This window comes from Vibrio sp. 070316B, assembly GCF_013114115.1.
GTDB classification, from domain to species: Bacteria; Pseudomonadota; Gammaproteobacteria; order Enterobacterales; family Vibrionaceae; genus Vibrio; species Vibrio chagasii_B.
Map to the genome: position 1 here is coordinate 1 of NZ_VTYC01000013.1, position 115343 is coordinate 115343.

Below are 115343 nucleotides of genomic sequence, written 5' to 3' on the forward strand. Positions count from 1 at the left end.
TACATTCACTGCCATGGTGATTTCTCCAATTGATTTTCCGGTATTGCGGTTTCCGACGTCTCGGAAAACCAAGTAGTTCTCTCAAAGTTACTTTTAATAACGGCGTAATTGACGAAACCTTTAGGAAAAAAACAATAAAATTAAAGAAATAGCGATAAAGGAGAAGAAAGCGTGACTGGTAATAAATTTATCAAAAAAAGATAAGAAAAACGCTAAAGTTGTCGAGAAGTCCGTCGAGCGAGGTTTTGTGTTTTTATTAACCAAAGAAGCCAAATAAACTGAAATAGCGTTATGAGATTTAAAGTAATTGATTAACCTAACAAGGTTAAGGCAAGGTTAGGTGCTTGCTTCGCTTGAGCCAGAATAGTGGTGCTTACTTGCTGCAGAATTTGCTGCTTTAGCATCTGAGTCGTTTCCTTGGCGTAATCGGTATCTTTGATTCGACTGTTTGAGGTCGCCAAGTTTTCATGAACATTTTCAAGGTTGTTAATGGCGTGGTCGAAGCGGTTTTGCATTGCGCCTAATTCAGAGCGATGGCTATCCACGTACTTCATCGCGGTATCTAAAATAGAAACAGCACGCTGCGCACCACCCACATCCGTCACATTGATGTCATTCACCGACTCATAGTAACCCGCTGACATCGACAGTTCACTCGCGAGTGAACCAGAGAAACCGATAGTGCCAGAGGTATCTTCACCAGACATGTAGATTTGAAGCTGCCCATCATCATTAACCGAAGCTGAGACCAGATCCGTTTGACCATTGATATAGGTCGCCAACTCTTCAATGTCATCGCCGACTTTCGCATTAATGGTGATCTCTTGAGGCTGGCCAAAACGATCGGTAAACGACATCGTCATATCATTCTGGTTTGATTTCACTTCCCATGAATCACTGGCCATGCCATTAGCAACGTAGCTAAACCCTCCCATGTTGATGTCATCGGTACGCATACTTTTCAAACCAATCTGCACGGCTTCGCCCGAACTGCCACCAATCTGAAATGACGTACTACCAAAATTACCATTGAGAAGTTTTTTGCCACCAAAAGAAGTAGTCTCTGCAATACGATTCAGCTCATCGTTTAAGGCGGTAATCTCTTCTTGAATCGCCGTTCTTTCGGACTGGCTATTTGAACCGTTGCTTGCTTGTAGAGACAAGTCGCGCATACGCTGCATGATATTGGTGGTTTCATTCATCGCGCCTTCAGCGGTTTGCATGATAGATATACCATCATTCGCATTACGCACAGCGACATCAATACCACTCATCTGCGCTTCCAAGCGGTTCGAAATTTGTAGCCCTGCAGCATCGTCTTTAGCGCTGTTAATACGACTCCCTGAAGCCAAGCGCTCCAAAGATTGGTTCAGCATGTTATTGGCATTAGAGAGGTTTCTCTGGGCCACCAGCGCTGAGACATTGGTATTAACAGTTATAGCCATAGACCTTCGCTTACAAAAAGAGGAATAAAACTCACGATTGCTCTTATATCGACCAACTCATATAAAGCTTTAATAAAAAAGGAGCCCTGAGGCTCCCTTTGTTTATTCTTTTTGAGATGACTTACTTAATCGTTAATGCACTCAACATCTCAGTTGAAGGAGCAAAGTAATACGCGCCAGTCACCGCTTTAGTAAAGCGAAGCAGTTGGTCTGTTTTGCCATCAGTTACGCCGTACATGCTCTCTAGCATCGCGTCGAAGTTATGGCGCACGTTACAGTAAGCAATAAACAGTAGGCCGTGATCACCCGTTGCTGTGCCGTAAGGTAAGCTGTGACGAACGATCTTAAGGCCTTTGCCTTCTTCTTTGATATCTACACGGCCGACGTGAGAAGCTGCTGGAACATCATCTAACTCGATTGAATCAGGCTTAGTACGACCAACCACTTTTTCCTGCGCCGATACATTCAATCGGTTCCAAGCAGGTAGGTTATGCACAAAGCGCTGCACCATCACGTAGCTACCACCCGCGAATTCACCTTCAGGAACAATCGCAACTTCCGCGCGTTGCGCGTCTTTCGGGTTTTCAGTACCGTCGACGAAATCCGTCATATCACGAGAATCTAGGAAGCGGTAACCGTAAGTTTCATCAACCACTTCAACGTCTGCTGCTACTTCAGATAGCAATTTACGCAGGATGAAGAAGTGCAGATCGTGTCGGTTTGAATGGCAGTGAATCAACACATCAGCTGGCGTGCTAGGTGCGGTAACATCACCTTCACCAAGCGCTGGGAAATCAATTAGATCAGAGGGGGCTGCTTGCTCGAACTTATCCCAAAACGCTTTAGAGAATGCAACCGAAGCCGTTAGGTTTGCATCTGGCTGAGTCTGATTCAGCTCTTCGATTAGCGCTGGAATCTTTTGAATTTCAGCTAGTACATTAGCAGTGTTAGCATTCACTTTAAGTTGAACGTAAAGAGCGAAAGGCCCAGCTTCAGGCAAAATAGCACTTTGAACGTTAGGCTGCTCATTTGAGACATTAAGCATAGATTATTCCTTCCAGTTTTAGCTTCTAAGTATAATTGTGAATGGGACAAATGTTTTGATGAGAATCAGTCTTCGTGCTCAACCACTTTAAAGCAATCCCGTGCTGTATGGCTATTGGTTAGATAAAGCGCAAACCACAGCAGCAACAATAGGGTGAGACCATTTGACCAACGGAACCAACCGTTATCCAAATAGATTAAATAAATTGTATGGGAGCCCTGCCCCACAATAGCAGCCATGGTGGCCCAACGCCCCCAAGACACCACTTTATTGAGGCGCTTTCTATCTGGAGATCTTAGCCCAAATAACCACATCAGTAACAAGCTAGGGACACTCAAGGCGATCCCTACATAAAACATATGATGATCTGGGTAGATGATCTCGAGAATATCAGTTCCCGATTCTCTACTTGCACCTGCAACGATGAAAACGACGAGAGCTTTCGCAAGAAACAGCCAACCTAACCATAATAAGATGGGTGCTTTTAAGAAGCCGTGCTTGTCGTATTGTTCTATGGAGTACCGCACAAATCTCACTTTCACTTGTTTTCAAACCAACACTTTAACGCAAATCATTCATACTTAACTAGGTTTGCGTTATCTTATTAGCTAATCCGTTTTAATTATCGAACTCAGCATGAAAAAGAAAACTAATACACCCTCTGTTGAATCACAACAAGAAGCACTGAAGATAGCCAAAGCGACTCAAAAGCCAGCCCAAACCAAAGAACAAACCAAATTAATTGCCCAAGGTATTGAGAAAGGCATCGCGCTTTACAAGAAGCAGCAAAAGGAACGCAACCGTCAAGCTGATAAAGCCAAAAAACGCGTACAAAAAGAGAAGCAAACTCAACAAGCGGCTACAGAGCAAGAGCACGATGCAAAGCCTAGTGTTGAAACAACATCAAATCACTCAAGTAAGTTACCGTGGATACTATTGTTCGCGAGCTGGGTAGGTTTTGCGATTTATTTGATGCAATAACAGGATAGACGTATGAAAAAGGAATGGATGGCATTAGCCGTGAGCGGCATGTTGTTGGGGTGTACCACACCAACTTCAGTACCTCACAATGAAGCCAACAGTGTGAGAATGGATTTTCACGGCATGATTGATATTGAACAGTGTGAGTACAAAGGGGAAGTCACTGGTAGCGAAGGCCATTGGTACAGCTACCTCTTCTACCCGAATGACACCTTGATTCAGGGTGCGATGAACGAACTCAAAACCAATACCATTGAGCTTGGTGCAAACACAGTCATCTTTACCTTACCTCAAGATTTTGCCACTTCGGTTACCATGCTTGGTACCGCTTATCTTTGCGAGTAGCCAACAGCTCTACTTAGCGGCATACAAAAAAGAAAGCCAGCTTTCGCTGGCTTATGCACTAAATCCAAGGCTTGTTGCTATATCGCCTTTACGTTCTAGAACCCACTGACTGTCAAATGGTCCCCAATCGGATAACTGGTAATAACCATCATTATGACGTCGCCCATCTTGAACAAACATAAGTTCGATACCGATCCCCGGTAACGCCTTGAGTACATCTTGAATAGTACGACGAGGCCAACCCGTTTTTTCGATGAGTTTAGGCACATTTGGCCTATCAAGGCTTTCAACTAACAATGCTAAATATAGCCGCCTTGCAAAAACAGGACTCAACTCCATTGACACCTCCTATATATGTGCAACTCAATTATTTCTTTTTTCGCTGACAACATGTTGAGGCTGATCAATAAGTCTCCAATAGTGACATTTTCTTACTGTTTTTTTTCGCTCAATGAAATATTCCTCACTCTATTTTGTCTGAATTGCCGCTTCCTGATAGGATTCAACTCATAACAATGAAAGAAAATCACCCAGAGGAAGAATAATGACTATCACAATGTTTGGTATCCCAAATTGCGACACGATTAAAAAAGCAAAGAAATGGCTCGAAGCTGAAGGTATCGAGTTCGAATTTCACGATTATCGCAAACAAGGCATCACTGAAGAGTTAGTAACAAACTTCTGTTCAGAGCTTGGCTGGGAGCTTGTACTAAACAAACGTGGCACGACTTATCGTCAGCTTTCTCAAGAGCAAAAAGACACGTTAACAGAGCAAACGGCAATCACTCTGCTTGTTGAACAACCAGCGATGATCAAGCGCCCTATTTTGAAAGTCGATGGCAAACTTCACATCGGCTTTAAAGCTGACCAGTACGCGGCTATTTTTGCGTAATCAGCAATTTGCTTAATCAATAACTTGCGTAAACAGCAACATTAGAACAGATAACAAGGCGTTGAACGTGCCCTGTTCAACGCCTGAGATTAATGACTCGACGTTTTATTTAAACAAGGAATTCAAGGATGACAGATAGCCCAACTTTGGCTCTGGCAAAAGACCTCATTAGCCGTCAATCGGTAACCCCTGAAGACGCAGGCTGCCAAGAGCTAATGATCAATCGCTTAAAAGCACTCGGTTTTGAAATCGAAGTGATGGTATTTGAAGATACGACAAACTTCTGGGCTCGTCGTGGTACCGAAGCACCTCTATTTGCTTTCGCCGGTCACACAGACGTGGTTCCAGCTGGCCCAATCGAACAATGGAACACCAAACCATTTGAACCAACGATCGTTGATGGCTACTTACACGGCCGTGGTGCGGCAGACATGAAAGGTTCTCTGGCTTCAATGATTGTTGCCGTAGAGCAATTTATTGAAAAGTACCCAGACCACTCTGGTTCAATCGGCTTCCTTATCACCTCTGATGAAGAAGGCCCTTTTATCAACGGTACAGTACGTGTTGTTGAAGCTCTGATGGCACGTGGTGAGAACATTGACATGTGTATTGTTGGTGAGCCATCAAGCACTGAGTTTGTGGGCGATGTGGTAAAGAACGGCCGTCGCGGCTCTATCACAGGCGATCTAACCATTAAAGGTACACAAGGTCATGTTGCCTACCCTCACCTAGCGAACAACCCGGTACACAGCTCTCTGCTGGCAATCAACGAGTTGGCAACAACGGAATGGGACCAAGGCAATGACTACTTCCCACCAACCAGCTTCCAGATCCCAAATGTGAGTGCCGGTACTGGCGCGTCTAACGTGATTCCAGGTGAGTTTAATGTTCAGTTTAACCTTCGTTTTAGCACAGAGTTAAGCAATGACGTTATCGTTGAGCGCGTGACAACAACGCTCGATAAATACGATTTCGAATACGATCTTAAGTGGACCTTCAATGGCGACCCGTTCCTAACAGACGCAGGCTCACTGCTTGATGCGATTGTTGATGCTGTTGGTCACGTCAATGATGTAAAACCGGCACTGCTGACAACTGGCGGTACGTCTGATGGTCGCTTCATTGCACGTATGGGCGGACAAGTGGTTGAGCTTGGCCCTGTGAATGCAACCATTCACAAGGTTAACGAGTGCGTGAAAGTAGCAGATTTAGAGAAGCTAACCGACATGTACGAAAGAACGTTAGTGAACTTGTTCGCTAAATAGATCTTTCCTAGCGAAGTATCACTTCCAAACATTGAGAGACTCGTTATGACACCAGAGCAGCTTACCGGACAATCAGATTCTCACCTGGCACCGAGCCTAATTGGTACTAAGACATTCTTGGTACACAGTGACGTTATCGATGACTTAAACAGGTTGATTGAAGCTGCTCAGCTCGCTGGTTTTAAAATGGAGATCGCCAGTGGCTTTCGAGACTATGAAAGGCAATCTCTGATTTGGAATCGCAAGTTTTCAGGTGAAGCCCCAATATTGGATTCAGATAGCCAACCACTTGATGCTTCAACACTCACTGAACATCAAAAGCTGTCGGCGATTCTGAGGTGGTCTGCGCTTCCTGGAGCGAGTCGCCACCATTGGGGTTGTGACTTCGATGTCTTTGCTCGTGATCACCTCCCTGAAGACACACAGCTACAACTAGAGCCTTGGGAATACCTTACTGGTCACCAGCAAGCGTTTTATCAATGGCTCTCTGCTAATGCTTCACAATTTGGGTTCTTTTTTCCCTATAGCCGAGATCTTGGCGGTGTGGCGATAGAACCTTGGCATATTAGTCATCGTAGCGTTTCGGAGCTGTGTTTATCACAGTTATCCCCGACTTTACTTGGCAAGCAACTCCGATCTAAGCCAATATTAGGGTATGAGATTATTATGGAGCAGCTAGACGAGATCTATGCGCGCTTCGTAGCGAACATCAGCCATTAGGAGCGCTTATGTTGGAGTGGCTTACAAACCCTTGGGTTATCATCATCATCGTGGTTAGCGTTGTGGTAGGTAACATCGCAGCTCTAAAACAGACCGCTAATATGGATCTCGGAAAAACAAGCCGTGGGAAAAGGGAGAGTGACTTGGACAAGCTCAATCGGCTAGATAAGCAGAACCAGGAAAAAGCTCAATCAAAAGAGACCAAAGATAGCTGATCTTGCAGTCAAACGAACACAAAAAAGAGGACACAATGTGTCCTCTTTTTTATTGGATGTCGCTAAATCATTGGCTATAAAAGGGCCGATTTCACGCAGCCCTATAGCCGATCAAGCTTGGCTTACTCAGCTTCCGCCGCTTTGTCATCTTTGGTTTGGTCCGCAACGTGTGCGAGAACAGGAACCAGTGACTTAAGCAACTCTTCCTCTACTGGCTTACCTGATGCATCCGTCACGTTAATTGACGTACGGTTACCAAGATCACCGAATAGGAAGTTGTATGTACCTGGTGCTAAATCAACAGGTTGCAAGCCAACTTCTTCCCAGAACTCATCATCTGGCGCTGCGTACTTAGCTTTAACCGTACCCTGAGATTGGTTACGTTCTTCAAGTTCAAAGCCCATCGACGGTAATAAGGTCGGTAGACGCTGCCAGAACACGTTATATGGTGTACGAGCAATAATCACAGGGAAACCACTGCGGTCAGAGCCCATCGAGATAGGAATTCGTTTCACCAACTCTTGTGCTTTCAGAGCCGCTTCAGCACGAAGGTTTTCATCGTACTTAGCCATCACTAAATTGGTTAGGAAAGCGTTGTAACGCTCTTTGTTGGTTGCCGTAACTGGTTTCTCTTTGTTGCCTTCACGCCAATCAATAAGGTTAATCTTGAAGCCATGACGGTTATTCGCTTGGAAACGAGAGATAGAGTAGCGGCTGCCGATCTCTACGTCTTCGTCTTCAGAAACCCAAGTAACCCAATCGGTCTCAATCTCGTTCTCAGACTGTTCACGAATACCAATACCACGTTGAGCCAACATGTCGACAGCCGTTTGCCATACACGGTCTGCTTCTTCTGCACGAAGCAACCATAACGTTACTTCACCGTTTTGACGCTCAGCACGAGCACCAGGGATCAACTCAAGAACCTGTTGTGGTGGACGAATATCCACGGCAGGGCCGACACCACCAGTGAAGTCACCGCTCGGGATGTCAAAATTGGGGTAGAACTGAGGCTGAGCATCTTCAGGCAACTGCCATTGTGAAAACTCAGGTGTTTCTAAGTATTCGAAATCATCTTTGGCTTGACGACGTTGAGTCGGGCTGCCAGAACATGCTGTAAGAACGAAAACAGCCAGTGACCCAATCACTAGCTGGTGAGAATACTTCATTTATACTCCTAAATGCCGAAGGTTCGCTTCGGCATCACTTCATACGTTTTTAGTAAATACACGCTTCAGTCATTGCTTGAGCAACAACAGGTTGAGCTGGTTCCGACAGTTCAGTCAGAGGTAAGCGTAAGCCACCTTCAGCAATCAGACCCATTTTATGAACCGCCCATTTTACGGGAATAGGGTTAGACTCAACGAACAAATTCTTATGTAGAGGCATCAAGCGCTCATTGATCGCTTCTGCTTCTTCAAACTTACCTTCTTTCGCAAGTTTGAACATAGTAGCCATATCAGCCGCTGCAACGTTATTCGTTACAGAAATCACACCATCGCCACCACGCTTAACAAATTCTAGGCCTGTTAAGTCATCACCACTTAGTAAGATAAAATCTTCGCCACAAAGTTCACGGTGAATTGCAATTCTGTCGAGATCACCCGTCGCATCTTTAAGTGCAACGATGTTTTCGATTTCAGAAAGGCGAGCAACCGTCTCTGGTAATAGGTCTACCGCAGTACGACCCGGTACATTGTATAGGATCTGAGGAACGTCACTTACTTCAGCAATCGCTTTGTAGTGTTGGTACAAACCTTCTTGAGTCGGTTTGTTGTAGTAAGGCGTTACGCTCAGGCAACCCGCAATACCAGAACCGTTCAATAAACGACTGAATAGCACTGACTCGTGCGTAGCATTTGCGCCTGTACCTGCGATAACTGGGATACGACCATCAGCAAATTCAACGATCTTATTGACGACTTTGACATGCTCTTCAATTGTGAGTGTTGAAGACTCACCTGTTGTGCCAACCGCAACCAGACCATCACTACCTGCGGCAACATGGTGATCAACCAACTTTTTAAGGCTGTCGAAATCCACTTCGCCATCTGCGTTAAATGGCGTAACTAGCGCAACGATACTTCCTGAAAACATGTCTATCTCCCTTAATTTATTCTTTTTGCATGTTACTGTAAGCCAATCAATAAACACAAGACATTAAAGTGGCTTAGCGGCAACATCGGTATGAAATATTGTCGTATGTTTGAGGTAAAACGGCTTATCGCAACGTTCAACCTAAAATTTGGATAACCTGAGCTCAATCTAACGGATAGAACATGGATAGATGTCAGTAACAGGTAAGCTGTGCTGTCACCCGACAAACTTGTGCTACGACGTTTTAGATATTCTTATCATTGGTTGCCTGTCAGACGCAAGATGAGTCATAAAAAGCCCCGCTCGCACGCTTATTCCTCTTGCTAACTGTGCTAACATGCATGAATCAATGGAATATATAGAGACGTGATTTTATGACTCAACATCTAGTAATCACAGCTGTGGGCACAGATCGCCCAGGTGTATGCAACCAAGTGGTTCATTTGGTCACCCAATCAGGCTGTAACATTATTGATAGCCGTATTGCCCTGTTTGGCGAAGAATTTACGCTTATCATGCTACTGTCTGGTAAAGCAAACAACATCACCCGTGTTGAAACCACCCTGCCCTTGCTTGGTCAAGAGCACGACTTGATTACGATTATGAAGCGAACCTCTCCGCACGATGTGGTAGAGAACTCCTACACGCTAGAAGTGTTCGTTGAGTCAGATGACAAACTCGGCCTGACCGAGCAGTTCACACAGTTCTTTGCAGACCGAGACATCGGCCTCGACTCGCTGAGCGCACAAACGATCAATAAATCTAAGGTCCAGCTCGACAACGACCAATTCCATATCTCTATTACCGCTTCTGTACAGTCAGAATGTAATTTGATGCAGCTACAAGAAGAATTCAACTCGCTGTGTCAGAGCCTATCAGTCCAAGGCTCGCTCAACTTTATTAAAAACAGTCTTTAAAAAGGAAATATCATGAATACGCTAACGGCTGGTGTTCCAGCACCTGCTTTTTCTCTTCCAGATCAAGATGGCAATATCGTATCTCTTGGTGACTTCAAAGGTAAAAAAGTACTTTTCTACTTCTACCCAAAAGCAATGACTCCGGGTTGTATCGTGCAAGCAGAAGGTCTGCGTGACATCAAAGCTGAGCTAGATGCACTGAACGTGGTTGTTCTGGGTGTTAGCATCGACCCAGTGAAACGCCTACCGAACTTCATTGAGAAGAAATCTCTAAACTTCACTCTGCTATCTGACGAAGACCACAGCGTTGCTGAGCAATTCGGTGTTTGGGGCGAGAAGAAGTTTACCCTTAGAAAAAAAGAATGACATAAAACCTTGATATATTTTTATGACAAATCTAGCTTTGATATGTGGATAACATATCGAGGGTTGTTTTGTGATAGAAACACATGAAGAAAAATGTTCTGATATTTATGATGACTACCGACTCCTTTCTGTCAAAGTCGATACATTGGCAAAGCTAAGAATCTCTACAAATACCGATACTGAATCAGGGGAAGTGACATACTCCCCCGACCTCTCTCCTTCCAACCTAAAATCACGCATAAAGAAAACCGGTATCATTGTTGCACCTGACGGAAGAGTGGTTTATCCACAATCTCTTTATCTAGTATCTAAATTGCGTGGTGATGCGGCTGTCAAAGACACAGGTTCAATCGCAAAAGGTTTGCTAGCTTTCACTCGTTATTTGGATTCGACTCACCACCCTCAAGTTGATGAAGATGGTCATGAAATACCATGTGAATACCTAACGTATAAAACCCTATCGAAGTACGAAGAAGAAGGTTCGCCTTGGCGATTTGCTGAGTTCCTGCTTGCTAACTGCAATGATATTGAAGGCTCTAATGGCAGCGAGGCTTTTAGTTTATCTACTGCTCGAACCTATATGGGTGTCGTGATTGGATTCTACAAGTGGATGCAGAAATACGGCTACATCAAAAATAATGATGAAAATATCGTTACGCACTACACCACAGAAACAGTGCATCAAGAGTTAAACCAACACGATATGCTGGCTCACACAAAATCTGGCTCTCAGCGTACTTATGAAACTTCCAATATCATGAGGATGTTTCATAAAAAACAAAATACACCTGCTCACAAAAAGCTCAAGCCCATGCATCCCGAGCACAAAGTCTTATTTAATGAACATATAACGTCACTCCCAAAGACGACAAAGCTCACCTTTCGCCTATGTGTCGAAGCAGGACTTAGAATAGATGAAGCCATTCACTTCCCCGCTCACGATACCGGAAACGCTAACTACAGTGATTTAGAAACGGTACCTGTCAAAATTACCCACACGAAAGGCAGTAAGGCGCGTACCGTAGAAATCCCCATCGAACTGTACGAAGAGCTAGAGATACACAATGAAAGTCACACGCAACTTAAAAACCTAAACAAGCGTAATGAGCTTATTCAGTCAGGCCGCGAAATGGACACCGTTGAGTACCTATTTCTTTCAAACAAGGGCGTGCCTTACTCAGCTAACACATTAGAAACGCACTTTTCAAACCTTAGAAAGCAGATTCGCGAAGTGGACTCTTCTTGGTATTATCGAATTCATGATTTACGTTCTACCTTTGCTACTCATTGGCTGTGGGAAGAGTCAAAAGAACGAAATATCAGCTATGACTACCTTATGCGTGACTTAGCGGAATTGATGGGACACGCCAGTACATCGACCACTGAAAAGTACATTCAGTACATGAATAAGCTGGACGACCAAATCAACATAGCTAAAGCCAAAAACCGCAAAATAAACGGAGGTTGGTCGTAATGGCGAAAAGTAAAATCGCAAAACAGTCCAAAGCCGTTAAGCATGTGCGGAGCAATCAAAATGTTGTTCCTTTGAATCTTGATATTCCTTATAAAGATGCTAAAACAACTAGAGTAAAGCCATTCGATGTATCTCACCTACTGCATTTAGGGTGCAACAAAGAAAACGAAAAAATAGGCAGCCGAACCGTATTTATCCGGTCTTTTTCCAAAAAAGCTCATCAATATGTCAACAATGGCCAGTCTGCACAAACCGCCACAGTATGCTACGAGAAATTACGCGCTTACCTTGCTTTTTGTGATGCACTTAATGTTGACCCATTCTCCGAAAGTGGCTATTTGAAGTATGTTGGTAACGATGGCGAATTAAGACATCGTACTAAAATTTTTACCCCTTCAAAACGCTTGTGGGAATACAATCATGGTGATGAGTTAGGCATTAAAGAATCAACCGCTGCGAGCTTACTTTCATCCCTTCGCCGTGCTCTTGAATGGTGTGGCTTACCTGTTTCCGATTGGACTAGGCATCACCGAGCGTTTGCAGGAGAAAACGCGCCATTTAAGCGGTACTCAGATGGAGAAGAAAAGCTTCTGGTCACTAGATTAGAAGCATTGTTTTTCTCCGTCGCGCCACAGCTCATTGCAGCTAAAGAAAACAACAAGCCCCTACCAGAAACTCTGCCTCTTGTCATTAGTCTTGGTTTGTATGAGGAAACAATTCAAATTTCGACGTCATTGGAAGTGCAACCAAAGAGTAGAAAAGGCAAAAATCGCACCGCGGTTAATTCTGGTGCGGCCTTTAACCTTACGATGGGTGCCGCCTATCATTTAATGTGCTTTTTCACCTCACTGAATGACAGCGGCATTCGAAACATTGCCCACCCAATTCATGTTCATACCGAAGAGCGAGACAAGAGCCTGGAAGTTGTCAAGGTCTCAAGCCATAAACCTCGCGCAAACAAAGAAGTCGACGCCCTGCTTGTGGGGGAGTCGTTTGACGTTGATAAACGCGATGGCGTAAAGTTTATAAAGCTACTAGAACGATTATCCAAACTCTACGGCAATGGTGAAGGTGGTTCTGATCTGCTTTTTACTCTCAACAATTACTCAGAAGTCAGTAATACCTTTAATTTGAAAGAGCTAAATAAAAACCTCGTTAACAAACTACACCTGTTATCGCCCTATCGAACTGGTAGCCTACCTTGGTTTAAAGAGTTGTTTTACGCCTATCGAAACCAACAGTACATCTCATTAAAGAAGGTCGTGAATCACTTAGGTCGCAATGTTGTTCATAAAGAAGTGCAGGCAACTTCCAAAAGTATGGCAGTACAGGGGGCAAGCAACAGTGGCTACTGCATTTTATCTTGCTACACAAACTTACCGCTTAAGGGGATTTTACTTCCGCTCACTTACTCTGAAATTGACAGCGACGGCAGTGTTACCGTTTCTTTTTACTATAGAAATGGTGAAACAGGATACTTCAAAATCCCTGTTTGTGATTTAACTCTTATTAAAGATATAGAGCAATATGCGAAAGAAAAAGCAGACAAACAGACTAAGAAATACGAACGGTTACTTTTAACAAGGACCTTCCAAAGCGCTCCTTCTGACTGGGAAGGTATCAGTCCTATTTCAGCAAACCTCATGAAGCGATGGTCTGTTGAATCCAACCATTACTACCTCTCTCTTCAATCAAGTCGCTGGCGAGAAATGAACAGTAATCAAGCCTATGCGGAGGGAGGGATTCAAGTCGTTCAAAGCTTGCTCCAAAACACACGAGACACAATAGAGAGAAGTTACATAAACGGGCTTCCATCACTGAATAAAATCATTCTCTCTCAGGGTATCGAAGTCATAGAAAACCTCTTTGATTATGACTTAGATCAAGCAAAAGATACTGTTGCTAAAAGGCGTGGTATTCCGATGCTGACATACGAGGAAGGTGAGAAAAAGCGTAAAACCAACCCCAACGGAATAGCTTGTGGTGGGAAGCAAGTCATGATTGATGGTAAGAATACACAGCGAGAAACGAACTATGCGCTAGGCGTAGACCTACCTTGCGCCGAGTTTGATATGTGTCACAAGTGCCAATCCGCCAAAGCGGTAGATGAGGTTGACGCCATTTATAAGCTTATTTCATACATCGATGTTTTAAAGGAAGGGCTTGATATGTTCCCTGATTCGAAAGGAGAGGCTCTAGAAAAAATCGAGCAGTTTGAGTTTACGCTCGATGGGGCAAGTGACGATGTATTCGATGAAGCCATGAACAAATTTAATACCCAAGGCCGCCACCCACGAGTGTTCATCGACCATGCGGTTCTATCCCTATAGTTACGGAGGCTCACATGATAAGACCCTTTGACCTAGAGCACCAAAACAAGCTTCTTAAAGCACAACAAAATGTTGGCGTTCATGCCAATTACTTAATAGATGTATTAAAGCCAGCGATTGAGCTCGGCGATTGGGAAGAGCTCGAAGCCCTTGATATAGGCTTTACGGTAACAGGTGAATCGCTAGGTAAAATTGGTGATGATGAGGCTTGGAGAAACCTACAGCATTATATTGACCCGCACGCAAAGCAAACCAAAACACTAGATTTTACGAACGATGGTAGAGTGATTGAGCGCAATCTAAAAAATGAGCTTAAAGCTCTCCTTCTTAAAATGATGTGGCTTTCACCTCATGACCATTCCTTTGCCACTCTTTATGATGCGTTAACTGACCTAAAAAAAGTCATTAACCCGCTTTTAAATGAGGGCCTCAACACGCTGTCTGCGCTTGACTTTGAACGTCTCGAAACTTGGGCACTAACAGGCTTTACCGATATCGACTTTGAAAGAGCAAAAATTTACAACGGGTTAAATCGCCTTTATGTGGAAACCAAAGGTTTGCCATTTGAGGTTAACCTAAATAAAAAACTTAACGCCTCGGATTTTGGTTTAGCCCTTAAAGAAGCAAAGCAGCATACCGTTATTCCACAAAGGCTCTACTATGTGGGGCTTAAAAAGTCAGAAGAGATGATTAATAAAGCTTACGCTTTTCGTCATGAACTAGAGCAATTGGCAGATTACATTGCCACCTATTATGAAAAAGCCTATGTAGGTTATGCTAAGTACCTGGTCAGTAGTGAATCAAGAACCAAAAACGGTGAGATTAAATGGTACTTAAGTAAGACAAATAAAGAAAGTAAAAAGCGCACTACTGCCTTTCAACAAGCCTTCACCGCGCTGCAATCTCCAAATGAAAAAGAAATATTGACGCATCTTCGCCGTCATAAACCAGAGATTAGGAGCGACTGCATTGATAACTTCCACACCGAACGTGAGCTAACGATTGGGCACTGGTCAATCACCAACCTAAGAGAAGCTCTTGCGCTTTTTAAGAGGCTTAACGGTGGCTGCTTGTGGGGATTAATGGCTCGAACAGGGATGAGAAGCGATGAAATGTATAACCTGAACACCGCTCAGGGCTGTACCAAAGACAGAATCGAACGCCAGAATATATATATTATCCATGCCGACTTATCAAAAACCACCAAAGGCTCTCAATCAATACAAGATGAGTTTGTTACCACTGAGATTGGCATGAAAGCTTATGAAGTCCTTCAAGCGTTGCACACGCCTCTTAGAAAGCGCCACTCTGGCTCAAAATCCTTCTTTCATAAAATAAAAGAGGATTTCAGTGAAATAAGAAAACAATCAATAGGGAAGCACTCTCGAGCTTGGTTTAAAGACACAATGGGTGAAGAGCTTACGCTAACCAATGAAGACATTGTTGACCTGAAAGTATCGGACCCCAATTTGTCGTTTGAATTGGGTAGCAATTACGAGTTTTCGCCACACCAACTTCGCCGCTCTTTTGCTTACTACTTAATTGGTTATGAGCTTTGTAACTACCCGCAACTCAAACAGCAATTTAGTCATGTCTCTATGGCAATGACGCGACACTACGCTAAAAATGCCAGTAAATTTCAAAAAATCAGACAAAAGAAAAAGACACTTGCGAATGAAATTGATGAAGAACGAATCGACCAGAAAGCCCGAGTCTACTTAAGCATATATGAGAAATTGGCAAACAAGGAGAGAGTTGCAGGTGGTAAAGGCAAAGAGTTTGCTAAAAGCATGACCAAAACCAACCGTAATTTATTCAAAGACAAGGTGGATAATGACATGCTTTCTCTTAATTATTGGAAAAAGCAAATTCGAAATCAAAACCGACACCTTCATGCGGTTGCACCTGGGATTTATTGCACTTCGACCACCTGTGGGTTAAGAACGCTTGTTAACCTAATAGAATGTGTAAATTGCAAGAATGACTACATCGTAGATGCAGTATTTGCTGAAGCAAAGCGTAAAGAAGCTGAAATTCACATGCTTTACGATATTGAAAATAATGAGCTCACCCCTCAAACGGCCTCTGAATCTTACATTAAAATTCAAGCGGCTGAACGTATTATGGGGGATTTAGGTATCGACTATGAGCCTATTGTTTTTCCTAATAAAGTTAAAGAATTACTCATCCAATTTGGAGTTACTTCATAATGTCACAGGCAACAAAAAAGAAGTTAATTGACGCATTAGAAAGGCTGCTGAGCGGTGATGTTGCAAAGTTAACATCGAGAGAGCTGCGTAATAAAGCCCGAAAAGGCAAACTCAAAATCAACAACAGTAGCGTTGAAAAAGAAGCCGGGCTTTCTGCTGGCGCACTCAGAAGGCATAACGATGTCGTTCTGATGATAAAAAACAAATCATTAGAGGTACAAGTTGCTCAGGATGAAACCGCTGACTCCCCTATTGAAGTGCTTCAAAAAGAAATAAAAGCGCTCAAAGGTGAACGAACACAAGCCAATAAGAAGAAAAAAGAATATTACGATGAGGCTCAAAGCCATAAGAAGGCATTAGCTGTTCAAGCCGCCGCCCATATAAAGGTCGTTCAAGAACTAATGGAAATGCTACATGAAAGTCAGCGTGAGAAAGCCATGGATAAAGTCGTTAACACTAGGCCCGATAACATCGTTGAGGGCAACTTCAGAAAGTAACTAAACCTAGTTTAGAGTTACCACTAGACAACACCACCAAGCATAGATAAAACTACACACTGAAATAATAAGAAAGCTCGATTCAGAGTAAATTAAAGAAAGTAAGGATAACCCATGGCTATCGAAGCAGGACAAATCGCTCCAGATTTCACATTAAACGACCAAGACAACAACCCAGTAACCCTCTCTGAGCTGAAAGGAAAAAAAGTACTACTCTATTTTTACCCACGCGCTTCAACGCCTGGCTGTACAGTCCAAGCTCAAGCGCTTCGTGATACTAAGGCTGAACTAGATGCTCATAACGTTGTTGTACTTGGTTTAAGCCCTGACACACCCAAGAAACTGACTAATTTCATAAACAAACAAGAGCTCAACTTCACATTGCTAGCCGATGAAGAGCACGAAGTTTGTGAAAAGTACGGTGTTTGGCAACTTAAGAAGTTCATGGGACGTGAGAATATGGGCGTGGTTCGTACAAGCTTCCTTATCGATGAATCTGGGAATCTTGAGCATGTATTTAACAAGTTCAAAACCAAAGACCATCATGAAGTTGTTCTAGATTACCTCGACAACAATTAATATTGATACTCTAAATTACCCATTGAGCCAGTATATTTTCCACTGGCTCCTATTCAGAAACTCTTGCCGTATCATGTATCAAAAGGTAGATAAACCTCTTGGACTCCCAACTCCTCAATCGGCAAGGAAACAGCCCCTTTACTACAAGATTTTAGCTCTTCAGGGCAAGCTGACTCTTCCAGCTCAACTGAGCAGAGAGTACCAAACTCTTTGAGCGTAGTGCCATCAACAGCTCCACTCGCATGCAAACTAATTATTGTTTGGTGGACAGAACTCAAAATATCACTCATGTATACCTACCCCCGTTTAAAGTTATGAAGAGACTCTTTTGCCTGACTGATTAATAGTTCTTTTTCTTCTTCGTTCATTTTTGCGATTAAACAGACTAGCTCAGCAGACCTATCATCTTCACAAAAGAAGTAACTCAAAGGCACACCAAGTTCATCTGCAATTGACTTTAACGTACTGATATCTGGCGTATGCTTTCCCTTTTCGTATTGATTCATTCTCGGGCTTGCGGAGCTTTCATCCATACCTATACGCACCCCCAAAGCTTTTTGGGAGAGTCTCGCTTTTTTGCGTGCTTCTTTAAGACGCTCAGGGATTGGGTTAGTAAATGACACTTATAGTTCATGTCTCTGATCTCAAGGTAACTAAGATTTTCTTAGTTTTACTGATTTCTGTATACTAAGCAATCCTTAGTTTTTGGTTGGTGTAATTTTGGAAATGAAACGGGCTCGAAGAATTAGTGCGGTCATGCACAAGTTATTGATAGAAAATGGGTTAGATGGGTTCACCGTGCTAGAAGCGAGAGATTTGTGGCTATCCCTTGATAATGTGGACTCCAATTCTGCCGAAGCTCACAAAAAGGTGTACCGAGCAATTTTTCACTTTGAAAAGAAAAGTTGGTTGCGCAGTGAGGGCTCAGGTCGGAAAAAACGTTACTTTCAAGCGGAACAATTTAAAGAGTTACATAACAATGTAACCACGAATAACCAAGCGGATATAAATCCTAAAATACCCATTCAAAACTATTCCATTTTGAGTAATGAACGTAACGAATATAAGGGGGAATTGGAAATAATACTTGGGGAGATTGACGAGTATCAGTCGATCGTATCTCGATTTCCTGAGCTAGAGAATAAACTGGCCCCTTTGCATCAAGAGGCTAAGGAGCGCGCCGCTTTATTGCTCGGTAAAGTGAACGTTTTAACAAAGGTTCTTAATACTCTCTATGAAGGAAATGAACCGTGTTAAGGAAGTGGCAAAGTGAATGCTCTGACAGAGCGTTGGAAAAATATCAATCCAACTGCTCCCATTTCTTTTGCCAAGCTACACCTGGAGCAGGTAAGACAGTGCTTGCCGCTAATATTGCGTCAAGGTTGTTACAAAGTAACATGGTAGACCTTGTATTGTGCTTCTCACCATCGTTGACGGTTTCTGATGGTATAAAAAGAACCTTTTCGTCGAGACTTAAGTGTACGTTTAATGGTGGCATGGGATCTGTAGGGAAATCTTTAACATACCAATCTATCCAATTCCTCAATGACGAATTTTGGCAAACATTGCGGAATCACAGGGTCTTTGTTGTCTTTGATGAAATACACCATTGCTCTGGCTCTGAGGTTGAAAATGCGAACATTTGGGGGCAGCAAGTTCTCACTAAGCTTCAAGGGCTTGCTACTTTTACCCTCGCACTTTCAGGTACACCGTGGCGTTCAGACTCTTTACCCATTGTGATGGGTGAGTACAGCGACCCAGACGGACAGCTTCTTGTCGATTACCAATACACTCTAAAGCAAGCTATAGCGGATGGTGTTTGTAGAACGCCCAAAATCGTCTTGGTTGATAATGAACACTTGTCTGTTAGTAGTAGAGAAAAAGTCGAATCCTTTTCATCAATATTAGAGATGCTTAAACAGACAAAAGCATCCTACCAGAGTGTTATTCACAACCAAGAGGCGATGGAATATCTACTCGGTTTAGGGTGTGAGCAGCTAGAAAAAGTACGTCTCAGCTCACCCAATGCCGGTGGGCTGATTGTTGCAGCGTCGGTTCAACATGCGCAAACAATCAAAGAGATACTATCTCAAAAGTTTGGGCAAATCGTTTCTATCGTCACTTATCAACATGAAGAACCGCTAGCAGAAATAGAGCGTTATCGACAAAGCGACGCACAATGGATTGTTAGTGTAGGTATGATCAGTGAGGGTACTGATATTCCGCGCCTTCAAGTATGTTGCCATATGAGTTCAGTCAAAACGGAATTGTATTTCAGGCAGGTGCTCGGACGAATACTTCGTGTGAATAATACAATAAACCAACAAGCGTGGTTATTCACTTTTGCAGAGCAAAGCCTGATTGAGTTTTCTGAAAGGATTGAACAAGATATTCCGACATCATGCATGTTTACGAAAATGGCAAACCCATTAGTATGCGACATTGATACTCAATCTAAGATTTTAAATACCCGTATATTTTACGAGAATGAGGATAGTATTAACTCTCAACTGAAATGGAACCAGACTGTTACAAATAAAAGTACTTCTCAAGCCTTACTCCGCACTTTAGATGAGATAAGGCTCGGCTCTTTCAAGCAACGAGTAATCGCGGCATTTACGCCTCAAAAACACTAAACCCAAAATAATGTAAGGCCATCAAACCATGCTTTGCGTTTACAGTGTATACCGACAAACACTACCTACTCAAAGTTGGAGTCGATGTAAAGGTTTGCTTGGTAAGCACTGTCGTCATCAAGCACAGGTTACTACTCCGGGACAAAATGGCGTAGTTCATATAACTTCAACTTGGCTAGACTCAATATATAGGGACAATGATCTAGCTATTGAGACAAACTGATCTTTAGATAAAACTTTCAAAAACTTGAAATTTTTCCCAGTTTTGTTTGAACGCTCAGGATAAAACCTAGTTAAGCGATTTAATCTAAAATGATGGCTCACATTTAAAGAAGGCTCTTTGCAACAAATGATAAAAAATACAATTTTGCCTACTATCAGTGTCGTGACTTGCGTATTCCTGTGTAACCCATCAAGTTCATTTGAAGCATCTGGGTGTGCTTTTAGGAATGCTGTTTCACGACTGTACAGAGCTGTTTGATCCGCACCAGCAGTTTTGGACACTGAGTTAAGTGAGTACAATCACTAATGAGGTGAACCATGACAAGTAAGAAGAAACGTATTATCCATTCTCCTGAATTTAAAGCAGAAACCCTGAAGCTGGCAGATAAAGTGGGAGTCGCTGCAGCCGCAAGACAGCTCTCGTTACATGATTCTCAGATCTACGGTTGGCGAAAAGCCACAAAGAAGAATTCTAGTATTAGCCAACGAGAACAAGAATTGGCCATTGAAGTCGCTAAGCTAAAGAGGCAGTTGGCAGAGCAAGCAGAAGAGCTAGAAATCGTAAAAAAGGCCGCCACCTACTTCGCGAAAAATCTAAAGTAAATTGCTATGAATTTATGCTCGAACACCTGCTGAGTTTCAGTATTTCCCGTATGGCTAAGGTGTTTAGAGTTTCTCGAAGTGGGTTTTATTATTGGGTTGAGAATCGCCACAAGGCGATTCAACGTGAGACAGAGCGCCAAAAGCTTGATACCAAAGTAAAAGAAGCCTTTGACGTTAGCAAAGAACGAGATGGCTCAAGACGTATTCAGAAAGAGCTGGCAGAGAGCGGTGATAACCATAATGTTAAGACCATTGCCGCCAGTATGAAACGTCAGGATTTGGTAGCGAAAGCAGCACGCAAGTTTAAGTGTACAACAGACAGTAAGCATAAAATGCCCGTTGCTCCGAACTTGCTCGCTCAAGATTTTAACGCAATGGCTCCGAATCAAAAATGGGCAGGAGACATCACCTATGTTGCCACAAGCGAAGGCTGGCTGTACTTAGCTGTCATTATTGACCTTTATTCAAGGCAAGTTATTGGTTGGTCTATGGATACGAGAATGACGGCCTCACTGGTCTGTGATGCCTTATCGATGGCTTTATTCCGTCGAGGGTTCCCCGAGCAGGTTATAACTCATAGCGATCGAGGTAGTCAGTACTGTTCGAAAGACTATCGAGATCTCATAAGCACTTATAATTTAAAACAAAGTATGAGTAGAAAAGGGAACTGTTGGGACAACGCATGTGTTGAGAGCTTCTTCCATTCAATGAAAGTTGAAGCAATCCAATATGAGCCGATCATGACGAGAGAGCAGATGCGCCAAACGATCTTCGAGTACATAGAAGTTGATTATAATCGAACGAGAAGGCACAGTGCACTTGGGTACCTAAGCCCAATGAACTTTGAAAAGCAAAATGTCGCTTAGCTAAGTGTCCAGTCTGACTGGAGCAGATCAGTTGTATTTAAGCTATGTCTCGCTGCATATATTTTATAGTACCTTGGAAGAGCTAGACTCTGCTTGAACAAATGGCATTCTTGGCGGCTTGTGACCACAGATTCCTCATCGGTTTGTTCTGCAACCATGTTCTTCATTGCTAACCAAATAGATAAATCATTTAGCTCTTGTTTAGTAAGGAATTTATCACAATCACCAAACGCACTAAGTAAGAGAGGTTTAATACGCTCTTCAATCGAGCTCATCCATCCGCCATTACAATCACGGCAAACGACTCGGAATTTTTTTGTCATTACATCGCCAGAACGCACATTCATTTTAAAACGGTTGGCTTCATTACTGCCTAACCCAAAAGCATCACCCTCTTGATATTTTGCTTTTGGATCTTTTTCACGTAGGTTATTTAACCAGTTCGGCCAAAGGTGTTCCTTTGACATTCCCCCCTGATTTCCGCAGAAAATACATTCTTTTTGTGCCATAAAACCCCTCACTTATCTAACGTCTTTCTCTGTGACGAATCACGACAAAATTTACCCAACAACAAGCTCTTTGATATGTGATTCAGTCACTAGCAGCATCGGAGTGAATAATTGCATGACTTATTTCTCTCAGTAACTCTATGGTTTGGTCTAGAATAGAATCGAACGCCTGTACCAATGCACCATCGTCAATACCTAATCTTTCTATTGTTTTTTCGTATTTTGAACCTCGCCTATGAGCAACACCAGTTGACCGAACGCCTTGCAGCCCACCAAGAAAAGATGCCGTGTCGAACTTCACACCGCTAGCTTTAAGGTAAGCCGATAGAAGTTTTATAGAACCGCTATCCTCTATAGACACCTGCTCCTTAAGCCCCTTAACATTGATAGAATCAATCGTTATTTTGACTAGAGAAAGGACTTGAGTATCAAATTCCGACTGTTCGTTTTTAGTTAAAGAATGTAACGTTTTAAAACAATGCTTGTCAGCTTCGGCTAGTGGCAAAAATAGTGGCCAACCTTTTTGCTCTAGCCACTGACTTTGGAAGCGTTCAAATTCATATTTAAATACCAAGTCAGGACTCTCTGCATCCGCAACATTGCCCATAATACTGCGCTTAAAGTAGGTTCCACTCATCATCCTTCCTTCGGGGGGTAAGTTAAAGCTTTTCCAATAAACTGCTTCAGAATGAGGAATATCCCGCCCCAAATCACCTAAAAACACACATACATACTCAGGTGTATTATTGTCAAAACGCAATCTCCAATAACCATGTTTATAAATAACACTATCTTGTACCTCATATTCACTTGAAGCTCCGAAATATTTTTGGAGAACTGCTTTATCAAAGTAAACAGGTGTTAAGTAATGTGGAGCTCCTTCGTTTTTTCCAAAGTAATCAGAAAGTTGAGATGGATCACTTGAATAAGTCCTATTATCATGAGCATCACCTTCTATAATAAATGACTCATAGTCTCTTTCCGTTTTAAATGGGTTATAGTTTTCTTCAGTTCTTGGCAAACACCGAAAAAGCTTCTTTCCAAGTACTCTAGTGAAAGTATCAAAACCTTTGACATATGAGCTATCCCAAAACCTAGTGAATGAAATAATGGACTCATTTACGTGTTCATCAGGCAACCTTTCGTGCCCTTTTTTGTGCCTAGAGCTCTCGAAAAAAAGGAGCAGGTTCATCTGTTTTGCAGACATGAATGCTCTCAAGAATGACTTTCTTATTACTATTTCTTTTTCCGAATATTTGATGACATCTATTTCAGTCCCATTCTCATCATCTACGACATACTTACAATTCGCTAGATCATGGTACAGGTCAAGGTATAGAACTAGCTCCTGTAAAACTTCACGATAAGGCTGCCTTCTTCCATGAAAGTCCCTGTAAATAACCAAAGGAGTATATTCTGAACAGTTTGATTCGTACCAAATATTGGCTAAGCCACTTAATACAATAGACGGACCTCCATCACCGGGTAGCAAATTCCAACCGTAACTATCCATTGCTTGTGCTGTTTCATCCGGAGAAACCAAGCAAGAGTACAGAGAGCCATCTTCAGATTTATCATCTTTGTTGAGGTTCTTGTGTAGGGGAACCCAGACTCCTTCACCTAACTCGTCCCTGACAAATTGTAATAAGTCATCCATGTCTACACTCATCATTTTCCCTTAATTCTTAGCCTGCTTTACATCTGATTCCGTTAGTACAATATGACTACACCTGCAGATTGATAATCGCTATCACCCCTCATGTAGCATTGCTTTCGACAACTTATTTTTAAACTACGCATTTTTGCTAAACAAACAAAATACCAGTCTCTAATGACTCATGAAAGTCTTCATAACTTCTTTCCCGTTTCAGTGTTCGAACCTGCCAAAAGTAAAACTGCCTAACGGGTTTTTCTTTGGAACTTGAAGTTTTTCTGTACTCCTGTTCGCGTGAGATAAGCGCCGTACCACATCCCCCTCCAAACTTCATATGTCGTGCAGGTCCCCAAGCAGCATTCCAATAACTAAGATCTGCCACGACTTGAAAATCTACCTCAATATCTAATTTATCCCGTTTAGGTATAAGCTCTGCCTCGAATAAATTGGGCAACGTTGGAATAAATAATCGTGATGGATATAGATCATGCTGAAGGTAGCCTATACGACTAAAATCTAAAGTACCTGCAAGCGGCCAAGCCTTACACTTAGGATCAATCAATTGCTGAAAAGTTGGTGGTGATAGGACGGTTTTTGTACTCAGTGGAGTTTCAGTTCTGGTAGAGATCAGGACACTGTCAGATAAATAAGTACTGATATATTCAGCCAAGTTATCATCGTCAACTTGACTTCCTTCAACCTGAGACCAGCGTACTAGAGAGACTTCTACACATCGCTCCATAGACATCATTATTGGTGATGCAAATGCAATTAATTCATTGCCAGGAGCTGCTGCTTCAACTCGAGCAAGCATAGCTGATACTGAAGAAGACATTGAGTCATAATCCCCGTCAAAGTCTGTTTTATTAGGAAACCACTTAGGGCGATTAGGCTTCATAAACGCTAAAGTAGGATTGAGAGGTAGCGCCATCAATACATTTTTTCTAATTAAGTTAGACGGAGTTCCCCAGAATTTTTTAGCGACCGCGAGTGTTCTAAGGTAAGAGGAAACAGCTCGGAGCGAGGATCTTGAAGATAATGAACCAATGAAACCATCACCTAGTGGACGTACAAAATACTCAAGGTCTCCTTGATATGGAGCCTCTGGATATACCGTAGCATTCTTACTCCATTCAAACGCCATTTGCCGAACAAAAGGAAAACGATAATGCTCTTCCAGTCTGTTCATTGTTGTTCGGAATATTCTCGGTACATCAAAACCTTGTATTCCATTAAAGTCATCAGGCACATCAAAATCATTTGGAAACAGCTTAAGATCTGAGTCATCTTGAGGGCATTGTCCAACGAGGACTTCCAACAACATATCAGAAAGAAGTGAAGGCTTAGGTACATTTTTAATCAAGTTCTCAATAGGTGAGTAATCATGTTCCTGTTGAGACATCCAAAAAATGTACAGAATCTCTACCACTTCCGCTTCAAGCTTGCACGAGCACAATCGCTCAACCAGCAAACGCTCAGTTTCCGATTTAGTCGTTGAATTTCCGAGATATGCTGACAATGCTTGCATAGTCCACCAACGAGTAGACGCACATGGCCATCCCAAACGAGCAATAAGTAGACGCAGAGTATCCATTACGCCTCCAAACTCGTGGTTAAACTCAGTTCTAGTCCCCAGCGTGGCTGCTTAAGTGGTAATGTACGAGTATCATCGATAACAGAATCAACCATAGTTCTGGCAAAATTAATGCCTTCCTCTATGCGTCCTTGTTTTACGTAGAAATAGACCATTGCATCATTCGGAGCAATTCGACTCTCGTCAGGATCCGAGAACATGGCATAAGTTGTGTCAGACACAAACTTATCACCGTGTTTTGGGTAAAACTTGGTAATCAAGTCGAGCCTATTAAGCGTGTTTTTCTCTCCTTCGAACCAAAACCAACCGCCGTTCAAAATTTGAGCACGAACAAGGTATTTCCACGCTGCTTTTTTGCCACTTAATTTACGCCTTGTATGAAAAGCTGATTCATAAAGATACGAGAGTTCCGAATGTCTTTCTTTCTCATGCAGAAGTTTCTTATCGAGAATATTTAACAACCGTCTTCCTTGGCCATTTTGATCCCAGTAATCATACCAATCTTGTACATATGTCTGTCGTTGTTCATAACTACCTGAAAAACTGTCTAATAAACTGTCTAACTGTTCAGGCTCAAAAGAAGCCGGAGCTCCCTCGTAAGTATCACTCTCTGAAATCCCGCTGGAATATTCATCTCGATATAATAAACCGATATCCCAACCACTATGCTTATGTAAAGTAGAAAGAAGCTCTACAGCGTTGGTACCCCCCTCCTGAGCTTGTTCCTCTAGCAGTTGATGTACTTCTGCATGTAAACCTGTACGCATCAACGAATCTAAAGGCCACCCATCTTTGACACCTTGAGTCACATATGCTCTTAAACTATTCTCTGCTTGTGACCACTGCCCCATACCAGTATGTTCATCAAACTTGGTAATCAAAGTGGCAGGGTTCAACTTAGCTAGCAGTTCATCAGTAGCTCCTAGAACATGCCTAGTACCTTTCCCATCTGTATAGTCCAATACATTATGAATCTGAGGAGATATCTGGCTAAGAAGTTGCATTGCCTCTTTCGGTGCCGACTCAACCAAATAACCAATAGCACTTACGGTATTGCTCAATGTAGGATCTTTTCGATGACTATAACCAGTTGTCAGTTCCCACGTTTGTATGCATAGTTCACGAGCTTGTGAAACTAAATTGTGCTTTATGGCAATAGAGCAAAGCTGAAGTGGCATCATAAGATGAACGCTTGTTTCTTCTTGAACCTCCGCCTTCCACAATGAATACTGCGACTGAATAAATACAGAAGCAGCTTCATTTGTCATTTTAACAAGAGAATTTTCTGAATACTGCTCTCTAAAAGACACCTCATCGAACCATTTGCACTCGATTGCTTTTCGAATACTTTCTTCGGACAAAAGCGCGCAATCTGTATCATTAAATAAAATACTAACAAGGTGAATATCACAGGCTACACGATGTAATGACCGTCTAAAATCTTCAGTAGCAGATCTCTGTTGATAGTTTTGCCTAAAAGTATGCAATTCAATAGGTTCAAGCATCTCGTAAAGTTCATGGAATTGTACAGAGCCCCCACTTAACCAATGTTGAGCGACTTTAGAAGCGATACCGGTAAGAGTATTAAATAAGGCAGTAATATTTTCTCTTCCTTTGAACAAAGGTGCTGGCACATATTCAAAATCAGCCTGGCCCTCAAGTGCCATCGAGATTTCTAAATGTACAGAACTAAAGAACCAATGATGTATGAGTATCGCAAGGTCTTCTTTTTGAGCATAGTAATCTGCATCCTGCCATTCGATAGGAATTGATATATTCAGTGGATTAGACAAACGAGTAGCTGCTGCTTCAACGGATGCTACTAATGGTGTTTGGGAGAGCGAACTAAAATCATCTCTTTCAGTAATGCATGCGCCAGCATATGCTGATGAACGAATACATGCATCACTCATCAGTTTTTTATTTTCACTATTAACCAATGCACCAGTGACAGTCATTAACGCATCTAACTCTCCACCTTCGATAAGCAATAGAACGCGAGGAAGCCATATTGCTTGATGATTTTTGTTAACTAAACTAGTTAGGCTCTCAGTCGTCATGCCTATAGCATTCAATTGAGCTAAAGCACTGACCATAAAATGATACTCATCAGAACCTGACCGAGAACTATATTTGTTTGTAAACCGGCTTACTCCATGAAGTCTCCTAAGTAGCTCTTCACCGCATGTCTCGGCTTCAAATAGCTCTCCACGAGATCGAAGAGCCAGTCCGAGAGCCGCAAGTTCTAGAATGTCAGCTTCATGCCTTGTAGCAAATGCCTCACGGATAACACTTTCTTCGCTAGATAATGTCCATGTAAACGAAGTGAGCCGTGCCTTATCATCAGATTGCATTTGGAACTCGCTTCCACCTACCATACGATCTTTGAGGTGTGCGAGTCGATAAGCATCCGCGAATTTAGCCGAATCCAAAGCTGCTATTAGAGAGTCTGATAATAGAGTATCGAACAATGACTCTGAGTATCCTTCTTCTAGCCGTTGCATGATCCAGTCTCGTGTAAGGCCTGTGATAAGGTTGCTTGGGTTACCGAGTCTTGCCTGAACTGTCCACAGCCAATTTACACGTAGTGAATTTGGAGCGCCATTGTCTAACCAGTCAGAAACAAAAGGCATTAGTTTTTGAACGCAATCATCGTAGTTTTCTGTTGTTCTTACGAACACGGCTAAGCTTTCATGAAAAACCTTGAAACCAGAGCCGGAGGCATAAAGCAAATGTTCTACATTCCCAACCAAAGGAACTGCTGACCGACGCTTTTCAGCTATTTCCACAAAAGCTGTTTTTGGCCAGAAAAAAGGAAAAGAACAAATTAGGCGCAAAACGTCCTTTAGGCTTTCAGATAAACTCATCCATAAAGAACAATAATAAAATTCAACGTCTTGACTTAAATCTCCCTTTAACCGCTCAACATCCCAAGAAGTAAGCAGGCCACCATTCTGGATCAGCTCTGAAGCAGCATAGATCACATGAAGTGGATGACCTTTCGTTCTCACGAGAAGTGCTGATGAAGCTTCTTGTAACTGCTCATTGGCTATTCTCTGATCCTCAGAATACGTAGAGAGTTTGCCCTCTTTTACCATTTTATATAGATACCCAAATACGGCGTTTTCTGACATCGCCGGTAAGGTATACCAGCTAGACTTAGGTGCTGATATTAACAAGTCTGTTGGCAATTGAGCGTCGTCCACCGGTTGTGTTCCGATGAGCAGAATCATATTGTCTGGACAAGGAATAATCTGGGAGAAAAGGTCATCAAGTGGTTGTTTATCTTTTGCATTAGTACGCCAGACATGATCCAGTCCATCGAGTATGACAACAAAAGGTTTATTGATCTCTTTATAGTGAGAAGCACATGCTTCGAGTAAAGAACGCAAACCTCTAGAAGCTATTGTGACTTCGCTATGAAACTGCTCAATTTGAGCTTTAATGGATTCCTCAACAATATAACTATTTATTCGGTCACGACCACGTTCAGTCGTCGATAGATAGTAGTGATGCCTTACCATCGGAACATTTTCGTTAATTAGCTCGTCAAACAAATAGCTTAAATAAGTACTCTTACCTCGGCCAGGAGGCCCCGACAAAACAATCGTTTTACCAACAGAATTTATGACTGTTGACACAAATCTATGATGGAAAATCTCGTCCGGAACTTGGTACCCACTGGGAACAATAAAGTCTTCTGGAAGTGGCGCTACAGGAGAAGCTCGCAGAATAGTACGAACTTCTGGAAGTGTTATCCAACCGTCTGGATGGGGGCAGTTTTTTTGTGTCGCCCAGTTAATTGCTATGCTTTTAAGCGTAGCAATTCCTTCAGAACTTCCATGAGCTTTTAGCCTCGCATCAATTTGGTAATCCAGTGTCTCGTAACTTTTATCACTATGGCGAATACGTAACTGGTTAAAAAATGCTTCACAAGATGCAACACTACCAAGCTCAGAAGTTACTTTGGAACGATTTGGTTCATGAATCTTTGCAAAGCATATTTTTCCGTTTACAAGGCAACCTTCAATTTCAGCGTCTGGACGACGGTTGGTTATTAACGAAATATCGCCGATACGGTCAGATTCGAGTTTATTGTACGCGTCAAACCATTTTTTAATCATCGATCTCGAGCGAGATGTCTTACCTGACTTATCTAGCAGCCAGTCCCAGCAAAGAAGGTGTTTGTCAGGATTAGGTGTAAACTTAACTTGTTGAAGATCTAGGAGACCATCGGTGCGTTCAATGACAATATCATCCAGTCCTTGTGGCGCTTCTGTTTCAACGTCACACTCAAACTTTACTCGACCATAACGTGAGGGAGCATCAAGCCAATCACATAAAACTTTAAGCCCCTGTCTTGTTTGATAAATGTAGCCAGCTGCTGTTATCGCAGAATTTTTTATGTTCTCAGACATTAATACACCATTACATATTCAGTTGAGTATTAAGCCAACTGTCGAGCATGTTTACTGCAACAAACTCAGTTTGAATTGGGTAAGGAGGAATAACCATCCAATAGTACACGTCCCGACTTACATATACTTCAATGTGATGATACTCCTTTCCTGTCGGCTCAGGCCAATTCAGGAGCTCTAATAACCTTAAAGCATTGTCCTCGACAAACTTTCGTCTTCGAACAATTCGGCTTATCTGTCCATTTTTATCATTCTCTGATTTTCCAAAAATTTTATCTCGAAGTCGTCGAGAATCTTTAATAGTATATGGTGGCTGGTTGTACTTACACTCTACTGTTATTAATAGGTTTTTCTCAGGCCAGTATGCAAAAGCATCAAAATCACCCACATCTTCGAACCGTTCACTGCGAAATTTCCTGAAAAAATCAATGCCGCCTTCAACATAAGGTGTATGCCTAAGAAAGATTTCTTTAGTCCGGACTTCAAGCTGCTTTTCAATACCTTGCTTAATATTTCTAATGATTTTTTCGACGTGAGGCCAATTAAAATCAGCAGGTAAATAACCATCCCTTACTGCCGACATCCAAATATTAAGAGCCCTACTAGCTGTTTCTGCTCCCCAAATTAGTTCTGTATCATTCATTACCAATGGACGAATTGCGTATCGATGAATTCGCTTATTGTGCTCCCAGTAAGGAACATCGGCCTCTTCAACATGCCGACCTGCCAACTGGCGAATACTCTTACCACATAGAGTAAGAAACGAGACTATTTTCTCGGCTTCTTGATATTCCAACTCTTCTATATTTTCATTTAGGACTTGAATTATTCGACTTTTAGATGAGGTATAAGAAAGAGCAAGAGAATCACCAAAACCATATCTTTGTGCTTGAGATAAGATAACCAAAGTGGTGAGCATATTGGATAAACTAAATCCCGGATCCGTCATAAATGCTTCTTTTATATGTACTGAAGACAATAGCTCCTCAGACGCGCCCTCAACGATATCGTTGTCTTTTGCTCCTAACCCCAATCGAGACTCAGCCTCTATCTGAGCAAATTTCTTGTCTTGTTGTTCACGGTCGACCGAATAAAACACTTCAGGAAGATATGAGTCGTCGATCTCAATTCCACCAACATCTACATCATTGTGCAGGATATCGCTAGCACCGGCGAGCACCATAAACCAATCAACTAAACTTACCAGTTCTCGCAGTAGATCCCCTGACACGTGTTCCACTCCAGAGTTATCTGAACTAACGGTTTTTTCGAGCAAATATCTATAATGACGAGCTGTCCCACCAAACTCTTTACGTGCCTCCTCAATGGTCTCTGAACGATCATATTCAACCTCATGTGCGAGGCTCTGCTGAGCTCGCATAATTTTTGTTTTCTCTGCGATTAGACAAGAATCATGTTGCTCAACGAACTCCTTTATAAGTTGATGTTTATTCATAGATTCGAGCCTATGCTCAATGAAAAGGCGTAACTGAGTCGCTGCTGGATCGATCTTAGCTTTTGCATCCGCTAACTCATAGCGACCAGGCGTCAACCCAAGTGCATTAATTTCAGTCGCTAATCGCTTACGGGCAATTTTGTAGTTCTTCGGTAACGGGATAATCGGGTCTACATAATCAGGAACGTCAACATGACGAGTGACGACCTTAAGATGATAACGAGCTCTTTCAGAGGCTAGATCTGCTAACCTACCACTAATCTCAGGCATATATAGACCACAAGACGCGTGGCATTCCTTTAATGTTTCTATAAGACTCCTGACTTCAAATGAGCCATCTTTAGCGTCTTGAAGTCCGGCTAACACTGACCGTGTATCAACCTTTACATGAAACAAATTTTCGCAGTTAAACTCTTGTTGAGTAGAAACAACAATATGGTCAAAACATTGCCGTACTTTAGGGGCTTGAGGCTCACTAACTGAGCAGTTCGGAGCTAACTCGCATAAAAGCAGGATATAGTTTTGTTGAAACAACCCAAGCTCGGGGATGAGATGATTAGCACGGTGCAAGCAATCAGCTAAAATTTGAGCAAACATGTTTAGCATACGACCATCGTCAAACTTCAGTTCTTGAGTAATCTCGATGCATGCCTGCACCGTACAATTGTTAACAACCGTAGAGTAGGCAACTAGTTCTTTGTTTCGTGATTGAAGAGTAACGACTCCCGTTGTACTTTCTGCCAATTTCCATAAAGAAGATCCATCTGGGAAATATTTTGGAGCAAGAGACCAAAAGTCAGAGAGTATTTTAAAACGCCAAGAAGTTCCCCATGATGAATCCAGCCATATCATGTCAGGTGATATGGCTCCATCAACGAGCACACCGTGAGTGTCTTTAAAAGATCCAAACAAATCTGCAGCGCCAGAAGATATAGGGCTAAGCTTGTTCCGATTAACATCCACGAACTGCCAGTACTGTTCCAATTCATTTGGCTCATCGAGACTATCGAAGATAGTAACGAAATCAGCCAAAGGTAATAAACGTGTTGGTTTTTTGGGCGCATCAATAAACCCTAAGGCTGTATTATTTTGAGTCAGCACTATGATAATTTGGATTTCATCAACATTTGGCCCATTTTTCCCGTCTTTTGACAACATAAAGCCGCTGCCATTAGACAAACGGAATTTTAGTGCGGCCCCTTGTTTTACCTTCGTGTATGTATTTTGGGCTGCCTTCTCGACTTGTTCATATTCAGTGTGGTTACACATACAAACGAAATACGAGGTTGACGAAGTTGGAAAGATACAACTAATAGGAAGATCTTCTTCTGCAATGTTGTCTACATAAAGAGTAATAGGCCCTGAAAGTGTTCTCGGAAAACGATCACATACATATTTAGCAAGCTGTTTATGAGAGTGAGCATTTGGAGTAACGCTGTTCTTTTTTGCCCAGAAATCAATGACAACACTCGGTCCGCTTCTGATAGATAAAGGTATTAAAACATCATCAATTTCTATTGCAACATAAGGTAAAGCTTCACCCTGCATCACCTCATCACCAAAATTGCTATTGATCAGTGGTGAGTTAAAACCACCTACTCGTGTCACCAGTTTTTCTGCTAAATTTTTACTCCATGTAGTAGTAGAAGCTATTTGTTTTATTGATGCTACACATTGAAGCCAAAATTCCTCGGTCGGAATCTCAACCTGAGCACATGCTGCTGACTCTACGCTACAACTGGTGCAATCTATTGACTCTATTATTCGCGCTTGTAAAGCTAAGCAAATATCCATATTCGTAGAGGCTATAGGGTCATCCGAATAAGTGATTCGAAATGCTTCTATAAAGTCAGGAGTACGTTCAATACAACTACCATAGAACATTGGAACAAACGTGTTTCCTAGTTTGACTTTGACTTGGCCCCAATCAGCCTCAGGGCAGTAGTCTTCAAGCATTGGAAACTCAGGCCAAATTTGGTAAAGCCCCTTGAGAAATGCTTCGAAGTCTTGATAGTTGGCTATTGCTCTTTTGGGTAAGTTATCATTTGGAAGTTCTAACAGAACACGCCATGCAAAAATATGCTTTACAGGGCTACCTAAGTTTGATGGCCATAGCTCAGAAACATTTAAAGCGAGAGCTATATCAATAGAATTGTACTGGAGAAGAAAAGCTCTTGTTGCATCTAGAGACTTATTAAACTCGGTAGATCTACCTGACAATTTTTTTTTTGACTTATAGAAGAGAGGATTATTTTTTTGTCTCTCTCCTAATAATGAATGCGCTTCTTTTTGTTTAAGCCTTCGTTCTCGCTTCTCTCTTGATTTTTTCCCCATCTCCCCCCCCGCCATTTCAAACAAAGCTTATAATTAACTACTGTGGAAAATAACCTGTATCATAACAAAAGAAGCCTGTCCTAAAACTTGCTCTAGAATACAAAAAGGATATAAATGAGGTTCATAGTCATGCTAGTGCCACAATCAGATTCACTCATAGCGTTGTATAAACTTCTTATGACAAACTTGCACTTGGAAAGCCGTCAAAAAGATCCAAACTTACAAAAAATTATGACAACGGCTATAATTGATGTTCAACAAGAAAGATTTTTAACCTAAACCACTGTTAAAGATAGATTTCATCAGGAATCGTCAAGATTTACGTCTTAGATTATTACCAAGGGTAAAAACACATGGGCAAGGTTTACGATGGCCTGCACCGTATTAGCTTCCTAATTGACGAAGAAGGTCAGATTGAACACGTCTTCAACAAGTTCAAGACTAAGACTCACCACGAAGTGGTTCTAGAGTACTTCAACCAAGAAGCTTAATGTCCGTTGGAGTGAGCTAGGCTTACTACCAACTCAGAATAAATTAAAAAGGCGACTATCATCGATAGTCGCCTTTTTTGTCACTTATTTCGTTACTGATGGTGTACAGGGTCATCATCTAGCGCATGGCTCGGCAAGGCATTCCAAACCGCCTTCACTAAAGTAGCCAGTGGAATCGCGAAGAACACGCCCCAGAACCCCCAAAGTCCACCAAACACTAATACCGCAACAATAATCGCCACAGGGTGTAGATTCACCGCTTCAGAGAACAAAACGGGTACTAACACGTTGCCATCTAGGGCTTGAATGATGCCGTAAGCCAATAATAGCCAGTAGAATTGAGGCTCAAGCCCCCACTGGAACAAACCTACTATGGCAACCGGCACGGTTACTGCCGCTGCACCAATGTATGGAATCAATACCGAGAAACCGACAGCAACCGCTAATAACACGGAGTAGCGAAGGTCTAAGATCGCGAACGTTACGTAGCTGACGCCACCAACGATTAAAATCTCTAGCACCTTACCGCGGATGTAGTTCGAGATTTGTTCGTTCATCTCTTCCCATACTTTGGTCGCTAAGCGACGGTTGCGAGGAAGCACACCACTTGCCATTCTGATCATCTCTTCTTTGTCTTTCAGTAAGAAGAAGATAAGCAGTGGTACTAAGATAAGATAAACACCTAGCGTCGCTAAGCTAACCAAAGAGGCCAATGAGCCCTTGACCACACTTTCCCCCATACCTAACGCCTTGTTCTTCGCGTTAGACATGACAGACTCAACGATCTGTAAGTTAGCAAGCTCTGGGTAACGCTCTGGAATCGTTGCAATGAACTTCTGTAAGCTACCGTACATGCTTGGAATATCATTGATTAGGTTACCTACTTGCTCCCAAATGGTTGGCACTAATCCGAATATCGCTAGTAGCATTAGGCTAAAGAACATCAAGATCACCAACATCACCGATGGCGTTCTTGGAATACCGAGTCGTTGAAGTTGAGTCACTGGCCACTCAAGCAAATAAGCCAACACAATCGCCACCAGCAGCGGTGCGATCAGGTGACCAAAGAAGTAGATAGTAATAAAGCCGAATAGAATGATGGCAACCAAACTGACAGCGTGTGGATCAGAGAAACGTCGTTTATACCAACGACTGACCATTTCAAGCATCTGACTGCGATTCCTTTTTAGTGACGAGGAGATGGTGGTAATTAGAACAAGCCTCTGTCATGACAACATAAGCTTGCTTAGACAAAAAAGTAACAATATCTTTCATCGAACTGTTATCTGATACATAAATTGACAAAGATTGCCCTACTTCTAACTTTACACTGTGACGCTTGGCTAATAATAACGCCATTGGGCAGCGCTCTTGGCGTAAATCTAGAATATTAGGTGTCATTCTTGGGCTCGATGCTTATTATAAGGGGCATATTGTAATCTGTTTTTGAAAACGTGCCATCATTGATTCATCTTCCTTCAGGATAGCGCACGCACTTAACAAAGGTTAAACCAGATAAAGAACCAATTTGCATTGCCCTTGTCTTACTGTCAGAAGAAACGGAGTATTACTGACTAATATGTTTAAACGCGCTCGTTCAATTGCTTGCTTATGCATCGCAGCCACATTAAGCACCCCAACGTTGGCTAACACCAACAGCTTGGATTTACCGGACATCGGCACGGCGGCTGGCGGCACGCTCACTATCGATCAAGAACTCATCTATGGTGATGCCTACATGCGCATCATCAGAAGCAGCCAGCCTGTTATCAACGATCCAGTTCTCAACCTTTATATCGACACACTAGGCCATCGCCTTGTCGCGAATGCCAATGACGTAAAGACACCTTTCCAGTTCTTTATGATCCGTGACCGCAACATCAACGCTTTTGCTTTCTTTGGTGGTTATGTTGCACTGCACTCAGGTCTATTCCTGCACGCACAATCAGAAAGTGAACTTGCGTCTGTATTAGCGCACGAAATCGCACACGTTACGCAGCGTCACTTAGCGCGTAGTATGGAAGATCAAGCACGCCGTTCTCCTGCGACTATCGCAGCGCTTGCAGCGTCTGTATTGCTGGCTATTGCCGCTCCTGAGGCGGGTATTGCAGCCTTAACCGCAACCACCGCGGGTAACATGCAAAGCCAAATTAACTACACCCGTAGTAATGAAAAAGAAGCCGACCGCTTTGGTATCAACACGCTAGCAAAAGCTGGATTTGACGTGAACGCAATGCCACGCTTCTTTGGCCGTTTAGCGGATGAATACCGCTATGCAAGCACACCACCTCCAATGTTGCTCACTCACCCGTTGCCAGAAGATCGTATTACCGATTCGCGCGCACGTGCTCGTAGCTACCCACCGCTGAAACTTGCGCCATCGCTGGATTACCACTTGGCAAGAGCTCGCATCGTGGCACGCTATGCCGGTATCAATAATGAGGCGTCGCTCGATTGGTTCTCACGCCAATTGAAAAAGGCACCAAAAGAGATAGTTCCGTCGTTAGAGTATGGACAAGCACTGGTTTACCTCGATTCGAAAAAGTTAGATAAAGCAGAACCGATTCTAACCAAACTGATTACCAGCGACCCGACTAACCTGTTCTACTTAGATGCGATTTCCGACCTTCACATTGAGCAGAAAAAGCCTGAGCTTGCCATTAAAGAGCTTAAATCGGCATTGGTTCGTCAGCCAAACAACCCGGTACTCACAATCAACTACGCAAATGCCTTGATTGAAAAAGAAGACTTTGCAGAGGCTGTTCGCGTATTACAACGTTATACGCATGACAATCCGAATGACACCAATGGCTGGCACCTGCTTTCAAAAGCGAATACTAGCCTTGGCAATAGTGATGAAGACCTTGCCGCACGAGCTGAAATTTTGGCATTGCAAGCCAACTGGAACAAAGCGATTCAGTACTACACGCAAGCAAGTCAAATCGCAGAGCTCGGTAGTTTGAAGCAAGCCCGCTACGACGCTCGAATTGATCAGCTGATGATTCAGCGCGAGCGCTTCTTAGCACTGCAATAAGGCGTTCAATACTCGGCGAGTCGCCAAAAGAAAAAAGCTCAACGTATACAGTGAAGAGGCCAATTAGCTGGCCTCTGCTGAAAATTAAATAAAAAATAATAATGAGGAAGAACCATGTCTGTCGTGATTTATCATAACCCACGCTGCTCAAAGAGCCGTCAAACGCTTGAATTACTTGAAACAAACGGTGTACAACCTGAAGTGATCAAGTATCTAGACACACCTCTAACTGTTGAACAGCTAAAAGTACTGTTCACTCAGCTTGGTTTTAGCAGCGTTCGCGAAATGATGCGCACCAAAGAGGCAGACTACAAAGAAGCGAACCTTGGCGATGCTTCTGTATCTGATGAAGACCTATTTTCTGCAATGGCTGCTAATCCAAAATTGTTTGAACGCCCAGTTGTTGTTGCGAACAATAAAGCCAAGATTGGTCGTCCACCAGAGCAAGTACTAGAGATTCTGTAAGCGGCTATGAGCATCAACATTCTTGTTCTCTACTACAGTCGTCACGGCAACACACAAGCTCTAGCAAGGCAGATAGCACGGGGGGTGGAGTCCATTCCTGAGTGTGAAGCCATGCTAAGAACGGTTAATGACGTGTACACAGTAGAAGAGCAGCCAGACTCTCGCTATCAACCCACAGACCCAATCGCCACACTGCAAGAGCTCCGTTCTTGCGATGGCTTGGCGCTTGGCAGTCCGGTTTGGTTCGGCAACATGGCTGGGCCGATGAAGCACTTTTGGGATAGCACTACATCATTGTGGATCAATGGCGATCTTATCGATAAGCCAGCTTGTGTATTTACTTCTTCTTCATCACTGCATGGTGGGCAAGAAACAACACAGCAGAGCATGATGCTGCCACTGCTTCACCATGGAATGTTAGTGGTCGGCATCCCCTACTCAGAGCCTGCACTGCATACCACTCAAACCGGTGGCACGCCCTATGGCGCAAGCAGCACAGGTGAGAGTGCTTCACTAAGCAAAGAAGAAATTGAGTTGGCGCAGAACCTAGGTAAACGCCTCGCGCACATCGCGATAAATCAGAAGGGAATCTCTCAATGATGTACATGTCAGAGAAGGCGATGTCTCCTAAGACAAAGCTATTTCGCTACCTAGCATTAGCAGGCAACCTATTGCTGTTAGGTTGGGTTGTGGCTTGGCAGATGACGCTTTCACCGCATCCTCACCTAAATAATATCACGCTGGCTATCGTTTGGGCTGTTCCGCTACTGTTGCCATTACCTGGTATTTTAATCGGCAAGCCTTATACGCACGCTTGGGCGAACTTCATCTTAATGCTCTACTTCCTACACGCATTAACCATTCTATACGTAGATGGTGGTGAACGCTTATTGGCAGCTGTTGAGCTACTGCTGACCACGATGGGCTTCGCCGGAAATATCTTATTTACCCGTTTCCGCGCTAAAGAGCTAGGCATCAAGCTTAAACGCCTTTCTGAAGTAGAAAAGAACGAGAAAGCGAAGTTCGAGTAATAAGATTCAGTTCGATATTTCTGAGTAACTAGCTAACCAAGCAACGAGCTAGCAAGTAACACAAACAAAAAGCCCTGCGAGATTTCTCTAGCAGGGCTTTCTTTTTATTTCTCTTCGCTACTTACATTTTCGTATTAGCGATAAGCGCAAGCAATGGCTTAGCTGCGATTCCACTCGTATACCAAGCTTGGCTCTGCATGCAGCGGTGCAGTTGCTTCTAACTCTTCGGTACCTGTACCTTCAGAGTTAGCCTCCGAGCCAGCCAATGAATCATCACTTGATACTTCATTACCTTTAATTACTTGAACGTCAGTATCTGCGTCAGTTGCTGTCGCTTCAGTATCAAGGGCAGCTGTTGAATCATCGCCTACAGACATGGTGTTGTCTTGTGTTTCAAATTCAGGGCTTACTTCTGGTTCGATGTAGGACTCTTCAACCTTCGCAACTTGGCGAATACTTGCAACCTCTTGCTCAAACTCTTGTTGAGTCGACAGCAAGTGAATACGGAACGTCACTTCGTTGTTTTGAATCTTAAGAATATCTAAGCTAGCAACCGAGTTTAGACGCTTAAGTGCATTCTCTAACTGGAAGAAGTCTTGAGCATTATTCAGGCTAATAAACTGAGTTAAAATCGACTCTGATGACTCACTCGCCACCGTCACCGCGCTTTTACCTGCGTAGTAGTTACTGATTTGGTCAACGAGCTTCTTAGAAGCCGTCACGCTGTTACCCGACACAGAACCAGTGATTGGTGCCGTTGGCGCGCTAGTCAATTGACTTGGTTTTTGGTCGTACAGCGTCCAACGCAACCCTGAAGATTGAGCTTTAATCACTAACACCGCATCTACTGGGTAGCGTTGACTTGCTCTGCTAATTGGTGAAACAAAGCTGCCCCACAAATCTGAGGTCGCGATACCAGTGATATCGTCGAAATCACCGACAGGCAAAGTCAGAGGTAAACCACGATCTTTTGCACTTGCTTGCATTTGAGCAGCAAGCTGTGAGTTCGAGTGCTCCCACACAATGTTCTTATCGAAGCTGTCTTCCTCCACTAGCCAAACCAAGATGTTTGAGCGAGTTTCAGGCCAGTACGGCAGTTGTGCTTGAGTCAGTAGAGAACGGATTTGAGCGCCATTAAAACGCATACGCAATGTTGATTGGTCATTGCTCTCACCAAAACTCATTTGAGACATGTACTGCGCACTCTTACGCATCGCCTTTTGGATGGTCTCATTTGAAGCAACATCAGTTTGGCCAGTCGCACGTATCAATACCTGCTCCATACCGGTATTTCGTGCCACTTGTTCTGGTTGTTTGTCTTCGGTGTTAATCGCAACTTCAGCACTAAAGATATCTACTTGAGTTAAGGCGTAACTCGGGAAGGCTAATAGTCCCATCAACAACAATGCTATGTAGCGCATATTGATCCTAATATTCAAAGCTTGTGCCTTGATGATAAGCAACTATGGATTGAGGGGCAAGGTCGTTAGCGCCCACTGTGTTTAATAACCACAAAATATCACCTGACCATGATAAAGCGCTAACTTAAAAACTGAATTTTCGGACCTTGTTCGATATAAAACATCACTATGATAAATAAATTTGATCTATTTTGTGTAGCAATCGATTGCTAAGTGATAGAATCGCGCGAATTTTATTTTTCACTTTTCATATAACGACCAATCTAAGGACATATCATGAAAAATGCATTGCAAGGTGCACAAATGCTGTTTGTGGCTTTTGGTGCGCTTGTACTCGTGCCGCTACTGACAGGACTTGATCCCAACGTTGCACTCTTTGGCGCAGGTATCGGTACCCTTTTATTCCAACTTATTACACGCCGTTCAGTGCCAATCTTCTTAGCGTCTTCTTTTGCATTCATCGCTCCTATTATGTTTGGTATCCAAACTTGGGGGATTGGTGCAACCATGGGTGGCCTAATGGCAGCAGGTGTTGTGTATGTTTTAATGGGCGCTCTGATCAAAGTGAGAGGCGTTGGCTTTATTCATAAGCTGCTTCCACCTGTAGTGGTTGGCCCTGTAATTATGGTGATTGGTTTAGGCCTAGCACCCGTTGCGGTAAACATGGCTTTAGGTAAGACCGGCGATGGCGCCGTTCAACTGGTTGATGCAGACGCAGCACTGTGGATCTCATCAATCTCACTGCTCGTAACCATCATCATCAGTGTATTTTCGAAAGGCTTCCTAAAGCTACTGCCTATCTTCGGCGGTATTATCGCAGGTTACATTACGAGCCTGGTTTACGGCGCAGTCGACTTCACACCGGTTGCTCAAGCATCGTGGTTGGCACTACCAAACTTCACCATGCCTGAATTCAACATCAACGCTATCTTCTTCATGGTGTTTGTTGCGATTGCACCTGCCGTTGAGCACGTAGGTGACATGCTGGCGATTTCCAACGTGACGGGTAAAGACTATCTTAAGAAGCCAGGCCTGCACCGCACAATCACAGGTGACGGCGTGGCAACAATAGCAGCATCTATGTTGGGCGCTCCACCAAACACAACTTACAGTGAAGTAACTGGCGCGGTTATGCTAACGAAAGCGTTTAACCCTGTAATCATGACTTGGGCTGCAGTAACCGCTATCGTTCTTGCATTGGTTGGTAAGCTAGGCGCATTACTTCAAACGATTCCGGTTCCAGTGATGGGCGGTATCATGATTCTTCTGTTTGGCTCTATCGCAACCGTAGGTCTTAACACGCTAATCAAGAACAACGTTGACCTGCACAAATCACGTAACCTTGTCATTGTTGGTATTACCCTAGTATTCGGTATTGGCGGAATGGCTTTTGGTATCGGCGACTTCAGCCTACAGGGCGTAAGCTTATGCGGTATCGTGGCGATTCTACTTAACCTAGTACTTCCTGAAGAGCTAGGTGACAACACTGTGGTAGACAAGGCTCAAATCGACTAACAGTTGAGTCTGGTTAGATTCCGACAAAATGGAAGTTCAAAAAAGGGAGAGCATCGAATGCTCTCCCTTTTTTATTAATACGGGTAATGAAGTGAATTCAGTAAATTAAAACAACGGAACCCACTTAATCTAAAAACCGAATTACTTAGTACCGAAGATCTTATCACCAGCATCGCCAAGACCAGGAACAATGTAGCCCTTGTCGTTTAGCTTTTCATCGATTGCTGCAGTGTAAAGTTCAACATCTGGGTGCGCTTTTTCTAGAGCTGCAATACCTTCAGGAGCCGCTACAAGCACAAGAATCTTGAAGTGCTTACAACCTTTCTCTTTCATTAGGTCGATAGTTGCGATCATAGAACCACCCGTTGCAAGCATTGGGTCTACCACTAGAGCGATACGCTCATCGATGTTAGATGCAAGCTTGTTGAAGTATGGTACTGGCTCAAGCGTTTCTTCGTCACGGTAGATACCAACAACGCTGATACGTGCGCTTGGGATATGCTCAAGAACACCGTCCATCATGCCTAGACCAGCACGTAGGATTGGCACTACTGTTACTTTTTTACCTTTAATTTGGTCAACTTCAACTGGACCGTCCCAACCATTAATAGTTACACGTTCAGTTTCAAAGTCTGATGTCGCTTCGTATGTTAGAAGGCTACCCACTTCTGTCGCTAGCTCACGAAAACGCTTAGTGCTAATCTCACCTTCACGCATCAGGCCAATTTTATGTTTTACTAGCGGGTGTTTCACTTCAACAACTTTCATTTCCAACTCCGGCAATATTTAAACAAACCTGTAGATTATACACGAACTCTAAGGTTATTTGAGAATCTTTATTCTAATAAAAAAAACCGCGCAAACGTTTGCTCTTCATATTCAAGCCCTGTTAGAATAACGCCGTTTTCACATCCAACTTAAGTTCGAGGACTATCCCGTGAGTGGTAATACTTCTTCTCTAAGCTACAAAGACGCTGGTGTTGATATCGACGCAGGTAATGCACTAGTAGACCGTATTAAAGGTGCTGTTAAACGCACTCGTCGCCCTGAAGTAATGGGCGGTATTGGTGGCTTTGGCGCCCTATGTGAACTTCCAACGAAATACAAAGAGCCAGTACTTGTTTCAGGTACTGATGGTGTTGGTACTAAACTTCGCCTTGCTTTGGATCTGAAAAAACACGACACCATTGGTATCGACCTAGTGGCAATGTGTGTGAACGACCTAATCGTTCAAGGTGGTGAGCCTTTATTCTTCCTAGACTACTACGCAACAGGTAAGCTAGATGTAGACACAGCAGCAGACGTTGTTTCTGGCATCGCTGAAGGTTGTGTTCAAGCTGGTTGTGCACTTATCGGTGGTGAAACCGCTGAAATGCCGGGCATGTACGAAGGCGACGACTACGATGTTGCTGGCTTCTGTGTTGGCGTTGTAGAAAAAGCTGACATCATCGACGGTACTAAAGTAGCTGCAGGCGACGCACTTATCGCTGTTGGCTCAAGTGGTCCACACTCAAACGGTTATTCTCTAATTCGTAAAGTTCTAGAAGTTTCTGGTGCTGATAAGAGTGAAGAGCTAGAAGGTCGCACTATCGGTGAACACCTACTAGAACCAACTAAGATTTACATCAAATCAGCACTTAAGATGATTGCTGAGCATGACATTCATGCTATCTCGCACATCACTGGTGGTGGTTTCTGGGAAAACATCCCTCGCGTACTTCCTGAAGGTACTAAAGCTGTGATTGATGGTAAGAGCTGGGAATGGCCTGCTATCTTCAACTGGCTACAAGAGAAAGGTAACGTGGAAACGTTTGAAATGTACCGCACTTTCAACTGTGGTGTTGGCCTAGTTGTAGCTCTACCTAAAGACCAAGCAGACGCTGCTGTTGAACTACTGAAAGCTGAAGGCGAAAACGCTTGGGTTATCGGTGAGATCGCAAACGCTGAAGCAGGCGAAGAGCAAGTTGAAATCAAATAAGTGATACGTTCACTTACTTAGTTAATCAATGAGGACCTAATGGTCCTCATTTTGCTATTTGGCCCGCAGAAAACCTTAGTTTATGTAGGTAATATAGATACCAATCGTAGTAAGTAACTGGTCATCCTAGCTTGTTAAAACGCTCGATCACGTCGTTAGAAATTTTGATTGTAGGATAACTACTTATCTAAAATCTCTGCCTTGTTCTCAAGCCTTTTTCCTGCGCTATTTATGAGCACTTACTTACTGTGATTGGTATAAACTCCAGTTAATCAATCGTATGACCCACTTTATGAAAAACAATCACTCTCAGAAAACCACTCACTCTCAGAAAAACATCGTTGTGTTAGTTTCAGGAAGCGGAAGCAACTTACAGGCGATCTTAGATGCCTGCGATAGCAATATGATTGATGCTTCAGTTAAAGCTGTCTTCTCAAATAAGGCAGAGGCCTTTGGCTTAGAGCGAGCTAAGACCGCTGGTGTCGATGCACACTCAGTAAATCCAAAAGATTTCGGCTCTCGTGAAGAGTTTGACCATGAACTAATGATACAAATCGATGCATACCAACCAGACTTGATCGTACTGGCAGGCTACATGCGCATTTTGAGTTCGGAATTTGTTCGACACTACGCAGGAAAAATGGTCAATATCCACCCTTCTCTATTACCGAAATACCCAGGTTTACATACCCACCAGCGAGCGATTGATGCTAAAGACAAAGAACATGGAACTAGTGTGCACTTTGTTACCGAAGAGCTAGACGGTGGTCCTGTGATCTTACAAGCCAAAGTGCCTGTGTTTGAGGACGATGATGCCGACCTGCTAGCGGGGCGAGTACTCACTCAAGAGCACGCAATCTATCCGATGGTTTGTAAGTGGTTTGCAGAAGGTCGTTTATCAATGGTAAATGGACAAGCGGTGCTAGACGGAAAAGTACTAGGTAAACACGGTTACGCAGAAGAGTAATTCCAAGAATACAAAAAGGCCGTTAACTGACGAGTGCAGTTAACGGCCTTTTTTATCGAATCAAGCAATGAGATGTTTAGCTCAATGGTTCAGTAGGCGCTTGGCTCGCGACCTTTTTAGGCGCATAAGCGACATCTTCCAACTCTTTGTGATTGTTGCCAATCAGCTCACCGGAATGAAACAGCGCGTATTCACCAGGCTTCATTCTAAACCACTCTTCGTTGGCGGTCAGAGGTTGAGTCGCCACCACCGTCACTACATCATTCGGTGTGGTTTCTTCTTGGAAGTTAATCTCAACATCTTCGTCAATTAAGCTTGCATTACCAAAAGGCGCACGTCTCGTTATCCAATATAAATGGTTAGTACAGTATGTCATTACGTACTCACCATCGCTCAGCAACATATTGAAAACGCCTTTCTCTCTCAGCTTATCGCAACACTCAGCAACGAAGCGGAACATCCCTTCCATATCTTGTGGCGGCTCAGGAAAACGCTCTTCAAGTTGCTTCAGCAGCCAACAGAACGAAAGCTCGCTATCTGTTTCGCCAACAGGTCTAAAGCGGCCGCTAACAAGATCATCGTAATCAGATAACTGGCCATTATGAGCAAAGGTCCAATACCTTCCCCAGAGTTCACGAGTAAAAGGGTGTGTATTTTCTAGATTCACACCACCACGGTTGGCTTGACGAATATGGCTGACAACAGCTTGGCTTTTAATGGGGTAGTTTTGAACCAACTCTGCGATCTTAGATTCACAGCTAGGGTTAGGATCTTTAAAAGTACGAAAACCCTTACCCTCATAGAAGGTAATTCCCCAGCCATCGCGGTGTGGGCCAGTGTTGCCCCCACGCTGCATAAGACCAGTAAAACTAAAACAAATATCCGTTGGCACATTCGCGCTCATACCGAGCAATTCACACATGGTTTAATCTACTCCCTATTAAAACCAACAGAGCCAAAAACCTAGGCTCCAAATGTCTGTAAAACTGTTATTCCATCTCTTTTTCGACAAGCTGAATCACAATATGGATGATCTTAATGTGAATCTCTTGGATGCGGTCTGCGTAACCAAAGTGTGGTACTCGGATTTCGATATCCGCACAGCCTGCCATTTTACCGCCGTCTTTACCGGTCAGTGCGATCGTTTTCATGCCTTTCGCTTGAGCTGCTTCAATGGCTTTTAGGATGTTGCCTGAGTTACCTGAAGTTGATAAACCAAACAACACATCGCCTTTACGGCCTACCGCTTCTACATAACGAGAAAATACGTGATCGTAGCCGAAGTCATTACTTACACAAGATAAGTGACTAGGATCTGAAATTGCAATACCTGCGTAACCTGGGCGGTTTTCACGGTATCGGCCTGTCAGTTCTTCTGCGAAATGCATTGCATCACAGTGTGAGCCACCGTTACCACAAGAAAGTACTTTACCTTCTTGTTTGAATGAGTCAGCAATCAATTTTGCCGCCGCTTCAATTTGAGCAATGTTATGGTCATCACTCAAAAACTTGTTAAGAACGTCAGCAGCTTCGTTCAATTCACTTTTGATTAGGTCTTGGTACATAAGGCTTATCTCTTATTTTTATGACGCAGCTTAACGTGCGCGACATGAGAGCTGAGGTTTTTTCCCTCTTTTACCTGAGTTTACCCACAAACATGAAATAGTGTCGACACTTAAGCCCAAAGATTGCCACCTTAATTAGTCAGTCATTGCCGATTCGTCCAAATAATCGCCACCAACCTCTCACAATTAGAACTTTAACTCTACTCAGATCACTTTTTACCCAACTTTGAGTTTTACAAATATTTAATATTTTGTTTACACTTGACTGGTTAGACCTCTTACCTAAAACTTAATAACAATAAGTGATCTCTGAAAAGGAAATCGATCATGAACATATTGCTCTCCCTACTCGGCATGACAGCTATCTTAGGTGTCTGTCTCTACCACAGAGTTAGCTTGGTACGCGCATTAATCGCATTAACTGGAACGATGGTAGCTTTAACGCTATTCGGCGACGTAGCGGTTACTGGCTGGCTTTGTTACCTATTAGCGGTTGCTATTTTTGCTGTGCCAGCCATTCGTCAAACTCTCATCAGCCAAAAAGCGCTTTCTGTATTTAAGAAAGTACTACCGGCAATGTCTCAGACAGAAAAAGAAGCACTGGAAGCCGGCACCGTTTGGTGGGAAGCAGAGTTATTTAAAGGCAAGCCTGAATGGAAAAAGCTACAAAACATCGCTGATCCAAAACTGTCTGAAGCAGAACAAGCGTTCCTAGACGGCCCGGTAAACACGGTGTGTGAAATGGTCAATGATTACCAAGTCACCCATGAGCTTGCAGATTTACCGCCAGAAGTGTGGCAATACCTGAAAGATCATAAGTTCTTCGCCATGATCATCAAGAAAAAATACGGCGGTTTAGAATTCTCAGCTTACGCTCAATCTCTCGTTCTACAGAAACTAACGGGCGTTTCCAGCGTGCTGTCATCAACGGTTGGTGTACCTAACTCGTTAGGCCCAGGTGAGCTGTTGCAACACTACGGTACAGAAGAACAAAGAAACCACTACCTTCCACGCTTGGCAGAAGGTAAAGAGATCCCTTGTTTTGCCCTAACTAGCCCAGAGGCAGGCTCTGATGCTGGCTCTATCCCAGACTACGGTGTGGTATGTAAAGGCGAATGGCAAGGTGAAGAAGTTCTAGGGATGCGCCTAACTTGGAACAAGCGCTACATCACTCTCGCACCAGTTGCGACCGTACTTGGCTTGGCCTTTAAACTGCGTGACCCAGACGGCTTACTGGGTGACCAACAAGACCTTGGCATCACATGTGCCCTTATCCCAACCGATTTGAAAGGTGTGGAGATTGGTAACCGCCACTTCCCGCTTAACGTTCCTTTCCAAAATGGTCCAACTCAAGGTAACGATATTTTCGTTCCTATTGATTTCATTATTGGTGGTCAGAAAATGGCAGGCCAAGGTTGGAGAATGCTAGTTGAATGTCTGTCAGTTGGCCGTGGTATCACCCTGCCATCAAACTCAACGGGTGGTATCAAAACAGCGGCACTTGCAACGGGCGCTTACGCTCGTATCCGTCGCCAATTCAAACAACCAATTGGTCGCATGGAAGGGGTTGAAGAGCCACTAGCACGCCTCGGTGGTAATGCTTATGTCATGGATGCAGCAAGTAACCTGACCGTTGCTGGTATTGACCTTGGTGAAAAGCCTTCGGTTATCTCTGCAATCGTTAAGTATCACTGTACGCACCGTGGTCAACGCAGCATCATCGATGCAATGGACATCGTAGGTGGTAAAGGTATTTGCTTAGGTCCATCGAACTTCCTAGCTCGTGGCTACCAAGGCTCTCCAATTGCGATTACCGTTGAGGGTGCAAATATTCTGACTCGTTCGATGATCATCTATGGTCAAGGTGCAATTCGTTGTCACCCTTACGTACTTAATGAAATGGAAGCGGCTTACTCTGAAAGCAGCGATGCTCTTGATAAGTTTGACTCAGCATTAGCGGGCCATGTTAGCTTTACGCTAAGTAACCTAGTTCGTAGTTTGTGGTTTGGTTTAACTGATGGCCGAGGTTCGGACACACCAACACCAGCAAATAGCACAGATAAGCAGACAAAACGCTATTACCAACAACTGAACCGTTACAGTGCTAACCTAGCGCTACTGTCTGACATCTCAATGGCAGTACTAGGCGGCTCACTAAAACGCAGAGAGCGCCTATCTGCTCGTCTAGGTGATATCCTGAGTCAACTTTACTTAGGTTCTGCAACACTAAAACGCTTTGAGAGCGAAGGTAGCAACGCAGAAGATCTACCGCTAGTACACTGGGGGATGCAAGACAGCTTGCGTCAAACTGAAGTGGCAATTGATGAGTTCTTAGCTAACTTCCCTAACCCTGTAGTTGGCCGCCTGCTACGTGTTGTGTTGATGCCATTTGGCCGTATCCGTCGTGCACCAAACGACAAACTGGATAGCCAAGTCGCACACATCCTACAAACACCGAGTGCTACACGCTCACGAATCGGCCGTGGTCAATACTTAGCGGATACTCAGTACAACGCAGTAGGTAAGATTGAGAAAGCACTTGAGGTTATTCTTCAAGCTGAGCCGCTGTTCGACAAAGTCTGCAAAGAGACGCATCAAAAACGCGCCTTCCTACGACTTGATTTGGTCGCTCAATTAGGTCTTGAGAAAGGCATTTTGACTGAGCAAGAAGCAGCATTGTTGGAAAGTGCAGAGCAACATCGACTGTACACCATCAACGTTGATGACTTCTCGCCAGAGGAACTAGCAGCAAAGCCCCAGTATCCAGGCCAATCGATTGATAACGTAGCCTAGATTTAGCTATAAAAACAAAACGGGACTCCTATGAGTCCCGTTTTTTTATTCTAGATATGATGAACATGTCACATGTTCCGAGTGCGAGATTGAGTAGCTCTCTCAAAATAACTCAATCCTGCAGATGGTTACTTAGGAGCCTTAAGTTGCATCTCTGGTTGAGCTCTCTTCTTGGCAGTCACTTTACGAACCACAAACCAAATCAGTAGACCCAATAGAATAGCAACCACGTTACCTACCCCAATAATAATCATACTGCGTTGTCTGTCTTCTTCTCGCTTCTTGAGTATCATCATCTCAGTAGCGATACGCTTCTGCTCGGCTAACGCTTCTTCTTGCAGGCGGCGGGATTCCGCTAAATCAATATCTTGAACCACACTGTAAGAGTGCTCGGAAATAGGGAACGTCAATGGGCGCTGGCTAGAAGCATCGGTGGCATAAACCATTCCAGACCAGTTATAAATCCCAAGTTCACCATTATAAGGGATCTCCAAAGGCACCTTCATCGCATCGACATCCGCTTGCCCTTGCTTATACATCACGTATTCATCTGGTGCTTTATGCTCTACGTGCACCGCTAACGAACTCGGCTCTATCATTCCCTGCTCGCCAGAGACCACGATAGTATGAGGTAAGCCATCTTTGCGAGACTGGATAAAGGTGGTGGTGATAGGTGTCGGATAAACCAAAACTTCTTGTTCTTGCGCTCGTAAAAACACGCCATTGCCGGAAGTGATGCGCGCGCGGTATTTGCCCGGCTCTATATCGATAGGTAAAGATACAGTGAAGACGCCGTCCCCTGCTTTTTCATCAAGATCAACGCCATCGTCAGCAAACTCACCCATCACAACAGGGACTGGGCGCGCTTCTCTCACTAAGGATTCTTCGTTTTCGACAAACTTAGTAAATGTCACTTTGAGCTTCACACGATCAAGGAAATCACGCAGCACCAAGGGCTTACCATCAGAGGTGAGACGGGCAGTGAATTTAATACGCTCTGTCTGGTACAGCTTGTTTGGAAATTCATTCGCATCCAAAACAAGATGAGACAGTAGCTTGATATTGTTCTTAGGAGAGACCTTACCTACCGCTTGCCATGGGCCCGGCATCGGCTTATCAATAGAGACAATGTCCATTGAGGATTCTTCATACCAACGGACATTATCAGCGTTACGCCAAGAGTAGTATTTCTTGCCATCAGGACGAACTAAGACGACAGGTTTAGAGTTATCGGCTCGATAAATTATAAAGGTAATTTGTTCTATGCTGGGATCAACTCGGAATCGGTTGTCCAATAAACTCATTACGGATTCTGTTGCCGCGTGCAAGCCAAAGCTTAACAGCAGCAAACAACCGGTGGCCAATACCCTTAACATACTTTCTCCCTACTGACGCCAGAGGCAGCTTCCGCTTTTCTCGACGAGATCTAAACGACTTTGATGCGCTTCTACTTCATCGGCCGTTGCTCGTAAAACCTTTAGGGATTTTCGACCACTTTCGACTCTTCGGATACTTTCTACGCCGCCTTCTTGCTGACCAGCATTAAATTGCAGTGACGTTTGTCCACCCGTCATCAATAAGTAGACGTCGGCTAGGATCTCCGCATCGAGCAAAGCGCCGTGAAGGGTACGGTGCGAGTTATCGATGCCATAACGTTCACATAAGATATCTAGGTTGTTTCTTTTACCCGGGAATATCTTTTTCGCCATGTCCAGGGTATCGGTAACTTTACAGTAATCGTCTGTCTTACCGATAGTAGGGTCCAGTTTCTCAAACTCGTAGTCCATGAAGCCGGTATCGAAGGGCGCGTTGTGAGCCACCAGCTCAGCGCCTTTGATGAAGTCGAGAAACTCTTTGTGGATGTCTTGATATTCCGGCTTATCAACCAAGAATTCATCAGTAATACCGTGAACGCCAATCGCCTCTTCTTGAATCGCACGATCTGGCTTGATGTAAACGTGGAAGTGGCGCCCAGTTAACTTACGGTTGATGATCTCTACGGCACCGATCTCAACGATGCGGTGACCCATGTAGTGAGGACCACCTTCGGTATTCATACCGGTTGTTTCGGTATCGAGTACGACGATGCGCTTGTTTTCATTCGAACTGTTTTTTTCGTTCGCGGTTTGTTCTGGAGTGCTACTGGTATTCATAAGGATAACTGTGTCAGACTATGCCGATAATGTGCTTGAGGTAATAGTATCAAATCATGACGAAACAAGTTGAAATTTTCACTGATGGTTCTTGTTTAGGCAATCCAGGGCCTGGCGGCTACGGCATCGTACTTCGCTACAAGAAAGTTGAGAAGACGCTCGCGCAAGGCTACACCCTAACGACCAACAACCGCATGGAAATGCTCGCTGCTGTTGTTGCACTGCAGACCCTAAAAGAGCCGTGTTCTGTGATTCTCACTACCGACAGCCAATACGTTCGTCAAGGCATCACTCAGTGGATACATAACTGGAAAAAGCGTGACTGGAAAACCGCGGACAAAAAACCGGTAAAAAATGCCGATCTTTGGCAAAAGCTCGATAAAGAGACAGCACGTCACACTGTCGATTGGCGTTGGGTGAAAGGACACGCAGGTCACCGAGAGAATGAAATGTGTGATGAGCTGGCGCGTACCGCTGCCGAAAACCCAACCCAAGAAGACACAGGCTATCAGCCAAGCTAATATTGGGAACGGATAAAGATATCCGATAGCAAAAAACCGACTACGAGTCGGCTTTTTCTGTTTTTAGCGGGCGCAGCGCACGAATGGAATGCAACGTACAGCGAGTATCTGTTCTAAAGCTTGCACCGACCGGAGAGAAGCGTCGTTTAAGGTGCCAGTGTGGCTTAATCGGTTTCAATGGATAGGTGCGCTTGCGAGCGACAATAAAGTATTGGCTTCCAGCAAATGAGGCGCAACCTCCCAAAGCATTTTCAAGCCAGGTCCACATCGCTTGATACTTACTCATCGGGAACAATGCATAAGTATCACAATGAATCACTTCATAGTTCAGAACGCCCAACCAGTCTTTTACACGACTTGGTGTATACATTCGCCCACTCCACGGTAAACTGTTCTTACGCCAAGGCATTAAACTGGCAAGCCCTGTGACACTGAATGGGTTAAAGCCAGTGATGATAATGTAGCCATCGTCCATCATCACTCGGTCGACTTCTCTTAATAACCGATGTGGGTCATTGCTATAATCTAATTGATGACTCAGTACCACAACATCAAAACTTTTCTCCAAAAAGGGCAAATTATAGCCATCCGCTATCACATTATGTAATGGGTTCTGGATATCTAGGTTTACTTGATGTTGAATGTTGCATGTGCAGCTAGAAATCTCACTGCTGAGACCGCCGAGCTTGAGCATATGGTAACCAAATAACTTTGGGCACCACTCATCGAGTCGAGTTTGAATTGATTCTCTCAACCAGTCCCCATTGTGCAATTGTGCCCAAGTGTAAGGACGCTCAAACTTCTTTCTGCTACGTGCTGGCTTCATCAATAATCTGTCTCACTTATTCTGTCGCACTGAAAGTGACTGGAGAACCAATAATGTTACATATCAAAAGCATACCTGCATTTAACGACAATTACATCTGGCTGATTGAAAATAGCGATCGCCGTTGTGCTGTCGTCGACCCCGGCGATGCAGCTCCAGTATTAGAGTACTTAGCACACCATGAGCTAACTTTAGATGCAATCTTGATTACGCACCACCACCACGATCACATTGGTGGCGTTCCAGAGTTAGTTAGACAATTTCCAGGTGTTGATGTTGTAGGCCCTAAGAATGAGCCTATCCCAACATTGACACACCCAGTGGATGATGGAGACCAACTGGAGCTATTCGGCGAAGTATTCTTAGTGCTTGGGCTTAGTGGGCACACGGCGGGCCATATCGGTTACGTTGGTGATGCAAAGCTATTTTGTGGCGATGTACTGTTCTCTGCGGGCTGTGGTCGTATCATGGAAGGCACTCCGCAACAGATGTTTGATGCGTTAAATAAGATTACGGCGCTTCCTCAAGAAACCGAGGTCTATTGTGCACATGAGTACACAGCAGCCAATATCGCTTTCGCGCTTGCAGTTGAGCCAGATAACCAACATTTGCAGCAATATCGCGACCAAGTGAACCGACTTCGCGCACAAAATAAGTCGACCATCCCCACAAATTTGAGACAAGAGAAGTTTGTGAACCCTTTCTTGCGTTACACCGAACCAAGTGTAGTGAAATCAGTATCTAATCGCACTGAACAGACCGATCCTTTGTCGGTATTTACCGCTTTACGTGCGTGGAAGAACGAATTTTAACAAATACAGACTTGTCACTTATAGGGAGTGGCAAGTATTATCATCGGCCGTTTATTAAAAAGGCTGTAACATGCGAGTTAAGTACAGCTGGGCTTTGGTATTACTACTATCTGGTTGCCAATTAACTCAGTCAGAGAATCCAGACCAAGCTTCCGAGCAAACCAACACATCTCCTACAAAAGTTTCTCAAGCGAACGTTTCACCTGAAGCGACCAAAGAAGAACCAAAAGTTGAAGCACCTGTCGTTACTCCACAAACACAAGAAGATGTTTGGAAACGCATTGCGATGCAACTTGAAATGGAAGTACCAGACCAAAAGAAGGTCGACTACTACCGAACATGGTATCTAAAACACCCTAGTCATCTAAAAACCGTCTCCAAGCGAGCAGAACCTTTCCTCTACTTGATCACCACCAAAATTGAAGAAAGAGACCTGCCTTTAGAACTGGCACTGTTGCCGGTTGTTGAAAGCTCGTTTGATGCATTCGCTTATTCTCACGGCAGCGCTGCTGGCCTATGGCAGTTCATTTCTGGCACTGGCGAAGCCTACGGACTAGAGCAGAACTTTTGGTACGATGGTCGCCGTGACGTTGCTGCCTCTACCGATGCGGCATTAGACTTCTTAACCGATCTTAACAAACGTTTTGATGGTAACTGGCAACACGCAATCGCTGCATACAATAGTGGCGGTGGTCGTGTAAACAGTGCTATCCGTAAGAACAAGAAGCTTGGCAAACCAATCGACTTCTTCTCACTGGACCTGCCAAAAGAGACCAGCAGCTACGTACCTAAACTGCTCGCATTGGCAGACGTGATTGCCAACCAAGAGAAGTACGGTATTGATATCCCAGCAATTCCAAACAAGCCAGTACTGACTCTAGTAAATCCAGGAGAGCAACTGGATTTAGCAATCGCAGCTAACTACGCAGGCATTCCAGTAAAAGAACTGCAAGGCTATAACCCTGCCTATAACCAGTGGGCAACGGCACCAGAAAAACACCAACAATTACTGCTTCCCCTAGACTCAGTTGAAAAATTCAACAAAGAAGTCACGGCCAACAAAGGCAAAGGCATGAAGCTAGTACGTTACAAGGTTCAATCAGGCGACAGCATCAGCGTACTGGCAAACAAATACAACACCACCAGCAAAGTGATTCGCTCAGCGAACGGTTTAACCAACAACAATATTCGTATTGGTCAACACCTACTGATCCCTACTTCGACTAAAGATGATAAGACTTACGCACTCAGCGCTTCTAACCGCCTAGCAAGCACACAGTCAAAGAGTCGCGGTCAATATAAGCTAACCCACAAAGTAAAAAGTGGTGACAGCTTATGGACCATTGCGCGTGCCAATAAGGTATCTCACCAGTCACTAGCGAAGTGGAACGGTATGGGCCCACGCGACACGTTACGAGTTGGTCAAGAGTTGGTCATTTGGAAGAACGGTTCTGACGGTGCCATCATCCGTACTATCTTCTATAGCGTAAGATCAGGTGACACAGTCAGCGGTATTGCATCAAAGTTCAAGGTAAAAAGTTCAGATGTTGTAAAATGGAACACTTTGCAGAACAAGAAATACTTACAGCCAGGACAAAAACTGAAGCTGTATGTTGATGTAACTAAGGTAAGTGTATGAACCCGTCAAGTAACCCACTCGTCATGCTGTTGGATATATTCCGTTCACCAACAGCTTGTTTCTTAGCGCTTTATCAGCGAAGTGCTTGGGGATGGCAACCCTACGTCGTATTAATGCTCAGCCCATTTTTATTTTGGGGTGCTTATTTTTCGAACGTAGATTTTGCTTGGTTAAGTGCAGAGCTATCTAAACAATTAGCTCAAACAAACCCAGACCAGTTGGCGTTACTTGATAGTAATACCCTACTCGCCAGTGAAATCATCAGCGATGTGTTTAGCCGCACGCTCACTATCGTTCTGTTGGCATTTTGGTTTAACCTTGCAACCAAACCTAGTCAACATCAGCATAGCTTTTGGCGATGGTTTGCAGCGGCATCGGTTATCATCTTCCCAGCAGTTTTAGGTGATATTGCGAGCTACGCAAGCCTAATCCTAAAGCACGGTCATGTGATGAACTACGCTGCTGACTTAAACAGCCTAAACGGCTTAATCAAGTTACCGCTTACTAGTGATTGGTCACAATTTGCTAGCTCTTTACCACTGCTACTGCCTTGGTACATCGTACTTGGTTACGCTGCTGTATTAACGTGGACAGAGTTTGAGCGTGGACAAGCTCTGGTAATTTCAGGCTTGCCGTGGATTGGCTATTACCTAATCTGGGCTATCTACATTTTAGTTTCGTAGATAACCGTTACTGAGTCTTATCTTTACGCTATTTAGCCTTAAAGGTGACTAACATTGGATTATGATCAGAAGCGTCCGTTATGGGCGCTTTTGCTTTTTCTACCTCTAGCCCACGATAAAACACATGGTCTAGCACTAGCCCCGTAATGAACTGAGTGCGATTATCAGGGTTAAAAGCGACCTCAGCCAAACCTACCTTTTCCAATGCTTCTTTTAATACGGTAAAGCGAGCCTCACTCCAGCTGTTAAAGTCACCAGCAAAAATAACTGGTCCACGGTACTTTTGTAGGTTGTTAGTCAAACTCTTAAGCTGAGCTTCATAATCTTCCGTACCAAAGGTAAAGTTTACGGCGTGGATGTTGATCACCGCCAACTCTTCACCATTACTCAACTTGTAACGGGACCACAGAGCAGACTTAGGCAACTGCAGCCAAGGCTCTTCATGAGTATAAGCACAAGCCTCGATAGGCAAATGAGTCGCGAGGTTGAGCACACCAGCACTTTTTTCAAATGCCTCAAACGCATTTACTCGAGTACTTCCCCATTGACCACTCGTTACCCACTGACGAAGTCCATCCGTCATGCTCGCTTCTTGTAGCAGTACTAAATCGCTTCCCGCTGTCAGCTTATTGAGTTCCGTCTGCCAGTGACTACGGTTTTGCTTATAAATATTCCACACGGTGAGACTTAAGCCGTCAGACACATCCAGCGCTTTAGGTTCAGAGTTTTGGTAGCAACTGTAGATGTCATTGCTGGTATTTGGAGAAGACGTGATTAGATTTGGTTTATTCGGGATAACAAAAATAAAGTGAAAACTTACAACGGCAAGTGTTATCAACAGCGTGATAACTATGATGGTTTTCTTGAACATACAACACCCTACCAGAAATGAAAAAGGAGCGATAAACGCTCCTTTTAGGGTAATAGTTTTTTTATACGGCGTCTTCGTCTTCTTCGCCAGTACGAATACGTACCACACGTTCAACGTCAGTAATGAAGATCTTACCATCGCCAATTTTACCAGTTTGAGCCGTCTCAATAATGGTATCAACGCACTGGTCAGCGACGTCGTCAGTAACAACAATCTCTAACTTAACTTTAGGCAAAAAGTCGACCATGTATTCTGCGCCGCGGTATAGCTCAGTATGACCTTTTTGGCGTCCGAAACCTTTAACTTCAGATACTGTCATACCCGTAATGCCTACTTCTGCAAGCGCTTCACGTACATCATCAAGTTTGAATGGCTTGATAATGGCTTCAATCTTTTTCATGTTCATCCCTTAAACTGTGCGAATGGCTCATTATCGGATAGCTATAGTAAACATTCAATGAAAAAAGCCAGAGCTTTGAGGCTCTGGCTCGAAATTTATCATCTTGTTTAATCAGCGCTTTAAGAGGGTTTTACTTAAGGCTTGCGTAGTAAGCAGCTAGATTAGCAATATCTTCATCATTCAGCATTGAAGCTTGAGCCTGCATTACAGCAGCCAGACCGCCGGTGCGCTGGCCGTTCTTATATGCGTTAATTGACGAAGCAATGTATTGCTCGTTTTGACCTTTAAGGTTTGGGTAACCCGGGATCACTGCGATACCATCAGCGCCATGACATGCTGCACAGATTGCTGCTTTTGCTTGTCCTGCAGCAACATCACCTGCCAGAGCGTTACCACTCAATAGTCCAAGTCCAAGAACTAATCCTAGTGTAATTTTCTTCATTGCATATTCCATTAATTATTTTTATTAAAGTGACGGTGAATTGTGACACAAACTTTTTCTAGTTGCTCCAAAGCGCTTCACAATCTTGACCTTCGTAGTTTTTATCTACGAATAAGCCTAAAACAGCGATCACTCGCTCGCCATCCATTAATATTGGCGTTCTGCGTCGTAACCAGCTAGGTACTTGGTACTCTTGAAAGAGTTTCTTTAGCTTTCTGCTATGCCCTCGCCCAACAGGGTGAGCTGACAACCCTTCAGGATTAAAAATCACCCGTAATGTCGCGTTATTGTTCGGTAAGTTAAATGCTTGCGAGTAGCTGTTAGGTTTACACTCAGAGCTGCCCGCAGTTAAGCTGATTTCTCCTAAACCATCAGGCAAAGCCAAGGGTTCACCAATAGTAATATCACCTTGCCAGAGCGATACGTCTTTAGACTCTTGTACCAAGTAAAGCTTATGGTTAAAACGCCTCACTTCAACACCGTTTAACACCAATTTAGGGTTGGCATCCGCCTGAGCACACGCCACTTCATCCCAGATAAGCTGAAGTTGCTTTTGGCTCGGCATCGCTTGCTGGCAATAACCTAACCACATTCTCAACAAGCGCGCTCTTAGTAAAGCCGATTGCTCAGATAAAACCTCAATGCTCAAGCTATGGTCACCACCGAGGGCTTGCTGTAAGTGAGAAGCTAACAACTCATCGAGCAACATCTCTTGCTCGGCACAGAGCTGGGCGCTGCGACTGACCGATTCTCGAAAACTAGACCAACGCTCAGTTAGCACCGGAGTCACTTGGTGGCGAATAAAGTTACGGTCGAAACGCACGTCCTGATTACTTTCATCTTCAACCCAAGTTAACCCCAAATCGTGAGCAGATGCTTCAATCTCCGTCCGAGTCACCGATAACATAGGGCGAACAATATAAGAACCTGAAAATGGCATCACTTTCGCCATGGAAGACAGCCCTTTCGGACCACTGCCACGCTTTAACGCTAACAGGAAAGTCTCAACCTGATCATCGATGTGTTGACCAGTAACAAGTACATCCCCTTGCCTGATATGTTTTTCAAAAGCTTGGTAACGTGCATCTCGGGCGAGCTTTTCTATGCTTTCACCATTGTTAACATCCAACGTTACTCGCTCAATAGCTAATGGAATAGACAAAGCATCGCACCACGCTTGGCATTGCTCTGCCCAATGATCGGCATTCTCACTTAAGCCATGATGAACATGGATCGCCAGACAATCGATTTCATGAGTTTTGGTGTATTGCGCAGCCAACTCCAACAACACACGTGAATCAACCCCACCACTAAAGGCAACCACCAGCCGGTGAGGCTTGATTGCGCTTTGGTCAAATACAGAGGTAAACGTTTCGATTAAGTGAGTCATGAGGCTTAATGAACCAAGAAGGTGTTTGAAAGATAATATTTAAATAATAAAAAAGGGTTGGCACTGAGTCCAACCCTTTCATCATCTTGTTACATAAAGTCCGCCTTCGAATAAGGCAGCTTATCAGCAGTAACCGTAGCTCATTAGACGCTGGTAACGACGCTCAAGAAGCGTTTCGTTATCAAACTGCTCTAGCTCTTCTAGCTGTTTCACTAGCATGTCTTTCATGTTCTGAGCGGTTTGCACTGGATCACGGTGTGCGCCACCTAGCGGCTCAGGGATAATCTCATCGATAAGCTCAAGCTCTTTAAGACGAGGAGCAATTAGGCCCATCGCTTCAGCAGCTTGTGGTGCTTTATCTGAATCGCGCCATAGGATTGAAGCACAACCTTCTGGAGAGATTACTGAGTACGTAGAGTACTGAAGCATGTTCACGTAGTCACCAACACCAATCGCTAGTGCACCACCAGAACCGCCTTCACCCACAACGTTACAGATAACAGGAACAGAAAGACCTGCCATAACCTTAAGGTTTTTAGCGATAGCTTCAGATTGGCCACGTTCTTCAGCGCCTACACCTGGGTATGCACCAGCCGTATCGATGAAAGTAATGATAGGCATGTTGAAACGCTCAGCGGTTTCCATTAGGCGAAGTGCCTTACGGTAACCCTCTGGCTTTGGCATACCAAAGTTACGAATCACTTTCTCTTTAGTTTCGCGACCTTTCTGGTGACCAATAACCATAACAGGACGGCCATTTAGACGAGCCATACCACCCACAATTGCTTTGTCATCAGCGTAAGCGCGATCGCCCGCCATCTCTTCAAATTCTGTGAATGCATGCTCCAGGTAATCTTTTGTGTAAGGACGTTGTGGGTGACGAGCAAGTTGAGCAACCTGCCATGCACCTAAGTCGCTAAAGATTTTCTGTTTAAGCTCTAAGCTTTTTTTCTCTAGTTGTTCGATTTCTTTGTCTAGATCTACCGCTGTGTCACCACCGTGACGCGAAACGTCACGTAGCGCTTCGATTTTTGCTTCAAGTTCAGCGATAGGCTTTTCAAATTCTAGAAAGTTCAGGCTCATCTATGAATCCTTGTTGATTCAGCTCCGCATTTGCGAAGCTAAATTTTAGTTAAATTCGAGTTCTACTTGGCTATTTCCAAGCAGCTGTTTTAATTCGTCTAGTAATGTATCACTTGGCGTCACGCGCCATTCTGTGCCCAATGTTAACCGCGCTCTAGCGTCGGCACGCTGGTAGTATACATTGACTGGGACCGTTCCGGCTCTATAAGGTTCTAAGATTTGACTAAATCGTTCAAAAAATTGACCATTAATTTGGGATTCATCGATAGATATCGATACCCCACGAGCATATTTTTCACGGGCGCTTCCTAAGTCCATGACCTCGCGCGCGGACATTTTAAGCCCACCGTTGAAGTCATCAAAGCTGACCTGTCCAGAAACGACCACAATTTTGTCTTTTTCGAGCAATTCTGCGTAACGATCGAGCGCATCTGAGAACAACATCACTTCCATACGCCCAGATCGATCGTCAATGGTCATCAAACCAATTCGAGTACCGCGCTTGGTAGTCATCACCCGTGCCGCAATCACCAGGCCGGCAATCGTTAATGATTGATCACGGCGTGTTGGCGTCGCGTCTTTCAAACGGCAGCTAGTGTATTTCGCTAACTCTTTGATGTACGCGTTAACCGGGTGGCCCGTCAGGTATAAACCTAGCGTTTCACGTTCACCTTCGAGCCAAACCTTTTCAGGCCATCTCGGTACTTGGGTGTACTTGTGCTCCACTTCTTCCGGTGCATCCGTCAATACACCAAACATATCCGATTGCCCAAAGGACTCGGCATGGTGATATTGGCTTGCCGCTTTAACCGCATCAGCCAATGAAGCCATCATCGCTGCACGGTGAGGGCCTAATCTATCTAACGCACCCGATAGAATCAACTTTTCGATAACACGCTTGTTAACTTTCTTTAAATCAATACGCGCACAGAAATCGAATAAATCTTTAAAGTAACCGCCCTTGTTTCGCGCCTCAATGATCGCTTCAATCGGTCCTTCACCTACCCCTTTGATCGCACCGATGCCATAAACAATCGCACCATCGTCATCAACATTGAATCGGTAGAGGCCCGAGTTAATATCAGGTGGCAGCAGTTTTAGCTTCATGCGGAAACATTCATCAACAAGGCCGATAACCTTCTCGGTGTTATCCATATCCGCCGTCATTACCGCGGCCATAAACTCTGCTGGGTAGTGTGTTTTCAGCCAAAGTGTTTGGTAAGAAACCAGAGCGTAAGCGGCTGAGTGCGATTTGTTAAAACCGTAACCCGCAAACTTTTCTACCAAGTCAAAGATCTTCATGGCAAGTTCGCCATCAACACCGTTGGCTTCCGCACCTTCTTTGAAGGTACCACGCTGTTTAGCCATCTCTTCTGGCTTTTTCTTACCCATCGCACGACGCAGCATATCCGCGCCACCCAGCGTGTAACCCGCTAGGATCTGTGCGATCTGCATTACCTGTTCTTGGTACAGGATGATGCCGTAAGTCGGCTCTAGCGTATCTTTTAGCGATTCATGTTGCCATGTTTCATCTGGGTAAGAGACCGCTTCTCGACCGTGCTTACGGTCGATAAAGTTATCAACCATGCCTGATTGCAGCGGGCCAGGACGGAACAAGGCTACCAATGCGATGATATCTTCAAAACAGTCAGGCTGAAGACGTTTGATTAGGTCTTTCATACCACGTGATTCCAGCTGGAATACCGCAGTGGTTTCAGAGTTTTGTAATAGGTTGAACGACGCTTGGTCATCCAGAGGGATCGATTCAATACGAACCGGCTCTTTGCCTTCCTTCTTTAAACGTGGGTTCACTAGGCCCAACGCCCAATCGATGATGGTCAGAGTACGTAGACCCAAGAAGTCAAACTTAACCAAACCAGCGGTTTCAACGTCATTCTTATCGAATTGCGTTACTGGGAAATTACCTTCAGCATCGGCATAGATAGGTGCGAAGTCCGTGATCGTAGTTGGTGAGATTACAACACCACCTGCGTGTTTACCGGCGTTTCGCGTACAACCTTCAAGGATACGACACTTATCGATCAGTTCACGAACTTCCTCATCGCCATCGTAAAGCTCTGGTAATGCAGGTTCAGCAAGGAAGGCTTTCTCTAGTGTCATCCCCGGATCTGGCGGTACAAGCTTAGAAATACGGTCCACGAAGCCAAATGGGTGGCCAAGTACACGGCCTACGTCACGAATTACCGCTTTTGCTGCCATGGTACCAAAGGTGATGATCTGAGATACCGCATCACGACCATACATTTCGGCAACGTGATCAATTACTTGGTCACGCTTATCCATACAGAAGTCGATATCAAAATCGGGCATCGAGACACGTTCTGGGTTCAAGAAGCGTTCGAACAGTAGATCGTATTCAAGTGGATCAAGATCGGTGATATCCAACGCGTACGCCACCAATGAACCAGCACCCGAACCACGACCTGGGCCTACTGGCACATCGTTATCTTTAGACCACTGGATGAACTCCATTACGATCAAGAAGTAGCCGGGGAAACCCATGTTGTTAACAACTTCCAGTTCAACCTTTAGGCGCTCGTCATATTCTGGGCGGCGCTCCGCTCGCTCTTTTTCATCAGGAAAAAGGAATGCTAAACGACGCTCAAGGCCTTCTTCTGATTTTTTAATCAAGAAGTCTTCAATCGCTAAACCTTCGGTTGGGAAGTTCGGGAGGAAGTACTCACCAAGACGAACAGTGACGTTACAACGCTTAGCAATCTCAACGCTGTTTTCAAGCGCTTCTGGGATATCGGAGAACAGTTCACACATCTCTTCTTCGCTACGAAGATACTGTTGCGCGCTGTAGTTTTTTGGACGACGCGGATCGACCATGGTGTAACCATCATGGATCGCTACACGGATTTCATGGGCATCAAACAAGTCTTCAGTTAAGAACACCACTTCGTTGGTTGCTACAACCGGTAAGTCTTGTTGCTCAGCAAGTTCTAGTGCAAAGTGCAGATAAGACTCTTCATCGGCACGCCCTGTACGAATCAACTCTAAATAAAAGCGATCGGGGAAGTGAGTCTTGTAAAACTCGACACTGCTCGCGACGAGATCACGGTTACCTTTCAGCAATGCCTTACCGATCTCACCTTCTTTAGCGCCGGATAAGATGATCAATCCTTCAGCGTTTTCGATTAACCACTCTTTGTCGATCACCGGCTGATGTTGCACGTGACCACGCAAGTAAGCTTTTGAAATCAGCAAGGTAAGGTTGTTATAACCTTTGTTATCAGACGCCAACACCGTCAGTTTCGTCAGTTCATCTCCAAATTCTGGAGATTGCATGAGGAAATCAGCACCAATAATTGGCTTAACCCCACACCCATGGGCAGTACCGTAAAATTTCACCAAACCACACAGGTTAGTGAAATCGGTAAGTGCTAGGGCGGGCATACCCATTTCAGCGACTTTCTTAACTAATGGTGGCACCTTAGACAGGCCATCCACCATAGAAAAGTCACTGTGTACGCGTAGGTGAACAAATTTTGGATCTGACATTATTTTTCCTGAGTTCTAGGCTAGGGCCTAGGATTACAACTGAGTGTATTCTATTTTTTTCTGCAGCAAGTAAGCAAATTTATTCGAAGATGAACGCTTATCTGTGTAGCACTTAATCAATGCCTAAAATACGTTTTACTGGCTTAAAGCTCTTACGGTAGTGCTCGGTAACACCGTGCTTTTCAATTGCCTCGAAATGCGCCTTAGTCGGGTAACCTTTGTGTTTAGCAAAACCAAACTCCGGATGAAGCTTATCAAGCTCTTCCATCTCTTGGTCACGAACTACTTTAGCGATAATAGATGCTGCACTAATTTCAGCGACGCGCAAGTCACCTTTAACCACTGCAATACCGGCCATTGGCAATTCAGGTACACGGTTGCCATCAATCAAAGCCATATCAGGCTGAACGCTCAAACCTGCAATCGCTCGCTGCATCGCAACCATAGTCGCTTGCAGGATGTTCAACTCATCAATTTCTTTTGGGGAACAACGACCAACAGACCACGCCAGTGCTTTCTCTTTGATTTCAGGAAGCAGAGCAAGGCGCTTTTTCTCAGACAGTTTCTTTGAGTCGTTCAAGCCTTCAATGGGATTATTCGGGTCTAGGATAACTGCAGCTGTCACTACATCGCCAACCAATGGCCCACGCCCTACTTCATCGACGCCAGCAAATAGCTGGTAGCCTTGAGGGTATTCGAAAGGTGGAAGCTCTTTTTTCTCTTTTACTGCCATGACAATTCTCTTTGTAACTTTTAAGCTCGTGCCTTTGAAACTAGCACGTTATGATTCAACAAACTCTCGACCGATCAATTTCAGCACCGCGTTGGCGGCTTGTTTGTCAGCATCTTTACGGATCCAGTGATGCATTTCAGTAAAGCGTTCAAGCAGCGCACTGTTATCTGCAGATAGCATTTTGTCGACAGATGGGAACAAGAAGTCCGGGTGGCACTCTTCAAGAATATGCTCTTTCACGATCTCTTCCCCCGCCAGAATATTCGGCAGTGACACAAACTCGGTGATAGCCAGCTTCTTCACAATGTAGCCAGTCAATTTATTCACTTTGTAGCCTACAACCATTGGACGCTTAAGCAGCATGCACTCAAGAGCGACCGTGCCAGATGCCAATAGTACAGAGTCCGCTGCAGTGATCACGTTACGAGCTGTATCCTGCACAATGACAAAATCTAACTCTGGTGCTGTCGCCTTCCAAATCTCAGTAAACTGTTGCTTGCGAGTTTCATTAACAGCTGCCACCACGAAACCGATGTCTGGGTACTTTTGTTTGATACGTTTACAGGTTTCAATGAACGGTTGCGCGATAAGCTTCATTTCGCCACCACGACTGCCCGGTAGAACCGCTAACCACTGCTTGTCTTGCTCTAGGCCAAGCAGCTCTCGTGCTTCCGCTTGATTTGGCTCGAGTGGAATGGCATCTGCCAGTGTATGGCCCACAAACTCACAGGCAACGTTATATTTATCGTAGAACGCTTTTTCAAATGGTAGGAACGCCAGTACTAGGTCGGTTGCTTTATCGATCTTAAAAATACGTTTTGGACGCCATGCCCATACTGAAGGGCTAACGTAATGAACCGTTTTTATACCTGCGTTCTTAAGGTCTAGCTCTAATCTCAAATTAAAATCAGGGGCATCTATGCCTACGAACACATCTGGTGGGTTCTGAATGAAATATTTAACCAGCTCTGCTTTTACTTTTAGCAGACGAGGCAAGCGACCAAGTACTTCAACTAAGCCCATCACGGCAAGCTCTTCCATCTCAAACAAAGATTCACAGCCTAGCGCTTTCATTTTTGGCCCGCCAATACCAACAAATTCTGCATTCGGATATTGAGCTTTAATCGCTTTAATAAAACCTTCGCCAAGGGTATCGCCAGAGAGTTCTCCGACAACAATACCTACCCGCAGTGGCTCGTTGGAAACAAAGCCTGAGTTATTGGTTTGTGCTTCTTGCTGTGCCATAGTTTTCCAATTCCCTTCTCGCCTAAAACAAAAAAGATCGCCTTAAAAGTAGCGATCTTTTTTATATCAATCACACTTGGTATTAACGAATAATACCGCGCTCAGAGTTCTCTAGCATCTCTAGCATAGGAGTTACCGAAGCAAACTCTTTCTCCATTTCAACTAAAGCTGCTTTCGCTTCTTCAAGTGTTTTGCCAGAGCGGTAAAGCTCTTTGTACGCTTTTTGCAGTGCACGAATCTCTGGTTTCTCGAACCCGTTACGCTTCAGACCTACAAGGTTAAGGCCGAATGGTGCTGCATGGTTACCTTGCGCTAGTACATACGGCAGTACATCTTGAACAACAGCAGAACAACCGCCGATGTAGGCGTAAGCACCAATTGAACAGAACGGGTGAATTGCAGAAAGCGCCATAACACCAGCGTAATCGCCAACCGTCACGTGACCACCTAAAATAGCATTGTTACCAATGTGAGTGTGGTTACCAACAATAACGTCGTGCGCTACGTGAGCGTTAACACAAAGCAGGTTGTCATTACCGATCACTGTGGTTGCTTTATCTTGAACCGTACCACGGTGGATTTGAACCGCTTCACGAATCACGTTGCGATCGCCAATCACAACCGTTGTATCTTCGCCACCGTACTTCTTGTCTTGGTTCTCTTCACCAATCACAGCGTGTGGGAAAATGCGGTTTTCTTTGCCAATCGTGGTGTGACCTTTGATCACAACATGCGACATGATTTCTGTGTCGTCACCAATGGTTACATTACCAGCAATGTAAGTAAAAGGGCCAACCGTTACGTTTGCGCCAATCGTTACATCACCTTCGATAACTGCAGCCGGGTGAATTTTTGCTGTTTCATGAATCATATTAAAACTCTCTACGAGCACATTTAAGTTCAGCTGAACATACTACTTCGCCGTCAACTTTCGCTACGCCGTTAAATGATGCGATACCACGACGCTCTTTAAGGAATTCAACTTCGATAACCAGCTGGTCACCAGGTACTACTGGCTTACGGAATTTCGCTTTATCAACACTTGCGAAGTAGTAAAGCTCGTTACCAGAAGGTGCACCGAAAGATTTAAATGCAAGAAGGCCTGTTGCTTGTGCCATCGCTTCTAAGATCAACACACCTGGAAATACAGGAAGTTGAGGGAAGTGGCCAGTAAACTGAGGCTCGTTAACAGAAACATTCTTAATTGCAGTCAGTGTTTTTTCTTTTTCAAAGCTAGTCACACGATCAACCATTAAGAATGGGTAGCGATGAGGTAATAGTTCCTGAATTTCAGTAATGTTCATCGTTGTCTGTTCAGTAGTCAAAGTCGTATTCCTATATGTATTCTTTATTTAATTAGAAAGATTATAAACGAAAAAGACTCGCTGTACGCGAGCCTTTTATTAGAAATGCTGGAATTATGATTCCGCGCTCTTCTCGATAAGTTTTTCAACGGTTTTCAGACGCTTGTTCATTTCATCAATACGATGAACACGCGTTGCTGTTTTACGCCAATCTTTATTTGGCTGTAAAGGAATACCCGAAGAGTACATGCCTTTCTCAGTGATGCTGCGCATTACCATTCCCATACCGGTAATCGTAACGCCGTCAGTGATTTCAATGTGACCATTGATTACACTGCCACCACCAATAATACAGTACTTACCTATCGTCGTGCTGCCTGCGATGATAGTACCACCCGCAAGAGCAGAACCATATCCGATGTGAACGTTGTGTGCGATTTGCATTTGGTTATCAATAATAACGTTGTCTTCAATAACGGTATCATCTAACGCACCACGGTCGATCGTGGTACACGCACCGATCTCTACGCGATTACCAATGCGAACAGAACCGACTTGAGGGATCTTAACCCACTCGCCTTTCTCGTTCGCGTAGCCAAAGCCATCAGAACCAATCACAGTACTTGATTGAACTAAACAAGCTTCACCAATAACCACTTCATGATAAATGCTTACGTTAGCCCACAGCTTAGTGCCAGCGCCAATCTTGGCGTTTTTACCGATAAAGCAACCCGCACCGATAATCACATCGTTACCAAGAACAACACCAGACTCAATCACAGCGTTCGCACCAATAGACACATTTTGCCCAAGTGTTGCATCGCTCGCAATCGAAGCTGAATCAGCAATATCCGCAGCCGGTGCTGGAGTAGTATCAAGCGCTTGAGCAACCTTAGCAAAAGCAACGTAAGGGTCACTGACCACAATCACGTTAGTCTTACACAGTTCGCGCTCACTCTCTTTAACCATAATCGCTGACGCTTTACAGTCACCTAGGTGCTTGCTGTACTTAACGTTAGAAAGGAACGTAATGTTACCTTCTTGCGCTTTATCCATAGGAGCAACAGCAGAAACGGTTACAGTACCGTCACCATGTAGCTCCCCCCCGGTAATGGTTGCCAATTCGGCTAAAGTCAGTGTCTTCATAAAACTTATTTTAGTTCTTTAATTACTTTCTCAGAGATGTTGTATTCAGGCTTGCCGTATTGTAGCGCTTGAATATCAACGATCATGTCGTAGCCTTCTTTCTCTGCAACTTTCGTTACAGCATCTTGAATCACTTTGAATAGCTTCTGCTTCTCTTGTGCTTCACGACGTTGGCTTGCTTTTTCTAGAGCTTGAGCTTTGATCTTGTACTTGCTGTCTAGTTGACCAACTTCGATACGAAGCTTCTCAACTTCGTCTGGACCTAGTAGCTCGCCATCACGCTTAAGCTTTTCAATCTTCGTTTTAGCTTCCGCTTGAATGCTTTGCAGCTCAGCCGCTTTGTCTTTGAACTCTTCCTGCATTTTTTGAAGAACAACTTCACGCTGAGGTAGAGCCTGGAATACTTGTGCAGTGTTTACATAACCCACTTTTTGCGCAGCTTCAGCAGCTGTTGCAAAGAAAGAAGAGCTAAGAACTACAAGGCCTAAACCTGCTGCTTTAATCATATTTTTCAAAATATTGTCCTTTAAATATTAGAAAGTTCTACCAATGGTGAATGTGAAGAATTCCTCATCATCACCTTCGTAAATTTTAATTGGTTTCGCTAGAGAGAAAACCAGTGGCCCCATCGGTGACATCCATTGAAGAGCGGCACCATAAGATGAACGGTAATTCGTTGGATCAGAGTAATCGTAGTAGTACTGGCCGCCACTGTTAGGTGCGCCACGGTCTACGAACTCGGTATCCCATACACTTGCCATATCGAAGAAGACACTGGTACGAATTTGGCTACGTGCTTCATCAGAAGCAAACGGCGTAGGTACGATTAATTCTAAACTTGCCAAAGCAACCGCGTTACCACCTACTGAATCGTCAGTAGCGGTGTCGTAGGTTGGGTTGTTACCCGTGCTGCTGCCGTAAACGGCTTTTGGACCTGCCGAGTTAGAGCCAAAACCACGTAGGGTTGTAAAACCACCCGCATAGTAGTTCTCGTAGAATGGGAACAAGTTATCGTTACCATCCGTTTGACCATAACCATTACCATAGCCTAATCGGCCGCGCATCAATAGAGTGAACTCATGCTTTTTGGTCAGCGGGATGTAATGTTTTACATCGTACTGCATTTTGAAGTACTGAGCATCAGAGCCTGGTACCGTCATTTTAGCGAAAGCACGTTGGTGGTTACCCTCTGTTGGGAAGAAACCACGGTTCAAGTTGTTACGCGTCCAAGAGATATTGATATCGAAGTCATCAGTTAAGATGTGCTCATCACCGTATTGGTCGATACTTCTCGCAAACTGTTCAACCTGGATATAAGTCGGTACGTTACCGATCTTGTTGTGCGTATAGCCAACACCGAACTCAATGCGGTTCAGCTCATCCATAGGGAAACCCCAGGTTAAGCTCGTACCATAACTTTGGTTGGTATAGTCGACGATACCCGCTTCAGATGCTTCAAACTCGTTGTAGAAGATCTTACCGCCTAAGCTCACACCATCTAGGTTCCAGTATGGGTCACGGTAGTCTAAGCTCACGTTTTTTTGGTAATCGTTCATCATGGCACTTACGCCAACACGGTTACCAGAGCCCGCAAAGTTGTCTTGTTGAAGGCCAACTTGGAAACTCACACCAGATTCAGTACCGTAGCCGACACCAAAGTTGATGCTACCTGAGTTTGCTTCTTTAACGTTGTAAACCAAATCAACTTGGTCTTCGCTGCCTGGAACACGAACGGTTTGTACATCGACAGTTTCGAAGAAACCTAGACGGTTAAGACGGCTCTTACCGGTATCAATCGATTTAGAGTTAAGCCAGCTGCCTTCCATTTGACGCATTTCACGACGTAGCACTTCATCTTTTGTCGAGTTGTTACCTGTGAAACGAATATCACGTACGTAAATACGGCTACCCGCTTCTACGTTGATAACCAGTGAAACTTCTTTGGTCTCGTCATTGAACTCAGGAATCGTACGAACTTGTGGGTACGCATAACCTGATTCACCAAGAATACGTTTAACGCCTTCTTCTAGTGAAGTTACAGAAGAGCCGTTGTAAGTATCACCATCTTCAAATGGAACAAGTGCTTCAAAATCAGCTTCGCGGCCAATAAGCTCACCACGGAACGACACGTCTTTAACCGTGTAAGCTTCGCCTTCATCTAGACCAAGTGTGATGTAAACACCTTTCTTATCCGGAGAAATCGCTACCTGCGTAGAGTCAACCTTGAACTTCAAGTAACCACGGTCAAGGTAGTAAGATTTAAGCGCTTCGATATCACCAGCCAGTACTTGCTTCTGATATTTTTCATCCGCTAGGAAATTCCACCAGGCCACATCTACATTGAGATTGAAGCGGCTAAGCAGTTCAGCATCAGTAAACACTTCGTTACCGATAAAGTTAATTTGCTGAATCTTAGCGGAAACGCCTTCAGTAAATACAAATTTAAGGTCAGAACGGTTACGTGGCAGAGGTGTTACAACCGCTTTTACTGTCGCGTTGTACTTACCAACACTGTAGTAAAAGTCCTCAAGACCTTTCTCAATATTACTTAGCGTAGTACGGTCAAGAGCTTCACCCTCACGAACACCTGATGCATCTAGGTTCTGCTGAAGTTGTTCTTCTTTAATCGCTTTATTGCCCGAGAAAGAGATACTTGCGATGGTTGGTCGTTCTTTCACTTGAACAATCAATACACCTTCATCGCGAAGGACTTTAACGTCTTCAAAGTTACCCGAAGCGTACAATGCACGGATGATCTCAGAAACATCGCTTTCATCTACTTCATCGCCAATACGTACTGGCATTTTCAGTAGAGCTGCACCAAGTGCAACACGCTGTAAACCTTCGATCTTGATATCTTGAACTACAAAGTTTTGTGCTCCGTTCGCCGCCACACTGGTGGCTAATAGACTTGCGAACAGAATTTGCTTAATCGCCATACTTATTCTAATTATTCCTTGCTACTACCAATGCCTGTGAGAAACCATTCACAGACGAGTAAAATCGTTAAATATTGCCAGAGCCATTAAAGAGAAGAGGATCGCCCCTCCCACTCTATAACCCATCTCCTGAACTTTCTCAGGGACTGGTTTACGAGTAACGGCCTCAATAGCGAAAAAGAGCAAATGTCCGCCATCAAGCATAGGCAGCGGAACCAAATTAATAATACCTAAGTTAACACTAATCAGAGCTAAAAAGCCTAGGAAATAAACCAAACCGTAATCGGCGGTTGTGCCTGCGCCTTTAGCAATCGAAATCGGGCCACTTAAGTTGTTTAAGCCAACATCACCAACGATGAGCTTCTTCAGCATAGTAAGCGTCAGACCAATGATTTGACCTGTTTTATCAAATGCTTTTCCTACAGACTCAATTACACCAAATTGTAACTCAAAGCGATAATCTTCTGGCCATTCTGCGACTTCCGGAGCAATACCCGCATAGCCGATTGTTGAACCATCAGAAAGCTCGCGGCTTTTCGGTGTCATAACGAGTGATTGCTCACTGCCGTTTCTTGATACGACAACATCTAATGGTGTCATTGGGTTCGAGCGAATTAACTCAACCACTGATTGCCACTGCTCAATGGGTTGACCATTAATTTCAACAATTTGGTCGCCCGCTTCTAGACCAGCAGAGTAAGCAGCACCATCGTCAATCACTTGAGCTAGTACTGTCGAGATCTCTGGAGAATATGGTCTAAAGCCAAGCGTTGTCATTGCAGATTCAGTTTCTGGGTTGAACGACCAGTCTGAAATATCCAACGTCAATTGCTGCTCAAAGCCGATATCGTCTTGCGAAGACACCGTTACTGTCATCGATTGGTCACCAATATGCGATATCAAACCCATATTGACTGATTCCCAATCTGCGGTTTTGATTCCCGAAATAGATTTAAGTTCCATTCCAGTTTCAATTCCGGCTTGTGCAGCAATAGATTGTGGAGTTACCTCACCAATCACGGGCTTAACCGCAGGCACACCGATCAAAAATACTAACCAATATGCAAACACAGCAAAGATGAAGTTAAACGCTGGTCCAGCGCCAACAATCGCGGTTCGTTTCCACAATGGCTTTTTATCAAACGCGTACTGCTGCTCATCTTCTGATAGGTCATCGACACGACCGTCGAGCATTTTTACGTAACCGCCCAGTGGAATCACGGACAAGCTGTATTCCGTACCATCGCGGCCAACTTTGCTCCAGATTGATTTACCAAAACCAATCGAGAATTTTTCAACTTTTACACCGCAACGACGAGCAACCCAGAAGTGTCCAAACTCATGAACCGCGACCAGAATGCCAAGCGCTATGATAAAAGATGCGAAGTTCCACAGAATTCCACTCATGCTAGCTGCTCTTTAATAAATTGAATGGCTATTTGACGAGACATATTATCTAGCTCAAGGAGGCTTTCCAAGCTATCTAAGCCTTCAGAGTTATGTTGTTCACATACTTTGCTCATAACATGTTCGTTAATGACAGCAATATCGGTAAATTTAACCTGATTGTTCAAGAAAGCGTCGACCGCAATTTCGTTTGCTGCGTTAATCGCTGTCGTTGCATGCTGACCTAAGTAACACGCTTCAATGGCTAATTTCAAACATGGGTAACGGTTAAAGTCAGGCTCTAAGAAAGTCAGCTCACCGACTTTGGTAAAATCCAACGGCTTAACACCCGCTTCAGTACGCTCAGGGTACGACATCGTCAATGCAATAGGTGTCGCCATATCCGGTTCCCCCATTTGAGCAAGTACTGAACCATCCTTGTACTGAACCATAGAGTGGATCACAGACTGAGGGTGGATAATGACCTTTAGCTGCTCTTGAGACGCATTAAATAACCACTTCGCCTCAATGTACTCAAGACCTTTATTCATCATAGTCGCAGAGTCGACAGAGATCTTAGGCCCCATAGACCAGTTAGGGTGTGCAATAGCGCGTTCGGGAGTCACTGATTCCAGCTCAGCAACATCGGTATAACGGAAAGGACCACCAGAGCCCGTTAGTAGGATATGGTTTATACCATTGGCTTCTAAATCACAGCGACCTAGATTGGTTTGGACGTTTTGCGGCAAGCATTGGAAGATAGCATTGTGTTCACTATCTACAGGAAGAAGTTCAGCACCGTACTTTTCCACTGCATCGATAAACAGCTGTCCAGACATCACCAAGGCTTCTTTATTTGCTAGGAGAATACGCTTGCCCGCTTTGACTGCTGACATAGTAGGAAGCAGGCCTGCCGCACCAACAATCGCAGCCATCACCGTATCCACTTCATCCAAAGAAGCAACCTTGCACATGCCTTCTGAGCCTGAGAGTACTTGGACGTTAGGGTGATTGATAGATAAGGTGTCAGCAAGCTGAGATGCAGCATCAGGACAAGCCATAGCAACATAGCTTGGTTGCCACTTTTCTACTAACGCCAGCATCTTTTCAACATTCGAGCCAGCAGCCAGCGCAACGACTGAATAAAGGTCTGGGTTTTGCTCAACGACTTTTAGTGTACTTGCACCAATTGAGCCAGTTGCGCCTAGGATAGTTAGATTTCGCATCACATATGACCGTAGAAATGTAATAAAGGGCAGATTCACTGCCCTTTTAATTAGAATGCTAAGTAAAGCAGAGCAAAGACAGGGAATGCAGCCGTTAAGCTATCGATTCTATCTAGTATACCACCATGACCAGGAATCAGATTACTGCTGTCTTTAACCCCTGAAACACGCTTGAACATGCTTTCAACAAGGTCACCAAGAACAGAGATAACAACGGTCACAAGCGTAATCACAATCATGTGTAGAGGGCTTGAGAATTGGATATTGAACAAGTCAGCAAAAATCCAAGCCACAATCACCGCGGTGATGATACCGCCAATCAGGCCTTCAATTGTCTTGTTCGGGCTAACGGCCGGAGCCATTTTACGCTTACCGAAGCTCTTACCAGCAAAGTAAGCGCCACTGTCTGCAGCCCACACCAGTAGACACACAAACATCACGAGTTTTGCGCCATGGTAAGGATCCACGTCAATACCGTTAGCGCGCAAAATCACCACACTCCAAAAGAATGGCAATAAAGTTAGCACACCAAAACCATGACGAAGAAACGATGAGTCTTTCCATACAGGCATAGACTTCGGATAAGTCACTGCCATACCACTTGCGATCACCCACCAAATAGAACCTATCGTTAAAATGGCGTAGTGAGCACTCGATAAGTTATTTAGGCTAAATGCATCAAAAGGGATAAAAGCAAAACTTGCAGCACTTACCACAACCGTTGGAATCAACGCTAAATAACGCGATTTGCTTTCAACAAATTGAGTCCACTCCCAGTAACCCAATAGCGAGATAACCGCTAATGAAAGGATAAACGTAGGAAGTGATAACTCGAAAACTCCTAGAATAACTAGGGGAGCTAAAATCAACGCCGTAATAATTCGTTGTTTCAAACCAAAAAAATCCTTATTAACTGTCCATCAGAGCTTTAATCTGCTCACCGGTGCAGCCAAAACGGCGCTCACGGTTTACAAACCAAGTCACAGCTTCTACTAAGCTGTCTTCATTAAAGTCTGGCCAGAATTGTTCAGTAAAGTACATTTCGGCGTAAGCCAACTGCCAAAGCATGAAGTTACTAATGCGGCATTCACCACTGGTACGGATCAGTAGATCAACTTCTGGAATATCCGCCATCGTCAGGTGCTGTGTAATCATAGCTTCATCAATGTCTTCTACATTAATATCGCCAGACTTTACCTGTTGAGCGATAGAAGTCATCGCTTGCTGAATATCCCACTTACCACCGTAGTTTGCAGCGATATTGATAACCATACCGGTATTAGTACTAGTCAAAGCTTCCGCTTCTTCGATTTTCTTTTGTAGTCGATCATTAAAACGACTTTTATCACCAATAACACGAAGTTGTAGATTATTTTTATGGAGCTTTTTCACTTCACTTGAAAGCACGGAGATAAAGAGTTCCATCAAAATACCCACTTCTTCCTCTGGTCGGCGCCAGTTCTCACTACTGAATGCGAAAAGTGTAACGGCTTTGATGCCGAGTCTGGCAGCAGAAGAGATGGTTTTGCGAACGGCTTGAACACCGTTTTTATGACCAAAGACGCGAGGCTTGCCCTGAGCTTTTGCCCAGCGACCATTACCGTCCATAATGACAGCAATGTGTTTAGGAAGAGAGTCTGTGAACGCTTGAGAATTATGCATAAAAGAGTGAATCAAATTCTAATAGTCGAACAGAGTAGCATAAAAAAACGCTGAACAGTGAGTACAGCGTTTTTCCGGAAAGAAAAGAATATGGAAAATTAAACTTCCATCAACTCTTTTTCTTTAGTTGCTAGAACTTCGTCTACGTTCTTAACCGCAGCGTCAGTTAGCTTTTGAATTTCGTCTTGTGCTTTACGATCTTCATCTTCAGAGATTTCTTTATCTTTAAGAAGTGCTTTTAGATCGCCATTCGCGTCACGACGGATGTTACGGATAGCAACACGGCCACCTTCAGCTTCGCCACGAACGATTTTAACTAGGTCTTTACGACGCTCTTCTGTTAGCGGTGGAAGTGGAACACGGATAACCGTACCCGCAGACATAGGGTTTAGACCTAGGTCAGATGTCATGATCGCTTTTTCAACTAGAGGCGTTAGCGTTTTATCAAACACTGTGATTGCTAGAGTACGTGCGTCTTCAGCAATAACGTTAGCAACTTGAGTCAAAGGCGTTGGTGCACCGTAGTACTCTACTGTAAGGCCAGAAAGTAGGCTTGGGTGTGCACGACCTGTACGAATCTTTTGCAGGCTGTTTCTTAGTGCATCAACACTTTTTTCCATGCGCTCTTGAGCGTCTTTTTTGATTTCGTTAATCACAATTTCACCTTGATTATGTTCTTTCTTCAAGAAAGCTTTTTATTTGGAGTGATAAGGATAAAGCTTACCAGAGTATAGCCCCCAGTAAGCCCGAAAAATTAGTCAGCGTCGCTGATTAATGTACCTTCAGTTTCACCCATAACCACGCGACGTAGTGCGCCTGGCTTATTCATGTTAAATACACGGATTGGCATTTTGTGATCACGTGCTAGCGTAAATGCAGCCAAGTCCATTACTTTAAGCTCTTTCTCAAGAACTGTGTTGTAAGACAAAGTATCATACAGCTCTGCGTCTGGGTTTGCTACTGGGTCAGCAGTAAATACACCATCTACTTTTGTCGCTTTTAGAACTACGTCAGCTTCGATTTCGATACCACGTAGACATGCAGCAGAGTCAGTAGTGAAGAATGGGTTACCAGTACCAGCAGAGAAGATCACAACGCGACCTTGACGTAGTTGGCTGATTGCATCTGCCCAGTTGTAATCGTCACACACACCTTTTAGAGGAATTGCAGACATTACACGTGCGTTTACGTAAGCACGGTGCAGCGCGTCACGCATAGCAAGGCCGTTCATTACTGTTGCAAGCATACCCATGTGGTCACCAACAACGCGGTTCATGCCAGCTTCAGCAAGACCAGCACCACGGAACAAGTTACCGCCACCGATAACAACACCAACTTGAACGCCTAGTTCAACCAATTCTTTTACTTCTTGAGCCATACGATCAAGGATCGTTGGGTCAATACCAAAACCTTCTTCGCCTTGTAGCGCTTCACCGCTAAGTTTTAACAGAATACGTTGATACGCTGGTTTAGGGTTCGTAGTCATGGAGTTTACCTTCCAAAGAGTTGATGATTAACAGTCATGGATAAAAACTGAGTAAGTCAGTTTGCATTCATAACCACTAACGTTGCCTTCAAAAATAGTTCACTATTCATAAAAAGACCGCAGCATTTGCCACGGTCTTTTTTCAAACAATACGCTAAGGATTAACCTTTTTGTACCGCTGCAACTTCGTCAGCGAAGCTCATTTCAGCAGCTTTCTCGATACCTTCACCAACTTCTAGACGTACGAAGTTAGATACTGCAGCGCCTTTTTCTTTAAGGATTTCGCCAACAGTTTTCTTAGGTTCCATGATGAAAGCTTGACCTGTTAGAGAGATTTCGCCCGTGAATTTCTTCATACGGCCGATAACCATTTTCTCAGCGATCTCTTGAGGCTTGCCTTCGTTCATAGCGATTTCAACTTGAACTTCTTTCTCTTTAGCAACTACGTCTGCTGGTACGTCTTCTGGGTTAACAAACTCAGGACGAGAAGCAGCAACGTGCATAGCAACGTGCTTAAGAGTTTCAGCTTCGCCTTCACCAGCTACAACAACACCGATTTTCTCACCGTGACGGTAAGAAGCTAGTGCAGCACCTTCAACGTAAGCTACGCGACGGATGTTGATGTTTTCGCCGATTTTAGCAACTAGAGCAACGCGAGTTTCTTCGAACTGTGCTTGTAGCTCTTCTACAGAAGCTTTAGAAGCTACTGCTGCAGCTGCAACTTCTTCTGCAAACGCAGTGAAGCTAGCATCTTTTGCTACGAAGTCAGTTTGGCAGTTAACTTCAAGAAGAACAGCTACACCGTTCTCTTCTTTGATGATGATTGCGCCTTCAGCAGCAACGTTACCAGCTTTCTTAGCTGCTTTCGCTGCGCCAGATTTACGCATGTTTTCAATTGCTAGTTCGATGTCAGCGTTTGCTTCTACAAGCGCTTTCTTACATTCCATCATGCCAGCGCCAGTGCGCTCGCGAAGTTCTTTAACTAGAGCAGCAGTTACAGTTGCCATTCTCTATTCCTCGGTTGATTCGAAAATAAGGTAAAAATCAGGGGCCAAAATGAGGCCCCCGATCTAACTATAACTTAGCTTACATTTAATAAAGATTTCAAAATCTATATTAGCTAAGCCAAGCGTGATTCAGAGCCGCTATTATTCAGCTTCTACAAAACCATCTTTTTCAGCAGCTACAGCAGCAACGTCTTTGTTACGACCTTCTTTAACCGCGTCTGCAGCAGCGTTTAGGTAAAGCTGTACTGCACGGATTGCATCGTCGTTACCTGGGATAACGAAGTCAACGCCGTCTGGGTTAGAGTTAGTATCAACTACAGCGTAAACTGGGATACCTAGGTTGTTTGCTTCTTTAACTGCGATGTGTTCGTGATCAGCATCGATTACGAATAGAGCGTCTGGTAGGCCGCCCATGTTCTTGATACCACCAAGAGACTTCTCTAGCTTCTCCATTTCACGAGTGCGCATTAGAGCTTCTTTCTTAGTTAGCTTGTCGAAAGTACCGTCTTGAGCTTGCGCTTCAAGTTCTTTCAGACGCTTGATAGACTGACGAACAGTTTTGTAGTTCGTTAGCATACCGCCTAACCAGCGGTTGTTAACGTAGAACTGGTTGCTGTTTACAGCAGCTTCTTTAACAGCTTCAGATGCAGCGCGCTTAGTACCAACGAAAAGAACTTTACCTTTCTTCTCACCAACTTTAGCGATTTCTGCTAGAGCTTCGTTGAACATTGGTACAGTTTTTTCTAGGTTGATGATATGTACTTTGTTACGAGCACCAAAGATGAATGGCTTCATTTTTGGGTTCCAGTAACGAGTTTGGTGACCGAAGTGAACACCAGCTTTAAGCATATCGCGCATTGATACAGTTGCCATTTTAAAATCCTCTATGGGGTTAGGCCTCCACATCCCCCATGAATCCGACCCCTAACAACTAACCACTTTTCAGCCGTTATCTGTGTTGTTGAAGCACCCCGGAACATGTGACGGAATGTGTGTGATTTAAAGATATAAGTTAGTGGATACCAAAGCCTGTTTCGCCAGTTGGAGAAAACAGTCCTGATGTCCGGCGCGCTTTATACCATATTTTGTCTATCTATGGCTAGAAAAAAATCGAAAAATGGCGACTGCTATACTGATCTCTAAAGGTAAATTTCCTCTATAAAATAGTGTCTATATCAAGCGGCTTCTGCATCTGTTAGCCGAACATTATTTAATCACGCTAACAGTATCCTCCAGTATTGTACGGACATGGTAATGTTGCGCTAAATTGCTGCACTGATAGAATAGCCCCAATATGCACACTTAGGTGCTACCAAATTAAGAGATATGCAATGGCTGTAAAAATTAAAACTGCTGAAGAAATTGAAAAAATGCGCGTCGCCGGCAAACTGGCTGCTGAAATTCTAGAGATGATCGAACCTCACATCCAAGTAGGTACGACGACAGAAGAGCTAAACCAAATCTGTCATGACTACGCTCTAGAAAGAGGCGCATACTCAGCACCACTTGATTACCACGGTTTCCCTAAGTCTATCTGTACGTCTATCAACCACATCGTGTGTCACGGTATTCCGGCATCACAAGACGAAACTGGTAGCACAGGTCAATTTAAGCCTGCTGTACTTAAAGATGGCGACATCCTTAACGTAGATATCACGGTGATCATCCCTGACGACGAAAATGCAGATCTAAGCACTCGTCCTCAAGGCTACCACGGTGACACGTCTAAGATGTTCCTTGTGGGTGAAGTTTCACCAGCAAACAAGCGTCTATGTATGGTTGCTCAAGAAGCACTTTACGAAGGTATGCGCCAAGTTAAGCCAGGCGTTCAACTTGGCCAAATCGGTACCGCTATCGAGAAGTACATCAAAACAAACAACAAGAACAACCCACGTGCGAAGTTCTCTATTGTTAAAGATTACTGTGGCCACGGTATCGGTTCTGAGTTCCACGAAGATCCACAAGTCGTACACTACAAAAACAACGATCGCACAGTACTGAAAGCGGGTATGTGTTTCACTATCGAGCCAATGATCAACGCAGGCAAGTTTGGCTGCCGTCTTGATGATCAAGATAGTTGGACAGTGTACACAGCAGACAGCAAGAACTCGGCTCAATGGGAGCACACACTGGTCGTAACTGATACAGGTTGTGAAGTTCTAACACTGCGTAGCGATGATACTATTCCACGTATTATGAAAAACGCTTAGTTCACTGAGCTAAACGCATCAAACCTTTAAAAATATCCTCGCATTGTCGAGGATATTTTTTTATCCGCTCAATTTCGATTTTCCACCAGCTTCTGGTAGATTGTTTAATATTCTCATTTGCTTGCACGGATAGCAGACTATGCCTTATCAATGCCCTCTTACGTTCAATGACGAACAAATTGAAATCTGCGAATTAAAAAATCAGCTCGAGATCTTCACGCAGTACCAAAAAAATGAATTTCTAAACCATCATCCTGTCACGGACTTGGTATTGCTCCGCTCTGAATACATGGACTTGTTGCTCAGACGATTATGGGAGCACTTTGGTTTTAGTAACCTGCCTCATATCTCGTTGGTTGCTGTGGGTGGCTATGGTCGTGGTGAATTACACCCGCTTTCGGACATTGATATCTTAATCGTATCTCAAAAAACACTACCACCAGCCCTCGGTGAAAAAGTCAGTCAGTTCATTACCTTACTGTGGGATTTAAGGCTCGAAGTTGGCCACGCTGTGCGTACCATTGCAGAATGTATTGATATTGGTATCGATGATCTGACCGTCGCAACCAACCTTCAAGAATCACGCTTACTGTGTGGCAGTGAAGATACCTTTCAAGAACTAAAGCTGAAGATTCATTCCGATTCATTTTGGCCTAGTGAGACCTTCTACAAGGCAAAGATTCAAGAACAGAGAGAGCGTCATGCGCGCTATCACGATACCACTTACAACCTTGAACCCGACATCAAATCGACGCCAGGCGGGCTCAGAGACATCCATACTCTGAGCTGGGTTGCACGCCGCCACTTCGGTGCAACCTCTTTACTTGAAATGAGCAAGTACGGCTTCCTTACTGATGCTGAGTATCGTGAGCTTGTGGAATGCCAAGACTTCTTGTGGCGCGTTCGCTTCGCACTGCATATTGAGCTGCGTCGCTACGACAATCGCCTGACGTTTGCCCATCAAGCACAAGTCGCTGAACACCTTGGCTACACAGGCGAAGGTAACCGTGGCGTCGAGATGATGATGAAGGAGTTTTATCGAACCCTTCGCCGCGTAGCAGAGCTCAACAAGATGCTGCTCAAGCTATTCGACCAAGCAATCATTAATGGTGGTGAGACAGAAGAAGCTGAAATTCTCGATAATGACTTCCAACGCCGAGGCTCATTGATAGAAGCGCGCAAGCCTGCCCTATTCCAGGCGAGGCCGGAAACCATTCTCGATATGTTTATCCATATCGCCAATGACTCATCCATCGAAGGCGTTAGCCCTCCAACATTACGACAACTGCGTACGGCACGTCGCAGGCTTAACCGCTTCCTGCATACTATCCCAGAAGCGCGTGAGAAGTTTATGACTCTGGTTCGCCACCCCAATGCATTGCACAAAGCGTTTAGCTTGATGCACAAATTGGGCGTGCTCTCAGCGTATCTACCGCAGTGGAGCCAGATCGTCGGCCAGATGCAATTCGACCTGTTCCATGTTTATACCGTGGATGAGCACAGCATTCGACTGCTCAAACACATCAACCGCTTTAGTCAAATTGAAAACCACGACAAGCACCCTATCTGTTGTGAAGTCTACCCACGAGTGCAAAAGAAAGAGCTGTTGATCCTAGCGGCAATCTTCCACGATATCGGTAAAGGCCGTGGCGGTGACCACTCAGAGATTGGGGCGGTCGAAGCGTACTCTTTCTGTATTGAGCATGGCCTATCAAAGCCCGAAGCCAAGCAAGTAGCGTGGCTAGTACAAAACCACTTGTTGATGTCTGTTACCGCTCAACGTCGTGATATCTACGACCCAGATGTAATAACTGAATTCGCCAAAAAGGTACGTGACGAAGAATCACTCGAGCTGCTGGTTTGCCTAACCGTCGCCGACATCTGTGCAACCAATCCCGAGCTATGGAACAGTTGGAAACGCACCCTGCTCGCAGAGTTATTCCACTCCACGCAGCGTGCACTTCGTCGCGGCTTAGAGAACCCGGTCGACGTTCGAGACCGTATTCGTCACAACCAACAAATGGCATCCGCGCTGCTGCGTAAAGAAGGCTTCACCGCTCGTGAGATTGAAGTGTTGTGGCAACGCTTTAAAGCCGATTACTTCTTACGTCACACACATAAACAAATCGCTTGGCACTGTGAGCACTTACTTCGCCTAGAAGACCCAAGCCAACCGTTAGTATTGATCAGTAAGAAAGCGACACGTGGTGGTACTGAGGTGTTCGTTTACTGTAAAGACCAAGCGGCACTGTTTGCTACCGTGGTTGCCGAGCTCGACAGGCGTAACTTCAACGTTCATGACGCTCAGGTTATGGCGAGCAAAGATGGCCATGTTCTGGATACCTTTATCGTACTGGATCAGCATGGTAATGCGATTGACGAAGCGAGACACAAGGCCGTAGCAAAGCATCTGACCCATGTTTTGGCTGATGGTCGTCCAACGAAGATTAAGACACGTCGCACACCACGCAACTTACAGCACTTTAAGGTCAAGACTCTGGTTGAGTTCCTACCAACCAAGAGTAAAAAACGCACCTTAATGGAGCTAAGAGCGCTCGATACACCGGGGCTGCTGGCTCAAGTTGGTGCAACCTTCGCGGAGTTAGGCATTAATCTCCATGGTGCCAAAATTACCACCATCGGCGAACGTGCAGAGGATTTGTTTATTCTGACCAGTGACACAGGTGGGCGACTTTCTGAAGAGCAAGAACAAGCCCTCAGAGAGAGGCTAACCGAGCATGTTTCGGAGCTTGCGCCTTAGAACACAAATGAAGTACAACTCGCTGGTTTAATAACCAAATAAGTGTGGGCAAAGATAGAGAGCGATCTTGCCCACAACTTACAATCAATTCCCAGATATCAACTATCTAGCTCGTCGTTAGGCTGCTACATTGATTAAGTCAATTACATAAAAGTATTACATTCATAAACTAGAGGTCGCTTATGTATCCAAACCTCACTGGCTTAGGTATCCACGAACCTAAACAGATTGAACGTTACTCCCTTCGCCAAGAAGCACACAAAGATATCCTGAAGATTTATTTTCGTAAGCAGAAAGGCGAGTTGTTCGCGAAAAGCGTTAAGTTTAAGTACCCACGACAAGTAAAAAGTGTGCTTGTTAGCGGTGGCAATAATCAATACAAAGAAGTGACTGAGATTAACCGCAACCTCACGCTTGTGATTGATGAGCTTAATAAGATCACCAAACCTACGCCAACCACTGAGATGGATGTAAAACAGAAGATCCTGACCGACTTACGTCATTTAGAGAAGGTTGTGTCCAGCAAGATCGCTGAGATCGAAGCGGATCTAGAAAAACTAAAATGATCCCGAGACAAGACAACTAATGACTATCGTTGGTTGACCGGCTCAGATTATACAGACACTAAAAGGGCTGATATCACTATCAGCCCTTTGTTTTATCGAACTTTTATTTAGACGACCGTGCTTGCGTATCGACTAAATTTGTATCCCATTCAAAGGCTTCAAATAACTGTAGCCAAGTTTCATCGAGGCTTGCCTTCATCACTAATTCTTTTTTAGTGAAAGGGTGAATAAAGCGCAACTCTGAAGCGTGCAGTAACAAACGGTGTGAATCCAAGTTTTCACGGAACAGGCGGTTATGCTTACCATCACCATGAGAAGTATCACCAACAATAGGGTGTCTTAGGTGGGCCATATGGCGGCGCAGTTGATGTTTACGGCCCGTCTTTGGCAGCATCTCAACTAAGCAATAACGGCTAGTTGGAAAACGCCCGGTAGAGTAAGGTACTTCCACTTTGGCTAATGGCTCATATGCGGTCACAGCCTCTTGTGCTTCCTTGTCTTCTTTTGCAAACTTATCCGCAATCTTATCTAGCTCGACCTTAAGCGCGTAATCAAGCGTGTCGCCCTCTTCAATCCAGCCACGAACAATTGCATGATAAGTCTTTTGCATTTCATGGTTAGCAAACATCGGCATCACCTCAGAAGCAACTTCACTTGAGAGTGCAAATACCAATACACCAGACGTTGGGCGGTCTAAGCGATGCAGAGGGAATACGTGCTGGCCAATTTGGTCACGCAAAGTCTGCATCACAAATTGAGTCTCATGTTTATCTAGCCATGAGCGGTGAACCAACATGCCCGCGGGCTTATTTACCGCGACAAAGTACTCATCTTGATAAATGATCTCTAACATTAAGCACATACCTCATCAATGCTTTGAATCGTCACTAGCAGCTCAGCTTTGTCCGCCTCATTTTTCCACACTTCACCGAAATACGGATGAATAGCAAACCCTTTAGGTAAAGGCATTTGCGCATCAATCATCGCATTGATCTTTACGATAAAGATCCACTGTAACCACTCTTCGGGTTGCAGTGAATCGATAGCAAAAGGTTCAACGCTCGCCAGAGCTTCATCCGACGGTGCAACACTACTCCACAGAGAGCATTGGCGCATTTGTTGTTCTAATTGTTGAAGTAATGGAGGTAACTTTGTGGCAGCAGTCATTTTTCACCAAGTTATTTATCTAGTGACCTTGAAATTGGGGCATAGAGTACCATCTATTGAGGAAAGAAAGTTAGGAGCTTATTACTATGGAAACCATTCACACGCTCACTCAGTTATTGAAGAATAGCGGTTGCCAATATGATATCTACGATCTCGGTCGTCGTATCCAAAAAATAGACAACACCTTATTCTCAGATGTTGAGCAAGGGAAACAGCCATACCCATTTCCACTTCAGAAACAAGCTCACTTAGCGATCAGCTACTGGAATGAACAGAAGCAACCATGGATTTGGTTCTTAAAATTCAAGTTGGATGAAAGAGGCCTACTTAACCAAGCCGATGTAGGTAACTTTTTGAAGTTCGTCTTAGAAGCAATGGGCACGCGTTTAAGTGGTGAGATCAGCGAAGAGCAACAAGAGAAGCTGTCAAACAACCCATACACCTTCAAGCCTTCTGAAGACAAAATGGCGGTATTCCATAGCCAAGTAAGAGCAGAGTTAGACCTTGCTACTAGCCAATACTATGAACATGCTCAGCACTACTTCACCGGCGAGTTAGGTTGGGACAATTGGCAGACTGTTGGCCTTCAAGGCATCACTGATATGTGTGCCCGTCTCGGCAGCCAACAAAACGGTGTCGCGATTCGTAAAGCCTTCAAGAAACTTCCTTCTGAGCCGCTTTACGCAACATTAGGCGCGCTTGAGCACACGCAAATTAATGACAAGCTAGCCCAACGTTTACAAGAGATGGCAGAGAACGAGATCAACAGCGATGAACCAGACCTGTTCTTATTGTCTGCGCTAGTGCGTGCCCTATCGGGTGCAGAGCCAAGCATCACCAATGCTGTGATTAACCAAGTTCTGGCGAGCCCACGTTTAAGTCACCAAGAAGTATTGATTGGTTTAGCAGGCCGAAGCTGGCACGCTCTGCAAGATCCAGCAATTGCTGAACAATTATTGCTGCGCCTCGCACAAACGGGCAATCAAAACCTATTCAACCAGCTATTTGCTGATCTGGTGATGATTCCAGCTCTGAGAATGGTATTTTTACCTCTATTGAACTCAAACCCATCGCCAGAATTGGCGAATGCACTGATCGAGTTACAGCAAGCAACTAAATCTCAGTAATACTTTAGCAACTAGCTGATAAGCCTCAACAAAGCAGCTTATAGCTAAGGTTAAATAGGAAGAAAAAGTAAAAGGAAGTATGGATTAAATGATAGATAACTTATTGGCTATTTTGTTTCTGTGCTTCTTTTGCTTTCTGTTTTGGCAGCAGCGCAGGCAATCTGAGCTTGCGAAAGCTGCCATTGCGAGAAAGTGTAAAGAGCTCGACTTGCAGCTGTTAAGTGTTGCTTTTAGTGGTCATAAACTGAAGATGCGCCATGAACTCACGACCATTTGGCGCTGGCACACCATTTACCAATTTGAGTTTTCAGCGTTAGGGGATGACTGTTACAAAGGGAAACTAACCATGGTAGGTTTCCGTTCTATGCGGTTTGAGCTACAGCCTCATAGAATGTAACGTCGCAATAAGCGGTGTATCGATATTCATGATAGGGGCCAAACTGATCTTGTTTGGTCTCTTTAAATACAAAGCCGAGTTTTTCTAAAAGCTTGATCGATGGATTATGACCGACATTAACGGTCGCGAAAACATTGGTTAAACGCTCTTCAAAGCACACCAAATTAAAGAAAGGTTTCAGTACCTCACTCGCAAAACCTTGATTCCAGTATTCTTTATCCAAGATAAAGCCCAACTCGTGCTTACCTTCTTCTGATGAGATAAAAACATGCCCAAGATATTCACGGGTTTGGTTATGGATAATTGCACGGCAAAAGCCGACGTTGTCTTGCAGTATCTCTTGAAATAGTTGCTTCGCAGAAGCGATAGAATGCGGCCCATTCATCTCTGCTCGATTAATCGGGCAGCAATTGAGCTTAATGAAGTCATGCTGTAGCTGTTCGGTATAAGGTACTAACAGCGTTCTTGAGGTTGCTATCGTCATAAAACACTCCTTGTGTTGACCGTTAGCAGAAAAGCAGATGTATTGCTCCTAAATAAAGAGCCTCTAGATGGGTGAAATGTCCAGATAAAGAAAAGCCCCGACACCGAAGTGTCAGGGCTAGGGTCTTACTCGCAGCAGTCCGGCTACTAATTAATGCTCCATGCATCATCCATAATAGTGGCTGTAATCCTTCAGCTCTTTCCTTTACTTCGCCGTCCTAGCGGTGTCCAATCATCCTGAAAGCTAACAATCCTAGTTAGCGCACATCACTTGTTCCGTGAGCGGTGTCCTTTACATCATCCTGATGCTAATCCAACCCTTTATCCTAAAGGTGTCCATTGTCATTCCGTTGCAGCTAACTTCCTGTTAACTGACTGTGTCCCTACAATGTCCTTGCGCTCCATGCTTGATCACTCAATCCTAAGTAACCAAATCTTCGTCCTGAAGATAACCAATTCCTTGGTGCTTTCCTGTTCCGTGTCAGAATCCTTCCGACAAGGTTTAATTTACGCGATTTAGGATTTCGGACAATAGATTTGCATCACATTTTGAATTCAACCAAGTTGTTAATTATATAAAACAATTAAAATTCAAAAACTTAACCATATGCACATCAATCTCTCTAGAGAAGTATTCGCGTTATCTCACAGCGTTTGTAAGAGATCTCTCACACGCTATAGGATGTTTTATGATTCGCTATCAGTCACCGGAGCGAGTAAAATAACCAAAGACTAAAAATGGAGGTCAACATGCTGACAAAAGATGTTTCTGAAGAGTTGAAATCCGTGCTTGAAGGACTGCAAGCACAAGGCAAAGAGCCAACCGTTGCGCTAGTAAAAGCTCGTATGAGTACATCAGTTCCCATGCCTGCCTTAATCACGACCATTAAAAGCTGGAAAAACGCGAACCGTGTTCCTAAAGTCGAAGTGGCAACACAACAAGAGCCAGAACTTGATCGCATTGGTCAACTAGAAAAACAAATCCTGGAACTTACAGCTCGCGTCGCCACGCTAGAAGCTCAGTTAACAAATAAATAGATCGACAGTTAAATAAGCTAACAGAGAAATAGAACACTATGAAGATATGGGTTGATGCGGACGCTTGTCCTAAGGTTATCCGAGAAACCATCGTACGCGCAGCTGAGCGAACCGGTGTTGAATGCACCTTCATCGCGAATCACGTTGTCCCTGTACCGAAGCGAAACAACATTCACTCTATTCAAGTGCCAAGCGGATTCGATATCGCCGACAATGAAATAGTAAAACGCACAGAGAAAGGCGATCTCGTGATTACTTCAGACATTCCTCTGGCTGACGAAGTGATCACTAAAGGCGCATTAGCTCTGAGCTCTCGTGGGGAGCTGTATACTAAAGAGACCATCAAAGCGCGCCTCAACATTCGTGACTTTATGGAAACCATGCGCTCAAGTGGCATCCAGACTGGTGGCCCAAGCACGCTTTCTCAAACCGACCGTCGTGAATTCGCCAACCACCTTGATCGACTATTAGCGAAGCGTTAATCCTTCCTTTTACCTCAAAGAGCTCCGAAAGAGCCTCTTTTGAATAACAGTAAGCACTGTGAAATTTTAATCGACCGACTCCGTTCTTGATATTTATTACAATAACGGAGTATTGATTATGGTTCGTCGTATCGCTTTGGCGTTGTCCGTCACTTTAGGAAGCACTCAACTGTCCTTCGCCAATCAAGAATATGGCATCGTTGGCGGTAGCCTCACCTACGGTGAGAGTGTTTTTTCTACCAAGAGTGCCCCTCAACTTGGTGCGACATCCAACCTCTTCTATTCTGGTCCTAAAGGCTTTATTGATGGCAGTTTAGCAAACTGGCAACTGCTACCTTTTGTCGGGCTATCTGGAAACTGGCGTTTCGCTGAAGTGTCAGACACCTTCGTTGACCTGCCCAATGGCATTCAAAACAGAGATGGCAATGGCGAGCTCGGGATAACACTGGGGACCGTAGGCGCTAGGCTCACCTACTTACATGACGTAACCTCAGAGCATAACGGCTACGAAGTTCAGCTCCACTTAGGCAGAACATTGGAAACGTGGACACAGCCGTTAACCTTTACCCCCTACCTCGAAGTCGATTATCGTGACAAAAAACTCTCTAATCACCTCTACAGCATTGCTAACCGCGAGTCTTCTGCTTCAGGGCTAAATCAGTTCGATGCAGGCGCTACCTTTGTTTATCAAGCTGGGCTCATTGGGCTCTATGAATTTACACCACGATGGATTGCTATTAGCAAAATGGAATTGACTCATCACGACTCGAACAGCCCTCTCATCCAAAGGGATGTAGGGTGGTCGCTGGAGGTTGGGTTAACCTACCGTTTTGCGGGCTTGTAACCGCTATCTTCCAATAAAGAAAAAGCCCGCACAATGTGCAGGCTTTCGGTGTAATCATAAAACAATGATTAGATTCTATGGCGTGTAGTACGTTGCTGCACCTGGGCCAACTGGTAGACCAAATACGAATACCCACACGTAGAACATTAAGCTCCAACCCACCAAGAATACGATTGAGTATGGAAGCATAGTCGCAATCAGAGTACCGATACCTAGGTTCTTCATGTAACGAGTCGCTACAGCAAGGATAAGACCGAAGTAGCTCATCATTGGCGTAATGATGTTCGTTGTTGAGTCACCGATACGGTAAGCCGCTTGAATCGTTTCTGGTGCGTAACCAACAAGCATCAGCATTGGAACAAAGATAGGTGCTGTTACTGCCCACTGAGCAGAAGCAGAACCGATCATCAGGTTAATGAAGCCACACATTAGGATAAATGCGAAGAACAACATTGGACCTGTTAGGCCGATGTCTTGTAGGAAGCTTGCGCCCGCTACTGCGAATACTTGACCGAAGTTAGTCCACTTGAAGAAAGCAACAAACTGAGCAGCGAAGAATACAAGTACGATGTACATGCCCATAGAAGACATAGACTTAGACATTGCATCGATAACGTCGCGGTCAGTTTTCATTGTGCCGGTAACTTTACCGTAAACGAAACCAGGAACTGCGAAGAATACGAAGATGAACGCTACAATACTTTTCAGGAATGGAGAACCAGAAACCGTACCAGCTGCAGAACGCAGAACACCGTCTTCAGGAACAATTGTCCAAGCAAGAAGAGCTGATACTGCTAGAACTGCGATACCAGCTAGCTTAAGACCTTTCTTCTCCACATCTGTTAGCTTGCCCATTGTATCGTTTGATAAATCTTCAGACGCTTCTTCGTCGTTGTATTTACCCAGTTTTGGTTCAACAATCTTCTCCGTTACGAATGCACCCGTAATTGCGATGAAGAAAGTAGAAACAAACATGAAGTACCAGTTTGATTCAGGACCAACGCTGTAAGTCGGGTCGATCATTTGTGCAGCTGTTTCTGTAATACCAGAAAGCAGTGGGTCAACCGTACCGATTAGAAGGTTTGCAGAATAACCACCAGATACACCCGCGAATGCTGCCGCTAGACCAGCAAGAGGGTGACGACCTAAAGAGTGGAAAAGCATTGCCGCAAGTGGAATCAGTACCACGTAACCTAGCTCAGAAGCCGTGTTAGAAATGATACCTGCAAATACCACAGTTACAGTAACCATGCGCTTAGATGCGCCCATTACCATGCCACGCATCGCAGCAGATAGTAGACCTGAGTGCTCAGCAATCGCTACACCTAGCATTGCAACTAGCACAGTACCTAATGGCGCAAAGCCAACAAAGTTTTTAACCAAATTAGTTACGATAAGTTGTAAGCCTTCAGCATTAAGTAAGCTTACAACGTGGATCATGCCGTCAGCAGCACGACCAGGAGCACCTTCTGGACGAGGGTCCATAACAGACACTTCAAAGTACCCTGCGATACCAGAAGTCACTAAGATTGCGACACAGAAGATTGCGAAAAGAGTGATCGGGTGGGGTAATAGATTCCCCAAATACTCAACACCATCGAGAAAACGGGTAAAAATAGGTTTCTTTGGCGAGTTGTTTTTTATTGAAGCTGATGAACTCATCAGTTCCCTCCTTGTAGTGATTCCTATGCAATTGTGACAAAAATGTTCAAATTGCAGGCGAAGGGTACGCGACAAAATTATCAATTAGAAATTCAAAATGTTACAAAATGTGTAACAAACGATGATATTTAACTCTATTTGAACAATTAATTAGCAAATAAAACCACAATAAACACAAAAACTAGCTTTATAGTTCACAATCATACATTCACTATTAATATAACTTACGATATAACCTCTTGATTAGTTTAAAAATAAAGTTCATCGTACGATAAACAATCACTCGGTATTTAATCAACTTGCATATGAAGGAAAAGAGAAACCGTTAAATGAATAAAGTTTGACTTTCCCCTCGTTTTTTACAGGTATGTCACAACACATTGACTGTTTATTTTTGAACCGCTTTGAACCTCGGGTTGGTTTTGCAGATCACATAAAGGCGCCCTCTGCGCTTTACGATTTGACAATCTGGGTGACGGCTCTTTGCGCTTTTTAGTGATTTCACAACCTTCATCTATTTAGCTCCCTTACCCAATTGACCAAAGCGGCGAGTAAAGTTCGCCACACGACCTTCTTTATGTAGCACTCTCTGTTTTCCGGTATAGAAAGGATGAGACTTTGAAGACACTTCGATAGTGAAGTAAGGGTAAGTATTGCCATCTTCCCATTCGATCGTACGGTCCGTTTTCAAGGTTGAACCTATCAAGAAGTATTCATCAACACTGGTGTCATGAAAAACCACAGTGCGGTAATCAGGATGGATATTTGGTTTCATCTGTTTTCCCCTAAATTATTATTTGATACGTTATAACATTGCAAATGATAATTATTATCAAAAGAAAAACAAGTCGTTTTATGATATTTTCCGACCATAAATCGTAATTAGAGACCTTCTACCTATGTACTCCATTGAGCCTATTGGCTTTATAGAATCTCCCTATAAAGAGAAGTTCGCGGTACCAAGGCAGCCTAGGTTGGTGCCAACATCAACCTCTAAAGTAAAGCTTGTTGACGCGGCAAACTGCCTAGAGTCGGTTCGCAACATCGAACAATTCAGCCATGTGTGGCTCTTATTTCTATTCGACAAAAACCTTGAAGCGGGCTGGAAGCCGACGGTGAGGCCGCCTCGACTGGGTGGTAATGAACGCATTGGAGTTTTTGCATCTCGTGCCACATTCAGACCCAACGGAATTGGCATGTCAGCGGTGGAGTTAAAAGGTGTATCTCAAGAAAAGGGGCAAACTTGGCTAGACCTTGGCAGTGTCGATTTAGTCGACGGGACACCAATTATCGACATCAAGCCTTACATCCCTTACTCCGATTCCATTCCGGATGCACTGGGAGGGTTTGCCGCCGAAGAGCCAGAGGTGTTAGAGGTTAACTTTTCCCAACAAGCACAAAGCAAGCTGGCACAGCATCCGCAAGCGCGGCATATTATTCAGGTGATCAAAGAGGTATTAGGCCAAGATCCTCGTCCTGCCTACAAGAAGGGCAAGCCAGACAACAAGGAATATGCGGTAAATTTGTTCGATCTTAACGTGAAATTCGTTGTTGAGGCGTTTTTCATCAATGTAACTGACATTGAACGCTTTTGAGATCCCAAATAGGCTGATATTATATGCGGCTATATCGGATTTGCTGCCGCCAATTGCTGCAGTGAATTTACTTTTATTAATGATGAAACGGATACCATAGAATGCGTACCAGTAACTATCTTCTTTCTACTCTGAAAGAGACTCCAAACGACGCAGAAGTTATCAGCCACCAGCTGATGCTACGTGCAGGTATGATCCGTAAGCTAGCTTCAGGTTTATACACTTGGCTACCTACCGGTCTGCGTGTACTGCGTAAAGTCGAAAACATCGTTCGCCAAGAGATCGATAATGCAGGTGCAGTTGAGACTTTAATGCCCGTAGTGCAGCCGTTTGAGCTATGGGAAGAGACTGGTCGTAGCGAAAAAATGGGCCCAGAACTACTGCGCTTTACTGACCGCCATTCTCGTCCGTTTGTTCTTAGCCCAACAGCTGAAGAAGTAATCACGAGCCTAGTTCGTAACGAAGTTAACTCGTACAAACAACTGCCGCTAAACCTATACCAGATTCAAACGAAATTCCGTGATGAGCGTCGTCCACGTTTCGGCGTGATGCGTGCTCGTGAATTCTCGATGATGGATGCGTACAGCTTCGACATCGACAAAGAAGGCCTAGAAAAGTCTTACCAAGCGATGCACGATGCTTACTGTAATGCATTCGACCGCATGGGTCTTGAGTATCGTCCAGTACTAGCAGACTCAGGCGCTATCGGTGGTAGTGGTTCTCAAGAGTTCCACGTACTCGCTGAAAGCGGCGAAGACCTAATCGCATTCTCTACAGAATCTGATTACGCAGCAAACATCGAGAAAGCTGAAGCACTTGCTCCAACTGAAGAAGCTGCTGCACCAACTCAAGAGATGGAACTGGTTGATACACCAAACGCGAAAACTATCGCAGAATTGGTAGAGCAACACGGTCTAGCAATCGAGAAAACAGTTAAGACTCTATTCGTTAAAGCTTCTGATGAAGTAGATGCCGACATCATTGCTCTAATCATCCGTGGCGACCACGAACTGAACGAAGTGAAAGCGGAAAACCTTCCACAAGTTGCTTCTCCACTAGAGATGGCTTCTGAAGAAGAAATTCGTGCACTCGTTGGCGCTGGTCCAGGTTCACTTGGTCCTGTAGGCCTAGAGCTACCATTCATCGTTGACCGCTCTGTTGCTGTAATGAGCGACTTTGGCGCTGGTGCAAACGTAGATGGTAAGCACTACTTCGGTATCAACTGGGGTCGTGACGTTGAGCTTGCTCAAGTAGAAGACCTACGTAACGTAATCGAAGGCGACCTAAGCCCATGTGGTAAAGGTACACTTCAGCTTAAACGTGGTATCGAAGTTGGTCATATCTTCCAACTAGGTAACGTTTATTCACAAGCGATGAACTGTGGCGTGCTTGGTCCTGACGGTAAGAACGTTATCCTTGAGATGGGTTGTTACGGTATCGGTGTATCACGTGTTGTTGCTTCTGCAATCGAGCAGAACCATGACAAATACGGCATCATCTGGCCGGATGCACTAGCACCTTTCCAAGTTGCTATCGTTCCTATGAACATGCACAAGTCTGAAGAAGTTAAAGAAGCGGCTGAGAAGCTATATGCTGAACTAACAGCTATGGGTATCGAAGTACTATTCGATGACCGTAAAGAGCGTCCAGGCGTAATGTTCTCTGACATCGAGCTAATTGGTATCCCTCACACTATCGTGATCGGCGACCGCTCAATGAAAGAAGGTAACTTCGAGTACAAGAACCGTCGTGCTGGTACTAAAGAAGCTGTTGCTATCGATTCAATCGTTGAACACGTTACTTCTCAATTTGCTAAATAAGCAAACTCAGCAAAGTAAGTGATCTTGCAAAGCAAATAATAGAAGGCTGCCATCTGGCGGCCTTTTTTATTTCCCCTCTTCACCTTCACTCACTCTCTCATTTCTCGATAAAGTAAATAACGTAAGTTAATCCCCGGTTCATCTTTAAATACGTATATTGGATTCATCAACTCATTAGACGCGTTTACCATTGGAGGTATCGATGGATCTTAAAAGCCTACTTAACCAAGCACTTAAGTCAGACCTTGTTAAACAAGGCACTCAGAAACTCTCACAAAGCTCATCTGGCCTAAGCGGTCTTGCACAAGGCAGTAAAGGCAGCAGCAAAAGTACACTTGGTGCATTAGGTGCAGGAGCAGTTGGTGGCGGGTTGCTAGGAGCTCTCATGGGCTCAAAGAAAACCAAGAAGATTGGCAAGAAGGCCGTGGGTATTGGTGGAGCAGCTGCGCTTGGTGCATTGGCATACAAGGTATATAACGATTACCAAGCCAAACAAGGCACACCAGACTCATCTCCACAAGCCACCTTTGATGAGCAAGATGCTTGTCATAATCTACTTATTCTAAGATCTATGATTGCGGCTTCTAAAGCGGACGGTCATGTCGATGAGCAAGAGATGGCTAAAATTGAACAAGCCGTCGAAAACATGGGCGCAGATTATCAGCTGACTAAGTTAGTGTCTGAAGAGTTGCACAAACCGCTCGATCCGAGCGAAATTGCTCAACTCGCAAGCTCACCGCAACAAGCCAGTGAGATCTACTTAGCCTCTTTGATCGTGGCTGACGAGCAGAACTTCATGGAAAAGGCTTACTTGAAAGAATTAGCGAAGCAACTCAACCTTGCAGATGAAGTGAAATTCCAGCTGGAGCAGCAAGTCGCGGGCTAGTCGACCAATCATTGGTTAACTGGTCACCTAATAAAGTGACAAACTGAAGCGCAATAAAATGAGATATTGAGCAAGAACAAACTAACTCTGATCTTCGTCAGATCCGCTTTGTTTTTGCTTATCTCTATGTGTATATTGAGAGCAGTTATCATTTGGTTAGGTATAAAAATGAAAGTATACGATTGTTGTGATTTGGTACGTGAACTGTACTCTCAAATTGGTAGTGGCGACCAAGGCTACATCCCTCAAGCGATCACCTGCGCAGTAAAAACATTAAACGACCTTGCAGCAGATGAATCTCTTCCTAAAGAAGCTCGCGAACGTGCGGCATTTGCAGCTGCTAACCTACTCATTTCAGATTTCGAGGACTAATTATGAACCTCGCTAATTTTGAAAAGATGGATCCTGTTATGTTGATGAGCATCGTCAACATGAAGCTACGTGACGATTTCGGCGGAGACTTGGACCGAGTGGTTAACTTCTACGAAATCGACAAAGCAGCCTTAATCGCTAAGCTCGAATCTGCTGGTTTTGAATACCTGCCAGAAGCAAAACAGTTTAGATAATGATGTAAACTCAGCTTTATAGACAAAGGCCAACTCAATGTTGGTCTTTTTTATAGGTGTAGCATTTCAATCAAAACATCCTGCAGAATATAAATTATCTCCTCCTTACTCCCTTTTTATATCTTAGACTCTAAGAACGCGCCTTGAATCGTAGCGTGTAGTTGTATAGGCTACCTCAAATAGCATATAAAAACTCATCAACCAACTTGATGATAGCGAAGGATTAACAATGAAAAGACTCGGACTTTTGGCAGTGTTCGCTGCAACGCTTACTGCAGGTTGCGCTTCAAATACTCAGCAAGACAATTTTCGTGAAGCCTCTTTTGAGCTGTGTAATACCGAAGTCGATATTTACTCTGTAAGCCACGATGAAAGAGTACGTATCGTCTGTTCTGATGGCTCTAAATTCGCTTTGAACAGCGAAGATACACTAGAAGTAATGCGTGACATCAACATCGACTACTGCGATGGCGAAGGCTTAGGTAAGTTTAATGAAAGCCGTCATTACTACTCGTTCAAGTGTAAATCAGGCACCCTACTTAGCATCAAAAAGTAGAACCAACACAAACAACAAATACAAAGGGTTAATGTGAAAGCATTAGCCCTTTTTAATACCCGCTTCTCTTGATTCTCATCAGCTGACCATCAGATACAAAAAAGGCTCCCAACAGGAGCCTTTAAAATCATCATTTTTCAATCAAATAGCTTTAGTTCAAGGAAAAGAAAAGACATAGAGTTTTCAGCCCCCTTCCCTAAAACAAAAAGGCCCCAGAAGGACCTTTAAAAGCATTTTTCAAAGTAGATGAGCGAAGTTCAAGGAGCTCACACGGAGTTTGCGCTAGCAAATGAGTATGTGCGACACAGAAATTCGTTCGCGCTCTAAGCATTTCTATACCAATAAAAAAGGGACTCTATGAGTCCCTTTAAAAGTGTTTTTCAAAGTAGTTGTTTGAAATTCTAGGACAGCACGCGGAGCTTACGAATGTAAGTGAGCATGCTCGACAACCAAGTTCAAATTACTACGAAGAAAAAATTAAGCGTAAACTGGTAGACGCTTACAGATCTCTAGCACTTTTGCTTTAGTCGCTTCGATAACAGACTCATCACCCATGTTATCTAGGATGTCACAGATCCAACCTGCTAGCTCTTTCGCGTCTGCTTCTGAGAAACCGCGACGAGTGATAGAAGGAGAACCGATACGGATACCTGACGTTACAAACGGGCTGCGAGGGTCGTTTGGTACTGAGTTCTTGTTTACTGTGATGTTTGCTGCACCTAGTGCTGCGTCTGCTTCTTTACCTGTGATGTCTTTGTTGATTAGGTCAACTAGGAACAGGTGGTTCTCTGTAGAACCTGAAACGATGTTGTAACCACGCTCAAGGAATTCAGCAACCATTGCTTTTGCGTTAGCAACTACGCGTGCTTGGTATTCTTTGAACTCTGGCTCTAGAGCTTCTTTGAACGCTACTGCTTTACCAGCGATAACGTGCATTAGAGGACCACCTTGGCCGCCTGGGAATACTGCTGAGTTCAGCTTCTTGTAAAGGTCTTCGCCTTCGTTAGAAAGGATTAGACCGCCACGTGGGCCTGCTAGCGTTTTGTGCGTTGTTGTTGTAACAACGTGCGCGTGTGGAACTGGGTTCGGGTAAACACCTGCCGCGATTAGACCCGCTACGTGAGCCATATCGACGAATAGGTAAGCACCTACTTTGTCAGCGATTTCACGCATGCGCTTCCAATCACAAATTTGAGAGTAAGCAGAGAAACCACCGATGATCATCTTAGGTTTGTTCTCGATAGCCAGCTTTTCCATCTCTTCGTAATCGATTTGGCCTGCTTCGTCGATGCCGTAAGGGATGATGTTGTAAAGCTTACCAGAGAAGTTTACTGGAGAACCGTGAGTTAGGTGACCACCGTGCGCTAGGCTCATACCTAGAACTGTGTCGCCTGCGTTCAGTAGCGCCATGTATACAGCGTTGTTTGCTTGAGAACCTGAGTGAGGCTGTACGTTCGCGTACTCGGCACCAAACAGCTCACATGCACGTTCAATTGCTAGAGTTTCAACTTTGTCTACGTACTCACAACCACCGTAGTAACGCTTGCCTGGGTAGCCTTCAGCGTATTTGTTTGTTAGCTGAGAACCTTGAGCTTCCATTACACGTGGGCTTGTGTAGTTTTCTGAAGCGATAAGTTCGATGTGCTCTTCCTGACGAAGAGTTTCTTCTTGGATAGCTGCGAATAGATCCGCATCGTAATCAGCAATGTTCATGTCACGCTTAAGCATCTGTATCTCCTGACTCAGATTGTACTGAAAGTTTCAAAAAAACCACACAACGACCGAAAGCAAACGTTTCCGTCACCGTTTTGATGTGACGCATTCTACATAATTTGATCTAGGTCATAAAGAGCTAATTGCAATTTTATCATGCAGTTTTTTCATAATCACAAATAAGATTCATCATGGTTATTGGGCTTATCCAACCAAAGATGTTCCTTACTGTCAATTTTACGATTTACACCCTGTAAAACGCAGATTACATAGGTTTACCTTAATTTTGCCCCTCTAGCTACCGAAAGCTTAAGTTTTTCTCTACTATGCACGCCTTTATTGATTAGGTAATTATTAAAACGATGGAAAAACACTCACGTAAAGAAGATTGGATTGCAGTCCTGACGGGCACGTTTTTAGTAGCGTTAGGCGTCTTCTTTTTACAGTCTGCGCACCTGCTTACCGGTGGTACTACTGGTTTGGCTCTACTGTTGAGTCAATTTTTACCTGTAACCTTCGGTATTCTATACTTTGTCGCTAACTGTCCATTCTATCTATTGGCGTGGAAACGTTTTGGTCGCAGCTTTGCGATCAGCAGTGCGATTTCCGGCGCTTTAGTGTCTGTGTTTGCCGATCATTTATACTTGGTTATTTCGCTCGAAGTTCATAATGAGATCTACTGTGCAGTAGCCGGTGGTTTATTGATGGGCTTGGGTATGCTGATTCTATTCCGTCATCGTTCGAGCTTAGGCGGCTTCAACGTCTTGTGTCTATTTATTCAAGATCGCTACGGCATCTCAGTGGGTAAAACTCAAATGGCGATCGACGCGTGTATTCTGTTTGCCTCATTCTTCTTTGTATCGCCTTGGGTGATTGCAGTGTCAGTGCTAGGTACAGCAGTATTGAATATCGTACTAGCGATGAATCATAAGCCCACACGCTACTCGGTGAACTACGCGTCTTAACACTAGCTATCCAATCAATGAATTACTAGCTGTTTTTCATAACGAAAACAGCTAGTATTTAGCTTTTATAAGCTACCCCTCTTTCGATATGCAAGATTACCTCTCCAGCGCCAAAGACACTCAAACCTCGATCTTCATTGAAGGTTTAGAATTCAACCCAATGACACGTGTCTTGAGTTGCAACGAGCAGCTCATCGATTTAGAGCCTCGTTCTATCGAGTTACTTGAGCTATTTCTCACGAGCGTCGGAGAGCCATTAGCGGCAGAGCAAATTATCTCGGCAGTTTGGCAAAGTAATTTCATCTCCAAAAACGTACTCACCAACCGAATCAGCACACTTCGCTCGGTACTACAAAAACACTTGCCTGAGAGCGACGCTACCAAGATTTTGGTCACTTACCCCCGCAAAGGCTACTTTCTTAGCCCTAGCTCGGTCAGCTTATCTAATGCAGCATCTGAAACAGCAGAAACAGTTTTGGAAACAGAACAACCGAAAGCGCGAAAGACTCCGACGCTAGTGACCTCTGTTCTCCTGTTAACGACTCTGGTGTTACTGATCACTACAGCAAGCTTGGGTTACATGTTATGGCATTCGTCGAACCATGCCTCTGAGGTTGAACGTGAACAGAGGTTAATTCCTAAGGTTGAGCTGCTACTCAATCGCATCGATGCGGTCGGTGACAATGCAAGACATTATCGCAAGATGGTTAAAGCTCTGTTGCTTCAACAACAAATTGAGTACGCCTATACCGATTTAGCCAACCAAGATGCCCCAAGTTACTTCCTAGACCCGATAGATAGCTCTCCTTTCTTCCCTGGTGCAAAGAACATGCGCACCAGTGACTATCTGCTTAATATTCAGCTGAAGGACCAAGAGGTCGACAAACGACTCGCAGCCAAGGTCAGCCTTATCTACCCGAGCTCAGGTAAGCTTGCCTTTCGTGGCGTTTATTCTATTGAGATAGACAATCTCAGCGAGAGCTTGATGGAGATTAACCAAGAACTTGCGAGCTACTTTGCTCTGCCTGCTCCGCTCTATCCGGAATGGTCTGTCGACAATCACGCATTAAGTGCTCTATTGAATGGCACAACTATCGATCTTGAGAACGTACCACTCAACGTGATGACCTCAACGCTGATCGCTCGCCAGCTAGCGCTATTTGAGACAGATCACCAGCGACTGATTCGATTTACTAGCCTAGTGCAAACCCACTTTAAGTTGATTCCAGACGAACTTAAGCTGTGGCTGGGGATTATTCACTTCAAGTTGAGAGATCTGCAAACTTCGAAGGAATTCTTAACCAACACCGCCGGAAACTCGACTATCGAAAATGCTCTGGTTTATATGGTGGTATCTCACATCGCTTATAAGCAAGGAGACATGGATAAGTTTCGCCTCAACTACATGGAGTCTTTGGTTGCCTTACTACGAGTCGTTCCATCGGAAGAACTGTTTGCGCGCTTATCCAAGCCAGAGTCAAAATCGACCTGCCTTCAGCCTTGGAAAAATCTAAAACTCAGTGTCAAAGAGCCGCTGATCATCAAGCAGTGGGAGAATCTGATGCTAAATTACTGTACCGCTGTCGGGCATCAACTATCGGACTAAATAATATAAAACCATTAATAACAGCAACTTAAATATAAATTAAGGTTTCATGTGTCTTCGTTTTTTGCCCTATAAACCCTCATATCAATAGCATTCCTAAAAACATCCGACCGCTCACGGTCAACAACATTATTAGGAATGCTTCACATGAAAAAAACCATGACGCTGCTTGCGACTTCTCTTTTTGCTCTTTATGGCTGTGGCGGAGGCGGCTCTTCTTCTGGTTCAACCAATGGCAATAAAGGCCCAAGCAATCAAGTCGATTACCCAATCAATGACTCTCAATTCGCGCCTCAAACAAGCACAGCATTGAAATACGCATTTACCAAAGATGGTGAAAATGAAGGCTCGATGACGATGAACTTCACGCCGTTAAGTGGTGAGCTCGTCATTGCAGGTTTAGAATCAGAGTCAGGCAATGAAGCGGAAATTCAAGTTATCAACGACCTGATCAATTACGGCATCACCGAGTTTTATGTCTCTGAAGACATCATGACGAATGCTGAAGGCACACAAGAAGACGGCAGCATTTATTTTGCAGGTCCTGACCGTGGGTTACACGAAATCACCAATGCTTACTTCATTGGTAGCCAATACATCACAAGAATGATGTACAGCAGCCCACTGTTCCGTTTGAAAGGAACAGACGTAAAAGAGAGCAACCCAATTATTGATATCAGCGAAGAAACCATTTCACTGCAGATCACGCTTGATGGAGAAGCCGTCGCGAATATGTTGAGTGACTTTGAGGATCACCAGTGGGTGCAATCACTGCCAACTGATGCGTCATGCCAAGTTACTTGGCAGCAAGAAATCAATGAAACAGGTGTACGTAAAAGCTTCACTGTTTCGGGTAAATCGATCGAAGCTGCGAATCTTACGGAGAAAAACACTTACTACATTGGCTGTGTCGGTATGGATTCAGCAGAGTTTGGTACATCGTCTGAGCGCTGGTTCAACCCAACGATTGGCCTGATTGAGCAGATTGAATTGATGTCAGTGGAACAATCCACCATTGAGGAATCAGCAGCTAAGCTGACAGCAATAGAAAAAGCCTAGTGATACTAACTGCAGCACACTGATGTAAAAAGGCTTTGGGGAGCAATCCAAAGCCTTGTTGGTAAGCTTATGACCTACTGGGGTACTAAAGATCATGAGCTTTATTTTGTGTTTAGATATACCTTAATAAAGTGACCTGGCTAGCTAGCCCTCAATCAACAAAATACGAGTCTCGTAAGGGCGCAATACTTGATGATGCGATGTTACTGAGCCATCTGTCTCTTGATAGTTAGAAAGCAAGCACTTGGCATTCGTCATATCAAAACGCTCAGGTAAAGTACATTCCGACCCTTCACCATAATAGTTATTAATACACAGTAGAGTCTGCTCTTCACTCTCACGAGAATACGCAAATACCGATGGGTGCTCAGGTAGCAAATCTTGATAACTACCATGAGTAATCACAGGCACTTCTTTACGAAGTTCAATCAAACTCTTGTAGAAATAAAACACCGAGTCTGTGTCTTCCAGTGCTTGCTCTGCATTGATCTCAGGGTAGTTGTTCGCAACATCCAGCCATGGCTGAGCTTTTGAAAAGCCCGCATATGCTTCGCTATTCCATTGCATCGGTGTACGAGAGTTATCACGAGACTTCTGCGCTAGAATCGCCATCATATCTTTATGCTCCACACCATCGCGATTGACCATGATGTCGTACATGTTAGTACTCTCTACATCACGATACTGGCTAATTTCGGTATAACCTGGATTCGTCATACCAATCTCTTCACCTTGATAGATATAAGGCGTGCCTTGCATCATATGGACAGACGCCGCCAGCATTTTAGCCGACTCAACACGGTAGTTCTTATCATCACCTAAACGGCTCACCACTCGCGGTTGGTCATGGTTACACCAAAACAGCGCGCCCCAACCTTTTCCATTTAAGCCTGTTTGCCAATGGTTGAAGATCGATTTGAGTTGCAAGAAATCAAATGGTGCATTAGTCCACTTCTCACCATTGGTGTAATCCACTTTAAGATGGTGGAAGTTAAACACCATCGATAACTCACTGTTATCAATGTTTGAGTACTGCTGGCAATGCTCGAGTGTCGTCGAAGACATCTCACCAACCGTCACGCTGCCATATTTCTTGAATACCGCTTCGCTGATCTCTTTTAGATATTCATGCACACGTGGGCCGTCGGTGTAAAAACGGCGACCATCACCGATATCGTCATTAGGGAAATCTTGCTGCTTTGAAATCAGGTTAATCACGTCTAAGCGGAAACCGTCGACGCCCTTCTCAGCCCAGAAGCTGATAACGTCTTTCACTTCTTCACGAACGACCGGATTCTCCCAGTTCAGGTCGGCTTGCTCTTTGGCAAACAGGTGAAGGTAATATTGACCAGTCGCCTCATCGAGTTCCCACGCATTGCCACCGAACTTAGACTGCCAGTTAGTTGGAGCTTGACCATCTACTGGATCTTTCCAGATATAATAATCGCGGTAAGGGCTGTTTTTGTCGCCCAAAGCAGATTGGAACCATACATGCTCAGTGGAGGTATGGTTAACCACAATATCCATCACGATACGAATACCACGCTGATGTGCTTCAGCCAGCAATAAGTCGAAGTCTTCCATAGTGCCGAATTGAGGGTTAATCGCGTAGTAATCTGAAATATCGTAGCCGTTATCAATCATTGGCGATGCGTAAACCGGAGTTAACCAAATTGCATCGACACTCAAGTGTTTGAGGTAATCCAGTTTCGAAATGATCCCTTTGATATCACCAGTTCCTTTGCTTCCACTGTCACAAAAGCTCTTTGGGTAGATTTGATAGATGGTTGCGGTTTTCCACCAGCTTTCATCATGTTCAGTCATCGCCATCTCTAACACTCACTTACCAAAAATATAAATTAAAATCACCATGTTCACATGGTCGAATAGAAGTCATTTCTAAGAGAAAAAGCGATGACTCAATTGAAGTCATCGCTTATAAAATGCGTTACGCGTTTGCGGTTTCGAGCTCACCTTTTGACTGTGCGCGCTTGTAGAAGAACAGCGTCAAGGTTACAGGTAATACAATCGCCACCAGCATCGCAATTAAGTAAACAGACCAATATTGCGGTTGAATAGATAAGATGCCCGGCAAGCCACCAACCCCGATACCATTCGCCATCACACCGGCACTACCACAGATTGCAGCCGCAGCGGCACTGCCGATCATTGCGCTCAGCATTGGGAATTTGTATTTCAAGTTGATGCCGTACATCGCAGGCTCTGTCACACCTAAGTAGGCAGAGATTGCTGCTGGAACCGAGATGTCTCGTTCACCTTCGCGTTTACTTAAGATAATGATGCCAACAACCGCTGAAGCTTGTGCAATATTAGATAGCGCAATCAAAGGCCAGATTGGCGTACCGCCTAAATCTTGCATCAACTGCAAATCGACGGCGTTGGTTGTGTGGTGAATACCCGTAATAACCAAAGGTGCGTAAAGGAAGCCAAATACCACTGAACCAAGAATCGCGAAATCACCTGTCATGGCCGCTTTCGCTGCGAATGCGACGCCATCACCCAGCATACGACCGAATGGACCAATGAAAGCGTGCGCTAGAATCACAGACAAAATGATCGATACAAATGGCACAACCACAAGGTACAAGTAAGCAGGCACGATGCGCTTAAGGTTGGTTTCAATGAAGGCTAATGCCACACCAGCGAGCATCGCAGGGATCACCTGTGCTTGGTAGCCAACTTTCTCAATAACAAAAAAGCCAAAGTCCCACACTTCAGGAACGGCTTTACCTATCATGTAAGCGTTCATCAGCTGCGGCGACACTAAGGTCACACCGAGCGTGATACCCAAAATAGGGGTTCCGCCGAGCTTCTTAACCGTCGCCCAACACACACCAACCGGTAGGAAGAAGAAAATCGCTTCGCCAATCAGCCACAAGAAAGAGTGAACGGTTGCCCAGAATTGGCTGATTTCAACTAAGGTTTTGCCGTCGAACATGCGAATGTCGCCAATCACATTACGGAAACCAAGAATCAAACCACCAGTAATAATAGCAGGCAGCAGTGGTACAAAAATTTCGGCTAAATGGGAGATACCACGTTCAAGGAAGTTCATGTTCTGACGAGCGGCTAGCTTCGCTTCATCTTTTGATGAGGCCTCTTTACCCGTTTGCTCAATCAGAAGTGCGTACACTTCATCAACTTCGGTGCCAATAACTACTTGGAATTGACCTGCGTTGGTAAAGCAGCCTTTAACTAGCTTGAGCTTTTCTAGTTCTGCTTTATTTGCTTGTTCTGTCTCATTCAATACAAAACGCAGACGAGTCAGACAATGGCTGACACTCGCAATATTTTCTTTGCCGCCGACTAACTCGATAAGACGCGTAATGTCTTGCTTCGCTATCTTACTCATACTACCCCACCCTGGTTTCATTCAATGAATCATCTAAACCATTCAGTCACAATCACTCAGGCTTAGATTTATGGGAACATTCCCAAAACTGGTTATTATAATGCCTAGCTGAATGATAAATTAAAATGGGAACAGTCCCATTAATTGAAAGAGATCACACTCTAATTTTAATCTAAGCGGTTCAATTTCGCTTAATTGAGTGGATTATTGAATTGGTGATTGAGTGTGATGAGAGATCTCTGTATTACCTAAAAGCTGAGATATCAATAAATTAGCAGCCAACTTGCCTGCAGATTGATAACCAGGATCAATACTAAATACGCGAGGAAACAAGAAAGAGAGAAGATCGTTACCACCAACACCGGTTACAACGACATCTTCACGTTGTCGTTCTTGCAGGCGCTTGATTACACCAAGAGCTAATGTGTCACTGGCGCAGACAATCGCTTGGGTTGTAGGAGTCAGTACCTCATCCACTAACTGATAAGCGCTTTCATGATGAAGTTGACCTGTACGATAATTCGCAATCACCCCACTGTTCTCGCACCAATCTAGATAAGCCTTGAGACGAAGTTCACCGGTTGATTTATCGCTAGGATCGACACCAATAAATCCAACATCGGAGATCCCCTGATCCGACAGATGCGCTAACGCACTGTTGATCACCTGTTGGTTGTCATAGTTAATAGACGTTACGTTTTCAGTATCCAACGCAATCACCACAGCTTTGTGCCCCCAAGCTTCGATAGCAGGGATGTCACAATCCGTAAAGCCAAACACAATGATGCCATCCACATTGCGACGCTTTAGAACCTGAAGGTGTTCATTGGCTTTGTCTCTGTCGAGTTGGCTTTCCATGATCACTACATCGTAATCTGCTCGATACAACTCAGCTAGCATAGTACTTACCGCTTTGTTTTCAGAGGGAGAGTCCAAACGAGAGATGATCACGCCGATGACTTTTTGGCTGCCACCACGCATTGATTGCGCAGACTTTGAAGGCGTGTACCCAGATTCTTGAATTACTCTTTCCACCCTTTCACGGGTTTCAGGTTTGACTTTAGGATCATTGGTCAGAACGCGAGATACGGTTGACTTACCAACACCGGACAGCTTAGCAATATCGAGAATAGTGAGTTTTTTGCTCATAAAAAGTCTAACGTTAAAGGGAGGAAAATAAGCAGTGAGGGCATAATCCCTCACTTAACTGTTTGTAAATCTTAGTCGTTAACTATGACTTACTTTCGGCAGTTTCGATAGACCACACGGCCAAGTTCTAGACGTGCGTTGTCACCTTTAGTACGTAAAGTGACGCTGTTGATAAGCTCCGCAGTACCATCATCTAAGATGTATTTGGTGCCTGAACCTGCTGCCACTTGAGTCAGACGGTATTCATTTTCAGGTAAACGTAATACCGCTTTCTCATTATCAAGGTAAGCCACTTCAAATGAAACGTCAGACTCACATTGATAAGTCACGAATTGATTGTCCGATGCAGCACTATCCGGCGCTGCTGATTTAGAGCACCCCATTAATGCTACCGTACATAGAGATGCTACCAACATAGCTTTCATACTTCGTTCCTCATCTTTATACCGATAAAGGTCGTGACATGTCTTAGCCTTTCAGGAAAGCAGGCACGTCCGCAATGCTATCAAGGACAACGCTTGCCAAGGCTTCACCCTTTTCAGTGATTGGTTTACCGGTTCTTACCAATACCTTAGTGCCAACACCTGCCGCTTCTGCAGCCATCATGTCTTCAGCTTTATCGCCGATCATTACGGAGTTAGCCATATCAATCTTTAGAAAGTCACGCGCGGAAATGAACATGCCAGGCTTTGGCTTACGGCAATCACAATCTTGCTTGTAGTCACCAATACCGTGTTCAGCGTGGTGAGGGCAGTAATAAATGCCATCCAGCTCAACGCCATTATCGACAAAGTTCCAATCCATCCACTGCGTTAAAGAGAGAAAACGGTCTTCACTAAACATGCCGCGAGCAATACCAGACTGGTTAGTCACAAGCACCAATAAATAACCCATATCTTTAAACGCTTTCGCCGCTTCAAACACACCATCGATGTATTCAAAGTCATGCTCATCATGTACGTAGCCGTGATCAACATTAATCACACCATCACGATCTAAAAAAACAGCAGGTTTAGACAAAATTTTGTTCTCTATCAACTCTCTATTAATCATTAATTATTACACGCTTTATTTGCTTCATCACTATCTATTTAGTTTTGCGTTCGTTAACGATTTGTTTCCATCTTAGCAATACAATCGACGTTTAGCCGTCTAGACGTAAAAATATCTATTGACTTAGATCACGGAACACCATAGCATCATCTGTAAATCGAGCGAGCTATCGACATATTATTCTGTTCTACCTGCACGGGTTTCTCTATGATTAAAGTGAATCAAGTCAATAAGGTTTTTTATCAAGGCACTAAAGAAATCAATGCCTTAATTGATATCAACCTCCACATTCCTCAAGGTCAAATCTTTGGAGTCATAGGCTCTTCAGGGGCAGGCAAAAGTACCCTAATCCGCTGTGTAAATATGTTGGAAGCCCCGACTTCGGGTGAAGTGATTGTTGATGGTATCGACCTAACAAAACTCAGCAAATCAGAGCTTAGCGAAGCGCGCCGTAACATCGGCATGATTTTCCAGCACTTCAACCTGCTGTCTTCTCGTACTGTATTTAACAATGTAGCACTTCCTCTAGAGCTAGCCGGTAAAGATAAAGCGGTTATCGAAGCGAAAGTCAGTGAGCTACTTGAACTGGTTGGCCTTGCAGACAAGCGTGATACTTACCCTGCAAACCTAAGTGGTGGTCAAAAGCAACGTGTCGCGATTGCTCGTGCACTGGCATCAGACCCGAAAGTACTGCTGTGTGATGAAGCGACCAGCGCTCTGGATCCTGCAACCACTCAATCGATCCTTGAACTGTTGCGTGAAATCAACCGTAAGCTACACATTACTATCCTGCTTATTACGCATGAAATGGATGTGGTTAAGAGCATCTGTCACGAAGTAGCGATCATCGGTGGTGGTGAATTGGTAGAGAAAGGCACGGTTGGCGACATCTTTGCGCATCCTAAGACTGAACTAGCGCATCAATTTATTCGTTCAACCTTAGATCTAACGATCCCTGAAGATTACCAAGCACGCTTGCAAGAAACTCGAGTCGATGGCAGTTACCCTCTGGTACGCCTTGAGTTCACAGGTGCAACCGTTGATGCTCCACTAATGACGCAAATCGCTCGTAAATTTAATATCGATGTCAGCATTCTAAGCTCTGACCTTGATTACGCCGGTGGTGTGAAGTTCGGCATGATGGTGGCTGAACTGTTCGGCAACGAATCAGATGATAATGCTGCTATCCAATTCCTACGCGATAACAATGTAAAAGTAGAGGTGCTTGGTTATGTCCTTTAGTTTCAACGAGATTGCTGACTGGATCAGCCTTAACGGTAACCTTCTATTAGAAGCAACGGGCGAAACACTTTACATGGTAGCTGTCGCTGGCATCGTTGGCTTTGCTGTCGGTATTCCCCTAGGCGTGATTCTACACACCACCAAAAAAGGCGGCTTGCTAGAAAACACCAAGCTTAACCAAATTCTTGGCGCGGTAGTCAACGTCGGCCGTTCAGTGCCTTTCTTAGTATTGATGGTAGCGATTATCCCACTGACCAAGATGCTGATTGGCACCTTTATCGGTACAACAGCGGCGATTGTTCCACTAACCATTGGTGCAATCCCATTTGTTGCTCGTCTTATCGAAAGTGCACTGCTTGAAGTACCAACGGGCCTAGTTGAAGCAGCGCAATCAATGGGCGCGACACCAACACAAATCATTAGCAAAGTTCTGCTTCCTGAAGCACTACCGACTATTATCAACTCAGTAACCATCACACTCGTTACCCTAGTGAGCTACTCAGCAATGGCAGGTACGGTTGGCGGCGGCGGCCTAGGTGATGTGGCGATTCGTTACGGATTCCACCGTTACGATGTGACCATCATGGCTGTAACGGTAGTGATGTTGATTGTGCTTGTACAAATTATTCAATCAATCGGTGATTCATTAGTTCGCCGCGTTGACCACAGATAAAGACTCAGCGTTAAAACGCAAACTATCTAAGACAAGAGTCGTCTGAACCAAATTAAATAGATTTATTAAAAGGAGATTATTATGAAATTTAGCCTTAAAGGTTTACTAACTATCGCAGCGGCAGCTTCAGCGCTAGTTCTAGCAGGTTGTGGTGATAAAGAAGTTGATACGTCTAAAGTAAAAGTAGGCGTAATGGCAGGTGCTGAAGCTCAGGTTGCAGAAGTTGCAGCTAAAGTAGCGAAAGAGAAGTACGGCCTAGACGTTGAACTGGTTACTTTTACTGATTACGTAACACCAAACGCAGCACTAGATGACGGTTCTATCGACATCAACGCATTCCAACATGCACCATACCTAGATCAGCAAGTGGCTGACCGTGGTTACAAACTGACAATCGCTGGTAACACGTTTGTTTACCCAATTGCAGGTTACTCGAAAGAAGTGAAATCGGTAGACGAAATCCAAGATGGCGCGCGCATCGCTGTACCAAACGATCCGACAAACCTAGGTCGTTCTCTACTGCTTCTTGAGCAACAAGGTCTACTTGAGCTTCGTGAAGGTGCAGGTCTTCTTGCAACAGTTCGTGACATCGTTAAGAACCCGAAAAACCTAACGATTGTTGAGTTAGATGCAGCACAACTGCCACGTTCTCTTGATGACGTAGCGCTTTCTATCATCAACACAACTTACGCGAGCTCTATCAACCTGACTCCACAAAAAGATGGCGTATTCGTTGAAGACAAAGATTCTCCATACGTGAACCTAATTGTGTCTCGTGAAGAGAACCTAAACGCTGAAAACGTACAAAACTTCGTTAAAGCTTACCAAACTGAAGAAGTGTACAACGCGGCATCTGACATCTTCCAAGGTGGCGTAGTTAAAGGTTGGTAATCACCTAAACTGCAGCATCATATAGATACCCGAAGGGGCTGACATTATGTCAGCCCCTTTTTTATTGTTCGCATTTAATTCGAGAGGCTCAGCTTACCACCAAGCTTCTACTTGCATACCGACACTCATTTCACTGCTTTTACCTTCACCGAAAGCATTGTCGTTTTCTGCATCATTCAGGTATGTCGCAAAGATACGGAACTCAGGACGAGACCAGAAACCCACTTGCGGTACCCAAGCCTGAGCAACGGTAAACTTACCGCCCGCGCTGTCTTGGTTATCAATGGTCTCCACAAAGCCACCAATTTCAAGGATGGTACGCATGCGCTTGTCCCACTTATAAAGCGGGCGAATCACGGCACTGAACGACTCATCATCACTGTTGTTCGCACCCACACCGGATGATGCGGCATAACGCACCGTGTGACCAAATTCGATATTCTCACCGATTTCTAGTACGCCCCAGTTAATCAATCGAAAGCCATCCGCATCATTATTGTTGGCATCACGAACGATACCCTTACCAGACCCAAAGGTCGTCATCTGCTCAGCATAACCAGAATTAGCAACTTGAAGAATGGTCTTGTTGAAACCACCTACTAAATTCTGATTTAAGCTCGCCGTTAGCATCACACTATCATCCGCATCCACCGTTTGACCCTGCTTTTCATTGGCGAAGTTCATATCAATACCAACCTCAAGATCCGCATTGTTCCACAATGGAATACCTGCATAGCGTATATCAGCAATCATGGCTGTGGTTTCTTTGCCATCAAACACATCACCTGTCACCGTATCTTGAATCAATGCCACCGATAATTTACCTGGTCCCATATTGATATGTTCAACACCGGCACCAATACCACTTACATCCCAGTAGTAATTATCAACAATGTGTACATCATGGCGTTGGTAGTAGCGCTCACCCGCCCAAATACCAATGTCTTTATCTTCAAAAAGTCCTACCGCTTGAACATTAAGTTGAACCACATCAACGCTTTTATCCGCCGCGTTCTCATCTTGGCCTTGCCAGTACGACAACATGGAATCAACTAAAAATGAAACGTCGTCCTCAGCATACACCTCTTTCTTAAAGCCAAACTCACCATATAGGTCATTTTCGTTGCCGAGTCGGCCAACTTTACTCACCTCCCACTTGCTGTTTGAGCCGCCTTCATTACTAAGGCCAACGCCGCCCCGCATGTAGCCATTGAACTCCAATGGCGTGGTTTCATCAGCGTATAAATTAGGTGTCAGTAACGCAGTAGAGAGTGCAGCAGCAATAGGTAACAGTTTCATCGTCCATTCCTTTCAGATCTAGAATCAGGTTATTATTTATAAATGGGAACATTCCCATGGGATCGATCCCATTTATATTGAGAGGAATATAAATTGAAAGAGAACTGATCCATTACTGTGATCAAGTTAACTATTGAAATCAGAAAAAGTTGATAGGTGTAGGATTAGCCTGATGAATACTTCGGGATAAAAATGGAGGCATAAAGCACAAAATGGGTCTAGTTGAGAACAGATAAGAGAATAAAACAGAGAGTCAGGGAAAGAGAAAAATGGATAAATAAAACAGGTATCGAAGCATCTGATTGATACCTCGACACCTAAACTTGACGATTAAATAAGCTCAGCTGGATTATTTAAGTTGATCCCAAGAGATATTTGATACCAGACGGCAGTCATCACACTTGAAATAGAAAATATCGTGGATCGGCGCATCTAGCAGCCATTCACCGCCACATTGCGGGCATTTACGCTCTTTTTCATCTTTCAAACTCGTGCCGCCCACACGGTACAAGTAGTAGTAAGTGGGGATCTTAGTCAGATATTCGATGCGCCCTCTCAAACCCCAACCACGCTTAAACAATACGCTTTTGGTATCGCTGATTTCCGTCAAGGTTGCGTGTTCAGCTCGACAGCCACCACCCATTTGTACTTCATCACAGGCTTGCCATTCAGTCTGCCATTTCAGCACAGCTTTATGGTCGCCATTAAAGGTCGGTGGATTACGGTATAGTGGGATCGGCAACAAGCTATCACCACTGCGCAGCGGTGAGCAGGTATGCACAAAGGTGGTGTACAGCACTTGCCAACTTGGCGCTTCATCTTCAGCCACTTCTTCTGAGTTCAAATCTCGACCCAGTAAGCGCATTTTCGGAGTAAGCAGGCTCGCATTAGACAGACGATCTAAACACACTTTTACGAAATCTGAGTGGTTACGCGGGTGCAAGCTGTCTTGCTCTGGGCAGACAACACGAACATAAAATTCACCATCACCCATCACGATAGGAAACTCACGGCCGAGCACTTGTCCGTTATAACGCAGTGCATCCATTAAGCCATTCACCGCCTTGTCGACAGCGCTTACTGTTGTGTTATCAAAACACTCAAATTGAAGTTCTAATACGTACATCTATTTATACCGCTGGTTGTAGCTTTTCTAAAAACTCAGCCAATGTCTCAGCAAGTACATCACGATTTTTGGTGCCTAAGCGCTCTAAAATCACGTTGCCAGTTAAGTTACAGATAGAGATAACATCCAGCTCAGCATCAGTTGCTGCGATAAAAACCGTCGGTTTCAGCTTTAGGCGACGCTGCGTTACCAAGTGACCTAGAATGTTTTCTTGCAGGCATTCGAAGTCTTCATCACTCCAAATTTGCAGAAGGGTCAGCTCATTACCGTCAAATGTCGCATTCATATCTGCGCTGTATTGAGCACCGTAGAAGGTTTTGATGTCTTCATGCAGTGTTAGCTCAATGCCCGTTTCTACGTTAGTAAAATCAGCAAATTGCTCACGTGGATAGTGTTTCCATAACACGGCGTCACCGCTCTTTTCTTCTACGCATGGCGATACGATGTCCACCAACTCCTCATTGCGAGGTAAGCTTTGGTGTTGCTGTTGCCACGCGTCAACGTATCGTTGACTAAAAGAAACCAGTGCGTCTTGAGCACGTTGAGTCATGAAAATCTCCTAAACACATAATAATAAATAGAATCTGAGCCTCTCCTTGCCGAATAAGCTTATCTAATAAGCGATGACTTAATGACAGGGTAAAGGGGATTCAGTAAAATCGACCCCATTCTAATCGAATTTGAAACGAAAGTATGAGCAAATATTCTGACGCAAAAGAACTAGCGGGTTTAACGCTGGGCCAAAAAACTGAGTACTCTAACCAATACGATGCAAGTTTATTGCAACCAGTACCGCGTAGCCTGAATCGTGATGATCTCGCGCTAAACGGCGAATTGCCTTTTGTTGGTCATGATATTTGGACCATGTACGAGCTTTCGTGGCTGAACACAAATGGCCTACCACAAGTGGCGGTGGGTGAAGTTTTCATCCCAGCAACTAGCCCAAATTTAATTGAATCAAAATCTTTCAAGCTATACCTGAACAGCTACAACCAGACTCAATTCGACAACTGGGAACAAGTGACTGAGCGCTTAACGCAAGACCTATCGGCATGTGCAGGCGAAGCTGTGATCGTGAATGTTAACTCGGTAACCGACTACACCAACCAACCTATCGTGACGATGGAAGGCGAATGTATCGATAACCAAGATATTCAAATCACTAGCTACGACTTTGAAGCGTCACTGCTTGAAGGTGCTGCTGGCGAGCAAGAGGTGGAAGAAACACTGCACAGCCATCTATTAAAATCGAACTGCTTGATCACCAATCAACCAGACTGGGGCAGCGTTGAGATCGCATATTCAGGCAAGCAAATTGACCGTGAAGCCCTGCTGCGCTATTTAGTTTCTTTCCGTGAGCACAACGAATTCCACGAACAATGTGTTGAGCGTATCTTCACTGATATCATGAAATACTGCGCGCCTTCGAAGTTAACTGTGTTTGCACGTTACACGCGTCGTGGTGGTCTAGATATCAACCCATACCGTTCAACAGAGCAAGATAGACCAAACCACAATAAGCGTATGGCTCGCCAATAATAGGCAAACCACACACTTATTTGGCACCTACCTAATCTTTAAAGGACATTGAAATGCGTTGGTTATACGTTGTTAGCCTATTTATTTTAAGCTTGAGCACCTCGGTGAATGCGTCGGTCTATTCCTCGGCGCTACTCAACGAAGCCAATAACTTGGTTGAGATTGAACCAAGCCAAGCAAAACAAATGGCCAACAGCTACCTGACGCTTCGTGTCCTTTCTGATCAGCGCGAGAAAAGCCCTTCGGCGATTTCGCGCGAAGAGACAGACTCCTCGATCCGTACTCCTAACAGCAGTATCGATGCCTACAAGATTTTAGCGAAAGCAGAGTACAACCTTGGCAATATTCGTATTGCGATTAAGCACATCGAAAAAGCTTCTGAGCTCGCTAAAACCTATAAGCTCGACTATCTAAAGGTGGATCTTGAGATCTTAAAAGTTCGTTTAGTATGGCTCAATGATAAAAAATCCGACAAAGCCAATACTGCGCTAGAGAATATAGAAGCTAACCTTGAGTCAGTAAGTAAAACCTTGCGCTTAACCGAAGGCATCACCTACCGCTTAATCATGTTGAAAGCTGACATCGCGTCATACGACAACAAGGTAGATGAAGCGGAAAAGTTCTACCAAGAAGCCAAGAATTACCTCGATCAACGCTACTCCGAAAAAGTATCCATCGACTACCACATCGCAGTCGGTGAATTTTACCTGAACCACAAAGAGTACAATCACGCGCTGTCCGAATTATTATATGGCTACTGGAAATCAGTGGAAGGCAACCTAAGTGCACGGTTAGCGAAAGTAAACCGCCTACTGGCCCAACTGTTCTTTGAGCGCCAAGTGTTAGATAAAGCACTAGAACATCTATCTCAAGCTGCTGATTTTTATGACAACTTTGAAAACTCCCCAGTATTAGCACAAGTGCTTAAGAAAATGGGTGATGTGTACTTCTACCAAGGCAAATACAACCTTGCCCTAGTGCATTTCTTCAACGTACTGGATCATGAAAGTACTGACCGAGATATCTACCAAGTCATCGATATTCGTTTAAGCTTATCAGCGACTTACCTACGCCTTTATAATTACCCTCTAGCAGAACAGTACCTCACACGTGCCCTTGAACTGCTAGAGTATACCGATATTCCAAAGCTGGAAGGACGTGCTGCGCTCCTATCCGCTGGGCTGGCTTACCACCTTCAAGAGAGTGAAGATGTGATCAAGCATGCGACACGCGCGCTTGAGATCTCACGCCAAGTCGAGAACTCACGCTTATCACAACGCTCATACTACTTGCTCTCTTTGGGTTACGAACAAGCAGGTCGCCCTCAACAGGCACTCGCTAATCTCAAACAGTACAACAGCCTAGTCTCTTTAGAGCAGCAAAAACTCAACCGTGTTGGCGAAGATGCATTCCGCCAACAGAAAGAGTTTGCCGAGCAGACCTTACACTACGCAGGACAAGCTCAAGAGCTAGAGAAATACAAACTTGAACATCGCAAGTTCCAGAAGATCGCGTTCGCACTATTCCTATTCAGCATTGTGTTGTTCTTCTTTGTGTTACGCCGAGGCTACATTATTCAAACCTTGGCCAAAGAGGTGGATTCACTGCGCACCGACCTCTTTACGCACTCGCGTTCGAAACTGCCGAACCTAAGAATGCTCAACGCCAAACTGTCGAACTCTTTAGAGCAAACCAGCCAAACCTTTGAACAGTGGCAGATGGGTGAATTGATTCATGAGCCATTGAATGACCGTCTGCGCTTCGTGATGATTGATTTGCCTTTCCTACGCAATATGTACACACAGAACGGCTATAAAGCAGGTCTAGAGCTTGAAGATTCGTTCGGTGAGTTCCTCAAGTCGAAACTGGAAGGTCCATCTCGCGTCTACCACTTCTCGGATGCCAACCTGCTCTATATAGAACCGAATTCAGATCGTGATTCATCGCCTGAAGCCATGTTCAGAAAGGTTCAATCTTGGGTGAATGAATTCGAGACTGAACGCAATATCAATCGCACGGTTCGCATGGGCATCGCTGACTACCCATTCTTGCCACGCGCGTACACTGCGATTAACGATCAAGAGTT

General features: G+C 44.2%; 107 protein-coding genes and 2 pseudogenes (1 of these 109 running past the window's edge). 51 read left to right on the forward strand and 58 right to left on the reverse strand.

Translation table 11 applies throughout. The features are described 5' to 3' along the window. Window positions 1-311 precede the first annotated feature (311 nt). The 3 genes from F0251_RS11650 to F0251_RS11660 form a co-directional block, all read right to left on the reverse strand. Window positions 312-1445, reverse strand: a complete 1134-nt coding sequence (locus tag F0251_RS11650) for a flagellin (protein ID WP_171731019.1) — start codon at window positions 1443-1445, stop codon at window positions 312-314. Between the two features lie 121 nt (window positions 1446-1566). Further along, window positions 1567-2490, reverse strand: a complete 924-nt coding sequence (locus F0251_RS11655) for a Dyp-type peroxidase (protein ID WP_102423685.1) — start codon at window positions 2488-2490, stop codon at window positions 1567-1569. A 65-nt stretch (window positions 2491-2555) separates the two neighbouring features. Further along, entirely contained in the window at window positions 2556-3017 is a 462-nt protein-coding gene (locus F0251_RS11660) for a DUF2919 domain-containing protein (RefSeq protein ID WP_102423684.1), read from the reverse strand. A 109-nt stretch (window positions 3018-3126) separates the two neighbouring features. On the opposite strand from F0251_RS11660, the gene F0251_RS11665 reads away from it, so the two are divergent. Then, entirely contained in the window at window positions 3127-3471 is a 345-nt protein-coding gene (locus tag F0251_RS11665; protein WP_008222977.1) for a DUF2956 domain-containing protein, read from the forward strand. Window positions 3472-3483: 12 nt separating this feature from the next. Further along, the gene (locus F0251_RS11670; RefSeq protein WP_032498699.1) at window positions 3484-3816 is read left to right on the forward strand and encodes a DUF4156 domain-containing protein; all 333 of its coding nucleotides are present in this window, start codon (window positions 3484-3486) and stop codon (window positions 3814-3816) included. Between the two features lie 51 nt (window positions 3817-3867). Here F0251_RS11670 and F0251_RS11675 read toward each other — a convergent pair whose 3' ends face one another. Then, window positions 3868-4155, reverse strand: coding sequence for a helix-turn-helix domain-containing protein (locus F0251_RS11675; protein WP_004741665.1), 288 nt, complete (start codon window positions 4153-4155; stop codon window positions 3868-3870). 205 nt (window positions 4156-4360) lie between these two features. On the opposite strand from F0251_RS11675, the gene F0251_RS11680 reads away from it, so the two are divergent. The 4 genes from F0251_RS11680 (at window position 4361) to F0251_RS11695 (ending at window position 6908) form a co-directional block, all read left to right on the forward strand. Next, the gene (locus F0251_RS11680; protein WP_008222974.1) at window positions 4361-4708 is read left to right on the forward strand and encodes an ArsC family reductase; all 348 of its coding nucleotides are present in this window, start codon (window positions 4361-4363) and stop codon (window positions 4706-4708) included. A gap of 128 nt (window positions 4709-4836) precedes the next feature. Beyond that, window positions 4837-5973 carry a succinyl-diaminopimelate desuccinylase gene (gene dapE / locus F0251_RS11685; protein WP_171731020.1) on the forward strand — a complete coding sequence of 379 codons (1137 nt, stop codon included), beginning with the start codon at window positions 4837-4839 and terminating at the stop codon, window positions 5971-5973. Window positions 5974-6018: 45 nt separating this feature from the next. After that, window positions 6019-6693, forward strand: a complete 675-nt coding sequence (locus F0251_RS11690) for a M15 family metallopeptidase (protein WP_171731021.1) — start codon at window positions 6019-6021, stop codon at window positions 6691-6693. An 8-nt stretch (window positions 6694-6701) separates the two neighbouring features. Further along, the gene (locus F0251_RS11695) at window positions 6702-6908 is read left to right on the forward strand and encodes a DUF2897 family protein (RefSeq protein ID WP_008222969.1); all 207 of its coding nucleotides are present in this window, start codon (window positions 6702-6704) and stop codon (window positions 6906-6908) included. Between the two features lie 122 nt (window positions 6909-7030). On the opposite strand, the gene bamC is transcribed toward F0251_RS11695, so the two are convergent. Together bamC and dapA are read right to left on the reverse strand one after the other, a co-directional pair. Continuing rightward, complete coding sequence (gene bamC, locus F0251_RS11700; RefSeq protein ID WP_061034332.1) at window positions 7031-8077, reverse strand: outer membrane protein assembly factor BamC; 1047 nt, start codon at window positions 8075-8077, stop codon at window positions 7031-7033. 49 nt (window positions 8078-8126) lie between these two features. Continuing rightward, the gene (gene dapA, locus F0251_RS11705) at window positions 8127-9005 is read right to left on the reverse strand and encodes a 4-hydroxy-tetrahydrodipicolinate synthase (RefSeq protein WP_008222965.1); all 879 of its coding nucleotides are present in this window, start codon (window positions 9003-9005) and stop codon (window positions 8127-8129) included. Window positions 9006-9379: 374 nt separating this feature from the next. Between dapA and F0251_RS11710 the strand changes: the two genes are divergently transcribed. The 7 genes and pseudogenes from F0251_RS11710 (at window position 9380) to bcp (F0251_RS11740) (ending at window position 17378) form a co-directional block, all read left to right on the forward strand. After that, the gene (locus F0251_RS11710) at window positions 9380-9922 is read left to right on the forward strand and encodes a glycine cleavage system protein R (RefSeq protein WP_004741657.1); all 543 of its coding nucleotides are present in this window, start codon (window positions 9380-9382) and stop codon (window positions 9920-9922) included. 12 nt (window positions 9923-9934) lie between these two features. Further along, a pseudogene (gene bcp, locus F0251_RS11715) lies at window positions 9935-10267 on the forward strand (thioredoxin-dependent thiol peroxidase); the annotation flags it as partial. A gap of 91 nt (window positions 10268-10358) precedes the next feature. Beyond that, entirely contained in the window at window positions 10359-11762 is a 1404-nt protein-coding gene (locus F0251_RS11720; RefSeq protein WP_171731022.1) for a tyrosine-type recombinase/integrase, read from the forward strand. Next, entirely contained in the window at window positions 11762-14092 is a 2331-nt protein-coding gene (locus F0251_RS11725; protein WP_171731023.1) for a hypothetical protein, read from the forward strand. Before F0251_RS11720 ends, F0251_RS11725 begins: the two co-directional genes overlap by 1 nt. A gap of 14 nt (window positions 14093-14106) precedes the next feature. Continuing rightward, complete coding sequence (locus F0251_RS11730) at window positions 14107-16302, forward strand: tyrosine-type recombinase/integrase (protein WP_171731024.1); 2196 nt, start codon at window positions 14107-14109, stop codon at window positions 16300-16302. Continuing rightward, window positions 16302-16799 carry a bacterioferritin comigratory protein gene (locus tag F0251_RS11735; protein ID WP_171731025.1) on the forward strand — a complete coding sequence of 166 codons (498 nt, stop codon included), beginning with the start codon at window positions 16302-16304 and terminating at the stop codon, window positions 16797-16799. Before F0251_RS11730 ends, F0251_RS11735 begins: the two co-directional genes overlap by 1 nt. Before the next feature lie 114 nt (window positions 16800-16913). Continuing rightward, on the forward strand, window positions 16914-17378 hold the full coding sequence (bcp, locus tag F0251_RS11740) for a thioredoxin-dependent thiol peroxidase (protein ID WP_017090159.1): 465 nt from the start codon (window positions 16914-16916) through the stop codon (window positions 17376-17378). 71 nt (window positions 17379-17449) lie between these two features. Here the strand turns inward: bcp (F0251_RS11740) and F0251_RS11745 are convergent, their stop codons facing one another. Together F0251_RS11745 and F0251_RS11750 are read right to left on the reverse strand one after the other, a co-directional pair. Further along, on the reverse strand, window positions 17450-17668 hold the full coding sequence (locus F0251_RS11745) for a hypothetical protein (RefSeq protein ID WP_132762051.1): 219 nt from the start codon (window positions 17666-17668) through the stop codon (window positions 17450-17452). Between the two features lie 6 nt (window positions 17669-17674). Next, the gene (locus F0251_RS11750) at window positions 17675-18001 is read right to left on the reverse strand and encodes a helix-turn-helix domain-containing protein (RefSeq protein ID WP_171731026.1); all 327 of its coding nucleotides are present in this window, start codon (window positions 17999-18001) and stop codon (window positions 17675-17677) included. A 103-nt stretch (window positions 18002-18104) separates the two neighbouring features. Here F0251_RS11750 and F0251_RS11755 point away from each other — a divergent pair, with 103 nt between their 5' ends. The 3 genes from F0251_RS11755 (at window position 18105) to F0251_RS11765 (ending at window position 21705) form a co-directional block, all read left to right on the forward strand. After that, window positions 18105-18635 carry a hypothetical protein gene (locus F0251_RS11755; RefSeq protein ID WP_132762073.1) on the forward strand — a complete coding sequence of 177 codons (531 nt, stop codon included), beginning with the start codon at window positions 18105-18107 and terminating at the stop codon, window positions 18633-18635. Next, window positions 18629-20014 carry a DEAD/DEAH box helicase family protein gene (locus F0251_RS11760; protein ID WP_171731027.1) on the forward strand — a complete coding sequence of 462 codons (1386 nt, stop codon included), beginning with the start codon at window positions 18629-18631 and terminating at the stop codon, window positions 20012-20014. Before F0251_RS11755 ends, F0251_RS11760 begins: the two co-directional genes overlap by 7 nt. Before the next feature lie 540 nt (window positions 20015-20554). Next, window positions 20555-21705, forward strand: a protein-coding gene (locus F0251_RS11765; protein WP_171731028.1) for an IS3 family transposase whose coding sequence is annotated in 2 segments (ribosomal slippage) — window positions 20555-20798 and window positions 20798-21705 — 1152 coding nt in all. Because the reading frame shifts where the segments join, the coding sequence is not laid out codon by codon here. Here F0251_RS11765 and F0251_RS11770 read toward each other — a convergent pair. From F0251_RS11770 to F0251_RS11790, 5 genes are all read right to left on the reverse strand, one after another. Continuing rightward, window positions 21702-22214, reverse strand: coding sequence for a hypothetical protein (locus F0251_RS11770; RefSeq protein ID WP_171731029.1), 513 nt, complete (start codon window positions 22212-22214; stop codon window positions 21702-21704). The genes F0251_RS11765 and F0251_RS11770 overlap by 4 nt on opposite strands. 82 nt (window positions 22215-22296) lie before the next feature. Continuing rightward, window positions 22297-23871, reverse strand: coding sequence for a hypothetical protein (locus F0251_RS11775; RefSeq protein ID WP_171731030.1), 1575 nt, complete (start codon window positions 23869-23871; stop codon window positions 22297-22299). A 148-nt stretch (window positions 23872-24019) separates the two neighbouring features. Further along, the gene (locus F0251_RS11780) at window positions 24020-25462 is read right to left on the reverse strand and encodes a multidrug DMT transporter permease (protein ID WP_171731031.1); all 1443 of its coding nucleotides are present in this window, start codon (window positions 25460-25462) and stop codon (window positions 24020-24022) included. Continuing rightward, window positions 25462-29880, reverse strand: a complete 4419-nt coding sequence (locus tag F0251_RS11785; protein WP_171731032.1) for an NACHT domain-containing protein — start codon at window positions 29878-29880, stop codon at window positions 25462-25464. Before F0251_RS11785 ends, F0251_RS11780 begins: the two co-directional genes overlap by 1 nt. Window positions 29881-29890: 10 nt before the next feature. Then, a complete protein-coding gene (locus tag F0251_RS11790) occupies window positions 29891-33670 on the reverse strand; it encodes a hypothetical protein (protein WP_171731033.1) in 3780 nt (1259 codons plus the stop codon). A gap of 347 nt (window positions 33671-34017) precedes the next feature. On the opposite strand from F0251_RS11790, the pseudogene F0251_RS11795 reads away from it, so the two are divergent. Beyond that, a pseudogene (locus F0251_RS11795) lies at window positions 34018-34161 on the forward strand (thioredoxin-dependent thiol peroxidase); the annotation flags it as partial. Window positions 34162-34253: 92 nt separating this feature from the next. Here the strand turns inward: F0251_RS11795 and F0251_RS11800 are convergent. Then, window positions 34254-35330 (reverse strand): AI-2E family transporter, encoded by a 1077-nt coding sequence (locus tag F0251_RS11800; protein WP_008222960.1) that lies wholly within the window; start codon window positions 35328-35330, stop codon window positions 34254-34256. Next, window positions 35323-35562, reverse strand: coding sequence for a sulfurtransferase TusA family protein (locus F0251_RS11805; RefSeq protein WP_116871752.1), 240 nt, complete (start codon window positions 35560-35562; stop codon window positions 35323-35325). The genes F0251_RS11800 and F0251_RS11805 overlap by 8 nt, the downstream gene beginning before the upstream one ends. 178 nt (window positions 35563-35740) lie before the next feature. Here F0251_RS11805 and F0251_RS11810 point away from each other — a divergent pair, with 178 nt between their 5' ends. The 4 genes from F0251_RS11810 to F0251_RS11825 all read left to right on the forward strand — a co-directional run bounded on the left by F0251_RS11810 (window position 35741) and on the right by F0251_RS11825 (window position 38691). Beyond that, entirely contained in the window at window positions 35741-37195 is a 1455-nt protein-coding gene (locus F0251_RS11810) for a M48 family metallopeptidase (RefSeq protein ID WP_061032627.1), read from the forward strand. Between the two features lie 114 nt (window positions 37196-37309). Continuing rightward, complete coding sequence (gene arsC / locus F0251_RS11815; RefSeq protein WP_061032626.1) at window positions 37310-37660, forward strand: arsenate reductase (glutaredoxin); 351 nt, start codon at window positions 37310-37312, stop codon at window positions 37658-37660. A 6-nt stretch (window positions 37661-37666) separates the two neighbouring features. Next, window positions 37667-38260: an NAD(P)H:quinone oxidoreductase gene (wrbA, locus tag F0251_RS11820; protein WP_171731035.1), complete on the forward strand. Its 594-nt coding sequence runs from the start codon at window positions 37667-37669 to the stop codon at window positions 38258-38260. Further along, entirely contained in the window at window positions 38257-38691 is a 435-nt protein-coding gene (locus F0251_RS11825) for a DUF2069 domain-containing protein (protein ID WP_171731036.1), read from the forward strand. The genes wrbA and F0251_RS11825 overlap by 4 nt, the downstream gene beginning before the upstream one ends. A 158-nt stretch (window positions 38692-38849) precedes the next feature. Here F0251_RS11825 and F0251_RS11830 read toward each other — a convergent pair whose 3' ends face one another. After that, entirely contained in the window at window positions 38850-40112 is a 1263-nt protein-coding gene (locus F0251_RS11830; RefSeq protein ID WP_171731037.1) for a DUF2066 domain-containing protein, read from the reverse strand. A 276-nt stretch (window positions 40113-40388) separates the two neighbouring features. On the opposite strand from F0251_RS11830, the gene F0251_RS11835 reads away from it, so the two are divergent. Next, a complete protein-coding gene (locus F0251_RS11835) occupies window positions 40389-41627 on the forward strand; it encodes a uracil-xanthine permease family protein (protein WP_061032623.1) in 1239 nt (412 codons plus the stop codon). 141 nt (window positions 41628-41768) lie between these two features. On the opposite strand, the gene upp is transcribed toward F0251_RS11835, so the two are convergent. Further along, window positions 41769-42395, reverse strand: coding sequence for a uracil phosphoribosyltransferase (upp, locus tag F0251_RS11840; RefSeq protein WP_004738627.1), 627 nt, complete (start codon window positions 42393-42395; stop codon window positions 41769-41771). Window positions 42396-42564: 169 nt separating this feature from the next. Here upp and purM point away from each other — a divergent pair, with 169 nt between their 5' ends. Together purM and purN are read left to right on the forward strand one after the other, a co-directional pair. Then, window positions 42565-43605 (forward strand): phosphoribosylformylglycinamidine cyclo-ligase, encoded by a 1041-nt coding sequence (purM, locus tag F0251_RS11845; protein ID WP_008222945.1) that lies wholly within the window; start codon window positions 42565-42567, stop codon window positions 43603-43605. A 292-nt stretch (window positions 43606-43897) separates the two neighbouring features. Continuing rightward, the gene (gene purN, locus F0251_RS11850; RefSeq protein WP_008222943.1) at window positions 43898-44572 is read left to right on the forward strand and encodes a phosphoribosylglycinamide formyltransferase; all 675 of its coding nucleotides are present in this window, start codon (window positions 43898-43900) and stop codon (window positions 44570-44572) included. A gap of 76 nt (window positions 44573-44648) precedes the next feature. On the opposite strand, the gene F0251_RS11855 is transcribed toward purN, so the two are convergent. Together F0251_RS11855 and lpcA are read right to left on the reverse strand one after the other, a co-directional pair. Further along, complete coding sequence (locus tag F0251_RS11855; protein WP_008222942.1) at window positions 44649-45494, reverse strand: class II glutamine amidotransferase; 846 nt, start codon at window positions 45492-45494, stop codon at window positions 44649-44651. Window positions 45495-45561: 67 nt separating this feature from the next. Continuing rightward, on the reverse strand, window positions 45562-46137 hold the full coding sequence (gene lpcA / locus F0251_RS11860) for a D-sedoheptulose 7-phosphate isomerase (protein ID WP_008222941.1): 576 nt from the start codon (window positions 46135-46137) through the stop codon (window positions 45562-45564). 327 nt (window positions 46138-46464) lie between these two features. On the opposite strand from lpcA, the gene fadE reads away from it, so the two are divergent. Next, complete coding sequence (gene fadE / locus F0251_RS11865) at window positions 46465-48930, forward strand: acyl-CoA dehydrogenase FadE (RefSeq protein ID WP_061032621.1); 2466 nt, start codon at window positions 46465-46467, stop codon at window positions 48928-48930. A gap of 128 nt (window positions 48931-49058) precedes the next feature. On the opposite strand, the gene F0251_RS11870 is transcribed toward fadE, so the two are convergent. Then, window positions 49059-50306 (reverse strand): TIGR03503 family protein, encoded by a 1248-nt coding sequence (locus F0251_RS11870; RefSeq protein WP_171731038.1) that lies wholly within the window; start codon window positions 50304-50306, stop codon window positions 49059-49061. Window positions 50307-50315: 9 nt separating this feature from the next. Next, entirely contained in the window at window positions 50316-51083 is a 768-nt protein-coding gene (gene dnaQ / locus F0251_RS11875) for a DNA polymerase III subunit epsilon (protein WP_004738617.1), read from the reverse strand. Between the two features lie 56 nt (window positions 51084-51139). Between dnaQ and rnhA the strand changes: the two genes are divergently transcribed. After that, on the forward strand, window positions 51140-51604 hold the full coding sequence (gene rnhA / locus F0251_RS11880) for a ribonuclease HI (protein ID WP_008222935.1): 465 nt from the start codon (window positions 51140-51142) through the stop codon (window positions 51602-51604). A gap of 40 nt (window positions 51605-51644) precedes the next feature. Here rnhA and F0251_RS11885 read toward each other — a convergent pair whose 3' ends face one another. Continuing rightward, window positions 51645-52430, reverse strand: a complete 786-nt coding sequence (locus tag F0251_RS11885) for a class I SAM-dependent methyltransferase (protein ID WP_008222934.1) — start codon at window positions 52428-52430, stop codon at window positions 51645-51647. A gap of 53 nt (window positions 52431-52483) precedes the next feature. Between F0251_RS11885 and gloB the strand changes: the two genes are divergently transcribed. From gloB to F0251_RS11900, 3 genes are all read left to right on the forward strand, one after another. Further along, entirely contained in the window at window positions 52484-53242 is a 759-nt protein-coding gene (gene gloB / locus F0251_RS11890) for a hydroxyacylglutathione hydrolase (protein WP_061032617.1), read from the forward strand. Between the two features lie 70 nt (window positions 53243-53312). Then, window positions 53313-54881 carry a LysM peptidoglycan-binding domain-containing protein gene (locus F0251_RS11895; protein WP_105057483.1) on the forward strand — a complete coding sequence of 523 codons (1569 nt, stop codon included), beginning with the start codon at window positions 53313-53315 and terminating at the stop codon, window positions 54879-54881. Continuing rightward, entirely contained in the window at window positions 54878-55564 is a 687-nt protein-coding gene (locus F0251_RS11900) for a YIP1 family protein (RefSeq protein WP_008224026.1), read from the forward strand. Before F0251_RS11895 ends, F0251_RS11900 begins: the two co-directional genes overlap by 4 nt. A gap of 28 nt (window positions 55565-55592) precedes the next feature. Here the strand turns inward: F0251_RS11900 and F0251_RS11905 are convergent, their stop codons facing one another. The 21 genes from F0251_RS11905 to rpsB all read right to left on the reverse strand — a co-directional run bounded on the left by F0251_RS11905 (window position 55593) and on the right by rpsB (window position 78282). Next, the gene (locus F0251_RS11905; RefSeq protein ID WP_008224022.1) at window positions 55593-56435 is read right to left on the reverse strand and encodes an endonuclease/exonuclease/phosphatase family protein; all 843 of its coding nucleotides are present in this window, start codon (window positions 56433-56435) and stop codon (window positions 55593-55595) included. A gap of 61 nt (window positions 56436-56496) precedes the next feature. Beyond that, window positions 56497-56835 (reverse strand): nitrogen regulatory protein P-II, encoded by a 339-nt coding sequence (gene glnB / locus F0251_RS11910; RefSeq protein ID WP_008224020.1) that lies wholly within the window; start codon window positions 56833-56835, stop codon window positions 56497-56499. 130 nt (window positions 56836-56965) lie between these two features. Continuing rightward, complete coding sequence (locus F0251_RS11915) at window positions 56966-57277, reverse strand: cytochrome c (RefSeq protein WP_061032613.1); 312 nt, start codon at window positions 57275-57277, stop codon at window positions 56966-56968. Window positions 57278-57335: 58 nt separating this feature from the next. Beyond that, the gene (gene tilS, locus F0251_RS11920; protein WP_171731039.1) at window positions 57336-58667 is read right to left on the reverse strand and encodes a tRNA lysidine(34) synthetase TilS; all 1332 of its coding nucleotides are present in this window, start codon (window positions 58665-58667) and stop codon (window positions 57336-57338) included. A 123-nt stretch (window positions 58668-58790) separates the two neighbouring features. Then, window positions 58791-59750, reverse strand: a complete 960-nt coding sequence (accA, locus tag F0251_RS11925; protein WP_008224015.1) for an acetyl-CoA carboxylase carboxyl transferase subunit alpha — start codon at window positions 59748-59750, stop codon at window positions 58791-58793. Window positions 59751-59795: 45 nt separating this feature from the next. Then, window positions 59796-63275, reverse strand: a complete 3480-nt coding sequence (dnaE, locus tag F0251_RS11930; RefSeq protein WP_105057486.1) for a DNA polymerase III subunit alpha — start codon at window positions 63273-63275, stop codon at window positions 59796-59798. A gap of 112 nt (window positions 63276-63387) precedes the next feature. After that, a complete protein-coding gene (gene rnhB / locus F0251_RS11935) occupies window positions 63388-64008 on the reverse strand; it encodes a ribonuclease HII (RefSeq protein WP_171731040.1) in 621 nt (206 codons plus the stop codon). Between the two features lie 48 nt (window positions 64009-64056). After that, the gene (lpxB, locus tag F0251_RS11940) at window positions 64057-65253 is read right to left on the reverse strand and encodes a lipid-A-disaccharide synthase (protein ID WP_105057487.1); all 1197 of its coding nucleotides are present in this window, start codon (window positions 65251-65253) and stop codon (window positions 64057-64059) included. A gap of 82 nt (window positions 65254-65335) precedes the next feature. After that, on the reverse strand, window positions 65336-66124 hold the full coding sequence (gene lpxA, locus F0251_RS11945; protein WP_171731041.1) for an acyl-ACP--UDP-N-acetylglucosamine O-acyltransferase: 789 nt from the start codon (window positions 66122-66124) through the stop codon (window positions 65336-65338). Between the two features lies 1 nt (window position 66125). Continuing rightward, window positions 66126-66578 (reverse strand): 3-hydroxyacyl-ACP dehydratase FabZ, encoded by a 453-nt coding sequence (fabZ, locus tag F0251_RS11950; protein ID WP_004738598.1) that lies wholly within the window; start codon window positions 66576-66578, stop codon window positions 66126-66128. Between the two features lie 93 nt (window positions 66579-66671). Continuing rightward, window positions 66672-67703: a UDP-3-O-(3-hydroxymyristoyl)glucosamine N-acyltransferase gene (gene lpxD, locus F0251_RS11955; protein WP_116871744.1), complete on the reverse strand. Its 1032-nt coding sequence runs from the start codon at window positions 67701-67703 to the stop codon at window positions 66672-66674. 5 nt (window positions 67704-67708) lie between these two features. Then, window positions 67709-68209, reverse strand: coding sequence for an OmpH family outer membrane protein (locus tag F0251_RS11960; protein WP_008224002.1), 501 nt, complete (start codon window positions 68207-68209; stop codon window positions 67709-67711). Between the two features lie 27 nt (window positions 68210-68236). Next, the gene (gene bamA, locus F0251_RS11965; protein ID WP_061032607.1) at window positions 68237-70642 is read right to left on the reverse strand and encodes an outer membrane protein assembly factor BamA; all 2406 of its coding nucleotides are present in this window, start codon (window positions 70640-70642) and stop codon (window positions 68237-68239) included. Window positions 70643-70690: 48 nt separating this feature from the next. After that, the gene (gene rseP / locus F0251_RS11970) at window positions 70691-72049 is read right to left on the reverse strand and encodes a sigma E protease regulator RseP (protein ID WP_102423120.1); all 1359 of its coding nucleotides are present in this window, start codon (window positions 72047-72049) and stop codon (window positions 70691-70693) included. Further along, window positions 72046-73254: a 1-deoxy-D-xylulose-5-phosphate reductoisomerase gene (gene ispC, locus F0251_RS11975; protein ID WP_061032605.1), complete on the reverse strand. Its 1209-nt coding sequence runs from the start codon at window positions 73252-73254 to the stop codon at window positions 72046-72048. The genes rseP and ispC overlap by 4 nt, the downstream gene beginning before the upstream one ends. Before the next feature lie 50 nt (window positions 73255-73304). Next, on the reverse strand, window positions 73305-74147 hold the full coding sequence (locus tag F0251_RS11980) for a phosphatidate cytidylyltransferase (RefSeq protein ID WP_171731042.1): 843 nt from the start codon (window positions 74145-74147) through the stop codon (window positions 73305-73307). Window positions 74148-74163: 16 nt separating this feature from the next. Beyond that, the gene (locus F0251_RS11985) at window positions 74164-74916 is read right to left on the reverse strand and encodes an isoprenyl transferase (RefSeq protein ID WP_004738590.1); all 753 of its coding nucleotides are present in this window, start codon (window positions 74914-74916) and stop codon (window positions 74164-74166) included. A gap of 98 nt (window positions 74917-75014) precedes the next feature. Then, window positions 75015-75572, reverse strand: a complete 558-nt coding sequence (frr, locus tag F0251_RS11990; protein ID WP_004738588.1) for a ribosome recycling factor — start codon at window positions 75570-75572, stop codon at window positions 75015-75017. 98 nt (window positions 75573-75670) lie between these two features. Further along, a complete protein-coding gene (gene pyrH, locus F0251_RS11995) occupies window positions 75671-76402 on the reverse strand; it encodes a UMP kinase (protein WP_004738586.1) in 732 nt (243 codons plus the stop codon). A gap of 161 nt (window positions 76403-76563) precedes the next feature. After that, the gene (tsf, locus tag F0251_RS12000) at window positions 76564-77409 is read right to left on the reverse strand and encodes a translation elongation factor Ts (RefSeq protein WP_017063361.1); all 846 of its coding nucleotides are present in this window, start codon (window positions 77407-77409) and stop codon (window positions 76564-76566) included. 141 nt (window positions 77410-77550) lie between these two features. After that, the gene (gene rpsB, locus F0251_RS12005; RefSeq protein WP_032546326.1) at window positions 77551-78282 is read right to left on the reverse strand and encodes a 30S ribosomal protein S2; all 732 of its coding nucleotides are present in this window, start codon (window positions 78280-78282) and stop codon (window positions 77551-77553) included. A 458-nt stretch (window positions 78283-78740) separates the two neighbouring features. On the opposite strand from rpsB, the gene map reads away from it, so the two are divergent. The 3 genes from map (at window position 78741) to F0251_RS12020 (ending at window position 82946) form a co-directional block, all read left to right on the forward strand. Then, on the forward strand, window positions 78741-79619 hold the full coding sequence (map, locus tag F0251_RS12010) for a type I methionyl aminopeptidase (protein ID WP_008224626.1): 879 nt from the start codon (window positions 78741-78743) through the stop codon (window positions 79617-79619). Window positions 79620-79758: 139 nt separating this feature from the next. Further along, the gene (gene glnD, locus F0251_RS12015; protein WP_171731043.1) at window positions 79759-82380 is read left to right on the forward strand and encodes a bifunctional uridylyltransferase/uridylyl-removing protein GlnD; all 2622 of its coding nucleotides are present in this window, start codon (window positions 79759-79761) and stop codon (window positions 82378-82380) included. Window positions 82381-82562: 182 nt separating this feature from the next. Then, on the forward strand, window positions 82563-82946 hold the full coding sequence (locus F0251_RS12020) for a DUF3461 family protein (protein ID WP_004738577.1): 384 nt from the start codon (window positions 82563-82565) through the stop codon (window positions 82944-82946). A 103-nt stretch (window positions 82947-83049) separates the two neighbouring features. On the opposite strand, the gene truC is transcribed toward F0251_RS12020, so the two are convergent. Together truC and F0251_RS12030 are read right to left on the reverse strand one after the other, a co-directional pair. Further along, window positions 83050-83799 carry a tRNA pseudouridine(65) synthase TruC gene (truC, locus tag F0251_RS12025; RefSeq protein WP_171731044.1) on the reverse strand — a complete coding sequence of 250 codons (750 nt, stop codon included), beginning with the start codon at window positions 83797-83799 and terminating at the stop codon, window positions 83050-83052. Next, complete coding sequence (locus tag F0251_RS12030; RefSeq protein ID WP_105057493.1) at window positions 83799-84113, reverse strand: YqcC family protein; 315 nt, start codon at window positions 84111-84113, stop codon at window positions 83799-83801. The genes truC and F0251_RS12030 overlap by 1 nt, the downstream gene beginning before the upstream one ends. An 86-nt stretch (window positions 84114-84199) precedes the next feature. Between F0251_RS12030 and F0251_RS12035 the strand changes: the two genes are divergently transcribed. Both F0251_RS12035 and F0251_RS12040 read left to right on the forward strand, forming a co-directional pair. Further along, entirely contained in the window at window positions 84200-85240 is a 1041-nt protein-coding gene (locus tag F0251_RS12035; RefSeq protein ID WP_171731045.1) for a DUF3549 family protein, read from the forward strand. A gap of 88 nt (window positions 85241-85328) precedes the next feature. Next, window positions 85329-85637 (forward strand): DUF3301 domain-containing protein, encoded by a 309-nt coding sequence (locus F0251_RS12040; protein WP_032498839.1) that lies wholly within the window; start codon window positions 85329-85331, stop codon window positions 85635-85637. On the opposite strand, the gene F0251_RS12045 is transcribed toward F0251_RS12040, so the two are convergent. Continuing rightward, complete coding sequence (locus F0251_RS12045) at window positions 85603-86121, reverse strand: GNAT family N-acetyltransferase (RefSeq protein ID WP_004738571.1); 519 nt, start codon at window positions 86119-86121, stop codon at window positions 85603-85605. The genes F0251_RS12040 and F0251_RS12045 overlap by 35 nt on opposite strands. A gap of 749 nt (window positions 86122-86870) precedes the next feature. Here F0251_RS12045 and F0251_RS12050 point away from each other — a divergent pair. The 3 genes from F0251_RS12050 to F0251_RS12060 all read left to right on the forward strand — a co-directional run bounded on the left by F0251_RS12050 (window position 86871) and on the right by F0251_RS12060 (window position 88484). Then, complete coding sequence (locus tag F0251_RS12050; RefSeq protein WP_061032598.1) at window positions 86871-87158, forward strand: hypothetical protein; 288 nt, start codon at window positions 86871-86873, stop codon at window positions 87156-87158. Between the two features lie 38 nt (window positions 87159-87196). Then, window positions 87197-87640, forward strand: coding sequence for a YaiI/YqxD family protein (locus tag F0251_RS12055; RefSeq protein ID WP_008222931.1), 444 nt, complete (start codon window positions 87197-87199; stop codon window positions 87638-87640). Window positions 87641-87758: 118 nt separating this feature from the next. Beyond that, the gene (locus tag F0251_RS12060) at window positions 87759-88484 is read left to right on the forward strand and encodes a MipA/OmpV family protein (protein ID WP_171731046.1); all 726 of its coding nucleotides are present in this window, start codon (window positions 87759-87761) and stop codon (window positions 88482-88484) included. 75 nt (window positions 88485-88559) lie between these two features. On the opposite strand, the gene F0251_RS12065 is transcribed toward F0251_RS12060, so the two are convergent. The 3 genes from F0251_RS12065 to F0251_RS12075 form a co-directional block, all read right to left on the reverse strand. Beyond that, complete coding sequence (locus F0251_RS12065) at window positions 88560-90146, reverse strand: AbgT family transporter (protein WP_061032596.1); 1587 nt, start codon at window positions 90144-90146, stop codon at window positions 88560-88562. A 388-nt stretch (window positions 90147-90534) separates the two neighbouring features. Continuing rightward, window positions 90535-90660 carry a type B 50S ribosomal protein L36 gene (gene ykgO / locus F0251_RS12070; RefSeq protein ID WP_005380299.1) on the reverse strand — a complete coding sequence of 42 codons (126 nt, stop codon included), beginning with the start codon at window positions 90658-90660 and terminating at the stop codon, window positions 90535-90537. Further along, window positions 90661-90921 carry a type B 50S ribosomal protein L31 gene (locus F0251_RS12075; protein ID WP_008222928.1) on the reverse strand — a complete coding sequence of 87 codons (261 nt, stop codon included), beginning with the start codon at window positions 90919-90921 and terminating at the stop codon, window positions 90661-90663. It lies immediately after the preceding gene. A 124-nt stretch (window positions 90922-91045) separates the two neighbouring features. Between F0251_RS12075 and tsaA the strand changes: the two genes are divergently transcribed. The 6 genes from tsaA (at window position 91046) to F0251_RS12105 (ending at window position 95569) form a co-directional block, all read left to right on the forward strand. Beyond that, window positions 91046-91741 carry a tRNA (N6-threonylcarbamoyladenosine(37)-N6)-methyltransferase TrmO gene (tsaA, locus tag F0251_RS12080; protein ID WP_171731047.1) on the forward strand — a complete coding sequence of 232 codons (696 nt, stop codon included), beginning with the start codon at window positions 91046-91048 and terminating at the stop codon, window positions 91739-91741. Between the two features lie 101 nt (window positions 91742-91842). Further along, complete coding sequence (locus F0251_RS12085; protein ID WP_004738559.1) at window positions 91843-93561, forward strand: proline--tRNA ligase; 1719 nt, start codon at window positions 91843-91845, stop codon at window positions 93559-93561. A 202-nt stretch (window positions 93562-93763) separates the two neighbouring features. Then, the gene (locus F0251_RS12090; protein WP_171731048.1) at window positions 93764-94447 is read left to right on the forward strand and encodes a tellurite resistance TerB family protein; all 684 of its coding nucleotides are present in this window, start codon (window positions 93764-93766) and stop codon (window positions 94445-94447) included. Window positions 94448-94615: 168 nt separating this feature from the next. Then, complete coding sequence (locus F0251_RS12095; protein ID WP_004738556.1) at window positions 94616-94819, forward strand: YaeP family protein; 204 nt, start codon at window positions 94616-94618, stop codon at window positions 94817-94819. 2 nt (window positions 94820-94821) lie between these two features. Continuing rightward, a complete protein-coding gene (locus F0251_RS12100) occupies window positions 94822-95013 on the forward strand; it encodes a DUF4250 domain-containing protein (protein ID WP_008222922.1) in 192 nt (63 codons plus the stop codon). 229 nt (window positions 95014-95242) lie between these two features. Next, entirely contained in the window at window positions 95243-95569 is a 327-nt protein-coding gene (locus F0251_RS12105; RefSeq protein ID WP_008222921.1) for a hypothetical protein, read from the forward strand. A gap of 477 nt (window positions 95570-96046) precedes the next feature. On the opposite strand, the gene glyA is transcribed toward F0251_RS12105, so the two are convergent. Next, window positions 96047-97297, reverse strand: a complete 1251-nt coding sequence (gene glyA, locus F0251_RS12110) for a serine hydroxymethyltransferase (protein WP_004738553.1) — start codon at window positions 97295-97297, stop codon at window positions 96047-96049. 347 nt (window positions 97298-97644) lie between these two features. On the opposite strand from glyA, the gene F0251_RS12115 reads away from it, so the two are divergent. The 3 genes from F0251_RS12115 (at window position 97645) to F0251_RS12125 (ending at window position 100912) form a co-directional block, all read left to right on the forward strand. Beyond that, entirely contained in the window at window positions 97645-98247 is a 603-nt protein-coding gene (locus tag F0251_RS12115; protein ID WP_061032592.1) for a YitT family protein, read from the forward strand. A gap of 88 nt (window positions 98248-98335) precedes the next feature. Beyond that, complete coding sequence (locus F0251_RS12120) at window positions 98336-99853, forward strand: winged helix-turn-helix domain-containing protein (RefSeq protein ID WP_171731049.1); 1518 nt, start codon at window positions 98336-98338, stop codon at window positions 99851-99853. 147 nt (window positions 99854-100000) lie between these two features. Further along, window positions 100001-100912: a hypothetical protein gene (locus F0251_RS12125; RefSeq protein ID WP_171731050.1), complete on the forward strand. Its 912-nt coding sequence runs from the start codon at window positions 100001-100003 to the stop codon at window positions 100910-100912. A 144-nt stretch (window positions 100913-101056) separates the two neighbouring features. Here F0251_RS12125 and treC read toward each other — a convergent pair whose 3' ends face one another. The 5 genes from treC to gmhB form a co-directional block, all read right to left on the reverse strand. Further along, the gene (gene treC, locus F0251_RS12130; protein WP_105057500.1) at window positions 101057-102742 is read right to left on the reverse strand and encodes an alpha,alpha-phosphotrehalase; all 1686 of its coding nucleotides are present in this window, start codon (window positions 102740-102742) and stop codon (window positions 101057-101059) included. Window positions 102743-102860: 118 nt separating this feature from the next. Next, the gene (gene treB / locus F0251_RS12135) at window positions 102861-104285 is read right to left on the reverse strand and encodes a PTS trehalose transporter subunit IIBC (RefSeq protein ID WP_216610932.1); all 1425 of its coding nucleotides are present in this window, start codon (window positions 104283-104285) and stop codon (window positions 102861-102863) included. 204 nt (window positions 104286-104489) lie between these two features. Further along, entirely contained in the window at window positions 104490-105434 is a 945-nt protein-coding gene (gene treR / locus F0251_RS12140; RefSeq protein WP_008222915.1) for a trehalose operon repressor TreR, read from the reverse strand. 89 nt (window positions 105435-105523) lie between these two features. Continuing rightward, window positions 105524-105859 (reverse strand): MliC family protein, encoded by a 336-nt coding sequence (locus tag F0251_RS12145; protein WP_171731052.1) that lies wholly within the window; start codon window positions 105857-105859, stop codon window positions 105524-105526. Between the two features lie 43 nt (window positions 105860-105902). Beyond that, complete coding sequence (gene gmhB / locus F0251_RS12150; RefSeq protein WP_004738542.1) at window positions 105903-106454, reverse strand: D-glycero-beta-D-manno-heptose 1,7-bisphosphate 7-phosphatase; 552 nt, start codon at window positions 106452-106454, stop codon at window positions 105903-105905. Between the two features lie 240 nt (window positions 106455-106694). On the opposite strand from gmhB, the gene metN reads away from it, so the two are divergent. The 3 genes from metN (at window position 106695) to F0251_RS12165 (ending at window position 109293) form a co-directional block, all read left to right on the forward strand. Beyond that, on the forward strand, window positions 106695-107729 hold the full coding sequence (metN, locus tag F0251_RS12155; protein WP_061032586.1) for a methionine ABC transporter ATP-binding protein MetN: 1035 nt from the start codon (window positions 106695-106697) through the stop codon (window positions 107727-107729). Next, the gene (locus F0251_RS12160; RefSeq protein ID WP_008222912.1) at window positions 107719-108402 is read left to right on the forward strand and encodes a methionine ABC transporter permease; all 684 of its coding nucleotides are present in this window, start codon (window positions 107719-107721) and stop codon (window positions 108400-108402) included. Before metN ends, F0251_RS12160 begins: the two co-directional genes overlap by 11 nt. A gap of 81 nt (window positions 108403-108483) precedes the next feature. After that, window positions 108484-109293 carry a MetQ/NlpA family lipoprotein gene (locus tag F0251_RS12165; protein ID WP_061032585.1) on the forward strand — a complete coding sequence of 270 codons (810 nt, stop codon included), beginning with the start codon at window positions 108484-108486 and terminating at the stop codon, window positions 109291-109293. 93 nt (window positions 109294-109386) lie between these two features. Here F0251_RS12165 and F0251_RS12170 read toward each other — a convergent pair whose 3' ends face one another. The 3 genes from F0251_RS12170 to syd all read right to left on the reverse strand — a co-directional run bounded on the left by F0251_RS12170 (window position 109387) and on the right by syd (window position 112268). Next, a complete protein-coding gene (locus F0251_RS12170; protein WP_171731053.1) occupies window positions 109387-110592 on the reverse strand; it encodes a carbohydrate porin in 1206 nt (401 codons plus the stop codon). A 349-nt stretch (window positions 110593-110941) separates the two neighbouring features. Beyond that, window positions 110942-111718, reverse strand: a complete 777-nt coding sequence (locus tag F0251_RS12175) for a Zn-ribbon-containing protein (RefSeq protein ID WP_061032583.1) — start codon at window positions 111716-111718, stop codon at window positions 110942-110944. Between the two features lie 4 nt (window positions 111719-111722). Then, window positions 111723-112268: a SecY-interacting protein gene (gene syd / locus F0251_RS12180; RefSeq protein WP_004738534.1), complete on the reverse strand. Its 546-nt coding sequence runs from the start codon at window positions 112266-112268 to the stop codon at window positions 111723-111725. 143 nt (window positions 112269-112411) lie between these two features. Between syd and queF the strand changes: the two genes are divergently transcribed. Beyond that, window positions 112412-113257, forward strand: a complete 846-nt coding sequence (gene queF, locus F0251_RS12185) for an NADPH-dependent 7-cyano-7-deazaguanine reductase QueF (RefSeq protein ID WP_105057506.1) — start codon at window positions 112412-112414, stop codon at window positions 113255-113257. 53 nt (window positions 113258-113310) lie between these two features. Further along, window positions 113311-115343: the 5' portion of a lipopolysaccharide assembly protein LapB gene (locus tag F0251_RS12190; RefSeq protein WP_061032581.1), read on the forward strand. Its footprint extends 226 nt past the window's final position; only the first 2033 of its 2259 coding nucleotides appear in the window; the start codon lies at window positions 113311-113313; its stop codon lies off the right edge, out of view.

Excerpts from the sequence above, each read along its gene's own strand:
- F0251_RS11650 (WP_171731019.1), bottom strand. The coding sequence starts at position 1,445 with ATGGCTATAACTGTTAATACCAATGTCTCAGCGCTGGTGGCCCAGAGA.
- F0251_RS11655 (WP_102423685.1), bottom strand. The coding sequence starts at position 2,490 with ATGCTTAATGTCTCAAATGAGCAGCCTAACGTTCAAAGTGCTATTTTG.
- F0251_RS11665 (WP_008222977.1), top strand. The coding sequence starts at position 3,127 with ATGAAAAAGAAAACTAATACACCCTCTGTTGAATCACAACAAGAAGCA.
- F0251_RS11670 (WP_032498699.1), top strand. The coding sequence starts at position 3,484 with ATGAAAAAGGAATGGATGGCATTAGCCGTGAGCGGCATGTTGTTGGGG.
- F0251_RS11675 (WP_004741665.1), bottom strand. The coding sequence starts at position 4,155 with ATGGAGTTGAGTCCTGTTTTTGCAAGGCGGCTATATTTAGCATTGTTA.
- F0251_RS11680 (WP_008222974.1), top strand. The coding sequence starts at position 4,361 with ATGACTATCACAATGTTTGGTATCCCAAATTGCGACACGATTAAAAAA.
- dapE (WP_171731020.1), top strand. The coding sequence starts at position 4,837 with ATGACAGATAGCCCAACTTTGGCTCTGGCAAAAGACCTCATTAGCCGT.
- F0251_RS11690 (WP_171731021.1), top strand. The coding sequence starts at position 6,019 with ATGACACCAGAGCAGCTTACCGGACAATCAGATTCTCACCTGGCACCG.
- F0251_RS11695 (WP_008222969.1), top strand. The coding sequence starts at position 6,702 with ATGTTGGAGTGGCTTACAAACCCTTGGGTTATCATCATCATCGTGGTT.
- bamC (WP_061034332.1), bottom strand. The coding sequence starts at position 8,077 with ATGAAGTATTCTCACCAGCTAGTGATTGGGTCACTGGCTGTTTTCGTT.
- dapA (WP_008222965.1), bottom strand. The coding sequence starts at position 9,005 with ATGTTTTCAGGAAGTATCGTTGCGCTAGTTACGCCATTTAACGCAGAT.
- F0251_RS11710 (WP_004741657.1), top strand. The coding sequence starts at position 9,380 with ATGACTCAACATCTAGTAATCACAGCTGTGGGCACAGATCGCCCAGGT.
- F0251_RS11725 (WP_171731023.1), top strand. The coding sequence starts at position 11,762 with ATGGCGAAAAGTAAAATCGCAAAACAGTCCAAAGCCGTTAAGCATGTG.
- F0251_RS11730 (WP_171731024.1), top strand. The coding sequence starts at position 14,107 with ATGATAAGACCCTTTGACCTAGAGCACCAAAACAAGCTTCTTAAAGCA.
- F0251_RS11735 (WP_171731025.1), top strand. The coding sequence starts at position 16,302 with ATGTCACAGGCAACAAAAAAGAAGTTAATTGACGCATTAGAAAGGCTG.
- bcp (WP_017090159.1), top strand. The coding sequence starts at position 16,914 with ATGGCTATCGAAGCAGGACAAATCGCTCCAGATTTCACATTAAACGAC.
- F0251_RS11745 (WP_132762051.1), bottom strand. The coding sequence starts at position 17,668 with ATGAGTGATATTTTGAGTTCTGTCCACCAAACAATAATTAGTTTGCAT.
- F0251_RS11755 (WP_132762073.1), top strand. The coding sequence starts at position 18,105 with ATGAAACGGGCTCGAAGAATTAGTGCGGTCATGCACAAGTTATTGATA.
- F0251_RS11770 (WP_171731029.1), bottom strand. The coding sequence starts at position 22,214 with ATGGCACAAAAAGAATGTATTTTCTGCGGAAATCAGGGGGGAATGTCA.
- F0251_RS11775 (WP_171731030.1), bottom strand. The coding sequence starts at position 23,871 with ATGGATGACTTATTACAATTTGTCAGGGACGAGTTAGGTGAAGGAGTC.
- F0251_RS11780 (WP_171731031.1), bottom strand. The coding sequence starts at position 25,462 with ATGGATACTCTGCGTCTACTTATTGCTCGTTTGGGATGGCCATGTGCG.
- F0251_RS11785 (WP_171731032.1), bottom strand. The coding sequence starts at position 29,880 with ATGTCTGAGAACATAAAAAATTCTGCGATAACAGCAGCTGGCTACATT.
- F0251_RS11790 (WP_171731033.1), bottom strand. The coding sequence starts at position 33,670 with ATGGGGAAAAAATCAAGAGAGAAGCGAGAACGAAGGCTTAAACAAAAA.
- F0251_RS11800 (WP_008222960.1), bottom strand. The coding sequence starts at position 35,330 with ATGCTTGAAATGGTCAGTCGTTGGTATAAACGACGTTTCTCTGATCCA.
- F0251_RS11805 (WP_116871752.1), bottom strand. The coding sequence starts at position 35,562 with ATGACACCTAATATTCTAGATTTACGCCAAGAGCGCTGCCCAATGGCG.
- F0251_RS11810 (WP_061032627.1), top strand. The coding sequence starts at position 35,741 with ATGTTTAAACGCGCTCGTTCAATTGCTTGCTTATGCATCGCAGCCACA.
- arsC (WP_061032626.1), top strand. The coding sequence starts at position 37,310 with ATGTCTGTCGTGATTTATCATAACCCACGCTGCTCAAAGAGCCGTCAA.
- wrbA (WP_171731035.1), top strand. The coding sequence starts at position 37,667 with ATGAGCATCAACATTCTTGTTCTCTACTACAGTCGTCACGGCAACACA.
- F0251_RS11825 (WP_171731036.1), top strand. The coding sequence starts at position 38,257 with ATGATGTACATGTCAGAGAAGGCGATGTCTCCTAAGACAAAGCTATTT.
- F0251_RS11830 (WP_171731037.1), bottom strand. The coding sequence starts at position 40,112 with ATGCGCTACATAGCATTGTTGTTGATGGGACTATTAGCCTTCCCGAGT.
- F0251_RS11835 (WP_061032623.1), top strand. The coding sequence starts at position 40,389 with ATGAAAAATGCATTGCAAGGTGCACAAATGCTGTTTGTGGCTTTTGGT.
- upp (WP_004738627.1), bottom strand. The coding sequence starts at position 42,395 with ATGAAAGTTGTTGAAGTGAAACACCCGCTAGTAAAACATAAAATTGGC.
- purN (WP_008222943.1), top strand. The coding sequence starts at position 43,898 with ATGAAAAACAATCACTCTCAGAAAACCACTCACTCTCAGAAAAACATC.
- F0251_RS11855 (WP_008222942.1), bottom strand. The coding sequence starts at position 45,494 with ATGTGTGAATTGCTCGGTATGAGCGCGAATGTGCCAACGGATATTTGT.
- lpcA (WP_008222941.1), bottom strand. The coding sequence starts at position 46,137 with ATGTACCAAGACCTAATCAAAAGTGAATTGAACGAAGCTGCTGACGTT.
- fadE (WP_061032621.1), top strand. The coding sequence starts at position 46,465 with ATGAACATATTGCTCTCCCTACTCGGCATGACAGCTATCTTAGGTGTC.
- F0251_RS11870 (WP_171731038.1), bottom strand. The coding sequence starts at position 50,306 with ATGTTAAGGGTATTGGCCACCGGTTGTTTGCTGCTGTTAAGCTTTGGC.
- dnaQ (WP_004738617.1), bottom strand. The coding sequence starts at position 51,083 with ATGAATACCAGTAGCACTCCAGAACAAACCGCGAACGAAAAAAACAGT.
- rnhA (WP_008222935.1), top strand. The coding sequence starts at position 51,140 with ATGACGAAACAAGTTGAAATTTTCACTGATGGTTCTTGTTTAGGCAAT.
- F0251_RS11885 (WP_008222934.1), bottom strand. The coding sequence starts at position 52,430 with ATGAAGCCAGCACGTAGCAGAAAGAAGTTTGAGCGTCCTTACACTTGG.
- gloB (WP_061032617.1), top strand. The coding sequence starts at position 52,484 with ATGTTACATATCAAAAGCATACCTGCATTTAACGACAATTACATCTGG.
- F0251_RS11895 (WP_105057483.1), top strand. The coding sequence starts at position 53,313 with ATGCGAGTTAAGTACAGCTGGGCTTTGGTATTACTACTATCTGGTTGC.
- F0251_RS11900 (WP_008224026.1), top strand. The coding sequence starts at position 54,878 with ATGAACCCGTCAAGTAACCCACTCGTCATGCTGTTGGATATATTCCGT.
- F0251_RS11905 (WP_008224022.1), bottom strand. The coding sequence starts at position 56,435 with ATGTTCAAGAAAACCATCATAGTTATCACGCTGTTGATAACACTTGCC.
- glnB (WP_008224020.1), bottom strand. The coding sequence starts at position 56,835 with ATGAAAAAGATTGAAGCCATTATCAAGCCATTCAAACTTGATGATGTA.
- F0251_RS11915 (WP_061032613.1), bottom strand. The coding sequence starts at position 57,277 with ATGAAGAAAATTACACTAGGATTAGTTCTTGGACTTGGACTATTGAGT.
- tilS (WP_171731039.1), bottom strand. The coding sequence starts at position 58,667 with ATGACTCACTTAATCGAAACGTTTACCTCTGTATTTGACCAAAGCGCA.
- accA (WP_008224015.1), bottom strand. The coding sequence starts at position 59,750 with ATGAGCCTGAACTTTCTAGAATTTGAAAAGCCTATCGCTGAACTTGAA.
- dnaE (WP_105057486.1), bottom strand. The coding sequence starts at position 63,275 with ATGTCAGATCCAAAATTTGTTCACCTACGCGTACACAGTGACTTTTCT.
- rnhB (WP_171731040.1), bottom strand. The coding sequence starts at position 64,008 with ATGGCAGTAAAAGAGAAAAAAGAGCTTCCACCTTTCGAATACCCTCAA.
- lpxB (WP_105057487.1), bottom strand. The coding sequence starts at position 65,253 with ATGGCACAGCAAGAAGCACAAACCAATAACTCAGGCTTTGTTTCCAAC.
- lpxA (WP_171731041.1), bottom strand. The coding sequence starts at position 66,124 with ATGATTCATGAAACAGCAAAAATTCACCCGGCTGCAGTTATCGAAGGT.
- lpxD (WP_116871744.1), bottom strand. The coding sequence starts at position 67,703 with ATGAAGACACTGACTTTAGCCGAATTGGCAACCATTACCGGGGGGGAG.
- F0251_RS11960 (WP_008224002.1), bottom strand. The coding sequence starts at position 68,209 with ATGATTAAAGCAGCAGGTTTAGGCCTTGTAGTTCTTAGCTCTTCTTTC.
- bamA (WP_061032607.1), bottom strand. The coding sequence starts at position 70,642 with ATGGCGATTAAGCAAATTCTGTTCGCAAGTCTATTAGCCACCAGTGTG.
- rseP (WP_102423120.1), bottom strand. The coding sequence starts at position 72,049 with ATGAGTGGAATTCTGTGGAACTTCGCATCTTTTATCATAGCGCTTGGC.
- ispC (WP_061032605.1), bottom strand. The coding sequence starts at position 73,254 with ATGCGAAATCTAACTATCCTAGGCGCAACTGGCTCAATTGGTGCAAGT.
- F0251_RS11985 (WP_004738590.1), bottom strand. The coding sequence starts at position 74,916 with ATGCATAATTCTCAAGCGTTCACAGACTCTCTTCCTAAACACATTGCT.
- pyrH (WP_004738586.1), bottom strand. The coding sequence starts at position 76,402 with ATGACTACGAACCCTAAACCAGCGTATCAACGTATTCTGTTAAAACTT.
- tsf (WP_017063361.1), bottom strand. The coding sequence starts at position 77,409 with ATGGCAACTGTAACTGCTGCTCTAGTTAAAGAACTTCGCGAGCGCACT.
- rpsB (WP_032546326.1), bottom strand. The coding sequence starts at position 78,282 with ATGGCAACTGTATCAATGCGCGATATGCTTAAAGCTGGTGTTCACTTC.
- map (WP_008224626.1), top strand. The coding sequence starts at position 78,741 with ATGGCTGTAAAAATTAAAACTGCTGAAGAAATTGAAAAAATGCGCGTC.
- glnD (WP_171731043.1), top strand. The coding sequence starts at position 79,759 with ATGCCTTATCAATGCCCTCTTACGTTCAATGACGAACAAATTGAAATC.
- F0251_RS12020 (WP_004738577.1), top strand. The coding sequence starts at position 82,563 with ATGTATCCAAACCTCACTGGCTTAGGTATCCACGAACCTAAACAGATT.
- truC (WP_171731044.1), bottom strand. The coding sequence starts at position 83,799 with ATGTTAGAGATCATTTATCAAGATGAGTACTTTGTCGCGGTAAATAAG.
- F0251_RS12030 (WP_105057493.1), bottom strand. The coding sequence starts at position 84,113 with ATGACTGCTGCCACAAAGTTACCTCCATTACTTCAACAATTAGAACAA.
- F0251_RS12035 (WP_171731045.1), top strand. The coding sequence starts at position 84,200 with ATGGAAACCATTCACACGCTCACTCAGTTATTGAAGAATAGCGGTTGC.
- F0251_RS12040 (WP_032498839.1), top strand. The coding sequence starts at position 85,329 with ATGATAGATAACTTATTGGCTATTTTGTTTCTGTGCTTCTTTTGCTTT.
- F0251_RS12045 (WP_004738571.1), bottom strand. The coding sequence starts at position 86,121 with ATGACGATAGCAACCTCAAGAACGCTGTTAGTACCTTATACCGAACAG.
- F0251_RS12050 (WP_061032598.1), top strand. The coding sequence starts at position 86,871 with ATGCTGACAAAAGATGTTTCTGAAGAGTTGAAATCCGTGCTTGAAGGA.
- F0251_RS12055 (WP_008222931.1), top strand. The coding sequence starts at position 87,197 with ATGAAGATATGGGTTGATGCGGACGCTTGTCCTAAGGTTATCCGAGAA.
- F0251_RS12060 (WP_171731046.1), top strand. The coding sequence starts at position 87,759 with ATGGTTCGTCGTATCGCTTTGGCGTTGTCCGTCACTTTAGGAAGCACT.
- F0251_RS12065 (WP_061032596.1), bottom strand. The coding sequence starts at position 90,146 with ATGAGTTCATCAGCTTCAATAAAAAACAACTCGCCAAAGAAACCTATT.
- ykgO (WP_005380299.1), bottom strand. The coding sequence starts at position 90,660 with ATGAAGGTTGTGAAATCACTAAAAAGCGCAAAGAGCCGTCACCCAGAT.
- F0251_RS12075 (WP_008222928.1), bottom strand. The coding sequence starts at position 90,921 with ATGAAACCAAATATCCATCCTGATTACCGCACTGTGGTTTTTCATGAC.
- tsaA (WP_171731047.1), top strand. The coding sequence starts at position 91,046 with ATGTACTCCATTGAGCCTATTGGCTTTATAGAATCTCCCTATAAAGAG.
- F0251_RS12085 (WP_004738559.1), top strand. The coding sequence starts at position 91,843 with ATGCGTACCAGTAACTATCTTCTTTCTACTCTGAAAGAGACTCCAAAC.
- F0251_RS12090 (WP_171731048.1), top strand. The coding sequence starts at position 93,764 with ATGGATCTTAAAAGCCTACTTAACCAAGCACTTAAGTCAGACCTTGTT.
- F0251_RS12095 (WP_004738556.1), top strand. The coding sequence starts at position 94,616 with ATGAAAGTATACGATTGTTGTGATTTGGTACGTGAACTGTACTCTCAA.
- F0251_RS12100 (WP_008222922.1), top strand. The coding sequence starts at position 94,822 with ATGAACCTCGCTAATTTTGAAAAGATGGATCCTGTTATGTTGATGAGC.
- F0251_RS12105 (WP_008222921.1), top strand. The coding sequence starts at position 95,243 with ATGAAAAGACTCGGACTTTTGGCAGTGTTCGCTGCAACGCTTACTGCA.
- glyA (WP_004738553.1), bottom strand. The coding sequence starts at position 97,297 with ATGCTTAAGCGTGACATGAACATTGCTGATTACGATGCGGATCTATTC.
- F0251_RS12115 (WP_061032592.1), top strand. The coding sequence starts at position 97,645 with ATGGAAAAACACTCACGTAAAGAAGATTGGATTGCAGTCCTGACGGGC.
- F0251_RS12120 (WP_171731049.1), top strand. The coding sequence starts at position 98,336 with ATGCAAGATTACCTCTCCAGCGCCAAAGACACTCAAACCTCGATCTTC.
- F0251_RS12125 (WP_171731050.1), top strand. The coding sequence starts at position 100,001 with ATGAAAAAAACCATGACGCTGCTTGCGACTTCTCTTTTTGCTCTTTAT.
- treC (WP_105057500.1), bottom strand. The coding sequence starts at position 102,742 with ATGGCGATGACTGAACATGATGAAAGCTGGTGGAAAACCGCAACCATC.
- treB (WP_216610932.1), bottom strand. The coding sequence starts at position 104,285 with ATGAGTAAGATAGCGAAGCAAGACATTACGCGTCTTATCGAGTTAGTC.
- treR (WP_008222915.1), bottom strand. The coding sequence starts at position 105,434 with ATGAGCAAAAAACTCACTATTCTCGATATTGCTAAGCTGTCCGGTGTT.
- F0251_RS12145 (WP_171731052.1), bottom strand. The coding sequence starts at position 105,859 with ATGAAAGCTATGTTGGTAGCATCTCTATGTACGGTAGCATTAATGGGG.
- metN (WP_061032586.1), top strand. The coding sequence starts at position 106,695 with ATGATTAAAGTGAATCAAGTCAATAAGGTTTTTTATCAAGGCACTAAA.
- F0251_RS12160 (WP_008222912.1), top strand. The coding sequence starts at position 107,719 with ATGTCCTTTAGTTTCAACGAGATTGCTGACTGGATCAGCCTTAACGGT.
- F0251_RS12165 (WP_061032585.1), top strand. The coding sequence starts at position 108,484 with ATGAAATTTAGCCTTAAAGGTTTACTAACTATCGCAGCGGCAGCTTCA.
- F0251_RS12170 (WP_171731053.1), bottom strand. The coding sequence starts at position 110,592 with ATGAAACTGTTACCTATTGCTGCTGCACTCTCTACTGCGTTACTGACA.
- F0251_RS12175 (WP_061032583.1), bottom strand. The coding sequence starts at position 111,718 with ATGTACGTATTAGAACTTCAATTTGAGTGTTTTGATAACACAACAGTA.
- syd (WP_004738534.1), bottom strand. The coding sequence starts at position 112,268 with ATGACTCAACGTGCTCAAGACGCACTGGTTTCTTTTAGTCAACGATAC.
- queF (WP_105057506.1), top strand. The coding sequence starts at position 112,412 with ATGAGCAAATATTCTGACGCAAAAGAACTAGCGGGTTTAACGCTGGGC.